General features: G+C 71.9%; 102 protein-coding genes and 2 pseudogenes (1 of these 104 running past the window's edge). 31 read left to right on the forward strand and 73 right to left on the reverse strand.

Annotation, left to right across the window (positions count from 1 at the left end; all coding sequences use genetic code 11):
* Both ACF1FZ_RS01320 and ACF1FZ_RS01325 read right to left on the reverse strand, forming a co-directional pair.
* A protein-coding gene (locus ACF1FZ_RS01320; RefSeq protein ID WP_391771321.1) for a metallophosphoesterase crosses the window boundary here: on the reverse strand, positions 1–950 show its 5' portion. 427 nt of this gene lie to the left of the window's left edge; 950 of the gene's 1377 nt are visible here — the first part of the coding sequence; it begins with the start codon at positions 948–950; its stop codon lies beyond the left edge, outside the window.
* A 54-nt stretch (positions 951–1004) separates the two neighbouring features.
* Positions 1005–1250, reverse strand: coding sequence for an SCO4848 family membrane protein (locus tag ACF1FZ_RS01325; protein WP_391771322.1), 246 nt, complete (start codon positions 1248–1250; stop codon positions 1005–1007).
* Between the two features lie 121 nt (positions 1251–1371).
* On the opposite strand from ACF1FZ_RS01325, the gene ACF1FZ_RS01330 reads away from it, so the two are divergent.
* Positions 1372–2601 carry a D-alanyl-D-alanine carboxypeptidase family protein gene (locus tag ACF1FZ_RS01330; RefSeq protein ID WP_391771323.1) on the forward strand — a complete coding sequence of 410 codons (1230 nt, stop codon included), beginning with the start codon at positions 1372–1374 and terminating at the stop codon, positions 2599–2601.
* Here the strand turns inward: ACF1FZ_RS01330 and ACF1FZ_RS01335 are convergent.
* Positions 2549–3490 carry a YihY/virulence factor BrkB family protein gene (locus ACF1FZ_RS01335; protein WP_391771324.1) on the reverse strand — a complete coding sequence of 314 codons (942 nt, stop codon included), beginning with the start codon at positions 3488–3490 and terminating at the stop codon, positions 2549–2551. The two genes, ACF1FZ_RS01330 and ACF1FZ_RS01335, sit on opposite strands and share 53 nt — an antisense overlap.
* 220 nt (positions 3491–3710) lie before the next feature.
* On the opposite strand from ACF1FZ_RS01335, the pseudogene ACF1FZ_RS01340 reads away from it, so the two are divergent.
* Both ACF1FZ_RS01340 and ACF1FZ_RS01345 read left to right on the forward strand, forming a co-directional pair.
* Positions 3711–4387 (forward strand): annotated as a pseudogene (locus ACF1FZ_RS01340) (decaprenylphosphoryl-beta-D-ribose oxidase); the annotation flags it as partial.
* A gap of 144 nt (positions 4388–4531) precedes the next feature.
* The gene (locus ACF1FZ_RS01345) at positions 4532–5290 is read left to right on the forward strand and encodes a decaprenylphospho-beta-D-erythro-pentofuranosid-2-ulose 2-reductase (RefSeq protein WP_391771325.1); all 759 of its coding nucleotides are present in this window, start codon (positions 4532–4534) and stop codon (positions 5288–5290) included.
* A gap of 31 nt (positions 5291–5321) precedes the next feature.
* Here ACF1FZ_RS01345 and ACF1FZ_RS01350 read toward each other — a convergent pair whose 3' ends face one another.
* Both ACF1FZ_RS01350 and trpS read right to left on the reverse strand, forming a co-directional pair.
* Positions 5322–5912 carry a 2'-5' RNA ligase family protein gene (locus ACF1FZ_RS01350; RefSeq protein ID WP_391771326.1) on the reverse strand — a complete coding sequence of 197 codons (591 nt, stop codon included), beginning with the start codon at positions 5910–5912 and terminating at the stop codon, positions 5322–5324.
* Positions 5913–6003: 91 nt separating this feature from the next.
* Positions 6004–7017, reverse strand: coding sequence for a tryptophan--tRNA ligase (gene trpS / locus ACF1FZ_RS01355; protein WP_391771327.1), 1014 nt, complete (start codon positions 7015–7017; stop codon positions 6004–6006).
* Positions 7018–7200: 183 nt separating this feature from the next.
* Between trpS and ACF1FZ_RS01360 the strand changes: the two are divergent.
* Positions 7201–7775: pseudogene (locus ACF1FZ_RS01360) on the forward strand (RNA polymerase sigma factor).
* Between the two features lie 582 nt (positions 7776–8357).
* Positions 8358–9563: an ornithine--oxo-acid transaminase gene (gene rocD / locus ACF1FZ_RS01365; RefSeq protein ID WP_391771328.1), complete on the forward strand. Its 1206-nt coding sequence runs from the start codon at positions 8358–8360 to the stop codon at positions 9561–9563.
* 32 nt (positions 9564–9595) lie between these two features.
* Here the strand turns inward: rocD and ACF1FZ_RS01370 are convergent, their stop codons facing one another.
* From ACF1FZ_RS01370 to ACF1FZ_RS01380, 3 genes are all read right to left on the reverse strand, one after another.
* On the reverse strand, positions 9596–10783 hold the full coding sequence (locus ACF1FZ_RS01370; RefSeq protein ID WP_391771329.1) for a glutathionylspermidine synthase family protein: 1188 nt from the start codon (positions 10781–10783) through the stop codon (positions 9596–9598).
* Between the two features lie 7 nt (positions 10784–10790).
* Positions 10791–11066: a hypothetical protein gene (locus ACF1FZ_RS01375; RefSeq protein ID WP_391771330.1), complete on the reverse strand. Its 276-nt coding sequence runs from the start codon at positions 11064–11066 to the stop codon at positions 10791–10793.
* 145 nt (positions 11067–11211) lie between these two features.
* Positions 11212–12612 carry a PLP-dependent aminotransferase family protein gene (locus ACF1FZ_RS01380; protein ID WP_391771331.1) on the reverse strand — a complete coding sequence of 467 codons (1401 nt, stop codon included), beginning with the start codon at positions 12610–12612 and terminating at the stop codon, positions 11212–11214.
* 47 nt (positions 12613–12659) lie between these two features.
* On the opposite strand from ACF1FZ_RS01380, the gene ACF1FZ_RS01385 reads away from it, so the two are divergent.
* On the forward strand, positions 12660–13172 hold the full coding sequence (locus tag ACF1FZ_RS01385; RefSeq protein ID WP_391771332.1) for a carboxymuconolactone decarboxylase family protein: 513 nt from the start codon (positions 12660–12662) through the stop codon (positions 13170–13172).
* Positions 13173–13263: 91 nt separating this feature from the next.
* A complete protein-coding gene (locus tag ACF1FZ_RS01390) occupies positions 13264–14001 on the forward strand; it encodes an isocitrate lyase/phosphoenolpyruvate mutase family protein (RefSeq protein WP_391771333.1) in 738 nt (245 codons plus the stop codon).
* Between the two features lie 87 nt (positions 14002–14088).
* Here ACF1FZ_RS01390 and ACF1FZ_RS01395 read toward each other — a convergent pair whose 3' ends face one another.
* The 4 genes from ACF1FZ_RS01395 to ACF1FZ_RS01410 form a co-directional block, all read right to left on the reverse strand.
* Positions 14089–15078, reverse strand: coding sequence for a malate dehydrogenase (locus ACF1FZ_RS01395; protein ID WP_391771334.1), 990 nt, complete (start codon positions 15076–15078; stop codon positions 14089–14091).
* 464 nt (positions 15079–15542) lie between these two features.
* Complete coding sequence (locus tag ACF1FZ_RS01400) at positions 15543–15971, reverse strand: helix-turn-helix domain-containing protein (protein ID WP_391771335.1); 429 nt, start codon at positions 15969–15971, stop codon at positions 15543–15545.
* 391 nt (positions 15972–16362) lie between these two features.
* Positions 16363–16974, reverse strand: a complete 612-nt coding sequence (locus ACF1FZ_RS01405) for a DUF3017 domain-containing protein (protein ID WP_391771336.1) — start codon at positions 16972–16974, stop codon at positions 16363–16365.
* 20 nt (positions 16975–16994) lie between these two features.
* Positions 16995–17873 carry a bifunctional methylenetetrahydrofolate dehydrogenase/methenyltetrahydrofolate cyclohydrolase gene (locus ACF1FZ_RS01410; protein ID WP_391771337.1) on the reverse strand — a complete coding sequence of 293 codons (879 nt, stop codon included), beginning with the start codon at positions 17871–17873 and terminating at the stop codon, positions 16995–16997.
* A gap of 235 nt (positions 17874–18108) precedes the next feature.
* Between ACF1FZ_RS01410 and ACF1FZ_RS01415 the strand changes: the two genes are divergently transcribed.
* Entirely contained in the window at positions 18109–18705 is a 597-nt protein-coding gene (locus tag ACF1FZ_RS01415) for a hypothetical protein (RefSeq protein WP_391771338.1), read from the forward strand.
* 60 nt (positions 18706–18765) lie between these two features.
* Here the strand turns inward: ACF1FZ_RS01415 and ACF1FZ_RS01420 are convergent, their stop codons facing one another.
* The 3 genes from ACF1FZ_RS01420 to purN all read right to left on the reverse strand — a co-directional run bounded on the left by ACF1FZ_RS01420 (position 18766) and on the right by purN (position 22613).
* A complete protein-coding gene (locus ACF1FZ_RS01420; protein WP_391771339.1) occupies positions 18766–20226 on the reverse strand; it encodes a DUF2079 domain-containing protein in 1461 nt (486 codons plus the stop codon).
* 172 nt (positions 20227–20398) lie between these two features.
* Positions 20399–21970 carry a bifunctional phosphoribosylaminoimidazolecarboxamide formyltransferase/IMP cyclohydrolase gene (gene purH, locus ACF1FZ_RS01425; protein ID WP_391771340.1) on the reverse strand — a complete coding sequence of 524 codons (1572 nt, stop codon included), beginning with the start codon at positions 21968–21970 and terminating at the stop codon, positions 20399–20401.
* On the reverse strand, positions 21957–22613 hold the full coding sequence (purN, locus tag ACF1FZ_RS01430; protein ID WP_391771789.1) for a phosphoribosylglycinamide formyltransferase: 657 nt from the start codon (positions 22611–22613) through the stop codon (positions 21957–21959). Before purN ends, purH begins: the two co-directional genes overlap by 14 nt.
* Before the next feature lie 239 nt (positions 22614–22852).
* On the opposite strand from purN, the gene ACF1FZ_RS01435 reads away from it, so the two are divergent.
* Positions 22853–23740, forward strand: a complete 888-nt coding sequence (locus tag ACF1FZ_RS01435; protein ID WP_391771341.1) for a hypothetical protein — start codon at positions 22853–22855, stop codon at positions 23738–23740.
* A 42-nt stretch (positions 23741–23782) separates the two neighbouring features.
* Here ACF1FZ_RS01435 and ACF1FZ_RS01440 read toward each other — a convergent pair whose 3' ends face one another.
* Entirely contained in the window at positions 23783–25483 is a 1701-nt protein-coding gene (locus ACF1FZ_RS01440; RefSeq protein ID WP_391771790.1) for a DUF6350 family protein, read from the reverse strand.
* A 149-nt stretch (positions 25484–25632) separates the two neighbouring features.
* On the opposite strand from ACF1FZ_RS01440, the gene ACF1FZ_RS01445 reads away from it, so the two are divergent.
* Positions 25633–26859 (forward strand): helix-turn-helix domain-containing protein, encoded by a 1227-nt coding sequence (locus tag ACF1FZ_RS01445; RefSeq protein ID WP_391771342.1) that lies wholly within the window; start codon positions 25633–25635, stop codon positions 26857–26859.
* A gap of 86 nt (positions 26860–26945) precedes the next feature.
* Here the strand turns inward: ACF1FZ_RS01445 and sucD are convergent, their stop codons facing one another.
* The 6 genes from sucD to ACF1FZ_RS01475 all read right to left on the reverse strand — a co-directional run bounded on the left by sucD (position 26946) and on the right by ACF1FZ_RS01475 (position 34434).
* Entirely contained in the window at positions 26946–27830 is an 885-nt protein-coding gene (gene sucD, locus ACF1FZ_RS01450; protein ID WP_391771343.1) for a succinate--CoA ligase subunit alpha, read from the reverse strand.
* Positions 27831–27851: 21 nt separating this feature from the next.
* Entirely contained in the window at positions 27852–29033 is a 1182-nt protein-coding gene (gene sucC / locus ACF1FZ_RS01455; protein ID WP_104788409.1) for an ADP-forming succinate--CoA ligase subunit beta, read from the reverse strand.
* Between the two features lie 316 nt (positions 29034–29349).
* Positions 29350–30570: a VWA domain-containing protein gene (locus ACF1FZ_RS01460; RefSeq protein ID WP_391771344.1), complete on the reverse strand. Its 1221-nt coding sequence runs from the start codon at positions 30568–30570 to the stop codon at positions 29350–29352.
* The gene (locus tag ACF1FZ_RS01465) at positions 30567–32879 is read right to left on the reverse strand and encodes a DUF5682 family protein (protein ID WP_391771345.1); all 2313 of its coding nucleotides are present in this window, start codon (positions 32877–32879) and stop codon (positions 30567–30569) included. The genes ACF1FZ_RS01460 and ACF1FZ_RS01465 overlap by 4 nt, the downstream gene beginning before the upstream one ends.
* A complete protein-coding gene (locus ACF1FZ_RS01470) occupies positions 32876–33988 on the reverse strand; it encodes an AAA family ATPase (RefSeq protein WP_391771346.1) in 1113 nt (370 codons plus the stop codon). Before ACF1FZ_RS01470 ends, ACF1FZ_RS01465 begins: the two co-directional genes overlap by 4 nt.
* The gene (locus ACF1FZ_RS01475) at positions 33985–34434 is read right to left on the reverse strand and encodes a hypothetical protein (protein WP_391771347.1); all 450 of its coding nucleotides are present in this window, start codon (positions 34432–34434) and stop codon (positions 33985–33987) included. Before ACF1FZ_RS01475 ends, ACF1FZ_RS01470 begins: the two co-directional genes overlap by 4 nt.
* A 228-nt stretch (positions 34435–34662) precedes the next feature.
* On the opposite strand from ACF1FZ_RS01475, the gene ACF1FZ_RS01480 reads away from it, so the two are divergent.
* Both ACF1FZ_RS01480 and ACF1FZ_RS01485 read left to right on the forward strand, forming a co-directional pair.
* The gene (locus ACF1FZ_RS01480; protein ID WP_391771348.1) at positions 34663–36033 is read left to right on the forward strand and encodes an SWIM zinc finger family protein; all 1371 of its coding nucleotides are present in this window, start codon (positions 34663–34665) and stop codon (positions 36031–36033) included.
* An 86-nt stretch (positions 36034–36119) separates the two neighbouring features.
* Positions 36120–37748, forward strand: coding sequence for a DUF5691 domain-containing protein (locus tag ACF1FZ_RS01485; RefSeq protein ID WP_391771349.1), 1629 nt, complete (start codon positions 36120–36122; stop codon positions 37746–37748).
* Between the two features lie 159 nt (positions 37749–37907).
* On the opposite strand, the gene ACF1FZ_RS01490 is transcribed toward ACF1FZ_RS01485, so the two are convergent.
* Complete coding sequence (locus ACF1FZ_RS01490) at positions 37908–38321, reverse strand: cobalamin B12-binding domain-containing protein (protein WP_391771791.1); 414 nt, start codon at positions 38319–38321, stop codon at positions 37908–37910.
* 343 nt (positions 38322–38664) lie between these two features.
* Between ACF1FZ_RS01490 and ACF1FZ_RS01495 the strand changes: the two genes are divergently transcribed.
* Together ACF1FZ_RS01495 and ACF1FZ_RS01500 are read left to right on the forward strand one after the other, a co-directional pair.
* On the forward strand, positions 38665–39549 hold the full coding sequence (locus ACF1FZ_RS01495) for an esterase/lipase family protein (protein ID WP_391771350.1): 885 nt from the start codon (positions 38665–38667) through the stop codon (positions 39547–39549).
* A gap of 238 nt (positions 39550–39787) precedes the next feature.
* Positions 39788–41410, forward strand: coding sequence for a peptidoglycan DD-metalloendopeptidase family protein (locus ACF1FZ_RS01500; RefSeq protein ID WP_391771351.1), 1623 nt, complete (start codon positions 39788–39790; stop codon positions 41408–41410).
* Between the two features lie 35 nt (positions 41411–41445).
* On the opposite strand, the gene pcrA is transcribed toward ACF1FZ_RS01500, so the two are convergent.
* Positions 41446–43881 carry a DNA helicase PcrA gene (pcrA, locus tag ACF1FZ_RS01505; protein ID WP_391771352.1) on the reverse strand — a complete coding sequence of 812 codons (2436 nt, stop codon included), beginning with the start codon at positions 43879–43881 and terminating at the stop codon, positions 41446–41448.
* 449 nt (positions 43882–44330) lie between these two features.
* Between pcrA and ACF1FZ_RS01510 the strand changes: the two genes are divergently transcribed.
* On the forward strand, positions 44331–45503 hold the full coding sequence (locus ACF1FZ_RS01510; protein ID WP_391771353.1) for an NlpC/P60 family protein: 1173 nt from the start codon (positions 44331–44333) through the stop codon (positions 45501–45503).
* Positions 45504–45561: 58 nt separating this feature from the next.
* Here the strand turns inward: ACF1FZ_RS01510 and ACF1FZ_RS01515 are convergent, their stop codons facing one another.
* Positions 45562–45915, reverse strand: coding sequence for a hypothetical protein (locus ACF1FZ_RS01515; protein WP_391771354.1), 354 nt, complete (start codon positions 45913–45915; stop codon positions 45562–45564).
* 353 nt (positions 45916–46268) lie between these two features.
* Here ACF1FZ_RS01515 and ACF1FZ_RS01520 point away from each other — a divergent pair, with 353 nt between their 5' ends.
* Positions 46269–47339 (forward strand): NlpC/P60 family protein, encoded by a 1071-nt coding sequence (locus ACF1FZ_RS01520; RefSeq protein WP_391771355.1) that lies wholly within the window; start codon positions 46269–46271, stop codon positions 47337–47339.
* A gap of 12 nt (positions 47340–47351) precedes the next feature.
* Complete coding sequence (locus ACF1FZ_RS01525) at positions 47352–47648, forward strand: hypothetical protein (RefSeq protein ID WP_391771356.1); 297 nt, start codon at positions 47352–47354, stop codon at positions 47646–47648.
* 27 nt (positions 47649–47675) lie between these two features.
* On the opposite strand, the gene ACF1FZ_RS01530 is transcribed toward ACF1FZ_RS01525, so the two are convergent.
* Complete coding sequence (locus ACF1FZ_RS01530; protein WP_361584335.1) at positions 47676–48371, reverse strand: response regulator transcription factor; 696 nt, start codon at positions 48369–48371, stop codon at positions 47676–47678.
* Entirely contained in the window at positions 48368–49657 is a 1290-nt protein-coding gene (locus ACF1FZ_RS01535) for a PspC domain-containing protein (protein WP_391771357.1), read from the reverse strand. Before ACF1FZ_RS01535 ends, ACF1FZ_RS01530 begins: the two co-directional genes overlap by 4 nt.
* Before the next feature lie 207 nt (positions 49658–49864).
* Between ACF1FZ_RS01535 and ACF1FZ_RS01540 the strand changes: the two genes are divergently transcribed.
* Together ACF1FZ_RS01540 and ACF1FZ_RS01545 are read left to right on the forward strand one after the other, a co-directional pair.
* A complete protein-coding gene (locus tag ACF1FZ_RS01540; protein ID WP_391771358.1) occupies positions 49865–51199 on the forward strand; it encodes a PspC domain-containing protein in 1335 nt (444 codons plus the stop codon).
* Entirely contained in the window at positions 51186–51434 is a 249-nt protein-coding gene (locus tag ACF1FZ_RS01545; RefSeq protein WP_391771359.1) for a hypothetical protein, read from the forward strand. Before ACF1FZ_RS01540 ends, ACF1FZ_RS01545 begins: the two co-directional genes overlap by 14 nt.
* Before the next feature lie 217 nt (positions 51435–51651).
* Here the strand turns inward: ACF1FZ_RS01545 and ACF1FZ_RS01550 are convergent, their stop codons facing one another.
* The 5 genes from ACF1FZ_RS01550 to guaA form a co-directional block, all read right to left on the reverse strand.
* Positions 51652–52161: a DoxX family protein gene (locus tag ACF1FZ_RS01550; protein ID WP_391771792.1), complete on the reverse strand. Its 510-nt coding sequence runs from the start codon at positions 52159–52161 to the stop codon at positions 51652–51654.
* 76 nt (positions 52162–52237) lie between these two features.
* Positions 52238–53506: a hypothetical protein gene (locus tag ACF1FZ_RS01555; protein WP_391771360.1), complete on the reverse strand. Its 1269-nt coding sequence runs from the start codon at positions 53504–53506 to the stop codon at positions 52238–52240.
* Positions 53507–53635: 129 nt separating this feature from the next.
* Positions 53636–54391 carry an SAM-dependent methyltransferase gene (locus ACF1FZ_RS01560; RefSeq protein ID WP_391771361.1) on the reverse strand — a complete coding sequence of 252 codons (756 nt, stop codon included), beginning with the start codon at positions 54389–54391 and terminating at the stop codon, positions 53636–53638.
* Positions 54392–54433: 42 nt separating this feature from the next.
* Positions 54434–55042, reverse strand: coding sequence for a Uma2 family endonuclease (locus ACF1FZ_RS01565; protein WP_391771362.1), 609 nt, complete (start codon positions 55040–55042; stop codon positions 54434–54436).
* 114 nt (positions 55043–55156) lie between these two features.
* The gene (guaA, locus tag ACF1FZ_RS01570) at positions 55157–56743 is read right to left on the reverse strand and encodes a glutamine-hydrolyzing GMP synthase (RefSeq protein ID WP_391771363.1); all 1587 of its coding nucleotides are present in this window, start codon (positions 56741–56743) and stop codon (positions 55157–55159) included.
* Positions 56744–57056: 313 nt separating this feature from the next.
* On the opposite strand from guaA, the gene ACF1FZ_RS01575 reads away from it, so the two are divergent.
* Positions 57057–57359, forward strand: coding sequence for a chorismate mutase (locus tag ACF1FZ_RS01575; protein ID WP_391771364.1), 303 nt, complete (start codon positions 57057–57059; stop codon positions 57357–57359).
* A 293-nt stretch (positions 57360–57652) separates the two neighbouring features.
* Here the strand turns inward: ACF1FZ_RS01575 and ACF1FZ_RS01580 are convergent, their stop codons facing one another.
* The 7 genes from ACF1FZ_RS01580 to ACF1FZ_RS01610 form a co-directional block, all read right to left on the reverse strand.
* Positions 57653–59404, reverse strand: coding sequence for a peptidase (locus ACF1FZ_RS01580; protein ID WP_391771365.1), 1752 nt, complete (start codon positions 59402–59404; stop codon positions 57653–57655).
* A 291-nt stretch (positions 59405–59695) separates the two neighbouring features.
* Positions 59696–61534: a GMC oxidoreductase gene (locus ACF1FZ_RS01585; protein ID WP_391771366.1), complete on the reverse strand. Its 1839-nt coding sequence runs from the start codon at positions 61532–61534 to the stop codon at positions 59696–59698.
* Between the two features lie 63 nt (positions 61535–61597).
* A complete protein-coding gene (locus tag ACF1FZ_RS01590; RefSeq protein ID WP_391771367.1) occupies positions 61598–63235 on the reverse strand; it encodes a succinic semialdehyde dehydrogenase in 1638 nt (545 codons plus the stop codon).
* Between the two features lie 220 nt (positions 63236–63455).
* Positions 63456–65132: a protein kinase gene (locus ACF1FZ_RS01595; RefSeq protein WP_391771368.1), complete on the reverse strand. Its 1677-nt coding sequence runs from the start codon at positions 65130–65132 to the stop codon at positions 63456–63458.
* A 117-nt stretch (positions 65133–65249) separates the two neighbouring features.
* Complete coding sequence (locus ACF1FZ_RS01600) at positions 65250–68072, reverse strand: protein kinase (RefSeq protein ID WP_391771369.1); 2823 nt, start codon at positions 68070–68072, stop codon at positions 65250–65252.
* A 189-nt stretch (positions 68073–68261) separates the two neighbouring features.
* On the reverse strand, positions 68262–70367 hold the full coding sequence (locus ACF1FZ_RS01605; protein ID WP_391771370.1) for a protein kinase: 2106 nt from the start codon (positions 70365–70367) through the stop codon (positions 68262–68264).
* 601 nt (positions 70368–70968) lie between these two features.
* Positions 70969–72675 carry a glycerol-3-phosphate dehydrogenase/oxidase gene (locus tag ACF1FZ_RS01610; RefSeq protein ID WP_391771371.1) on the reverse strand — a complete coding sequence of 569 codons (1707 nt, stop codon included), beginning with the start codon at positions 72673–72675 and terminating at the stop codon, positions 70969–70971.
* 251 nt (positions 72676–72926) lie between these two features.
* Between ACF1FZ_RS01610 and ACF1FZ_RS01615 the strand changes: the two genes are divergently transcribed.
* Positions 72927–74189 (forward strand): nucleotide sugar dehydrogenase, encoded by a 1263-nt coding sequence (locus ACF1FZ_RS01615; RefSeq protein ID WP_391771372.1) that lies wholly within the window; start codon positions 72927–72929, stop codon positions 74187–74189.
* A 111-nt stretch (positions 74190–74300) separates the two neighbouring features.
* The gene (locus tag ACF1FZ_RS01620) at positions 74301–74909 is read left to right on the forward strand and encodes a hypothetical protein (protein WP_391771373.1); all 609 of its coding nucleotides are present in this window, start codon (positions 74301–74303) and stop codon (positions 74907–74909) included.
* Between the two features lie 80 nt (positions 74910–74989).
* Here ACF1FZ_RS01620 and ACF1FZ_RS01625 read toward each other — a convergent pair whose 3' ends face one another.
* From ACF1FZ_RS01625 to ACF1FZ_RS01640, 4 genes are all read right to left on the reverse strand, one after another.
* Entirely contained in the window at positions 74990–76114 is a 1125-nt protein-coding gene (locus ACF1FZ_RS01625) for a GuaB3 family IMP dehydrogenase-related protein (RefSeq protein WP_391771374.1), read from the reverse strand.
* Positions 76115–76218: 104 nt separating this feature from the next.
* Positions 76219–77721: an IMP dehydrogenase gene (gene guaB, locus ACF1FZ_RS01630; RefSeq protein ID WP_391771375.1), complete on the reverse strand. Its 1503-nt coding sequence runs from the start codon at positions 77719–77721 to the stop codon at positions 76219–76221.
* Between the two features lie 135 nt (positions 77722–77856).
* Positions 77857–78432, reverse strand: coding sequence for a sigma-70 family RNA polymerase sigma factor (locus ACF1FZ_RS01635; protein ID WP_030123887.1), 576 nt, complete (start codon positions 78430–78432; stop codon positions 77857–77859).
* A 389-nt stretch (positions 78433–78821) separates the two neighbouring features.
* Positions 78822–79433, reverse strand: a complete 612-nt coding sequence (locus ACF1FZ_RS01640) for a response regulator transcription factor (RefSeq protein ID WP_003948568.1) — start codon at positions 79431–79433, stop codon at positions 78822–78824.
* A gap of 434 nt (positions 79434–79867) precedes the next feature.
* Between ACF1FZ_RS01640 and ACF1FZ_RS01645 the strand changes: the two genes are divergently transcribed.
* On the forward strand, positions 79868–80197 hold the full coding sequence (locus ACF1FZ_RS01645) for a WhiB family transcriptional regulator (RefSeq protein ID WP_391771376.1): 330 nt from the start codon (positions 79868–79870) through the stop codon (positions 80195–80197).
* A gap of 108 nt (positions 80198–80305) precedes the next feature.
* Here the strand turns inward: ACF1FZ_RS01645 and ACF1FZ_RS01650 are convergent, their stop codons facing one another.
* Entirely contained in the window at positions 80306–81196 is an 891-nt protein-coding gene (locus ACF1FZ_RS01650) for a LysR family transcriptional regulator (RefSeq protein WP_391771377.1), read from the reverse strand.
* 82 nt (positions 81197–81278) lie between these two features.
* On the opposite strand from ACF1FZ_RS01650, the gene ACF1FZ_RS01655 reads away from it, so the two are divergent.
* On the forward strand, positions 81279–82028 hold the full coding sequence (locus tag ACF1FZ_RS01655) for an MOSC domain-containing protein (protein WP_391771378.1): 750 nt from the start codon (positions 81279–81281) through the stop codon (positions 82026–82028).
* Between the two features lie 22 nt (positions 82029–82050).
* Positions 82051–82824, forward strand: coding sequence for an SDR family NAD(P)-dependent oxidoreductase (locus tag ACF1FZ_RS01660; protein WP_391771379.1), 774 nt, complete (start codon positions 82051–82053; stop codon positions 82822–82824).
* Between the two features lie 86 nt (positions 82825–82910).
* On the opposite strand, the gene groL is transcribed toward ACF1FZ_RS01660, so the two are convergent.
* From groL to ACF1FZ_RS01675, 3 genes are all read right to left on the reverse strand, one after another.
* The gene (gene groL, locus ACF1FZ_RS01665) at positions 82911–84536 is read right to left on the reverse strand and encodes a chaperonin GroEL (protein ID WP_325746311.1); all 1626 of its coding nucleotides are present in this window, start codon (positions 84534–84536) and stop codon (positions 82911–82913) included.
* A 97-nt stretch (positions 84537–84633) separates the two neighbouring features.
* Complete coding sequence (gene groES / locus ACF1FZ_RS01670; RefSeq protein ID WP_030084405.1) at positions 84634–84942, reverse strand: co-chaperone GroES; 309 nt, start codon at positions 84940–84942, stop codon at positions 84634–84636.
* Between the two features lie 259 nt (positions 84943–85201).
* The gene (locus ACF1FZ_RS01675) at positions 85202–86158 is read right to left on the reverse strand and encodes a polysaccharide deacetylase family protein (RefSeq protein ID WP_391771380.1); all 957 of its coding nucleotides are present in this window, start codon (positions 86156–86158) and stop codon (positions 85202–85204) included.
* Between the two features lie 105 nt (positions 86159–86263).
* Here ACF1FZ_RS01675 and ACF1FZ_RS01680 point away from each other — a divergent pair, with 105 nt between their 5' ends.
* On the forward strand, positions 86264–87487 hold the full coding sequence (locus ACF1FZ_RS01680; protein ID WP_391771793.1) for a methyltransferase domain-containing protein: 1224 nt from the start codon (positions 86264–86266) through the stop codon (positions 87485–87487).
* Between the two features lie 101 nt (positions 87488–87588).
* Here ACF1FZ_RS01680 and ACF1FZ_RS01685 read toward each other — a convergent pair whose 3' ends face one another.
* The 7 genes from ACF1FZ_RS01685 to tsaB all read right to left on the reverse strand — a co-directional run bounded on the left by ACF1FZ_RS01685 (position 87589) and on the right by tsaB (position 91602).
* Positions 87589–87933, reverse strand: a complete 345-nt coding sequence (locus ACF1FZ_RS01685) for a hypothetical protein (protein ID WP_391771381.1) — start codon at positions 87931–87933, stop codon at positions 87589–87591.
* A gap of 255 nt (positions 87934–88188) precedes the next feature.
* On the reverse strand, positions 88189–88461 hold the full coding sequence (locus tag ACF1FZ_RS01690; protein ID WP_391771382.1) for a DUF1876 domain-containing protein: 273 nt from the start codon (positions 88459–88461) through the stop codon (positions 88189–88191).
* 78 nt (positions 88462–88539) lie between these two features.
* Positions 88540–89001, reverse strand: coding sequence for a VOC family protein (locus ACF1FZ_RS01695; RefSeq protein WP_391771383.1), 462 nt, complete (start codon positions 88999–89001; stop codon positions 88540–88542).
* Between the two features lie 99 nt (positions 89002–89100).
* Positions 89101–89370, reverse strand: a complete 270-nt coding sequence (locus tag ACF1FZ_RS01700; protein ID WP_391771384.1) for a hypothetical protein — start codon at positions 89368–89370, stop codon at positions 89101–89103.
* Positions 89367–90467: a tRNA (adenosine(37)-N6)-threonylcarbamoyltransferase complex transferase subunit TsaD gene (gene tsaD / locus ACF1FZ_RS01705; protein ID WP_391771385.1), complete on the reverse strand. Its 1101-nt coding sequence runs from the start codon at positions 90465–90467 to the stop codon at positions 89367–89369. The genes ACF1FZ_RS01700 and tsaD overlap by 4 nt, the downstream gene beginning before the upstream one ends.
* Positions 90467–90958, reverse strand: a complete 492-nt coding sequence (gene rimI / locus ACF1FZ_RS01710; RefSeq protein WP_391771386.1) for a ribosomal protein S18-alanine N-acetyltransferase — start codon at positions 90956–90958, stop codon at positions 90467–90469. Before rimI ends, tsaD begins: the two co-directional genes overlap by 1 nt.
* Positions 90955–91602 (reverse strand): tRNA (adenosine(37)-N6)-threonylcarbamoyltransferase complex dimerization subunit type 1 TsaB, encoded by a 648-nt coding sequence (gene tsaB, locus ACF1FZ_RS01715; RefSeq protein ID WP_391771794.1) that lies wholly within the window; start codon positions 91600–91602, stop codon positions 90955–90957. The genes rimI and tsaB overlap by 4 nt, the downstream gene beginning before the upstream one ends.
* 136 nt (positions 91603–91738) lie before the next feature.
* Here tsaB and ACF1FZ_RS01720 point away from each other — a divergent pair, with 136 nt between their 5' ends.
* Positions 91739–92329 carry a hypothetical protein gene (locus ACF1FZ_RS01720; protein ID WP_391771387.1) on the forward strand — a complete coding sequence of 197 codons (591 nt, stop codon included), beginning with the start codon at positions 91739–91741 and terminating at the stop codon, positions 92327–92329.
* 34 nt (positions 92330–92363) lie between these two features.
* Here the strand turns inward: ACF1FZ_RS01720 and ACF1FZ_RS01725 are convergent, their stop codons facing one another.
* The 8 genes from ACF1FZ_RS01725 to glmS form a co-directional block, all read right to left on the reverse strand.
* Complete coding sequence (locus ACF1FZ_RS01725; RefSeq protein WP_391771388.1) at positions 92364–92558, reverse strand: hypothetical protein; 195 nt, start codon at positions 92556–92558, stop codon at positions 92364–92366.
* Between the two features lie 167 nt (positions 92559–92725).
* Positions 92726–93259, reverse strand: a complete 534-nt coding sequence (tsaE, locus tag ACF1FZ_RS01730; RefSeq protein ID WP_391771389.1) for a tRNA (adenosine(37)-N6)-threonylcarbamoyltransferase complex ATPase subunit type 1 TsaE — start codon at positions 93257–93259, stop codon at positions 92726–92728.
* 19 nt (positions 93260–93278) lie between these two features.
* On the reverse strand, positions 93279–94505 hold the full coding sequence (locus tag ACF1FZ_RS01735; RefSeq protein ID WP_391771390.1) for an alpha/beta fold hydrolase: 1227 nt from the start codon (positions 94503–94505) through the stop codon (positions 93279–93281).
* A 56-nt stretch (positions 94506–94561) separates the two neighbouring features.
* Positions 94562–95716 (reverse strand): alanine racemase, encoded by a 1155-nt coding sequence (gene alr / locus ACF1FZ_RS01740; RefSeq protein WP_391771391.1) that lies wholly within the window; start codon positions 95714–95716, stop codon positions 94562–94564.
* A 61-nt stretch (positions 95717–95777) separates the two neighbouring features.
* Positions 95778–96164 (reverse strand): DUF488 domain-containing protein, encoded by a 387-nt coding sequence (locus ACF1FZ_RS01745; protein WP_391771392.1) that lies wholly within the window; start codon positions 96162–96164, stop codon positions 95778–95780.
* 37 nt (positions 96165–96201) lie between these two features.
* The gene (locus ACF1FZ_RS01750) at positions 96202–97653 is read right to left on the reverse strand and encodes an NAD(P)H-hydrate dehydratase (RefSeq protein ID WP_391771393.1); all 1452 of its coding nucleotides are present in this window, start codon (positions 97651–97653) and stop codon (positions 96202–96204) included.
* Positions 97654–97657: 4 nt separating this feature from the next.
* Entirely contained in the window at positions 97658–98026 is a 369-nt protein-coding gene (locus ACF1FZ_RS01755; protein WP_391771795.1) for a holo-ACP synthase, read from the reverse strand.
* Positions 98027–98038: 12 nt separating this feature from the next.
* Positions 98039–99886: a glutamine--fructose-6-phosphate transaminase (isomerizing) gene (gene glmS / locus ACF1FZ_RS01760; RefSeq protein WP_391771394.1), complete on the reverse strand. Its 1848-nt coding sequence runs from the start codon at positions 99884–99886 to the stop codon at positions 98039–98041.
* A 159-nt stretch (positions 99887–100045) separates the two neighbouring features.
* On the opposite strand from glmS, the gene ACF1FZ_RS01765 reads away from it, so the two are divergent.
* The 3 genes from ACF1FZ_RS01765 to ACF1FZ_RS01775 all read left to right on the forward strand — a co-directional run bounded on the left by ACF1FZ_RS01765 (position 100046) and on the right by ACF1FZ_RS01775 (position 102849).
* Positions 100046–100624, forward strand: coding sequence for an HIT family protein (locus ACF1FZ_RS01765; RefSeq protein WP_391771395.1), 579 nt, complete (start codon positions 100046–100048; stop codon positions 100622–100624).
* 254 nt (positions 100625–100878) lie between these two features.
* Entirely contained in the window at positions 100879–101871 is a 993-nt protein-coding gene (coaA, locus tag ACF1FZ_RS01770) for a type I pantothenate kinase (RefSeq protein ID WP_391771396.1), read from the forward strand.
* 18 nt (positions 101872–101889) lie between these two features.
* The gene (locus tag ACF1FZ_RS01775; RefSeq protein ID WP_391771397.1) at positions 101890–102849 is read left to right on the forward strand and encodes a DUF389 domain-containing protein; all 960 of its coding nucleotides are present in this window, start codon (positions 101890–101892) and stop codon (positions 102847–102849) included.
* 7 nt (positions 102850–102856) lie between these two features.
* Here the strand turns inward: ACF1FZ_RS01775 and glmM are convergent, their stop codons facing one another.
* The 4 genes from glmM to ACF1FZ_RS01795 all read right to left on the reverse strand — a co-directional run bounded on the left by glmM (position 102857) and on the right by ACF1FZ_RS01795 (position 107295).
* Positions 102857–104215 (reverse strand): phosphoglucosamine mutase, encoded by a 1359-nt coding sequence (glmM, locus tag ACF1FZ_RS01780; RefSeq protein ID WP_391771398.1) that lies wholly within the window; start codon positions 104213–104215, stop codon positions 102857–102859.
* 217 nt (positions 104216–104432) lie between these two features.
* Entirely contained in the window at positions 104433–104960 is a 528-nt protein-coding gene (gene rpsI / locus ACF1FZ_RS01785; RefSeq protein WP_014154572.1) for a 30S ribosomal protein S9, read from the reverse strand.
* Between the two features lie 45 nt (positions 104961–105005).
* Positions 105006–105449 (reverse strand): 50S ribosomal protein L13, encoded by a 444-nt coding sequence (rplM, locus tag ACF1FZ_RS01790; protein ID WP_030914195.1) that lies wholly within the window; start codon positions 105447–105449, stop codon positions 105006–105008.
* A gap of 226 nt (positions 105450–105675) precedes the next feature.
* Positions 105676–107295 (reverse strand): ABC-F family ATP-binding cassette domain-containing protein, encoded by a 1620-nt coding sequence (locus tag ACF1FZ_RS01795; RefSeq protein WP_391771399.1) that lies wholly within the window; start codon positions 107293–107295, stop codon positions 105676–105678.
* A 91-nt stretch (positions 107296–107386) separates the two neighbouring features.
* On the opposite strand from ACF1FZ_RS01795, the gene ACF1FZ_RS01800 reads away from it, so the two are divergent.
* A complete protein-coding gene (locus ACF1FZ_RS01800; RefSeq protein ID WP_391771400.1) occupies positions 107387–108238 on the forward strand; it encodes a hypothetical protein in 852 nt (283 codons plus the stop codon).
* 340 nt (positions 108239–108578) lie between these two features.
* Here ACF1FZ_RS01800 and truA read toward each other — a convergent pair whose 3' ends face one another.
* From truA to infA, 7 genes are all read right to left on the reverse strand, one after another.
* Positions 108579–109433, reverse strand: coding sequence for a tRNA pseudouridine(38-40) synthase TruA (gene truA / locus ACF1FZ_RS01805; RefSeq protein WP_391771401.1), 855 nt, complete (start codon positions 109431–109433; stop codon positions 108579–108581).
* Between the two features lie 78 nt (positions 109434–109511).
* Positions 109512–110018: a 50S ribosomal protein L17 gene (gene rplQ / locus ACF1FZ_RS01810; RefSeq protein WP_391771402.1), complete on the reverse strand. Its 507-nt coding sequence runs from the start codon at positions 110016–110018 to the stop codon at positions 109512–109514.
* 136 nt (positions 110019–110154) lie between these two features.
* Entirely contained in the window at positions 110155–111177 is a 1023-nt protein-coding gene (locus tag ACF1FZ_RS01815; protein WP_003966937.1) for a DNA-directed RNA polymerase subunit alpha, read from the reverse strand.
* Between the two features lie 136 nt (positions 111178–111313).
* Positions 111314–111718 (reverse strand): 30S ribosomal protein S11, encoded by a 405-nt coding sequence (rpsK, locus tag ACF1FZ_RS01820; RefSeq protein ID WP_003956432.1) that lies wholly within the window; start codon positions 111716–111718, stop codon positions 111314–111316.
* Positions 111719–111823: 105 nt separating this feature from the next.
* Positions 111824–112204: a 30S ribosomal protein S13 gene (rpsM, locus tag ACF1FZ_RS01825; protein ID WP_358682832.1), complete on the reverse strand. Its 381-nt coding sequence runs from the start codon at positions 112202–112204 to the stop codon at positions 111824–111826.
* Between the two features lie 197 nt (positions 112205–112401).
* Positions 112402–112515: a 50S ribosomal protein L36 gene (gene rpmJ / locus ACF1FZ_RS01830; RefSeq protein WP_003956441.1), complete on the reverse strand. Its 114-nt coding sequence runs from the start codon at positions 112513–112515 to the stop codon at positions 112402–112404.
* A 61-nt stretch (positions 112516–112576) separates the two neighbouring features.
* Positions 112577–112798, reverse strand: a complete 222-nt coding sequence (gene infA, locus ACF1FZ_RS01835; RefSeq protein ID WP_003956442.1) for a translation initiation factor IF-1 — start codon at positions 112796–112798, stop codon at positions 112577–112579.
* Positions 112799–112895 lie beyond the last annotated feature (97 nt).

Consider the following 112895-nt stretch of genomic DNA (forward strand, 5'->3'; position numbering starts at 1 on the left):
CATTCGGCGGCGCCGGAGAAGTACTCGTGGTTGCCGGTCACGAAGTAGCTGCCGTGGCGCGCCTCCAGCCCGGCGAGCGGCTCGGCCGCCGTCCCGAGGTCGGCGACGGATCCGTCGACGAGGTCCCCGACGACGGCGACCAGGTCGGAGTCGGTGGCGTTGATCGCGTCGACGATGCGCCGGGTGTGGGCGCGCCCCAGGACAGGGCCGAGGTGGATGTCGCTGACGACGGCGATCCGGAAGCCGTGGGCGGAGCGCGGCAGCCCGGCGAGCGGGATGGTGACCCGCTTGGTACGAGGACCGCGCAGCACTCCGTAGGTGCCGTGTCCGACGGTCCCGAGTCCGGCGAGGGCTGCCGCTCCGCCCACGGCGCGGGCGACGAACAGCCGCCGTGAGGGGTCGGCGACGGACGGCGCGGGCGCCTCGGCGGGCGGCGCGGGGGCCGTACGGGTGCTGCCCGTCGCGGGGCCGCCCGGTCCGGTGGCCGTGGCGGTGCCCTGGTCCGCGGGCGGGGCCCCGGCCTCGGTGGCCAGGACCGCCGGCCGGCGGCCGGAGGCGGTGTCCTGGTCCGCGGGCCGGGCGTCGGCCGCCGCGGGCCGGTCCGTGCGTCCGGCGCCGGCGTTCCCGGCCCGGCGGGCGAGGACGCGGTGCAGCAGGGGGCGGACGGCCTCGCCCACGAGCAGAGCCAGCGTCAGGTAGAGCAGGGCGGCCAGCCAGAGGTAACCCGGCCAGGCGAGCACCTGCTGCAGCCAGAAGGGGAACCCCGCACGGCTGGAGACGAAGGCCCCGACGGACAGCAGCGGCAGCGCGAAGGCCGCGACGGTGCCCACGCGGCGCGCCGGGCTGCCCTTCTTCGTCGTGTCACCGATCAGCCGGCGCCACACATACCGGTGCACACCCGCCAGCAGCGCGAAAACCGCCACCGCAACGAGTACGAAGACCACAACCACGTACGCTCCCCCGCTGAAACGATCCTGTCCGGACGGCCACCCGTGACCGGCCCGTCATCTGTCCTCGTGACGCAAAGCCCTGACACCACGGAACCCGATGACCCCTACAGCCGTCCCCAGAAGAAACGAAGTGACGGCGAGCAGGAGATGGACCCAGAAGTACGCAGTCGGGTCACCCGCGTCGTCGAACGCGAGCCCGCTGCCGTCCTTCCACAGATTCTTGACAAAGGTGACCCAGATGACCCAGCTCCACGCTCCGAAGACGAGCAGGAACCAGGAAACGGGGCGGCTGAGCTTCATGCCATCAGTATCGCCGCCGCCCTCCCGCCCGATCGCCCGGGGTGGGCTGTCCTGGCGGTACGCACGGCGGGTCAGGCCATCCGGGTCCCCCTCCTCAGCAACGCCCTGTACGTTTCCGACCGTGCCTGCTCTGAAAAAGACCGTGATGACGGTCCTCTCTGCCGCGTTGCTGTCCGTATCCGTCGTCAGTCCTGCGGGGGCGGCCGACAAGGACAAGACCGAGGACACACAGCCCAAGCCGACCGGTCCGATGTCGACCGTGGGCGGCGAGCGGCTGGGCCGGGTGGGCACCCAGGTCGTCCTGGGGCCCGGCGCCCCGGTTCTGCCGAAGGACCTCAGCGCACGGTCGTGGATCGTCGCCGACGCGGAGAGCGGGCAGGTGCTCGCGTCCCACAACGCGCACTGGCGGCTGCCGCCCGCCTCCACCCTGAAGATGCTCTTCGCCGACACGGTCCTGCCCGCCCTGCAGCCGAAGTCCCTGACCCACCTGGTGACCGAGGACGAACTCTCCGGTGTCGGCGAGGGAAGCAGTCTGGTCGGCGTCAAGGAGGACCACTCCTACACGGTCCACGACCTGTGGCTCGGTGTGTTCCTGCGCTCGGGCAACGACGCCGTGCACGTGCTCTCGGAGATGTACGGCGGGGTGCCCGCGACGGTCGCCGCGATGCAGCGTCACGCCGAGGAACTCCAGGCCCTGGACACGAGGGTCGTCTCACCCGACGGTTACGACGCCCCGGAGCAGGTCTCCAGCGCGTACGACCTGACGCTGTTCGCCCGCAGCGGGATGCAGAAGGCGGACTTCCGCGAGTACGCCGCGACGGCGACGGCGGTATTCCCCGGCGAGCAGAAGAAGGGCAAGAAGCGGGAGAGCTTCGAGATCCAGAACACCAACCGGCTGATCACCGGTGACATCGGGGTGGAGCCGTACAAGGGCATCGCGGGCGTCAAGAACGGCTACACCACCCACGCGGGCAGCACCTTCACGGGGATCGCGGAACGCGACGGGAAGGTGCTGCTGGTGACGGTCATGAACCCGTCCTCCGAGGAGAGCCACGCCGTCTACAAGGAGGCGGCCGGCCTGCTCGACTGGGGTTTCTCCGCCAGTGGCAAGGTGACCCCGGTCGGTGAGCTGGTGCCGCCCAGGTCCGCCGTGGCGGCGAAGGGCTCCGAGTCCGCTCCGGGCGCCGGCATGGCCGGGAGGAAACACGCGGCCGCAGCGGCCGGCACCGGCGGGGTCGGGACCGCGCTGTCGGTCGCCGGCGGGCTGCTGGTGTTCCTGGCAGCCGGCGTGTTCCTGGTCAACCGGCGCTGGCCGCTGCCCGACCTGGTGCGTCGCCTCCCCCGTCGCTGACGGCCGCGTCTTCCCCGTCCACCGCGCCCTTCCCGCTGTCCCTGCTCGGCGTCGCCGTCCATGCGGCACAGACCAGCAGCAGCTTCGCGCTGAGGTTGATCCACAGGAGGAGTGCGATCGGCACACCGAACGCGCCGTACATGCTCTTCGACGCGACATCCCGCATGTAGCTGCCGAGCAGCAGCTTGAGCAGCTCGAAGCCGACCGCGCCGACCAGCCCGGCCACGACCAGCCGGCGGCGTGGCGGCTCCACCCCGGGCAGCAGGGTCAGCAGGTAGAGCAGGATCAGGAAGTCGGCGAAGACCGCCACGGCCACGGCGGCCAGCTGGAGCAGCACCCCGCCCACACCGTTCTCGGGGATGCCCAGCCGGTCGGCCGACCAGCCGATGGCCGTGGAGGCGACGGTGGACACGGCGAGCGTCACCAGCGCCGCTCCGCCGAGGCCGAGCAGCAGACCGGCGTCCTTGAGCTTGCGGACGATCGGATTCCCTTCGTCCACGTCATCCCTCTCCCACACCGCACGCAGGCAGTCCCGCATGGAACCGACCCAGCCGATGCCGGTGAGGAGCAGCAGCGCACCGGCGACGACTCCCACGGTGCCCGCGTGCGCCACGAGGTTGTCGATGCCCAGCTGGTCCGAGATGCCGGGTACCTGGTCGGCGAGCTGGTCCTCGATCCTGTCGAGCTGCTCGGGGGAGAGCAGCGCGGCCCCGACCGCGGCCCCGACCGCGATCAGCGGGAAGAGCGCGAGGAAGCTGAGGAAGGTGATCGCCGCGGCGAGCCTGGTCCAGTGGACCCGGTCCAGCGTCTCGTAGGAGCGCCAGGCGTGCGTCTTCGCCAACCGTGTGACGAGCGGCCCGAGTACGGGGAGTTTCTTCAGCCGGTCCATGACGTACGCGTACCCTCCCGGACGCGGAGAACCGGCCCCGACGGCCTTTTGGATCGCCCATTTCGGTGAGTGCTGCAATAAATACCCCAAAGGGGTTTTCCCGGGCTATACGGTCACGACTATGTCTGTCGACACGGTGTCCTTGACCGGCTGGGGCGGCACCGCCCCGACGACCGCGCTGCGGTTTCGCCCTCGTACGTACGAAGACGCCGTGGCCGTCGTGCGGGGCCGTGGGCCCCGCGGGGTCGTCACCCGGGGGGAGCACACACCCCTGGAGGCGCTCCCGGCACGCCTCCGGCTCGCACCGCTCGTGTTCCGTCCGGGGCGGCTGCCGGCCGCGTCCGCGCTGGTCCCCGGAGTGCGGCCCGGCCGGGTCCCGGCAGCGCTCCTGAACGAACTCCGCCACTGCAGCACCCCTGTCTCGCGGACCGGGGAGCTGCAGCGGATCACCGCCTTCCTCCACCCTCCGGACGCCTCCCCCACCGGAACCGCTTCCCCGCCCCGGGCGGCTCCGTGCAGTACCAGTTCACCGTCGGACACGGTCAGGAGGAGACCCTGCACCGCATCGTCCGGAAGCTCACCGTGCGCCGGTGCCCCGCCTCCCACGCCGTGCTCGGGCGGTTCGGCGAGGGCGGCCCCGGCTGGCTCTCGTTCCCGGCGCCCGGCTGGACGCTCTCCCTCGGACTGCCCGCCCGCCTGCCCGGTCTGGCGCGGTTGCCCGACGGGCTGGACGAAGAGGCGGCGGGCGGCCGGGTCTGTCCGGCGAAGGGCGCGCGGCTGCGGCCCGGCCTGCTGACGGCGGTGTACCCGCGGCTGGCCGCGTTCCGTGCGCTGCGCGAGGAGCTGGACCCGGCGGGGGCGTTCAGGTCCGGCCTGTCCCGCCGTCTCGCGCTCTGAGCTGTGACGCCGTCTCCGTCGGCCCGTACCGCGACTTCCGCTCACCTGTGCCGCTGTACCGCTGTGACGGGCCCGTCCGTCCGCCCACCGTCGCCCTGATCCCTCTGCCCGCCACCGCCCCGTCACCCCGCTAGGAGTTATCCCGTGAAGGACGCCTTCGGTGCTCCGCAGTCCCTGCTCGTCCTCGGCGGCACCTCGGAGATCGGCCTGGCCACCGCGCGCCGGCTGATCGCCCGCCGCACCCGGACGGTCCGGCTGGCAGGCCGGCCCTCCCCCGGCCTGGAACGGGCGGCCGCCGAGCTGCGCGAGCTCGGGGCCGACGTCCGTACCGTCGCCTTCGACGCGCTCGACGCCGCCTCCCACGAGGAGGTGCTCGGGAAACTCTTCACCGAGGGTGACATCGACATGGTGCTGCTGGCCTTCGGCGTCCTGGGCGACCAGGCGCGCGACGAGGAGGAGCCCCTGGCCGCGGTCCGGGTGGCGCAGACCAACTACACGGGGGCGGTGTCCGCGGGCCTCGTGTGCGCCGGTGCGCTCCAGGCGCAGGGTCATGGGTCGCTCGTGGTGCTCTCCTCGGTGGCCGGTGAACGTGCCCGGCGCGCCGATTTCATCTACGGCTCCAGCAAGGCGGGCCTGGACGCGTTCGCCCAGGGACTCGGTGACGCCCTGCACGGCACGGGGGTGCACGTGATGGTCGTGCGCCCCGGCTTCGTACGGTCGCGGATGACGGCGGGGCGCGAGGAGGCGCCGCTCGCCACCACACCGGGCGCGGTCGCGGACGCGATCGTGGCGGGACTGCGGCGGCGCTCGGAGACGGTGTGGGTGCCCGGGGCGCTGCGGGTGGTGATGTCGGCCCTGCGCCACGTGCCGCGTCCGCTGTTCCGGCGGCTGCCGGTGCGGTAGGTCCCCGCGTCGGACCAGGCCGCTGCGCGGCTCAGGGGTGCAGGGACGGCTCGCCCATGGAGCTGCCGCCCTGGGCCGGTACGGCGGGCGCGCTGCCACCGCCTCCGAACGGGAACTCGTTGATCTTGCGCCACACGCCGTCCGCGCCCTGTTCGTACAGGGCGAAGGAACCACAGGTCCAGGCCGCCTCGTACGAGGAGAGCTCCTCGTACGCGCGGTCCATGGCCTCCTCCTCGATGCCGTGCGCCACGGTCACGTGCGGGTGGTACGGGAACTGCAGCTCACGCACCAGGGGGCCGGAGGCGTCCCGGACCCGCTTCTGGAGCCAGGAGCAGGCCGACGCGCCCTCGACGACCTGGACGTACACGACCGGCGACAGCGGGCGGAAGGTGCCCGTACCGGACAGCCGCATCGGGAAGGGGCGGCCGGCCGCTGCGATCCGGGAGAGGTGGGTCTCGATCGCGGGCAGATCGGCCGCCTCGGCCTGGGTCGGCGGGAGGAGGGTGACGTGGGTGGGGATGCCGTACGCGGCAGGGTCCCCGAAGCTCGCGCGCCGCTCCTGGAGCAGGCTGCCGTACGGCTCCGGGACCGCGATCGAAACGCCAAGCGTTACGGTCCCCACATCGTTCTCCTCAAATCGTCGAAGCTCGTCGTTCGGTCGTGCCGACGCCAGTGTGGCCCCTCGGGCCGTGCTCCCGCCAGGGCCCTTGGACTCAGTGCTTCGCAGGCAGAAGGCCCATCCGGTCGTAGGTCCGTGCCAGCGTCTCGGCGGCGACGGCCCTGGCCTTCTCGGCTCCCTTGGCCAGAAGGGCGTCCAGGGTCTCCGGGTCGCCCAGGTATTCCTGCGTCCGGGTCCGGAACGGAGTGACGAACTCCACCATGACCTCGGCGAGGTCGGTCTTGAGCGCTCCGTAGCCCTTGCCTTCGTACTTCTGTTCCAGATCCGTGACGGCGGTGCCGGTGAGGTTGGAGTAGACGCTCAGGAGGTTGCTGACGCCGGGCTTCTTCTCCGTGTCGAAGCGGATCACGGTGTCCGTGTCGGTCACCGCGCTCCTGACCTTCTTGGCGGTGACCTTCGGGTCGTCGAGGAGGTTGATCAGGCCCTTGGGGGTGGACGCCGACTTGCTCATCTTGATCGCCGGATCCTGCAGGTCGAAGATCTTCGCCGTCTCCTTGAGGATGTACGGCGCCGGGATGGTGAACGTCCGGCCGAACCGGCCGTTGAAGCGCTCGGCCAGATCCCGGGTGAGCTCGATGTGCTGACGCTGGTCCTCGCCGACCGGGACCTGGTCCGCCTGGTACAGCAGGATGTCGGCCACCTGGAGGACCGGGTAGGTGAAGAGGCCCACGGTCGCCCGGTCGGCACCCTGCTTGGCCGACTTGTCCTTGAACTGCGTCATGCGGGAGGCCTCGCCGAAACCGGTGAGGCAGTTCATGATCCAGGCGAGCTGGGCGTGTTCGGGGACATGGCTCTGGACGAAGAGGGTGCAGCGCTCCGGATCGAGCCCGGCCGCGAGCAACTGGGCGGCGGCGAGCCGGGTGTTGGCCCGGAGTTCCTTCGGGTCCTGCGGCACGGTGATCGCGTGCAGATCCACCACCATGTAGAAGGCGTCGTGGGACTCCTGCAGCGCCACCCACTGGCGGACCGCGCCGAGGTAGTTGCCGAGGTGGAACGAGCCTGCCGTGGGCTGGATTCCGGAGAGCACGCGGGGTCGGTCAGAGGCCATGAACTCATTGTCTCAGGTGTGGAACCGATCTCCGGCAACCGGTGCAGGAAAGAGGTGAGGACGGGGGAAGCGGCTCCACAGCCGGGCCTGAGGGAGAGCCGCCCCGTCGAGGACGTGGGCGGGAGCGGCGTCGCCGGGCGTGACGGAGGCCTGTCCGGAGGCCATGAAGACGGCGAAGCCGCGGTGATCACCCGTGTGCGCGGCGGGGACGCGGAGGCGTACGCGCAGCTGGTGCGCGCCCGCACGGGGGCCGCCCTGCGGGCGGCGGTCGCCTTCGGGGCGGGGGCGGACGCGGAGGACGTGGTGCAGTCCGCCTTCCTCAAGGCGTATCAGGCCCTGGGGCGTTTCCGGGACGGGGCGTCCTTCAGGCCGTGGCTGCTGCGCATCGTGATGAATGAGACGAGAAACACGGTCCGCGCGGCGGGACGTGCGCGCGCCGTGGCAGGCCGTGAGGCCGGTTACCGCGGCGCGGATCCGGTCGTACCCGATGCGGCGGACCCGGCGGTGGCCGCGCTCGCCGGGGAACGCAGCACACTGCTGACCGCCGCGCCGGAGGAGCTGAGCGAGGAGCAGCGTCAGGTGGTGACCTGCCGCTATCTCCTGGAGATAGGGGGGCGGAGACGGCACAGGCCCTCGGCTGGCCGCGGGGGACGGTGAAGTCCCGGCTGAACCGCGCGCTGAGAAAGCTGGAGCAGCGGCTCGGCGGACAGCTGGGGCCGGAGCAGGACGAGCGGAAGGGCGGCGGCGGTGGACAGTGAGGACCCGGAGCGCCCCGGGCGGCCGGAGGACGGGCAGCGGGCGCGACTGCGGGCGGCGCTGATGGCGCTGCGCGACGGGCTGGACGTACCGGACACCGACGGCGCGACGATGGCTGAGCGGGTCCTGGCGCGGATCGTCGCGGAAGCGGCGCCGGCGCCAGGGCCCTCCGGGTGCCTGAAGCGGTTCCGTGCGTGGTCCCGTGGGCACATCCGGGTGCCGGCCGCCGCCTTCCCGGGCGTGCTGACGGTGCGGGTGCGCACACCTCCGGTGCGGGCGGCCGGCGTCGGGTGGTTCGGCTTCGGCGGGGTCCGGGGGCACCGGACCCCTGGGCCGTCGGACGGTCCCCCGGGCAGGAGAAGCGCGGGCCGGGGTGCGGCACCCCTCGGCGGCCGGGCTCTTCGACGGCCGGGCCCCCGGTGGCTGAGCGGCAGCGGGGCGAGAGGGGAACCGGGCGGAGGCGCCGCCTCGAAGCGCAAAGACCGAGGGGCGCGCCGCACCGGGAAGGTTTCCATGTCCTGGATCCGACCGACGATACAAAGTGGGCACACCCCCGCCCACGCCGCACGACGAACGGAGACCCCGTGTCGACCACGGAAACCGTCATCGCCTCCGCCGAGGCGCACAGCGCGCACAACTACCACCCGTTGCCGGTCGTCGTCGCCTCCGCGGAGGGCGCCTGGATGACCGATGTCGAGGGGCGCCGCTATCTGGACATGCTCGCCGGCTACTCGGCACTCAACTTCGGACACCGCAACCAGCGCCTGATCGACGCGGCCAAGGCCCAGCTCGAACGCGTGACGCTGACCTCGCGCGCCTTCCACCACGACCGGTTCGCCGAGTTCTGTGCGCAGCTCGCCGAGCTCTGCGGCATGGAGATGGTCCTCCCCATGAACACCGGGGCGGAGGCCGTGGAGACGGCGGTGAAGACGGCCCGCAAATGGGGCTATCGCGTCAAGGGCGTCCCGGACGGCATGGCGAAGATCATCGTCGCTGCCGGCAACTTCCACGGCAGGACGACCACGATCGTCAGCTTCTCCACCGACCATGAGGCACGGGACGGCTTCGGCCCGTACACACCGGGGTTCGAGATCGTGCCGTACGGGGATCTCACCGCGCTCGCCGGGGCGATGACGGAGAACACCGTCGCGGTTCTCATGGAGCCGATCCAGGGCGAGGCCGGAGTCCTGGTGCCGCCACCGGGCTATCTCGCCGGGGTGCGGGAGATGACCCGGGAGCGGGACGTGCTGTTCGTCGCGGACGAGATCCAGTCGGGCCTGGGCCGCACGGGCCGGACCTTCGCCTGTGAACACGAGGGTGTCGTGCCCGACATGTATGTGCTGGGCAAGGCGCTGGGCGGTGGTGTCGTGCCCGTCTCGGCCGTCGTGTCCTCCGCCGCGGTGCTCGGTGTCCACAGGCCGGGTGAGCACGGATCCACGTTCGGTGGTAATCCGCTGGCCTGCGCGGTCGCGCTGGAGGTGATCGCGATGCTGCGTACCGGTGAGTTCCAGCAGCGCGCCGCGGAGCTGGGCGACCATCTCCACCGCGAGCTGGGGCTGCTGACCGGCGGGGGCGCTGTGCAGGCTGTTCGGGGACGCGGGTTGTGGGCAGGGGTCGACATCTCACCGGCCCTCGGGACGGGCCGGGAGATCTCGGAGAGGCTGATGGACCGCGGGGTGCTGGTCAAGGACACCCATGGCTCCACGATCCGGATCGCCCCGCCCTTGGTGATCGGTAAGGAGGACCTCGACTGGGGCCTGGACCGGCTCCGCGGCGTACTGGCCGGCTGAGTCCGGGTCAGCGACGGCGCGCGGTCACGGGTTCAGAGGATGACGTGGGGCAGGAAGCGGGCGTATTCGTCCGTGACCAGCCCCGCCGATTCCCGGATGCCGAGCCCGGCGGACTCGTCCTCGACCACCCAGGCGCCGAGCACCACGCGGTTGCCCGCGAAGTCGGGCAGGGGAGCCAGCTCCTGGTAGCAGCAGGGCTCGTCGCGCTGCACCGGGGCGCTGCCCGGTTCGTGGACGGTGACCCCGGCGCCTTCACGGCCGAGCAGCGGCTTGGCGACGTAACCGGCCCCATCGGCCCCGGCCAGTTCGCGGGGGCCGTCGAGATAGGCGGGCAGGAGATTCGGGTGGCCCGGGTACAGCTCCCAGAGGACGGCCAGCAGGGCCTTGTTGGAGAGGAGCATCTTCCAGGCGGGCTCGATCCAGCAGGTGCTGCCGGTGCCTCCGCCGTTGTCGAGGGTGTCCAGCACGTGCGGACCGAAGCGATCCGTCGCCAGCCATTCCCACGGGTACAGCTTGAAGCAGCTGCGGATGAAGCGGAGCCGCTCGTCGACGAAGCGGCCGGACAGCCGGTCCCAGCCGATCCGTTCGACGGAGAGCGCCTCGGTGGCGATCCCGGCCTGAGCGGCGGTCTCCCGCAGATAGGCCACCGTCATCAGGTCCTCACCCAGCTCGTCGCCGTCGGAGTGGGCGAAGTGCAGGGGGCCCGGTGGCAGCAGCGGGGCCTGGCGCTTCCACGCGTCGACGAGACGCTCGTGCAGGGAGTTCCACTGGTCGGCTCCGGGGAAGCGGTCCTCCATCCAGAACCACTGGGGACTGGCGGCCTCCACCAGCGAGGTGGGGGTGTCCGCGTTGTACTCCAGCATCTTGGCCGGACCGGTCCCGTCGTACCGCAGGTCGAACCTGCCGTACAGGGAGGGCAGCTCGGCACGGCGTCGCCAGGACTCGGCGACCAGGCCTGCCAGCCGGGGATCGGTGATGCCGAGATCGGCGAAGCGGTCGTGCTCGACGATGTGTGCGGCGGCGGCCAGACACATCGTGTGGAGTTCCTCCACGACCTCTTCCAGCGCCTCGACCTCGGGCAGCGAGAAGACGTAGTAGGCGCTCTCGTCCCAGTACGGGCGCAGAGATCCGTCCGGGTAACGGGTCAGGGGGTAGATGAGCCCCTGCTCCTCGACGGTCTCCTGCCAGCCGGGGCGCGGTTCGGTGGTGCGGCGTTCCATGAGGGTCTCAGCCGCCGCTGGAGCCGGAGGAGCCGAATCCGTCGCGTTCGACCGCGGATTTGTTGAAACTGCCGCCGGACATCCGGTTCTTGTGGCTGCTGCCACCGTAGTAGTACGCACCGCTGCCGTTGCTGTCCTCGCACTCGTAGCTCGGCAGGATCTCCTGGGTCACCGGATCGACGCACCGCTCGTCCGGTTCCGAACCGCACGCGGTGAGCGTTGCCGCGAGTACTCCCATGCCTCCGAGCACGACGGTGCCCGACCTCAGCTTGCGCCTGTTCATGTTCTGTTCTCCCCCGTCGTACCCACGACCCGTGTCCGCCGGCCCGCGAACTTTCAGTCAGATTAGATGCCTGGCCCCTTCGACTGAAACCCGGTGCCGCTCCCTCCTCCCGTCCGTTCCCGTGTCCCCGCCCCCGTATCCCCGTCTACGGGAGCACCCGGCAGAGCGCGTCCAGCGCTCCGGCCCAGCCGCTCTCCGACGGTGTGCCGTAGCCGATGACCAGTCCGTCGCGGCCGGGGTCCGCGTCCTGGTGGCGGAAACGTGAGAGCCGCTCCAGCGCGAGTCCTTGCCAGGTGGCCGCCTGGACGACCGACTGCTCGGTCCCTTCGGGGAGTTCGAGCACGGCGTGCAGCCCTGCCGCGATTCCGCTCACCCGGAAGTCCGGTGCCCGCTCGGCAAGCGTCTCGACGAGCTGGTCGCGGCGGCGCCGGTAGCGCAGCCGCATGGCCCGCACATGCCGGTCGTACGCCCCTGACGCCATGAACTCCGCGAGGGTCAGCTGGTCCAGCGCCCCGTTCATCCACTCGGGACCGCCCTTGGCGTCGCACACCTCCCCCACCAGGTCCTCCGGCAGCACCATCCAGGCCAGCCGAAGCCCCGGGGCCAGCGATTTGCTGGCCGTCCCCAGGTAGACGACCCGTTCCGGGTCGAGCCCTTGGAGCGCGCCCACCGGCTGCCGGTCGTAGCGGAATTCGCCGTCGTAGTCGTCCTCCAGGACCAGACCACCCGAGGACCGTGCCCAGTCGACCGCCGCGGCCCGCCGGTCGGGATGGAGCGGCACCCCCGTGGGGAACTGGTGGGCGGGTGTCAGCAGTGCGGCCCCCACGCGGCGCGCACCGCGCAGTTCGCCGGTCCTGGCCCCGAGCCCGTCCACCGGGAGGCAGGGGGTCGCCAGACCGGCCCGGGCCAGAATGCTCCAGTGGATGTCGAGCCCGTACGACTCCACAGCCGCCTCCCGCACTCCACGCCGCCGGAGCACCTTTCCCATCAGGGCGAGACCGTGGACGTAGCCGGAGCAGATCACGATGCGTTCCGGGTCCGCGTACACCCCGCGCGCCCGCGCCAGATAGCCGGCCAGGACGGTACGCAGTTCGACGCGGCCCTGCGGATCGTCGTACCCCAGGGCCTGGTCGGGTGCGGCGGTGAGGGCGCGCCTCGACGCCTTGAGCCACTCGGCGCGCGGGAAGGCCGAGAGGTCCGGCGACCCCGGCATCAGGTTGTGGGCCGGCCGCCTCCGCGCCTGCCGGGACGGGGCACGGCGGCCCTTCGGCCCGGCCGCGTCGGCCCGCTGCGCGACCCTGGTCCCGGAACCCTGCCGCGCGGTGAGCCAGCCCTCGGCCACGAGCTCGGCGTAGGCGTCGGCGACGGTGTTGCGTGCGATACCGAGATCCGCGGCGAGCGTCCGGGAGGACGGCAGCCGGGTCCCGGGCGTCAGCCGCCCGGTGCGCACGGCCTCCCGCAGCGCGTTCATCAGCCCGCTGCGCAGGCCCGCGCCGACCGGTTCGATGTGCAGGTCGGTACCGAAAGCGGCCCAGGAATCCGTCATGGAAATGGACCATACCGGTGCGCCATCCGGCCGTTAACGTCGAACCCATGACCACGCACACGCATCACCACACGCCCGCCGAGTACGCCCCTGAGCACCCCGCCCGTCTCCCGTGGGCGCAGCTCGCCCCCGACGTCTACAAGGCCATGGTCCGGCTGGACGCCGCATCCCGTAAGGGACTGGACCCGACACTGCTCGAACTGGTGAAGATCCGCGCTTCGCAGCTCAACCACTGCGCCTTCTGCCTGGACATGCACTCGAAGGACGCCCTCGCGGCGGGGGAGTCCGTCGAGCGGATCATCCAGCTCAGCGCGTGGGAGGAGTCGCAGCACTTCTACACGGAGAAGGAACTGGCGGCGATCCGGCTGACGGAGGCGGTGACGGTCCTGACCGACGGGTTCGTGCCGGACGAGGTCTACGCGCAGGCCGCCGCGCACTTCGAGGAGACCGAGCTCGCCCAGCTGATCGCCGCGATCACGGTGATCAACGCCTGGAACCGCTTCGGTGTCACCGCCCGGCTGACCCCGGGGCACTACACCCCCGGCGACGTCAAACACTGAGCCCGCTTCGCCGAGCGGCGGGGCGCGGGCACCCTCGCCGCGTTCCTCCGGCTCCCACGCCCACCCCGCACGCCCCCGTACCGGAGCCCTGATGAGCGAGCCCGTGTCCGTCTTCCGCGCCCTGCACCACGGGCGCCCTCCCGGCGATCCGCTGGTCCTGCCCGGGCCGTGGGACGCCGCGAGCGCCCGCGTGTTCGAGGAGGCCGGATTCCCGGCTCTGGCCACACCGAGCGCCGGCGTGGCCGCCTCCCTCGGCCACGCCGACGGACAAACGCCCGCCGCCGAGATGTTCGCCGCGGTGGCCCGGATCGCGCGAGCGGTGTCGGTTCCCGTGTCGGCGGACGTCGAAGCGGGTTACGGCCTGGCTCCGGACGAACTCGTCGACCGCCTCCTGGAAGCCGGCGTGGCCGGCTGCAATCTGGAGGACTCGGACGGCGGAGTCCTCGTCGACCCCCGGCGGCAGGCCGACCGGCTCGCGGAGGTGCGCGCCGCGGCAGGCGGGCGGCTCTTCCTCAACGCCCGCGTCGATACGTACATCCACGGGGACCCCGCCGTCACGGACGTGGTCGCGGAGACGGTCGCCCGCGCCCGGCTCTACGCGGAAGCCGGGGCGGACTGTGTCTATCCGATCATGGCACCGGCGGACGACCTGCCCCGTGTGGCCGCCGCGGTCCCGGTTCCGGTCAACGCCCTCGGCACACCCGGCGGTCCGGCCGCCGTCCGCCGGCTCGGCGAACTGGGCGCGGCACGGGTCACCTTCGGCCCCCAGCTGCAGCGCAGGGCCGCCGACGCCGTGCGCGGCCTCGCGCAGGACCTGCTCGGCCGCTGACCGAGGCGTATGAGGGCGCCCCCGGCAGCAGCTGCTGCCGGGGGCGCCCTCATACGCCTCCGTGTCCGGCCGGGGGCCGGGCTCCGGTCAGATCAGGCCGAGCTCGCGGACCGCGTCGCGCTCCTCGGAGAGCTCCTGGACCGACGCGTCGATGCGCGCACGGGAGAACTCGTTGATGTCCAGGCCCTGGACGATCTCGTACTTCCCGTCCTTCGTGGTGACCGGGAAGGAGGAGATGATGCCCTCGGGAACGCCGTAGGAGCCGTCCGACGGGACACCCATCGAGGTCCAGTCGCCCTCGGCGGTGCCGTTGACCCAGGTGTGCACGTGGTCGATGGCTGCGTTGGCGGCCGAAGCGGCCGAGGACGCGCCACGGGCCTCGATGATCGCGGCGCCGCGCTTGGCGACGGTCGGGATGAAGGTGTCGGCCAGCCATGCCTCGTCGTCGACGACCTCGGCGGCGTTCTTGCCGGCGATCTCCGCGTGGAAGATGTCCGGGTACTGGGTCGCCGAGTGGTTGCCCCAGATCGTCAGCCGCTTGATGTCGGAGACGGCGGCACCGGTCCTGGCGGCCAGCTGCGAGATCGCGCGGTTGTGGTCCAGGCGGGTCATCGCGGTGAAGCGCTCAGCCGGTACGTCCGGGGCGGCGGCCTGCGCGATGAGGGCGTTGGTGTTGGCCGGGTTGCCGACGACGAGGACCTTGATGTCGTCCGCGGCATTGTCGTTGATGGCCTTGCCCTGCGGCTTGAAGATGCCGCCGTTGGCGGACAGCAGGTCGCCGCGCTCCATGCCCTTCGTGCGCGGGCGGGCGCCGACCAGGAGGGCGACGTTGGCGCCGGCGAAGCCGACGTTGGCGTCGTCCGTGATCTCGATGCCGCGCAGCAGCGGGAAGGCGCAGTCGTCGAGCTCCATGGCGGTGCCCTCTGCGGCCTTCAGGCCCTGCGGGATCTCGAGGAGTCGCAGGTTGACCGGCACATCCGGGCCGAGCAGGTGGCCGGAGGCGATGCGGAAGAGCAGCGCGTAGCCGATCTGGCCGGCTGCGCCGGTCACGGTGACATTCACGGGAGTGCGGGTCATGGCGATCTCCGTTAGACAGCTGGCGGTGGGGGTCCCTGCCCCTGGTGCTGGACACCTCTGAATCTTGACGTGAAGAGATATCCAGCGGCCAGGCTATCCGACCCTCGCCTCCCGGGCCGCCCGCCCCCCTGTGGGACCGCGCACAGTCGGTCACACAGCGCATCCGCACCCCTTGCACACCCCGGCGTGGTGCGGCCCGGCGCACCGGAGACGGGGACCGCACAGGCCTCGGCGTGGAGGGCCCTGTCCGTGGCGGCCGCGGGCGGGGCGTACGCCCCGGCGTCGGCGAGCACCGCCCTGCCCTGCCCTGCCCCGATGAACGTCCTGCCCGGGCGAACCGGACGCGATCCGCGCGGGGTCGCCCGGGAGCGCCCGGGCGACACGGGCTCAGGCGGTCTCGTCGACCGTTCCTGCGGACCGCCCGCTGCCGCCCGGACGGTCACGAAGGGCGGACCGCCGGGGGGTCATGCCCTTCTCCGCCGGCACCGGTGACGGCGGAGGCTCCCGTACCGCAGGTCGCGCGGGCCACCCGCCACGGGGGCCGCGGCCACACCCGCCCCGCCGGGTGCCGCACGCGCCCGGGAGGCCCTGATGGCCTCCATCGTCAGGTCGTGGCGCATCTCGGAGCGGCTCCAGGCCCGCTCGGCCAGCTCCCACATGGTGACCAGAGGGGCCTGCTGAGCGCCCGTCACCTCGGCGAGCGCGACGATCGCCCCCTTGGGTGCGAGCAGCCGGCCGCTGAGGTAACGCTCCCACGACGCCTTGCTGTAGCCCGTACGGTCGGCGAGCGCGGCCGGACTCAGCCCGGCGCGGTCCACCAGCCCCCGCAGCCGGCTCACGAACTCCCGCGTCTGCGGGTCGAGTTGCTCCGGTAACGCCTTCCAGCGAGGCATTGCGTCCCCCAGCCGACTCCCTCGGACCTGCCCGGCGCGCACCCATGTCCCTCTCGGCGGACCCGCGCTCCGGCCTCTCCGGAAGGATGCACCGATCCGGGGTGCGATGCCGGACAAGGGGCGCACAGGGGGCTTTCGGTATGAGTGCCCGCTCCGTTGTGCGCCGTAGTCCGCACCACACCGGCCTCCCGACGTCGCGTGACGACCGCCGCGCCGCGGAATGGTCACTTCCGTGCCACAGGCACCAGGCATCCCTTGAACCCGGCACCTCATGTCCATGACGCTTGTTCCAGGCAGGGCGAGACCGCTCGAGTCGCCGCATCACGGCGCTCGTCGCACCGGCGCCCTGTTCCGGTGTCCGTCCCTGTTCGGGGGCGGGGACGGACACCCCTCAGCGGATCGTGAAGCGGACCACGTCCTGCAGGAACGGGACTTTCAGCCACGGTTCGGGCTGCGCCATCAGAGCGAGCAGCACGATCAGCGTGCCCATCAGGCCGTACGTGACCAGGTCGGTGAAGCGGGAGCGCACGGCCAGCATGCCGACGGAGGGAACCGCCCAGCGCAGCACGGCCCCGGCGAGCAGCGCGACACCCATCAGCATCGCGCCGATCCTGAACGCGTCGGCGAACGGGTCGGTCCCCACGATCAGCAGCCCGAGCCCGGCGGTGCAGAGCACCGTGAGCAACGGCCACTGCCGGGCCGGGGCGGGAGCGTCCCCCGGTGCCGCCCGGCCGCCGCCCTCGGGACGCGCGGTGTCACGGGTCAGCGAGAAGCGCCGCGAGGGCTCCCGGGCCGAGCCACTGCCCCCGGCGGCCGCAGCAGCCCCGTCCGTCTCTTCGCCGACGGGCGCTCCGAGGGCCTCGGCCTCCTCGTGGTCCCCGGGCCCTCCCGGCGCGCCGGCCTCCCGGGCCGCCTCGGGCTCCCCTGCCTTCGCGGACGTCCCCGGCTCCCCGGCCGGCCCGCCCGTGCGCGTGCCGTCCGCCGGACTCGTACCAGCACCCATGACGTTCCTCCGGCCCCGGGTCAGCCGGCGGACACGGCGGAAGCCCCGGCGGCACCGCGCTCGGCCGCCTCGACCACGTTGACGAGGAGCTGGGCTCGCGTCATGGGACCGACACCGCCCGGGTTCGGGGCGACCCACGCCGCCACCTCGGCCACACCGGGGTGGACGTCGCCGACGATCTTGCCGTTCTCGTCCCGGCTGACGCCTACGTCCAGCACCGCCGCGCCCGGCTTCACGTCCTCGGGCTTGATCAGATGGGGCACACCGGCGGCCGCGACGATGATGTCGGCCTGCCTCAGGTGCGCCGAGAGGTCGCGGGTGCCGGTGTGGCACTGGGTGACGGTCGCGTTCTCGGACCTGCGCGTCAGCAGCAGCGGGAGGGGGCGGCCGATGGTGACGCCCCGGCCGACGACGACCACGTGGGCACCCTTGATCTCCACGCCGTGGCGGCGGAGCAGGGTGACGACGCCCTGCGGGGTGCAGGGCAGCGGGCCGGACTCGTTCAGTACGAGCTTGCCCAGGTTCATCGGGTGCAGCCCGTCGGCGTCCTTCGCCGGGTCCATCAGCTCCAGGACGCGGTTGGTGTCGATGCCCTCGGGGAGGGGGAGCTGGACGATGTAGCCCGTGCAGTCGGGGTCGGCGTTGAGCTCGCGTACGACCTCCTCGATCTCCTCCTGGGTGGCGGTACCGGGGAGTTCACGCTGGATGGAGCCCATGCCGACCTGGGCGCAGTCACGGTGCTTGCCGTTCACGTACCAGCGGCTGCCCGGGTCGTCGCCGACGAGCAGCGTTCCCAGGCCCGGGGTGACGCCCTGTGCCTTGAGGGCCGCCACGCGGACGGTCAGATCGGACTTGATCGCAGCTGCGGTGGCCTTGCCATCGAGAATCTGGGCAGTCATGACACCCATCCTCGCGGATGACCCCGCCCGCATACCAATCCTGGCTTGCCAGGTGGACAAGAGATTGCACTTGCACAACACATTCAGCAACCAGCTGGACAAAATGCGGATGTCACGACGACGATAAGGCCCGCATCACCGCGGACAGTGTCGGGGGGACCACCGTTCAGATTGCACACGATTCCTCCGCTCGGGCCGCGTCGTCCCCAGCACTTCGCAACGGAGGAACCCCGCCATGAGCTTCGGCGACCCCAACAACCCCTACGGCCAGCAGCAGGGCGCGCAGCCGGGCGGGCAGCCGGGCTACGGCTACCCCCAGCAGGCCCCGCAGGGCGCCCCCCAGCAGGGTTACGGCTACCCGCAGGCACCGCCGGTCCAGGGCGGTTACGGCTACCCGGGCGGGCCCACCGAGATGCCGGGCGGTGTGAAGGCCGCCCGCGTCATGCTCTTCGTGATAGCCGGCCTCCAGGTCATCGGGGCGATCTTCGTCGCCCTCGCCGCCGCGGCCGTGAACGCGGCCAAGGAGGACCCGACGCTGAAGGAAGACGTCCAGTTCCAGCAGCTCGCCGACTACTCGGGCAACGCGCTGTGGGGCATCGTCGTCTTCGCGATCCTGTGGGGCGCCCTCGCCGTCTTCCTCGCCGCCAAGTTCGGCAAGGGTGGCAACGGGATCCGCGTCACCGTCATCGTCTTCGGCGTGATCACGGCGATCCTCGGCATCTACCCCTTCATCCTGATCGGCCTCATCCACACGGTCCTGGCCATCCTGGTCATCGTCTTCGTGGCGAAGTCCGACGGCGGCGCCTGGTTCAACCGCCAGCAGCAGCACTGACGTCCCAGCGCATCCGCGTGTGAAGGCCGCAGCACCCGCTCATCCGCGGGTGTGCGGCCTTCAGCCGTTCCGGGGCGCCGGCGTGGTCCGCTCCATGACGACGAAGGAGCCCGCTTCCCGGGTGACCCGGTAGCGCGCCTCCGGGTGGAGCTGCTGGGCGTATTCCACCGGATCGTCGATCGGCCGCGACCAGCTGAAGTCCAGGTTGATCGCCACGACATCGGGTGCGGTGCCGGGCGCCCCGCCGATCCAGTGGACCGTGCGGTCCGAGGTCAGGTGCGCCATGAGCGTGATGTCCGTCTCCACCCGTGCGCCCACGGGAATGGCGTCCAGCGCCGCTTCCGCCGCGTGGGTGCGCGCGTCGGCGCGGTACGTCTCCGGGCGCAGCAGGTCGCGGAGCGGGAGGTGCTGGGTGAGGGTGACGGCGATCGCCGCGGCCACCGGGACGGTCACGTTCGCATACGAGACGAGCCAGGGCCGCTCGGACCTCCGGCTGCGGCGGACACCGTCGGCCATGGCCAGGAAGACCACCGGCATCAGGACCGCGCTGTAGTGCCAGACCATGCCCCAGTGGTTGGAGTCCTGGGAGAGCAGACGCCAGCCGAGCGTGGGAAGGACGAGCAGGACCAGGGGTGAGCGCAGCGCCATGAAAGCGGTGACGCCGACCAGGAAGACCAGCATCTCCAGCTTGACGGACGAGTTGAACACACCGAGTGCGGAGTCGAGCGGGGAGACCTCCTGCCCGCCGTTCTCCTCGATCTTCTTCCAGTAGTCGTACGTGCCCGCGCTGCTGGCCGCCGGTATGAGCACCAGCACGGTCAGCGCGAACGCGCACACGCCGAAGGCCGCGAGCAGGAACCCCTGGAGCCGCCGTCCGTACAGGGCCAGGAGCCCGCCGACGACAGCGACGGTGACTCCGAGGTCCTCCTTGACCAGGACCAGCGGCAGCGACCACAGGACGACGGCCCGCCAGCGCTCCATGAGCAGGGCACGGCAGACCAGGGCCAGCAGCGGGACGGCGAGGGCTATCTCGTGGAAGTCGGACTTCACCGCTTCCTGGAGTCCCCAGGACAGCCCGTACGCGACGGTGACGCAGAGCCCGGAGCGGCCGCCCAGCATCTGCTGGACGGTACGTCCGACGATCACCGCGGAGGCGGCGAACAGGGCGGCCTGGGCGAACAGCAGGGCGACCGCGGACGGCCAGATCCAGTAGAGCGGGACCAGGAGAGCCACCAAGGGGCTGAAGTGGTCACCGAGGATCAGGTAGCCCGGGCCCTTGATGTCGACGACCGGGGCGTCGAACCCGGCGTACGCGCGCACCTCCTGCTCGAAGATGCCCAGGTCCCAGGAGGGCGACTGGAAGTGACTGAAGCGCAGGTACCCGTAGAGGAAGTAGAGCGCGCACAGGACCGCGGCGGCGATGAGGTACGGGCGCAGCGGCGCCCGGTGCGGTGTAGGCGCGGCCGGTCCCCGGGCCTGCGTCCCGGGCACGCCGGCCCCGCTCTGGTTCAGGTCGAGCACGATGCCCCCGTAACGGTCTCCACGCCGGTCACTGCCGGTCGCACCGGTCCCGCCCGCTACGGCCCGGCAAGGCCATTCATTAGAACAGAGGGGCGACTGGTTTCCGTACGCCGGGACGCACCGCAGGCCGCACCCGGGGGGTGCGGCCTGCGGTCGTGTCAGCGCGGTGCCGTCAGTGGAAGAAGTGGCGCGTACCGGTGAAGTACATGGTCACGCCCGCCTTCTTCGCGGCCTCGACGACGAGCTCGTCACGGACCGAACCACCGGGCTGGGCGACGGCCCTGACTCCGGCGGCGGTGAGGATCTCCAGGCCGTCGGGGAAGGGGAAGAAGGCGTCGGACGCGGCGTACGCGCCCCGGGCCCGCTCCTCGCCCGCCCGCTCGACCGCGAGCTTCGCGGAGTCGACGCGGTTGACCTGTCCCATACCGACGCCGACAGAGGCGCCGTCCTTGGCGAGCAGGATCGCGTTGGACTTGACCGCACGGCAGGCCTTCCACGCGAAGGCGAGCTCCTTGAGCTCATCGGCGGAGAGTGCCTCACCGGTGGCCAGGGTCCAGTTGGCCGGGTCGTCGCCCCCGGCCTGGAGCCGGTCGGTGACCTGGAGCAGGGCGCCGCCGTCGATCGGCTTGACCTCGACCCCGGAGGCCGGGGCGTCGGGGCAGCGCAGCACCCGGATGTTCTTCTTGCGGGCCAGCACCGCGAGGGCGCCGTCCTCGTACGCCGGGGCGACGATGACCTCGGTGAAGATCTCCGCGACCTGCTCGGCCATCTCGACGGTCACCGGCCGGTTGACGGCGATGACGCCGCCGAACGCGGACAGCGGGTCACAGGCATGCGCGTTGCGGTGCGCCGTGGCGACGTCGCCGGCGACGGCGATGCCGCACGGGTTGGCGTGCTTGATGATCGCGACGCACGGCTCGGCGTGGTCGTACGCCGCGCGGCGCGCGGCGTCGGTGTCCGTGTAGTTGTTGTAGGACATCTCCTTGCCGTGCAGCTGCTCGGCCTCGGCGAGTCCGCCCTCGCCCGAGGTGTAGAGCGCGGCGGGCTGGTGCGGGTTCTCGCCGTAGCGCAGGACGTTCTTGCGCGCGAAGGTCGCGCCGGAGAAGTCGGGGAAGCCCGAGTCGTCGGCGGCCGCGTAACCGTCGGCGAACCAGGAGGCGACGGCCACGTCGTAGGCGGCGGTGTGCTGGAAGGCCTCGGCGGCGAGCCGCTTGCGGGCGCTCAGGTCGAAACCGCCCGCCTTGACCGCCGCGAGGACGTCGGCGTAGCGCTCGGGGCTGGTCACGACCGCCACGGAGGGGTGGTTCTTGGCGGCGGCTCGGACCATCGACGGGCCGCCGATGTCGATCTGCTCCACACACTCGTCGTCGGACGCGCCGGAGGCGACGGTCGCCTTGAACGGGTACAGGTTGACGACCACGAGGTCGAAGGGCTCCACACCGAGCTCGGCGAGCTGCTCGCGGTGGGCGTCCAGGCGCAGGTCCGCGAGGATGCCGGCGTGCACGCGGGGGTGCAGGGTCTTGACGCGGCCGTCGAGGCACTCGGGGAAGCCGGTGAGCTCCTCGACCTTGGTGACCGGCACCCCGGCGGCTGCGATCTTCCCGGCGGTCGAGCCGGTGGACACCAGCTCGACACCCGCCTCGTGCAGACCGCGGGCGAGGTCTTCGAGCCCCGTCTTGTCGTAGACGCTGACCAGGGCGCGGCGGATGGGCTTATTCACCGGGGTGGGGTTATTCACCGACATGACCGAGATGAACCTTTCGTCCCTCAATGCGATAGCCGTCGCGGGCGAGCCGCCCCACGGCCTCGACGAGCAGCTTGCGCTCGACTTCCTTGATGCGTTCGTGGAGGGCGGCTTCGCCCTCCGCCGTTTCCTCTTCGGTCACCTCGACCACGCCCTGCGCGATGATCGGACCGGTGTCGACGCCGTCGTCGACGAAGTGGACGGTGCACCCGGTGACCTTCACGCCGTACGCGAGCGCGTCGCGGACGCCGTGGGCACCGGGAAAGCTGGGGAGCAGGGCGGGGTGGGTGTTGACGGTCCGGCCGCCGAACCCGGCGAGGAACTCCTTGCCCACGATCTTCATGAAGCCCGCGGACACGACGAGGTCCGGACGGTGTTCCGCCACGGCCGCGGCCAGGGCCGCGTCCCACTCCTCACGGCTCGCGTACTCGCCGAGCTTGCACACGAAGGTGGGGAGCCCGGCGCGCTCGGCACGCTCGACGCCGAGGGTGCCGTAGCGGTCCGCGCCGACCGCGACGATCCGGGCGCCGTAACCCTCGGGGTCGTCACCGATCGCGTCGAGGAGTGCCTGAAGGTTCGTGCCTGAGCCGGAGACGAGCACGACCACACGGGCCGGAGCGGCGGAGGGGGGCGGGGAGGCCACGGCAGGGCCCTTTCTCGCGTGGTGCAGCAGGTACGCGATGTACAGGAGGTGCATTTGTATGGTCGTACGAAAGAAGCTCGCCCCGCGATACGGGGAACTCTACGAACGGTCCGACCGTCAGCAACGATACCGGCACACCCGGCGGCCCTCACGGGACGGGGGCGTGACCGGGAGGTAGCGTCAGGGGACAGGGAACCGCCCCCGGGCGGAAATGACGAGATGGGGAAGACGTTCACCACATGCCGGACCGCCTCCGCACCGCCCTTGGCCACCCGCTGCCCGAGCGGGCATCCACGCTGATGCGGGAACGCCAGTCCTCATCGCCGGACTCCCCGCCGGGCTCGGGCACCCCGTCGGGCCCGGGCTCCTCGTCCGGGTCGTCCGACGACAATCCGTTCGCGGCACCGCCCGAGGGCCGGCCCGACCAGCCCTGGCAGCCCCGCCATCCGTCCCAGGCACCGGGGAACCACGGCAACGGCGACAGTGGCGAAGGGCACTCCGACGACCGCCCGGCCTGGGGCAGCCAGTGGAGCGACCGGCAGCCGGGCCGCCAGAGCGGCGGCTTCGGCGGCCGTCCCGGCGGCGCCGGTGGACCGGGCGGCCAGGGCGGCGGTCCCGAGGGCAGTCCCGGCGGGCCGCGCTGGGACCCGGCCGACCCCGCCCAGCGACGCGCGCGCTATGCGGTGCTGGGCGGCATGTGGGCGTTCTTCTTCGCCCTCTTCGACTTCCCCGAGATCGCGATGCTCCTCGGCGCCCTCGCCGTGTACTGGTCGATCAGTGCGCTCCGGAGCGGGCCGCGCAGGCCCCAGGAGCCGGGGGCGGGGCCGGCGGCGGCCTCCGGCGCCGGCACCACGGACCGGAGCACCGCGCCCCCGCTCCCGGGGGCCGTGCCCGAAGCCGCCCCCGGAGCCGCGCGGAGCAGCGGCCGGCAGCAGACGACGGCGGCTGTCAGCGGCCTGGTGACAGCGCTGCTCGCCCTGACGATCGTGGCCACCGGCTACACGGTCCAGCTGGTCTACCGCGACTACTACACCTGTGTGAACGACGCACTCACCAAGACCGGCGCCCTCGCCTGCAACGAAAAGCTGCCCGGCCCGCTGGAGCCCTTCTTCGGTGTGAAGAAGTAAGCCCGCGGTGTGAAGAGGTAAGCCCCGTGCCGGGCCCGCCCACTACGGGGCACCGGCTTCCCGGCCCGGTTCCGGATGCTCCCCGGCGTCCGGAACCGGGCCGCTCGGCGTAAGGGGCCCGGAGCCGGGGGCTGGTGCCGGGGCCGTCGCGGGAGGCGCCCCCGGAGCACTCGCAGGAGCTGCCCCGGGGGCAGGGACGGAGTCGGGTGCGAGGGCCGGAGCCGTCGCCGGCTCAGGGGCAGGCACTGGAACCGGTGCGGAGGCCGGCGCCGGCCCGGGCGCCGGCGACCTCGGGTCCGTCTCCGACGGGAAGTCCGCCATCAGCCCGCCCGAATACTTCTTCAGCTTGGCCCAGCGCGCTTCCCTGGCCCCGTCCTCGTGCCACGGGTCGGGGGACATGAAGTCGTACGGTTCCGCGTCCCCGCTCGCTCCCCGCGCCCCCTCCTCCCCCGCCTGCTCCGGCTCCTCACCGGCCGGTTCCCACCGCCACCCCCACCGGTGGTCCCTCAGCCGCCACGCCCTGAGCAGCAACGCCGCCGGTACGCCGATGACCGCGGTCCACGCGAGAGCGGCCGGGCCCACCCACCACCACACGGGGCCGAACTCCGCCAGCGCCCCGGTGCCCAGCGGGCCCCCCGAGGCCGCCGCCAGCACGGCCGCGCCGGCCCCGCAGCCCACGGCCGCCGAGGCCGCCACCAGCGCCGTCCGGCCCTGGCCCCACGATTCCTCGCGCATCCCGTGCACCGGAGCCGCCCCCCGCGCCACGCACCGGGCGACGGCCAGGCCGGCCGTCACCGGCACCGCGACCGCCGCCCAGTTCGCCGCTGTCCCCGGGCCGTGCGAGGGCACCGCGGCGAGCAGCGGGAAGTCCGGCAGCGCGGGAGGGCCGGTGAACGCGAGCGGTGTGGCCATGGACGCCGTACCGAGGGCGAACCCCGGCCCGAGGCCGTAGGCCGCACCCCACGTCGCCGCGTTCGGCACGAGCGCCGTCGCCAGGAGGAGGACCGAGACCCGGCCGGCCCAGTCGTGCGACAGCCCCAGGAACGACTCCCGCGCCATCCCCGCGTGCCACACCAGCGCCACCGCGACCAGGAGCGCCCCGCCGGCGAGCAGCACGAGCACACCGACGACGGCCGACCGCAGGGCCACAGCGGCCCCGGACCGGAATCCGGAGCGGGCGGCCGCCTCCTGCAACCACAGCGGCGCCCCGACCAGCAGCGGGGTCAACGGCCGCCCCCGCGCCGCCCACACGCCCGCGGCGGCAGTGGCGGTCACCACGAGGGTGACGGGGAAGGCGATCGAGGCCCGGTCGGGGGGCAGTCCTCCGTCCCTCGCGTACGCCGCCGCGGCCAGCACCACCATCAGGTAGCCGGCGCTCACCGCGCAGGACACCCCGGCCGCCGGATGTCCCCCCGCAGCCTTCCCGCCGGCCTCGGCCGAGTCCCGGGCGGCCCGGTGCACCAGCCACATCGGCAGCACGGCGAGCAGCAGCGGGACGACCGCCACCGGTGCGGGGTGCCCGCCCACGGTGCCGGCTCTGACGAGTTCGGCGCCATGAGCGAGCAGCCAGAGGCCGGCCGCCGCACGAAGGGCTCCGCCCGGCCCGTCGCCGGGATACGGAGAACTGATCCACAGCCCCATGACCAGGACGGCGAGCGCGCCGAGCCCGAGCCCCGCCGCGAACGCCCCACGCACGAAGGCAGAGGCCAGTGCGGCGGACCTGCTCCGCTCGGCCGGCAACATCGGGCTGCGTTCCGTCACTTGGGTCACACGGTCATGCTGCCAACGACACGCGCTCATTCCCGGTAACGGACTAATAGCCGTTGTGTCGCTCAATATACGTTTATGTACTTTTTCACCCGGTGCAGTGCCATCGAGGACGGAGGTCTGGCATGACACGGAGCATCACCGGTCCGGCGCCCCCCGTCCCGTTGCCCTCCCCCAAGGAGCGCCGCAGACTGCGTGAGGCCAGGGCGCTGAGTGAGGAAGAGGTCGCGAGGGCCGTGGGTGTCACGGCCGCCACCGTCCGCTCCTGGGAGAGAGGGCGCACCAGCCCGCGGGGCCGCCGGCGCGCGGCCTACGCCAGGCTGCTCGGCTGTGCCCGACACCGCCCCCTCCCGCGTCCCGCCGCCGGGAGCCCTGCCCCCGCACCGGAAACGCCTGCCCGGCCTTCCCCTGACACCCCCCACACCCCCACGCCGGAGACTCCCCCTCCGGTCGGCTCCACGCCGGAAACGGCCGCACCGGAGAGGACTGCGCCCGAGGGGACCGGTCACTCCCCGCAGCCCCGGGAGGGATTCACGGCCGAGGAGGCGTTCGACGTCCTGTACCGCTGCACCGCACCCGGCCTCACCCGTCAGGTCTATCTGCTGACCGGCCGGCGAAAGCTTTCCCAGGAGGCGGTGGAGCACGCCTTCCGGACCGCTTGGCAGCGCTGGCCCGAGGTGGCCCGGGACCGCGACCCGGCGGGCTGGGTGCGGGCGGTGTCGTACGAGTACGCGATGTCTCCCTGGCACCGGCTGCGCCGTGACCACCGCCGGGCCGACCCGCTGCCCGAGGATCCGGCCCGGGGCGCCCTGCTCGACGCCCTGCTCGGCCTCCCGCCCTCGTACCGTCGCACACTGCTGCTCCACGACGGTGTGGGTCTGGGGCTGCCGGAGACGGCCGCGGAGACGGAGGCGAGTACGCCTGCCACGGCAAGCAGACTGGTGAACGCGCGGTCCGCCGTCGCCGAGCGGCTGCCCGGACCGGCGGCCCCCGGGGACGCCGGCGGCCGGTCCGCACCGCCGCTCCGCGAACGGCTCTGCGCACTCGCCCTCACGGAAGAGGTGCCCGCGCCGCCGCCGGCCCCCGTTGTCCGCGCGGGCGGCGAGCGCGTCGCGGCACTCTGGACGCGGGCGGTGCTCTGCTTCGGGGCGCTGCTCATCGGCGCGACCGCCTTCACGCTGTACACGGCCCCCACCCAGTACGTGCAGCCGCTGGCACCCGCCCGGCCCGTCGGCGGCGTCCCTCCGCCGGCCGGGCCGCAGAAGCTGGCACCGCAGGACCTGAAACTGCGGAAGTCGCTGCGGAGCGAGTTGGCCCACGGCCCGGAGCGCCTGGTTCCGCGGATTCCCTGACCGCACCCGCAACGGGAACGGCGCGGGCCCGCACCCCCTCGTCGAAGGGATACGGGCCCGCGCCGTTTCGCAGTGACGCGTGGCGGTCAGCCGCCGAGGATCTCGCGCGCCAGCTCGGCGGTCTCGGTCGGCGTCTTGCCGACCTTCACACCGGCGGCCTCGAGGGCCTCCTTCTTGGCAGCGGCGGTCCCGGAGGAGCCGGAGACGATGGCGCCGGCGTGGCCCATGGTCTTGCCCTCCGGAGCGGTGAAGCCCGCGACATAGCCGACGACCGGCTTCGTGACGTTCTTCGCGATGTAGTCGGCGGCGCGCTCCTCGGCGTCACCACCGATCTCACCGATCATCACGATGAGGTCGGTCTCGGGGTCCGCCTCGAACGCCGCGAGGGCGTCGATGTGCGTCGTGCCGATGACCGGGTCGCCACCGATACCGACGGCGGACGAGAAGCCGATGTCACGGAGCTCGTACATCATCTGGTAGGTCAGCGTGCCGGACTTGGACACGAGACCGATGCGGCCGGGCTTGGTGATGTCGCCCGGGATGATGCCGGCGTTGGACTGACCGGGGGTGATCAGGCCGGGGCAGTTCGGGCCGATGATCCGGGTCTTGTTGCCCTTCGAACCGGCGTACGCCCAGAAGGCTGCGGAGTCGTGGACCGCGATGCCCTCGGTGATCACGACGGCCAGCGGGATCTCGGCGTCGATCGCCTCGATGACGGCGGCCTTCGCGAAGGCCGGCGGCACGAAGAGGACGGACACGTCGGCGCCCGTCTTCTCCATCGCTTCCTTGACGGAGCCGAATACGGGTACCTCGGTGCCGTCGAAGTCGACGGAGGTGCCCGCCTTGCGCGGGTTCACGCCACCGACGATGTCGGTGCCGTCGGCCAGCATGAGCTTGGTGTGCTTCATGCCCGTGGCGCCGGTCATCCCCTGGACGATGACCTTGCTGTCCTTGGTGAGGAAGATAGCCATGGTGTTGGAGTCCCTCGTCCTTTACTTCGCAGCCGCGGCGAGCTCGGCGGCCTTGTCGGCCGCGCCGTCCATGGTGTCCACGCGCTGTACGAGCGGGTGGTTGGCGTCGGAGAGGATCTTGCGACCCAGCTCCGCGTTGTTGCCGTCGAGGCGCACGACCAGCGGCTTGGTGACGTCCTCGCCCTTGGACTTGAGCAGCTCCAGGGCCTGGACGATGCCGTTGGCGACCTCGTCGCAGGCGGTGATGCCACCGAAGACGTTGACGAACACGGACTTGACGTCCGCGTCGCCGAGGATGATCTCGAGGCCGTTCGCCATGACCTCCGCGGAGGCGCCACCACCGATGTCGAGGAAGTTGGCGGGCTTCACGTTGCCGTGCTTCTCACCCGCGTACGCGACGACGTCCAGGGTCGACATGACCAGACCGGCACCGTTACCGATGATGCCGACCTCGCCCTCGAGCTTGACGTAGTTGAGGTTCTTGGCCTTGGCGGCGGCCTCGAGCGGGTTGGCCGCGGCCTTGTCCTCGAGCGCCTCGTGGTCAGGCTGACGGAAGTCGGCGTTCTCGTCGAGAGACACCTTCCCGTCCAGCGCCAGGATGCGGCCGTCCTTGGTCTTCACCAGCGGGTTGACCTCGACGAGGAGCGCGTCCTCGGCGACGAAGGTGTCCCACAGGGTCACCATGGCCTCGGCGACACCCTCGGCCACCTCGGCCGGGAACTTCGCCTGGGCCACGATCTCACGGGCCTTCTCGATGTCCACGCCGTCGACGGCGTTGACCGGGACCTTCGCGAGGGCCTCGGGGGTCTTCTCCGCGACCTCCTCGATGTCCATGCCGCCCTGCACCGACGCCATGGCGAGGAAGGTGCGGTTGGTGCGGTCGAGGAGGTACGAGACGTAGTACTCCGCCTCGATCTCCGGGGACAGCTCGGCGATCATCACCTTGTGGACCGTGTGGCCCTTGATGTCCATGCCGAGAATGTCGGTCGCGCGGGCGACCGCCTCATCCGGGTCCGCCGCCAGCTTCACGCCGCCGGCCTTGCCCCGGCCGCCGACCTTCACCTGCGCCTTGACGACGGACTTGCCGCCCAGCCGCTCGGTCGCCTCGCGGGCTGCCTCAGGCGTGTCGATCACTTCACCGGCCAGCACCGGTACACCGTGCTTGGCGAAGAGGTCCCTCGCCTGGTACTCGAACAGGTCCACGCGCGTCCGTCCCTTTTAGTGGTCTCGCGGTTCGTTTTCTGCGTGGGCGTGCCGCGAGGGCAACGTGACTGCGCAGTCACTAGGGAGGCGCACACGGTGACCGGGTACGCGGCATGTCCATCCGGCAGGTTATCCCCGCGCCGCGCCGGACCCTAAATTGCACCTCACACCTGAGCGGTGATACCGGTCACAGACCGCGCTGGTGACCGGGGTGCGAAGGACGAAACGCACGGCCGCGGGCCGGGCGGGGCAGCCCGCGTCCGGGGCTCTCGGGGCCTGGGCCTCCGGGGCCGGGACCTCCGGCCGCGCCGTCAGGTCACCGGCCGGTGTCCGGTATCGGCAGGGGTCGTTTCTCGATCGCCGCGGCCATGACCTCGGGGAAGAGATCCGGAGTGCAGGCGAAGGCCGGGGCGCCGAGCGCCGCCAGCTCGGCGGCGTGCCGGTGGTCGTAGGAGGGAGCGCCCTCGTCGGAGAGCGCGAGCAGCGTCACGAACTGCACACCGGACGCCTTCATCGCGGCGGCCCGTTCCAGCATCTCGTCGCGGATCCCTCCCTCGTGGAGATCGCTGATGAGGACGACGACGGTGTCCGCCGGGCGGGTGATCCTGGACTGGCAGTAGGCGAGCGCGCGGTTGATGTCCGTGCCACCGCCGAGCTGCGTGCCGAACAGGACGTCGACCGGATCGTCGAGCTGGTCGGTGAGGTCGACGACAGCCGTGTCGAACACCACGAGCCGGGTCGCCAGGGTCCGCATCGAGGCGAGCACCGCGCCGAAGACCGAGGCGTGGACGACGGAGGCGGCCATGGAACCCGACTGGTCGACGCAGAGGATGACGTCCTTCTTCACGGACCGGTCCGTGCGCCCGTACCCGATGAAGCGCTCGGGTATCACCGTGCCGGCCCCTTCACGGCCGGGGAGGGGTACGTAGTTCCTGAGGCCGGCCCGGATCGTGCGGTCCCAGTCGATGTCGCGGTGACGTGGCCGGCCCGACCTGACCGAACGGTCGAGGGCCCCGGTGAGCGTCGCCCTCGTACGGGTGGCCAGCCGGCGCTCCAGGTCCTCGACGACCTTGCGTACGACGGCCCGGGCCGTTTCCCTCGTCGTCTCCGGCATGGCCCTGCCGAGCGAGAGCAGGGTGCCGACCAGATGGACGTCGGGTTCGACGGCCTCCAGCATCTCCGGCTCCAGGAGCAGGGCGGAGAGCCCGAGACGGTCGATCGCGTCACGCTGCATGACCTGGACGACGGAGGCCGGGAAGTACGTACGGATGTCACCGAGCCAGCGGGCCACCGACGGGGCGGATGCCCCGAGCCCCGCGGAGCGCTCGGTTCCGTCTCGGCCGCCCGGCTTCCTCCTCCCGTCGTACAGGGCGGTCAGCGCTTCGTCCATCGCCGCGTCACGTCCGGTGAGCGCGTGTCCGGTGCCCCCGGCGCCGTCCGCGCCGAGCACCATGCGCCAGCGCCGCAGCCGCTCGTCCTCGGCAGGAGCCGTGTCCCTCACCTTCTCCTCCTTCGTATCCGCCCGCTCCGTGGTCATCCGGCCGCCGCCCGCTCCGCCGGGGTGTCGAGGCCGAGCAGCAGCCTGACCACCGGAACCACGGCGTCCGCCCGCTCCTCGTCGAGTCCTTCACCGAAGCCGGGAGCGGCCGGCCCGTCCTCGCCGCGCGTCCCGGCGGTCCCCGTTCCACGGCGGACGAGCTCGCCCAACGTGCGTCGTACACCCGGCTCGTAGGCCGAGAACGTACGGCGCACCAGGGGCAGGACGCCGGCGAACGCGTCGGCCGGTATGCCCGTCAGCCAGGTGTCGACCAGCCCGAGGAGCCGCTCGTCGTGGACGAGCAGCAGGCCGCCGCCCGCCGCTCCTCCGATGAAGCCCTCGATCCAGGCCGCCGCGTCGGCCGGGGCGGTGCCGGGCGAGAGGGCCAGTCCCATCAGGCGCGCGGCCTCGCTCCCGGCCAGCCGCCCGTCGTCCAGGAGCAGTCGCGTGGCACGCCCCCGGATCGCACCGGCGACCGCGTCCCTGACGGACAGCTCGTGCAGGACCCCGGCCCACCGCTCGGGCAGCCCCTCCGCCCGGACGGCGCCGACGAGCAGCCCGATCGCGGTGTGCACACCGTCCACCCGGCGCTGCGCCTCACCGGCGGCATCCGCGTCGAGACCGGTGCAGGCGGACGGCAGGCCTACGCAGACGCGCTCGGCGAGACCGGCGGTCACCTCTTCCAGGGCCGCGGTGTCCGTGGACCGCACGTCCCCGTACCGCAGGGAGCGGGCCAGGGCGGGCAGCGCGTCGGCCAGGTGCCCGACGTCCGCGTCGAGGGCGGCCCGGTCGACGAGGGCCCTCATCACGACGGGCAGGGCCTCGGGCAGGCCGGCCAGGAGGCACTGCTCGGCCAGCGCGGTGACCCCGGCGAGCGACGACGCCGAGACGGCGTCCGACTCGGCCCGGGCGGTCGCGGCGCCCGACACGGTGGTGCCCCACACTCCGGCCTCGGCGGTCCGGACGTAGAGCTCGGGCTCCCAGTGCAGCCGCCAGCTCTCACGGAACGTGCCCGTGCTGCCCCGGCCCGCCGTGGGTTGGCCCCAGTGCACTCCGAGGAGCCGCAGCCGGTGCAGCAGCCTGCTGCGGGCCGCGTCGGTGTCCTTGCGCAGATCGAGCTCCAGTTCGCGCCTCTCCGCCTCGGGCCTGAGCCGCAGCGTGCGCTGCTGCTTGTCCAGATCACGCTGGAGGGGGACGGCCGGGGCGGTGTCCGGGACCTCACCGAGGACCTCGCCGACGACGAGCCGGTCCCGCACCAGGGCGAGCGGCACGTCGGACCCCCCGCACATGACGGCCCTGACCGCGTCGGTGGCTTCGTCCAGGCCGACCGCAGGGCGGCCGCGCAGGGCGGCCAGTGTCCCTGCCAGCCTGACCGCTTCGATGACATCGGCGCAGGACACGGCCCTGTCCGTGCCGCGCAGGAGGCCGGCCGCCTTCGTCATCCATCGCTCGACGGGCCGGTCGGGTGCGCCGAAGAGGTGCCCGTACCAGCCGGGGGACTCGATCCCCGCGCCGTATCCGCTGTACCGGGCGAGCCTGCGATGGGTCCAGGGCACCCAGGTCAGCTCCGCCTTCACCTTGGGCATCCCCTTGAGGAGCGCCCGGTCGGCGGCGACCGTCGTCCTCGCGGAGAGCGCGGGCACGTGCCACGCACCGCAGACCACGGCGATGCTGTCGCCGAACTCCTTACGGGCCGTGCGTATCCGGAGGCGCATGCAGGCCTCCCGGACGGCGTCCTGCGGATGTCCGCCGTCCCCGTACGCCTCGCGCAGCGCCGTCATCGCCTCGGCGAGCGCGGCGAACGGGGCGAGCGGGTCCGCCGGCCGCCCGTCCGCCGAGCGGTGTTCGACGACGTCCTCCCACCAGCGCTCGGGGTCGTCGTAGCCCGCGGCCCCGGCGAGGACCGCGAGGGGATCGACGGCCCGGACGTCCTTCGGTGCGTCCTCCCGCCGCTCCGCCAGCGCCAGTGAGTATGCGGCGGGCAGGTCGACGAAACGCACGGGGACCCCGTGCGCCGAGGCCCAGCGGATCGCCACCCACTCGGGCGAGAAGTCGGCCATCGGCCAGAAAGCGGCGCGCCCCGGGTCGTCCACGGCATGGGCGAGCAGCGCGACCGGCGGACGCATCCGGCTGTGCGAGGCCAGCGGCAGCAGCGCATCGCCCTCGGGCGGGCCTTCGACGAGCACGGCACCCGGCCGTGCGGATTCCAGGGCGGCCAGGACCGCACGGGCGGAGCCCGGGCCGTGGTGGCGCACCCCCAGCAGCAGCGGCCCTCCGGGAGCGGATGTGCCTCCGGCGCGGGGCGTCACTCGGCGACCTCGCGGCAGGCGCGGTAGAAGTCCTTCCAGCCCTCCCGCTCCCTGACGACGGTCTCCACGTACTCCTGCCAGACCACACGGTCGGCCGTGGGGTCGCGGACCACTGCCCCGTGGACGCCTGCCGCCACGTCCCCCGGCCGCAGGACCCCGTCGCCGAAGTGGGCGGCGAGCGCGAGGCCTCCGGTGACGACGGAGATGGCCTCGGCCGTGGACAGCGTCCCGGACGGCGACTTGAGTCTGGTGCGGCCGTCCGTGGTGATGCCGTCGCGCAGCTCGCGGAAGACCGTGACGACGCGCCGGATCTCGGCCATGCCGTCGGGCGCCGGGGGAAGGTCGAGCGAGCGTCCGATCTGGGCCACCCGCCGGGACACGATGTCCACCTCTGCCTCAGGTGTCGCGGGCAGCGGCAGCACGACGGTGTTGAAGCGGCGGCGCAGTGCGCCGGAGAGCTCGTTGACCCCGCGGTCGCGGTCGTTCGCCGTGGCGACGAGGTTGAATCCCCGCACCGCCTGGACCTCTTGTCCCAGCTCCGGGACGGGGAGCGTCTTCTCCGACAGGATCGTGATGAGCGCGTCCTGCACATCGGCGGGGATGCGGGTGAGTTCCTCGACGCGGGCGGTCATGCCCTCGGCCATGGCCCGCATGACGGGGCTCGGCACCAACGCGTCGCGGCTGGGCCCGTGGGCCAGCAACTGCGCGTAGTTCCACCCGTAGCGGACGGCTTCCTCGGGGGTCCCCGCTGTTCCCTGGACGAGCAGGGTCGAGTCCCCGCTGACGGCGGCGGCGAGGTGTTCGGACACCCACGTCTTGGCGGTCCCCGGGACGCCGAGGAGCAGCAGGGCCCGGTCGGTGGCGAGTGTGGTGACAGCGACTTCGACGAGGCGGCGCGGACCCACGTACTTCGGTGTGATCAACGTGCCGTCCGGGAGCGTCCCGCCGAGCAGATAGGTGGAGACAGCCCATGGTGAGAGCTTCCAACGGGCGGGCCTGGGGCGGTCGTCGGCGGCGGCGAGTGCCTTCAGCTCGTCGGCGAACGCATGCTCGGCGTGCGGCCTCAGGGCTTCGCCGCCGACTGCGTCGGTCTGTACGGACACGGTCATGGATCCCCCTCCGGATCGGTCGATCCGATGCGGTTTCCACCGTGCACCATGGCACTGACAATCGGTCCCGGCACAGGGCCGGGACCGTTCGGGGGCCAGGCACGAGGTCGGCCCGTGACGGGCGGGACCGCGACGCATCCGCCGCTCGTGAGGCGCTTCTCCCCCTTCGCCTCCTCGCTGGCCTCACCCCTGTACGCGATGGTGCGGGTGAGGTCCGCCGCACCCGCGTCCAGCACGACCGGCATGACCGCCGGCGGCGGCGTGATTCCGCGCAGGGCGACGGTCTTCTTCCAGGGAGGCGCGGGCGACTTGACCGACTCGGTCCGGGGTTCCATGGCCCCGCCCCCGTGGAACCGGATCTCGTCGACGCTCGTACCGGTGGCTTCGCGGGTCGCCTCGTACGTCTCCGTCCGTGGCCCTGTCGACGACTTCGCCGGAGCAGGCACCGGGGCCGGGCACGAGGGCGCGGACGGCCGATGCCGTCACGGCGGCGCTGACGGTGCGTCCGGCGCGGACGGTGCTCACGACGCGGTTCGTGGAAATCCCCCGGTCCCGTTCACCGGACTGTCCGCTTCGCGGGAAAGCGCACGGAAGTGAAGCGCTCAAGGCCTCACGGAACGGGCGGAACCGCCGGCCGAAGCCGATTGTCAGTGGCACGCCCTACCGTCGGGTCCATGGTGCTGTCCCAGGGGGAAGAACCCCGGCTCTCCGCCGACCAGGTGGCGCGCCGGGCGATGGAGCGGGTGCTGGACCTGTCTCCTGACCAGGAGTCACGCGTGAGGGCTCGCGCGCTCGGTTCGGAGGCCGGGTGGTCAGGTGCGGGCCGTGGTGGTGCGGGCGTCGCATGGGGTCTGTGCGCGGAGGGCACCGGCGCTCCGCACCGCACACTGGTCGACGCGGACGGGCCTGCGTACACGTGCAGTTGCCCTTCCGAGAGGCCGCCTTGCGCGCATGTCCTGGGACTGTTGCTCCTCGTCGCTTCCGGCGCCCCGGTGCTTGAGCGGGTCCAGGAGCCGCCCCCCTGGGCCGCGCAGTGGCTGGCGGACCGGCGCGGACGGGCAGCGGCCGGAGAGTCCGCGGCCCGCGCTGCGGCGGCCCGTCGCGCGGCCCGCAGAGCCGAGCGCGTCACCGGCGGGGCGCAGGAGCTCGAGCAGCGCCTGACCGATCTGCTGCGCGGCGGTCTCGCGGCGGCGGAGCTGCCGGGACACGGGCGGTGGGAGGAGACAGCGGCCCGCATGATCGACGCGCAGGCCCCCGGGCTCGCCCACCGGGTCCGGGAGATGGCGTCGGTCCCTGGGTCGGGGCCCGACTGGCCGGCGCGGCTGCTCGAGGAGTGCGCGCTCCTGCACCTGCTGGACTCGGCCTGGCTCGGGCGCGACCGGCTGCCCGGCCCGCTGGCGGCGACGGTCCGCACGCGGGTGGGGCTGACGGCACCGGCCGAAGGGCCGCCCGTCCGCGATCACTGGCTGGTTCTCGCGCAGTACGACATACCGGACGGCAGGATCGTCACCCGCCGCATCTGGTTGTACGGCCGGGAGTCGGAGCGCACCGTGCTGCTGCTGTCCTACGGCGCGCCCGGGCGTGCTCCTGCCCAGGCGCTGCCGGTGGGCGCGGTGATCGATGCCGAGGTGACGCCGTATCCGGGTGGCGGAAGGCTACGGGCGGAGTGGGGAACGCAGTTCGGCGACCCCGTCGTCATGAACGCGCCCCCGCCGGGTGGCACCACGGCCGAGGCCGTCGCCGCGTACGGGCACGCGCTGCGGGACGACCCCTGGCTCGACGCCTGGCCGGTCACGCTGCGCGATGTCGTACCCGCGCCGTCCGGGGACGGCTGGCACCTGGTCGCGGCGGCGGACGGTTCCGCCCTGCCGATCGCACCCTCCGCGCTGACCCGGTCAGGGCTGTGGAAGCTCGTGGCGCTCTCCGGCGGCGGCCCCCTGACGGTGTTCGGCGAGTGCGGTCACCGGGGTGTCGACCCGCTCGCCGCTTGGTGCCCGGAGGCTTCCGACGGCGCCGGGGCGGGCACGGCCGTGGCGCTCGCCTGACGTACCGCAGTCCCCCTCGGCCCGCCACAGCCCCACGACTCGCCGCACCACTGGAACCCGCGATCCCGGACCACCGGAGGGACCCGATGTCCACCACCGTCACCACGACCGGAGTACCCGCCGACGCCCCGTGGGAAGAGCTCGTCGCCTCTGCCCTGCTCGGCACCGACCGGCGGCCTCTCCGGTCGGAGGGTGGCGCCGCCGCCGGTCCGACGGCGCTGCTCGACGCGGCTGCGGTGCACACGCTGCGACGCCGGGCGGCCCTGCGGCCGGCCACCGGGACCGCCCTGCCCGAACCCGCGCCCGCCGACCCCCGGCCGCCGCTGCCCGCCGCTGCCCGCCGCCGGCTCGCCCAGTTGCTCGCCGGCCGCTCGGCTCCGTCCAGCGGCGGGCGCAGGGGGACGGCCCCTGATCTCACCGAGCTCATCCCCCAGTGGCTGGCCTCCGCCGGTGCTCACGGTTACCGGGCGCCCGCGGAGCTGTTGCCCGCCCTGCTCGACGCGGCGCGAGCGCGTACGGATCTGCGTCCGCACGTGCTGGCGTTCGCCGGGCCGCGAGGGCTCTGGCTGGCCGGGCTGAATCCTGAGTGGAGGTTCGCGCTGCGCACCACCTCACGCGGCGCGCAGCGGCCGGACACGGCGGATCCGGTGGCGGTGCGCCGGCTCTGGGACGAGGGCCTCTTCGCCGAGCGGGTCGCGCTGCTCGAGGCCGTGCGGGAGCGGGATCCCGGCGCGGCCCGTTCCCTGCTCGCCGCCACCTGGCCCACGGAGCGGGCCGAGGACCGGCTGATGTTCCTCGACTCGCTGCGGTCCGGCCTCTCCGGAGCCGACGAGGCGTTCCTGGAGGAGGCCCTCACGGACCGCAGCCGCAACGTCCGCTCCGTAGCCGCCGGGCTCCTGTCCGCGCTGCCCGATTCGGCGCTCGCCCGGCGGATGGCGGCCCGTGCCACGTCCTGCGTGAACCCCGACCGTACGGGGGGCGCCGTGTCCGTCGCCGTGGAGGCGCCGCACGAGTGCGACGCCGCGATGCAGCGCGACGGTGTGGTGCCGGTACCGCCCTCGGGGCGCGGCGAACGGTCCTGGTGGCTCGGCCAGCTGGTGGAGGCGACCCCCCTCGGTGTCTGGCGGGAGAGCTTCGGCGGCCGGACGGCGCAGGAGCTGGTGACGCTGCCGGTCGCCGACGGCTGGGCCGCCGAGCTGCACGCCGCCTGGTGCCGGGCCGCCGTGCGGCAGCAGGATCCCGACTGGGCACGGGCGCTGCTCGGCACCCCTTCGACGCCCCTGGCGAACGGCCCCGGGACGGTGTCGCTGGCGGAGCGGTCGAAGCTCCTCGCCACTCTGCCTTCCTCCGAGCGTGCGCTCTGGGTCGCCGGCTTCATCGCCGCGCACGGGCTGTCCGAGGCCTTCCAGCTGCTCGGTGCCTGTTCCGTGCCCTGGGACGGGCCGCTCGGCCGGTCCGTGGTCGACGCACTGGACATCGCCCGGGACGCGGGGAGCTACCCCTGGAGCTTCAGCGGGGTGATGGGCCTCGCCGAGCGCTGCCTCGACCCTGCCGAGGCGGACCGGCTCGCGGTGCTCACCACCACGCCGGACGAACCGGAGGACGCCTCACCGGGTGCGGGCGGCTACTGGTCGGAGGCGTTCCAGCGCCTGGTCTCCACCTTGCGCCTGCGCGCCGCCATGGAGGCGGAGCTGGCGCAGCCCTGCACCGGCTGACCGGACGGGAGGAGGACGGGCGCGGGGCACACCGGCCCGCCCCGCGACGGTTCCGCCCTTCCCGCGGGCCCTGCGTCCGGGCCGCGCTCCGGACCGGGGCGCTCGAGCCCGGTCCCGGCCGGGACCGGGCTCAGGCCGGCTGCCCCGGCCGGGACGGGCTCAGGCCTCCGCGGGCTGGCGGACGTGCGCGTTCACCCAGTCGACGATCGAGGCCGTCGTGGCGCCCGGGGTGAAGATCTCCGCGACACCCTGCTCCTTCAGCGGGGCGATGTCCGCCTCGGGGATGATGCCGCCGCCGAACACCTTGATGTCCGCCGCGTCCCGCTCCCTCAACAGCTCGATGACCTTGGCGAAGAGCGTGTTGTGCGCACCGGAGAGGATCGAGAGGCCGATGGCGTCGGCGTCCTCCTGGATCGCCGTGTCCACGATCTGCTCGGGGGTCTGGTGGAGCCCCGTGTAGATGACCTCCATGCCCGCGTCCCGCAGCGCCCGCGCGATCACCTTGGCCCCGCGGTCATGGCCGTCGAGGCCCGGCTTGGCCACCACCACACGGATCGGACCGGTCACACCCATCAATGCCTCCACACACGTTTCCCTTGCCCCGGGGGGGCCGGTGATGTGAACGAACGTTATCCACAGCATCCCGCACGGCGTCGTTTCGCGGTCGGCCGGGAGGGGGAAATCACACATGGGACATGTTCGCCGGCGGCGTTCTCCTTACCGGACGGCCCACGGGCCGCCCGGGGAACGCCGCCAGGGAGCCGCAACGAGGTCGCCGTACCATCGCGCCGTCAGCCGCACGGCACGGTGGTACGGCCCCCGGTCCGTCAGGGCCGCCGGTCGCCTCCGCAGCGACCCCCGTGAGGGCGTACGGGGCAGGAGCCGCCTCCCCCGCATGCCGTGCAGGAGGTCGGCCATGAAGGTCCTGCCCTTCCTACCCATGCTGCTGCGCAGGCCGCGCCCGGCCCGGCTTTCTTCGGCGCTGATCAGAGCCACCGCCCTGGAGCTGGCGATCCTCGCCGGACACGCGCTGATCTACCCGTCCGGCCTCACCCCGGAGCGCAGGGCCTCCACTCCCCCGCCCGGCACCGGAACCGGACCTGACGCCGCCCCCGGGAGGGTCACCCGTCCGGCGGACGTGAGCGCGCCGCCGACGACGGAGGGCGGCCGCCCGCCCGTCGTCCTCCTGCACGGCTTCATCGACAACCGCTCCGTGTTCGTCCTGCTCCGCCGCTCTCTGGCCCGGCACGGCTGGCGCCATCTGGAGTCGCTCAACTACTCGCCCCTGACCTGCGACATCCGCACCGCGGCCGAACTGCTCGACCGTCATGTGGAGGAAATCTGCGCCCGCACCGGGCACCGCGAGGTCGACATCGTCGGCCACAGCCTCGGCGGCCTGATCGCGCGGTACTACGTGCAGCGGCTCGGCGGGGACCGCCGGGTACGCACCCTCGTCACCCTCGGCACGCCGCACGGCGGCACGGCCGCCGCACCGCTGGCGGGCGCCCACCCCATCGTCCGCCAGATGCGCAGCGGCTCCTCCCTGATCGAGGAGTTGCGCCGCCCCGCCCCGGACTGCAGGACACGGTTCATCAGCTTCTGGAGCGAGTTGGACAGGGTGATGCTCCCTGTCGAGACGGCCTGTGTCGATCACCCCGACCTCGACGCGGTGAACGTACGCGTCAGCGGTATCGGCCACCTCGCCCTCCCGGTGCACCCCGCGGTCGCGGCCGCGATCCGTCAGGCCCTCGAGTCCGACGGTGAGGCGACGGGCGCCCCGGGAGCGGCCTCCGTCGCCTGATCTCACGCGCCACGCCCCCGCACACCCTCTGCCGATTAGAACGAATTTCGAACATAGGGCCAAGCCTGCTTCCTCCGTCCACCGAAAGACGGCCGATTGCCCGTTTCCTGTGGGGATGAAAGCCACCGAAGATTGTCGTCCTCCACTACCGCCGGGTACAGTCGCGGCCACTGCTCCCCCTGGGATCCCCCCACCGGACCCTGGAACAGGTCCTGCTGCCGAGGCGAGAGAGAAGTTGGTGAACGACCAGCACCCCCACGCCGGGTACGCCGGATACGACAGCCCTTCCACCGGCGGCTTCGACGCCGACCCGCTCTTCGGGAACCTGCCGGGTCAGCACGACGGCGGCCACGGGACGACGTACGGCGACGGCTACGCCCCGGCGTACGAAGGCGGTTACAGCGGTTACGACAGCGGCCGGTGGGACACCGGAGCGCATCAGCAGGCCTCGTACGACGCCTATGACACCCTGAACCACCCGCAGGCGCCGCAGGGTTACGACACCACCGGCACCTGGACGGCCGAGGCCGGGATCCCGGCCCAGACCACCGCCCCGGCACCGGACGCGACGGGCCAGTGGGACACCGCTGGCTGGGACTTGACCGGTCAGGCCGATCAGTGGACGGCGGGCGACACCGGCGCTTTCCCCACCACCACGTTCGACACGACGGCCTACGCGACCGGCACCTTCACCCTTCCAGCCTTCGAGGGCGCGGGGCACGAAAGCTACGCGGCCACGGACACCGGCGCCTATGACGCCACCGCCTGGAACACCGGCGCCCCACCCGAGAACGCCGCATACGCACCCGAACAGACGTCGCACCCCTCGTACGAACACCAGCCGGCGCCCTACGAGCCTTACGAATCAGCAGAGTTCGCCTCCCGCGAGGACGCCGGTCACGATCCACAGGACTCCCCCGGCTCCCCTCACCACGCCGGGTACACCGAGCCCAGTACCCCGCAGACGGACACGTACACGAACTCGCCCCAGGAAACGTACGACGAGCTCCCCGGGGCCGGCCTGACCGAGCCGATGCCGGACGTCGCCGCCGCGACCGCGGAATCCGCCTCCGTGCCGGCCGCCGCCCGCCCCACGAGCCGTTCCTCCGCCCCGCGCGGCGGAGGCCGGGGCAGGCGCCGCACCCCCGCGAAGCGTTCCGCGCTCCTCACCGTCGCCGTCCCCTCCGCCTGCGTCATGAGCGTCGCGGGCATCGCCGCCGCCTCGGTGAGCGTCGCCGGGGGCGAGGAGACCAAGGACGAGACCACGTCCATGGCAGCCGCCGACACGGTCCAGCCGGCCGTGGCCAACAGCAAGCTGGACACGCAGCTGGCCAACCTCAGTGCCGACGCCGAGAACTTCGCCGACCGCGCCAGCCGCACCCAGGAGCGCATCGACCTGAAGGAACGCCAGGCCGCCGAGAGGAAGAAGCGCGAGGAGGAGGCCGCGCGCCGCGAGGCCGCGCGCCCCAAGTTCGCGCTGCCCGTGGCGCAGCACGGTCTCAGTGCCGGCTACGGCCAGGCCGGTGTGAACTGGATGTCCGTGCACACGGGTATCGACTTCCCGGTCTCCTACGGCACCCCCGTGATGGCCGCGACCGACGGCACCGTCCGTACGCAGCTGAACAGCGCCTACGGGAACATGGTGATCGTCACCGCGGCCGACGGCACCGAGACGTGGTACTGCCACCTCAGCACCGCGAAGATCCGTTCCGGTTCGGTCAAGGCCGGTGACGTCATCGCCTACTCGGGGGATTCCGGCAACTCCACCGGCCCGCACCTGCACTTCGAGGTACGGCCCGGGGGCGGTTCGGCGATCGACCCGTCGGCGTGGTTCCGCAGCCACGGCCTCAACCCGAACTGACGCCGGCCGGCACGTGTGGTGCCGGCCGGCCCGGCTCAGAGCTTCTCGACCGGCGCGTAGCGCAGCAGCAGCTTCTTCGGCCGCTCGTCGCCGAAGTCGACCGTCGCCTTCGCCTGGTCGCCGAAGCCCTCGACCGCCGTCACCGTGCCCAGCCCGAACTGGTCGTGCGTGACCCGGTCCCCGGCCACCAGGGTGACCACCGGCTTGTCCGAGGTGCGCCGGGTCGCGAAACCCGACGGCCCGGACTTGGAGCGCGACGAGGACAGCGAGGACGTGATGCCTGACGTCGGTCCCGCCGCAGCAGCCATCGGCCCCTTGCGCTTCCACTCCAGGTGCTGGTCCGGGATCTCCTCCAGGAACCGCGACGGCGGGTTGTACGAGGGCTGGCCCCACGCACTCCGCATCGCCGCCCGGGTCAGATACAGGCGCTCACGGGCGCGCGTGATGCCCACGTAGGCGAGCCGGCGCTCCTCCTCCAGCTCCTTCACCTGCCCCAGCGCACGCATGTGCGGGAAGACGCCGTCCTCCATGCCGGTCAGGAAGACCACCGGGAATTCGAGGCCCTTGGCCGTGTGCAGGGTCATCAGCGTGATGACACCGGTGCCGTCCTCGTCCTCGTCGGGGATCTGGTCGGAGTCCGCGACGAGCGCGACCTTCTCCAGGAACTCGGCGAGTGTCCCCGTGCCCTCCCCCTCCGCGCGCTCCTGCTCGAACTCGAGGGCGACGGCGGCGAGTTCCTGGAGGTTCTCGATACGGGTCTCGTCCTGGGGGTCGGTGGAGGCCTGGAGTTCGGCGAGGTAGCCGGTCCGCTCCATGACCGCCTCCAGCACGACGGCCGGCCCCGCGCCGGACTCCACGATCGTGCGGAGCTCCTCCATGAGCGTGTTGAAGCGCTTCACGGCGTTGGCGGAACGGGCCGCCATGCCGTACGCCTCGTCGACGCGGCGCAGGGCCTGCGGGAAGGAGATCTTCTCGCGCATCGACAGGGCGTCGATCATCGCCTCGGCCCGGTCGCCGATGCCCCGCTTGGGCACGTTGAGGATGCGGCGCAGCGGAACCGTGTCCTCGGGGTTGGCGAGGACACGGAGGTAGGCCAGGACGTCCCTGACCTCCTTGCGCTCGTAGAAGCGCACTCCGCCCACGACCTTGTAGGGCAGCCCGACGCGGATGAAGATCTCTTCGAAGACACGGGACTGGGCGTTCGTGCGGTAGAAGACGGCCACGTCGCCCGCCTTGGCGTCCCCGGCGTCCGTCAGCCGGTCGATCTCGTCGGCGACGAACTGTGCCTCGTCGTGCTCGGTGTCGGCGACGTAGCCCGTGATCCGGGTCCCGGCGCCCGCGTTCGTCCAGAGGTTCTTGGGGCGGCGGCTCTCGTTGCGCTCGATGACGGCGTTGGCCGCAGAGAGGATCGTCTGTGTGGAGCGGTAGTTCTGCTCCAGCATGATCGTGGTCGCGTCCGGATAGTCCTCCTCGAACTGGAGGATGTTGCGGATGGTCGCGCCGCGGAAGGCGTAGATCGACTGGTCCGCGTCACCGACGACGCACAGCTCTCCGGGGGCCTCGGCCTCACCGGACGGCCCCACCAGCTCGCGCACCAGGGTGTACTGCGCGTGGTTGGTGTCCTGGTACTCGTCGACCAGGACGTGCCGGAAACGGCGGCGGTAGTGCTCGGCGACGTCGGGGAACGCCTGGAGCAGGTGCACCGCCGTCATGATGATGTCGTCGAAGTCCAGGGCGTTGGCCTCGCGCAGCCGCGCCTGGTAGAGCGCGTAGGCCTGCGCCAGCGTCTTCTCGAAGCCGTCCGCCGCCTGACCGGCGAACGTCTCCTCGTCGATCAGCTCGTTCTTCAGGTTCGAGACCTTGGCCGTGAACGACTTCGGCGGGTAGCGCTTCGGGTCGAGGTCCAGATCGCGGCAGACCAGCGCCATCAGCCGCTTCGAGTCGGCGGCGTCGTAGATGGAGAACGACGAGGTGAAGCCCAGGCGCTTCGACTCACGGCGCAGGATCCGCACGCAGGCACTGTGGAACGTCATGACCCACATGGCGTTGGCGCGCGGGCCGACGAGATCCTCGACGCGTTCCTTCATCTCGCCGGCGGCCTTGTTGGTGAAGGTGATCGCGAGGATCTGCCCCGGGTGCACCCCGCGCTCGGCCAGGAGATGGGCGATCCGGTGGGTGAGCACCCTGGTCTTGCCCGAACCCGCCCCGGCGACGATGAGCAGCGGGGACCCGGCGTGCACGACGGCGGCGCGCTGCTCGGTGTTCAGCCCGTCGAGCAGCGCGGCGGAGTCGATGACGGGGCGCGCGGCACCGTCGCGGTAATAGGCGTCACGCGGCGGAGGCGTGTCGAAGACGTCCCCGAAGAGGCCCTCCGGCACCTCTTCGGGTGCGTGCTCCTCGGGGGGCGGCGGGGGGCTGTCCTCCGCTTGCCGGAGGCCGGTCAGGAAACTGTCGTCAAAGAGGCTGCTCATCGCTTCACGAGTCTAGGCGGCCGGACCGACAACCCGGGCCGCATCGACGACATGGACCGGGGCCGTGCGCGTACCGAGACGGTCCACCCACGGTCCGTGAGGTTCCGGAGGCGCCTTCGGCCCCGCCGCCCACCGCCCCGGAAAGGTCACGAAAACGTATCGGGCATATCGAACATCAACCTTCACAGGGACACCACGGGTTGGCTAGCGTGCTCCGACAGGTGCCCCGTACCCCCTTGAGGCGAACCACGCCGCACGGGCACCCCCGCCGAATCCGCACTCCCCCGAAGGGAGCCAGGAACCGGGGACCCACACGCAGCACCGGGGTGAATCGGTCCGTCTCCACCGGACCGTAGGGCAGCCTTCCGTTCCGCCCGAACCCTCCCCCAGTGCCTGAACGGCCTGGGGGTACCCCCACCGCTGACCCGGCAGGCGGTCCACGGAAGGAGATGCCGGCCTTGGCATCGCATCGCAAGCCGCGCACCCGGGTGCGCACCACCACCCCCGCCGTCGGTCTCACGACGGCGGCGCTCGCCTCCGTCACCCTGCTCTCCACGCAGAGCGCGACGGCCGCCCCCGCCGAGCCCAGGCCCAGCATCGAGGAAGTGCGGAAGAAGGTCGACGCCCTCTACCGGCAGGCCGGTACCGCGACACAGCAGTACAACAGGGCGAAGACCGCGACGGCCGAGCAGCGTTCCGAGGTCGACGCGCTGCTGGAGGCCGCGGCGAAGCGGGCCGACCGGCTCAACGAGACGCGCCGGGAGCTGGGCGGCTACGCGGCCGCGCAGTACCGCAACGGATCGATCGCGCCGACGGCCACCTTCTTCCTCGCGGACGACCCGCAGTCGTACTTCGACCAGGACCAGCTGATGGCCCGGATGACCAGCCGGCAGCAGAAGGCGGTCGCCGACTTCCGTACGCAGCAGAAGGAGGCGGCGGCGAAGCGCGTCGAGGCGACGAAGAGCCTGGAGACGCTCACCGAGTCGCAGGCCGCCCTGCGGACCAGCAAGCAGCAGGTGCAGACGAAGCTCACCGAGGCCCGCTCCCTGCTGTCGGAGCTGACCGCCGAGGAGAAGGCGCGGCTCGCGGAGCTGGAGCGCGAGAAGGCGGCCGAGGCCGAGCGCAAGGCCGGGGAACTGGCCCGGCAGCAGGCCGCCGCCGTGAAGGAGCGGGCCGGCCGGGCCGCCAGGGAGGAGGCCGCGCGGGAGGAGGCGGGCACCGGCACCGGCACCGACGCGGAGACCGGCGGCACGGGCTCCGGCAGCGGTTACGCCACGAAGGCCGGGAAGGTGCTGGCCTTCGCGCGCGCCCAGATCGGCAAGCCGTACGTCTGGGGGGCGACGGGCCCGTCCTCGTACGACTGCTCCGGGCTCACCCAGGCCGCCTGGAGGGAGGCGGGCGTCGATCTGCCGCGCACCACCTGGGACCAGGTCGAGGCCGGCACCCGCGTGGCCACGGCGGATCTGCGGCCCGGAGACCTGGTCTTCTTCTACGACGACATCAGCCACGTCGGCATATACAAGGGCGACGGCATGATGATCCACGCACCGAAGCCGGGCGCGGACGTCCGCGAGGAGTCGATCTACTCCATGCCGGTCTACGGCAGTGTCCGCCCGGCCTGACCAGGACACGGGTCAGGGGCGGCCGCAGGGCCGCCCCTGATCCGTCGTGTCCGCCCGCTCAGGTCCAGAGCGTGGCGATGAAGACGTTGGCGACCGTCAGCCCGCCGACCGCGGCGAACGCGCCCTTGCCCGCCTTCTCCTCGTCCCGCTTCACATAGACGAGCGCCAGGATCACGATCAGGACCAGCAGCTTGATGCCGATCTTGATGTTGTTCACGCTCTGGTCGTCGGCCTGGTTGAGCCCGACCAGGGCGACACCCGTGACGAGCATGGTGAGCGCACCGTGCAGCATGGCCGGGACGAAACGGGCCGTGCCCGCCCCCATGGCCTTCATCTGGGTCAGGAAGCCGCCCAGCAGGGAGGCGATGCCGATGATGTGCAGGGCCACGAAGACATTGATGAGTACGTCCATGGCCGCAGCCTAACCGCGGCCATATCACCACTCTTCGGCCAGGTACGACTTACCGATGAGTGGACCTCGATTCTGCGCGAATTGCCGGACTCTGGTTGATTTTCCCGTTCATCGGACGGAAACGAAACAGCACATGCGGGCAATATCTGTCATTACGCCTCTTCCCCGCACGCCAGGTTTAGCGTCCCTCCCAGGCGACCGGCCCTGCACCACCGTTTTGTAGCGGGCGGTGCTCCGGCCGCCCCGTCAGGAATCCGGCGGCGGGCCGCTCCCCCCGTGACGGCCCGCCCCCGGACCCCGCCGGGCCCGTCGCATCCCCGGCGGGCAGTCGAACGGAAGGACCCACCACCCCCGTGGCCGCCCATCGAGAAGCCGCTCACCGCAAGCCCAAGCAGCGCCTGTTCACGGGGCCTGCTGCCCGCACCGCAGCCACCCTCGCCCTCGCCGGGGCGGCGACCGCGACGGCACTCGAGGGTGCCGCCCAGGCCGACCCCCGGCTCACCCCGGCCCAGGTCGGGGCCGAGGTCGACCGGCTCCACCACGACGCCGAGGTCGCCACCGAGAAGTACAACGGCGCGAAGGAGGCGGTCACCGCCTCCGAGAAGTCCCTCGACGCACTGCGCGACGAGGCGGCGCGCAGGACCGAGCGCCTCAACGCCGCGCGCGACGCCCTCGGCTCGTTCGCCACCGCCCAGTACCGCAGCGGCGGCATCGACCCCGCCATCCGGCTGGCCCTCTCCTCCGATCCCGACGAGTACCTGGAGCGCGCCTCCTACGAGGCCCGGGCGGGCGACCGCCAGGCCGGCGCGGTCAACGGCGTACGCCGGCAGGTCGGTCACATCGCCCAGCTGCGCGCCCGGGCCGAGGACGAGCTGGCGGTGCTCTCCTCCCGCCGGGCCGACCTGAAGAAGCACAAGGACGCGGTCCGCACCAAGCTCGCCGACGCCCGGAAGCTCCTGGCCACCCTGACCGCCGGCCAGCGCGCCGCCTACGAGCGCTCCGCCGGCGCCGCGCACGGCGGCGGCGCCGTCCGTGCGGGCCGGAGCGTCCCGCGCGGCTCCGTGGCCGCCCCCAACGCCCGTGCGGCCCAGGCCGTCGACTTCGCGTACGGGGCGTTGGGCAAGCCGTACGTATGGGGTGCCACCGGGCCCTTCTCCTTCGACTGCTCCGGGCTCACCCAGGCCGCCTGGCGGGCGGCGGGTGTGTCCCTGCCCCGCACGACGTACACCCAGATCAACGCCGGCCGGCGCGTCCCCCGCTCCGCACTCGCCCCGGGTGACCTGGTCTTCTTCTACTCCGGAGTCACCCACGTCGGGCTCTACATCGGCGGGGGCCAGATGATCCACGCACCGCGCCCGGGTGCAGCCGTCCGTATCGCGCCGATCACCGAAATGCCCTTCGCGGGAGCGACCCGGGTCGCCTAGGCTCCCGCGCCCATGGACAACGCCGTCCAGGACTACGCCCGTTCACCGACCCTCCGCTCCCCTGACCACTACCGGGGCGGCCCGTTCACCGTGCGGCACGGTCCGGGCCGGGAGCTGCAGTCCGCCGACTACGCCGCCCCCGGCCGGGGCGTCGGCGCCACGCTCTCCGCCTGGCTGACCCGCACCGCCTTCGAGCGCGGCTACGGCACCGTGTGGCCGGAGCCGGGCGCACCCGGCGTCGAGCGGGTCCACGCGCGCATCGGCTACCGCAGGACCGGCCGGAAGCTCACCATCTCGCTCGCCCCCTGAGCACCCGGCCCGCCTGAGCGAGGCTCATCAGACCAGCCGTCGCGCCGTCGCCCACCGGGTCAGCTCGTGCCGGTTGGAGAGCTGGAGCTTACGCAGCACGGCCGAGACATGGGACTCGACCGTCTTCACCGAGATGAACAGCTGCTTGGCGATCTCCTTGTACGCGTATCCCCGGGCGATCAGCCGCAGCACCTCACGCTCGCGCTGCGTCAGCCGGTCCAGGTCCTCGTCGACCGGCGGGGCGTCCGTCGAGGCGAAGGCGTCCAGGACGAACCCGGCCAGCCGGGGCGAGAACACCGCGTCGCCGTCCTGGACCCGGAAGACGGAGTCCACCAGGTCGGTGCCGGTGATGGTCTTGGTGACGTAGCCGCGGGCGCCGCCGCGGATGACACCGATGACGTCCTCGGCGGCGTCCGAGACGGACAGCGCGAGGAAGCGCACCGGGTTCTCGACCGCGCCCATCATCGGGGCGCAGCGCCGCAGCACCTCGACGCCGCCGCCTCCCGGGAGGTGGACGTCGAGGAGGACGACCTCGGGGCGGGTCGCGGTGATCACGGTGACCGCCTGGTCGACGTCGGCGGCCTCACCCACGACCTCGACCCCGGTCTCCTCGGTGCGGCCGATCTCGGCCTGGACCCCGGTGCGGAACATCCGGTGGTCGTCGACGAGCACGACCCGTACCCGGCGCTCCGGCCCCCCGGCCGCTTCGGTGTTCTCGGTCATTGACCCGCCCTCTCCATCTCCAGCTCGACTTCCGTGCCCCCACCGGGCACCGGACGCAGCCGCGCCGTACCGCCGTTGCGCTGCATCCGGCCGATGATCGATTCTCGTACGCCCATCCTGTCGGCCGGGACGGCGTCCAGGTCGAAGCCCGGCCCCCGGTCCCGTACGGAGACGAAGACCGTGCGGCCCTCGACCTCCGCGAAGACCTGGACGGCGCCGCCCTCGCCACCGTACTTGGCCGCGTTGACCATCGCCTCGCGTGCGGCCTGCATCTGTGCCGCCAGCTTCTCGTCGAGCGGGCAGTCGCCGACGACCACGACCTCCAGCGGGACCCCGTGCTTGTCCTCGACCTCGGCGGCGGCACGCTTGACCGCCTCGGCGAGGCCCGACGGCTCCTCGGCCTCCTCCTTGCCGGTGCCCTCCGGGTCGTACAGCCAGTTGCGCAGCTCGCGCTCCTGGGCGCGGGCGAGCCTGCGGACCTCGCCGCCGTCGTCCGCGTTGCGCTGGATCAGCGTGAGCGTGTGCAGGACGGAGTCATGGACGTGGGCGGCGACCTCGGCCCGTTCCTGGGCCCGGATGCGCATGAGACGTTCCTCGGAGAGGTCCTGGGTCATCCGCACCAGATAGGGGCCGGCGAGCAGCGCGATGCCGGTGAGCACGGCGATGGCCGCGGTCAGCGCGGTGCCGAGCTGGGCGGCCGAACCCCGCACCACCATGAAGGCGGCGAGGCCGAGGCCGACGAGCGCGACGCCGGCCAGTCCGCGGGCGAGGTGCAGGATCCGACGGCGCCGGCCGACCTCGATCCATCGGGCCCGTCGCGCGTTGTCCGCCTGGCGCCATACGAGGACGGAGCCCGCGCCGATGAGCAGCGCCGGCCAGACGTAACGGTCCGCCTCGCTGCCCATGTCGACGTTGCTGACGAAGATCACGGCGCCGACGAGCAGGGCGAGCAGGGCGAAGACCTGACCGGTGTCGGGCTTGCGGAGTCTGCGCCGGCCGTCCGGGGCGGTCTCGAAGAGTGACCTGTCCGCCCCGCCGACCCCGCCGACCCCGAGCGGTACGACGATCCAGAACACGGCGTAGAGCAGGGCACCCAGGCCCTCCGCGAAGAACAGCCCGAGGAAGACGAACCGGACCCAGACGACGGGCAGTCCGAGATGTCCGGCGAGCCCGCGCGCGACGCCCCCGAGCATCCGCCCGTCGGCGCTGCGGTACAGCTTGCGCGGCGCCGGCTCCTCCGGGTCCGGGGCGTGGGAGCTCGGGGCTCGGGTCGTGGCTGCTGGCATGCTCCGATCGTCACACGTTCCGGCGGGCCGTGGCATCAGGGTCTGCCCGGACTCGACCCTGAGGCGCTCGGTGCCGGTGCCCCGGCGCCGCCCCGCAGCCCCGAGGACCTGCGGACGGGCCCTCAGGGGCCACCGGGACGCAATATCAGGGATCGGCCAGGGTCGGCGCGGGTCCCACACGGGCGTACGGGCCGTCACCATGGAGCCATGACCGTTCCTCACGACGCCCCTCCCGGCGTCGCACCGCCTCCCGAGCCGGCTCCCCGGCTGCAGCGCAGCCCCCGGCAGAAAGTGGTGGCAGGGGTGTGCGGCGGGCTCGGCCGGTACTGCGACGTGGACCCGGTCATCTTCCGGATCGTGCTCGGCGTCCTCGCGGTGACGGGTGGCATCGGCCTGATCTTCTACGGTTTCGCGTGGCTGCTGCTCCCCGTGGAGGGCGAGGACGAGAACGAGGCGCGCCGTCTGCTGTCGGGCCGCGTCGAGGGCGCCTCACTGATCGCTCTGCTCCTGGCCCTGGTGGGCTGTGGCCTGCTGCTGTCGATGCTGCACAACGGCGGGATGCTCGCCTTCGCCGCGATGCTGTCGCTGACCGTGATCGGATTCTCGGTCTGGACCCAGCACCGCGGGGCGGTCCCGCCTGAAGACGCGCCGGGTACGCCGGCCCGTGCCCCGAAGAACACGGCGCACGCCGCCGGCCACGGGGCGCCACCCGAGGTGAAGGCCCCGCCCACACCGGGCAGCCCGTCCTGGTGGCGGGAGCCCATCATCAAGGACGGCACGACCGGTCCTGCGGCGACCGGCTATCTGTGGGGCCCCGCGGACGCGGTGTACGAGGCGGAACAGGTCGGCAGGAGCAGGCCCACGGCGGACTCCCCCTACCGCCCGCCCTACCGCGCGCCGGGCTCCCGGGGCCCGCGTTCGATCGGCGGCCTCGTCTTCCTGCTCGCCCTGGTCGCCGGAGGCCTGGGCACGGGGCTGAGCTGGGAGACCCATCCGCTGGGGACCAGCCTGCAGATCGGTCTCGCCGCGGCGCTGGGGGTGTTCGGCCTCGGTCTGCTGGTCGCCTCCGTGCTCGGCAGGACCGGTTTCGGCACGGTCCTGCTGGCCGTGGTCACGGCAGGACTGCTGGCGGGGGCGTCCGTCGTCCCCGAGGACATCGGTACCGACTGGATCCGCAAGGAATGGCGCCCGGCTTCGGTCGCGGCGGTCCAGCCCCGGTACGAGCTCGGCACCGGCGACGCGAAGCTCGACCTCTCCCGGATCACCGTCCCCGAGGGGGAGACCCTGCGTACGCGTATCGAGGTCGGGGCGGGTCGCGCGCTCGTGGTCGTACCGGTGGGCGTGACGGTGAAGGTGGACGCCGAGGCCGGCCTCGGCGACATGCAGTTCCCGTCCGATGTGCCTGAGGACGTGGACATCGCCGCCGACCGGCGCACGCGGCAGATCATCGAACCCCCCGGGAACAGCGAGCCCGCCGGCACCGTCGAGCTGGGCATGGGAATCGGCATCGGACAGCTGGAGGTCACCCGTGCTGCGTCATGAGATCCGGCCCGGCCGCGCGGTGGCGGGGCTCGTCATGCTGACCCTGGCAGCCGGCTACGCGGCGGACGCGGCGGGGGCGTGGAACGCCCCCTGGACCTTCTTCGCCCCCCTGTTCTTCGGCGGACTGGGGCTGGCCGCCACGACGACCTGGGTCAGCTACCGCCTGCGGCGACGGCGCCAGGCGCGGAAGGCGACGCCGGGGCCCTCGCCCAGTGGTGCCGTGCCCGGCAGTTGAAAGGGCCCCGGGCGGCCCGGCCATCGGAAGGACAGAGCGGAGGACCCAAGGCCTCGCGGGCGGCCCCGGCCCCCTCGCCCACCCCGGTGACCGGCCGGCCGGAGGCGCTGCCCGGCTCCACGCCGATGACCCGGCGAGGTCTCCCCCGACCGGACCGTCCGGGGTCGCGTGGGCGACGGCTGCGGACGCCGCACCCCGCGTGGTCAGGCCGGCGGCCCTAGAACCGGCCGCGGCGCCGGCCTGGCCTCAGGGCGTCCAGCGACAGGTACGGCGCTCCCGCCAGCAGCAGCGGCAGCCAGGCCACGAGGTAGACCAGGTCGTTGCCGTAGTAGTACGGCTCGGTCCGCCAGCTGACGGTCAGCCACAGGCTCAGCGAGACCAGCGCCCCGCCGAGCGCAGCGAGCCGTGCCCACAAGCCGGCCAGGGTGCCGAGGCCGACGAGGAGTTCCCCGATCGCGAGGGCGTAACCGAAGCCTTCGGGGCTCCTCAGGGCCAGGTCGGCCAGGGCCGGGACCGCCGCGCTGTCGCGTACGGCCTGCATCGTCTCACCGATGGACCCGGCCCCGTCCGCCGACAGGAACGCGCTGTCGGTCAGCTTGTCGAGCCCCGCGTAGACGAACGTGGCGCCGAGGAAGATCCGCAGGGGAAGGAGCGCGTACTCCCGCGCCCGGTCCCGGAGCCCCTTCGGCTCGTCCAGCCCGTAGGAACCGCCGCCGTACCCATGCATCACTGCCCCGCTTTCCGTTGGCCCTCCAACAGACCATACGGAGGCCGGTCCGGTGCCGTTCCCTCAGGTGTGCAGCTCAGTCCGTGACGTCGACGACGCAGGAATTGGTCTCCACGCCCGCCGCCGTGACGACCTGTACCTCCACGGCTCCGGGCTCGACCTCGACGGGCACGGGCACCGTGAGCACGGTGTCCGCCGGATTGGCGAAGCCCCCGGTGACCGGGATCAGGGGCACGTGCACATGCACCCGCCCGATCCTGACGACCACCCGCGCCAGCCGGTCGGGGCTGCCGGCACCGGGCGGGACGAAGCCGGCGCCGCGGATCTCGATGTCGTCCCCGGTACGGATCGGGGCGTCCAGGTCCCCGGCCTCCCTGGCCCGGACGACCGACAGGATGACCGGCCGGCCGCCCTCCGCGTACTTCCCCGCGAAGTACGTCGCCGCCGAGACGGCCACCAGGACCGCAAGGCCCCACGGCAGATCCGGGAGCTGCTCGGGACGACGGGCCAGGCGGACCGCGGCGAACAGCACGGCGACGGCGCTGACCAGCACGTACTGCACATCGGTGAAGCTCCCGCGACCGGAGTCGTCGGTCAGCAGGTCGGCGGCCCGCGGCCGGTCGGCGCGCAGCTTCTGCAGTCGCTGGGCCAGGACGCGTACGGTCACCACCCGGCGTACGACGACGGCGACGGCGCACACCAGCGCGAGCACGGTCAGCACGCCGGCCGAGCGGACCAGGTCCAGGCCCTCGATCAGGGCGTCACGGTCGGCGTGGTCGGACGCCCCGGCCAGCTGCAGCGCGAGGACGAGCACCGCGAAGACGGCCAGCAGCACCCAGGACGCGGCGACCGTACGCGAGGTGGAGAGCCGGTTGTCCTCGCCGATCAGCGGGGCGAGGAGGCCGCCGCGGGCCCGGTGGACACGGGCGGCGCCGGTCAGCAGGCCGGCGGTGACGAGTGCGGCGATCAGGCCCGCGGTGCGGGCCGTGGACCAGCCGGCACCGATCGCGGTGACGGCCTCGCCGATGACCAGCAGGGCGACGCCGCCCCAGACGACCACGAGGGTGCGTACCCAGAGCGTGTGCAGCCAGGCGTCACCGGCTTCACGGCTGCGTTCGGCGACGGCGCGGGCCGACTCGGTCAGCTCGTCCGACACCCACTGCCGGGACGCGGAAACGGACTGGGCGACCCCGGCGGGCAGACCCTGCCCGGCGGCGAACGCGTCCCGCTTGGTGAGGAAGGCCGCCACCGCGCGACGGTGCCCTTCGCGTGCTCCGTGCGGGCAGTCGCCGCACGTACAGCCACCGCCGTGCGCACTCTTCGCCCTCGTCTCGTCCAACGCCACGGAGAACGCCGCCCTTTCCCGCCCTGGTAGAACCAACTCGCTTCTGATTGCTGCGAATTGTGCCGTACGAAGCGGGCTCGTCCCGCATCGGGGCGGGCCAGAGGCGCGTATCGCAGAAATGTGCGATTCTCAGGCGCTGAGCACGAGGTAGGCGAGGCCCAGGGTCCCGCGGTATCCCCCGTAGTACCCGGTGCGGCGTGCGTCGACGGCCTCGGTCACCCCGGCGTGCAGCGGGTGCCCGGGGTTGGCCAGCGCCCAGCGCTCGCCGCGCCCGATGTTGGCGGCGGACTCGAAGAGGTCCCACTCGCGCTGGTCGGCCACGGTCACCTGGAGCGGCCGGAGCCCGGCCGCCTCCGCCTGCCGGACCATGCCCAGGAGGGTGCCGAAGTCATCCGGCTCCGCACCGAGCCCCTCCAGTGCGGCGGGCGAGGGCTCGCGCTCCCAGAAGCCGTCGCCGAACAGTACCCGGCCGCCGGGCCGCACCGCGGCCCGCAGCGCCTTCAACGCGTCCGGGGTGCCACCGGGCCAGGCGTGCGCGGCGCCGATGGAGAGGACCAGGTCGTAGCCGTCCCCCCGATGTTCGGCCGCCGGCACCTCGTGGAACCGGACCCGGTCGCCGAGCCCTCGCCCGTCCGCCAGCCGCACACCCCGCGCGACGGCTTCCGGGTCGGTCTCGATGCCGTCCCCGGTGGACCCGGGCGCCGCTTCCACCAGGCGCATCAGCAGCTCACCCCAGCCACTGCCGAAGTCGGCGATCCGCGCCCCGGGCCCGGGCGCGCAGGCTGCGATCAGCCGGGCGGCGTGGTCCTCGGACAGCGGGGTGTTCCAGGTGAGGCCCTCGTTGCCGGGGGCGGACATGAGGGCGCGGACTTCTTCGGCAGACATGGGGACGCACCATTCCACGGGTGAAGGAGCTCTGCCACCGATTTAGAGGGAGCGCCTCCGGTGGATCGCGGTGAGATCGATGTCGAGGGGAAAGGGCACGTCGAGCTTGAGGGTGTTGTGGTAGATGCCCGTCGCGGTGTACGCCCTGAGAGCCGGATCGAGCTCGTACACGTACACGACGGGCAGACCGTCGGTGCCCTGCTCGACCCGCCAGAAGTGCGCCACACCGGCAGCGGCGTACTTCCGTGGCTTCGCGTCCCTGTCCCTGACTGCGGACTCCTCCGACATGACCTCCACCGCCAGAAGTACGTCCTCGGGTCGGAGGCAGGTCTCCTTGGGGCCCGTGTCCGCGTCCAACGGGACCACGAGCACATCCGGCTCGGGGCGGTTCCGGCTGTCCAGCCTGATGCTGAACTCACGAAAGACGTCGAGTTCGTCCGGTGCCTGATCGAGGAGACAGTTCTCCAGCAGACGCATGGTCCGCATGTGAAACCTGGTCTGCGGACTCATGAAGACGAGGCTCCCGTCGATCAGCTCGGTGTGCCGCGGCAGTTCCGGAAGCCGATCGAGATCCTCCGCCACCCAGCCCTGGGGCGGGGGCACCGGGTAGTGGTACCGCTCGGTCGGTTCGTCGTCGGGTGCGGCACTCATGGTTGCTCCCATGGGGCTGAGTCTCGTCTCCTCAGCCAGCCTACCCAGCGGGTACGACGATGCCGCCGCCCAAACGAATGAGCGACGGCACCAGCGTTGACCCTGCGCGGAGGGTTACTCCCACTCGATCGTCCCCGGCGGCTTGCTCGTCACGTCGAGGACCACGCGGTTGACGTCGGCGACCTCGTTGGTGATGCGGGTGGAGATCTTCGCCAGCGTCTCGTACGGCAGGCGCGACCAGTCGGCCGTCATGGCGTCCTCGGAGGAGACCGGGCGCAGCACGATCGGGTGACCGTAGGTGCGGCCGTCGCCCTGGACTCCGACGCTGCGGACGTCCGCGAGCAGGACCACGGGGCACTGCCAGATGTCACGGTCGAGGCCGGCCGCGGTCAGCTCCTCGCGGGCGATGGCGTCGGCCTCGCGCAGCAGGTCGAGCCGCTCCTTGGTGACGTCACCGACGATACGGATCCCGAGGCCGGGGCCGGGGAAGGGCTGGCGCTGGACGATCTCCTCCGGCAGGCCGAGCTCCTGGCCGACCATCCGGACCTCGTCCTTGAACAGCTGGCGCAGCGGCTCGACGAGCTGGAACTCGATGTCGTCGGGGAGCCCGCCCACGTTGTGGTGGGACTTGATGTTCGCGGTGCCGGTGCCGCCGCCGGACTCGACGACGTCCGGGTAGAGGGTGCCCTGGACGAGGAAGGCGACCTCGGGGCCGTCCTCCTGGAGGATCTCCAGCTGGGCCTGCTCGAAGACGCGGATGAACTCGCGCCCGATGATCTTCCGCTTCTGCTCCGGGTCGGACACACCGGCCAGGGCGTCGAGGAAGCGCTTCTCCGCGTCGACCACCTTCAGCTTCGCGCCGGTCGCGGCGACGAAGTCCTTCTCGACCTGCTCGGTCTCGCCCTTGCGCATCAGACCGTGGTCGACGTACACGCAGGTGAGCTGGGAGCCGATGGCCTTCTGCACGAGGGCCGCGGCGACCGCGGAGTCCACGCCTCCCGAGAGGCCGCAGATGGCGCGCTTGGTGCCGACCTGCTCGCGGATGAGGGCGACCTGCTCCTCGACGACGTTGGTGGTCGTCCAGGTCGGCTCGATGCCCGCGCCCCGGTAGAGGAAGTGCTCCAGAACCTGCTGGCCGTAGGTCGAGTGCATGACCTCCGGGTGGTACTGGACCCCGTAGAGCTTCTTCTCGTCGTTCTCGAAGGCGGCGACCGGCACGACGTCCGTGGACGCGGTCACGGTGAAGCCCTCGGGGGCGGCGGAACAGGCGTCGCCGTGCGACATCCAGACCGGCTGCTCGGTGGGCGTGCCCTCGAAGAGGGTCGATCCGGCCTTCGAGACGGCGAGCGAGGTGCGGCCGTACTCACGTGCGCCGTTGTCGTCGACCGTACCGCCGAGGGTCGTGGCCATGAGCTGGAAGCCGTAGCACATGCCGAAGACCGGGACCCCGGCCTCGAACAGCGAACGGTCGAGGCTGGGCGCTCCCTCCGCGTACACCGAGGACGGGCCGCCGGACAGGATGATCGCCCGGGGGTTCCTGGCCAGCATCTCGGCCACCGGCATCGTGGACGGGACGATCTCGCTGTAGACCCGGGCCTCACGGACGCGGCGGGCGATGAGCTGGGCGTACTGGGCGCCGAAGTCGACAACCAGGACGACGTCCGTCGTGGTCTCGGGGGCGGCGGAGGGTGCTGCTGGCACGGGGGCGGCCTTCCGGCGGTGGAGAGGGGTTCGGTCCTCCAATTCTACCGGCCTCACGGCATTGCCCCGCCGGACTCCCGTCTCACCATCCGGGCCCGGCGTGGACCCGGGCCGGGCCCGGGTCCATACTTGCCCCATGCGTCAGCACACGACCTTCGTCTTTACCTATGGCACCCGGCCCGCCGGCTGCCATGGTCGTGCTGCTTGAGCTACTGACAAGCAACTTCTCCAGGCGCCCCGGGCCGACAGGCCCGGGGCGTTCTGGCGTTCGGGGCCCGTCCGCTCCGGGGCCTCAGCCCATCGGGAGTCACGGATGAACAGCACCGCACCCACGACGACGGCCGCCGAGCGGACCGGAGCGCACACCGAGGAGGCCGCGTCCCTGATCGGGGGCGCCCGGACGCGCATCGACGCCCTGGACGACCGGATCATCGGCCTCGTCCAGGAACGGATGGCCGTTTCGGCGGTGATCCAGGAGGCGAGGATCACGTCCGGGGGCCGCCGGGTGAACCTCTCCCGGGAGATGGACGTCCTCAGCCACTACAGCGATGCCCTGGGCAGGCCCGGCACGGCGCTCGCCATGACGCTGCTGGAGCTGTGCCGCGGCAGGGTGTGACGTACGGAAAGGTGTAAGGCCGCACCCCCGTTCGGGCCCGGTCTCACCCGTACGGCGCGTGACCGGGCCCCGGACGGCTTCGTTGATGCAGGTGTCCGTGCCAGCCAGGGGCGGCATCGGCAGGAATCCACGCGTGGCTCCGCCGGGGCGTGTGGCGTACCGCAGGTACGTCGTGGGACCACGACCCGGCGTGTGTGACCGGCCGGCAGGGGACAGCAGTCCGGTCACCCATGTGCGGCCGGCCCCGGGGACGCCCGGGGCCGGCCGTCCTCGGGCCGTCGTGGACGACGGTCTCAGATCCGCTGGGCGCGGCGCCGGGTCGTCGCGTACAGCACGCCGCCCGCGGCCAGGGCGGCCACCGCGACGGCGGTGCCCATGAGCGCCACCGAGCCCGTGGAGGCGAGGAGGCCCCCGGTGCCCGTCGATGCGGAACCGGACGTGCCCGTGGTGCCCGCGTCGGTCGCGGAGCCCGGGGCGGACGTCTCGCCCGGGGTACCGGGTGTCCCGGTTGCCGAGCCCGCCGTGTCACCGCCGGTGGCGCCCTCCGTGCCGGTGGTGGAGCCCTCGGCCGTACCCCCGGTGTCCTCGGAACCGGAGTCCGCGCCGTTCAGCACGAGCCGCGCGGTGTTGTTGGTGTTCTCGGGGTCGAAGGGCAGGGCGGGGTCGCTCAGCCAGGTGTTCCGGACGGTGACGGCGCCCGAGGCGCCCGGGACCACCTTGTCGATCTTCAGCTCGAAGGGCAGTGTGATGTCCGCCCCGTCCCGCACGGTCATCGAGGAGCTGCAGAAGTAGCGGGGCGCTGCGGTGCGGTCCTCGCGGTACTTGCCCTCCGCCGTCACGCCCTGGCAGGAGTCCGGCTTCCCGGTGACCCGGGCGCCCTCGGGGACGGTGAAGTCGAAGGTGGCGACAGGCTCGCCGGACCGGATGTAGCCGACCCAGGCCGGCCCGTCGTTGCGGAAGCCGATGTCCGCCGTGACGGTCTCGCCCTCGGCGCCTTCGACCTCCGATCCGTACGCCGTGAAGTCGGCCGTGTTCCCGGTGTGGAAGTCGGCCTCATGCTGGTTGTCCCGGGGATCGAGGTCCGCGCTCCGCGTGGAGGACGTGACCTTCTCCAGGGTCAGCTCCGGGCCGGTGCCCCGGGTGAAGGGCGCGCCGGCGCGCTGCGCCGAGCGCTGGGCGGAGCTGTCCTCGTGGATGCGGTAGACGAAGGTGTCGTGGAGGGCCCGCTCGGTGGCCTTGAGGGACAGCGGCTCCGCCAGCGTGTAGGTGACGCCCGGTTCGAAGGAGCCCGCGACCGAGCACAGGGCGGTGGCCCAGGCGAAGTCCTCGAACGGCTGCTTCCCTGCCTCCCCGTTGTACTCGCAGTTGGCGTAGCGCTCGGGGATCTCCATGCCGCGCGAGTACATGAGGGTCAGCAGGACGCCGTCGGCGGCCCGGTCGCCCTTGTTGGTGAAGGTGATCGGTGCGGGCTGCACATCACCCGGCTGGAGCTGCTCCTCGAAGGACAGCTGCTTCATGACCAGGTCGGGGCCGCCGATGGTCACCTTCGCCGAGAAGGGGGTGAAGGTGACCCCCTCGGCCGAGCCGGTCACCTCGATGGTGCCGGAGGCGCCGTCCTCGCTGCCCTCGGCGGCGGCGAGGTCGAAGGCGGCCATGGAGCTGAGGCCCGCGGAGACGCCGTAGTCGTGGCAGACGGCTTCGGTCCCGGTGATCTCGCAGTCCTCTCCCGCGTCCTCGGCCGGGGAGAGTTCGGCGACGCCCTCGATGCCGCTGAGGTCGAGGGTGTAGGTCACCTCGCCCTCGTAGCCCATGCTCTCCTCGTCCGGGTCCGGGTTGTGGACGGTGAGCCCGAGCGAGGACTTCTGCGGGCTTCCGGTCTCCGGGTACGGGTGCAGCGCCGTCTCGGCGGGCCCGCCGAGCGTGAAGGCGGGCCCGTCCGCCTGCGCCGGGGCGCCGAAGGCGAGTGAACCGGCGGCGAGCATCCCGGCGGCTGCGAGGCCGCCTGCCGTACGGCGCAGCGCTGTTCTCGGGGAAAGGCGTGTCATCGCGAACCTCTGGGGATCGGCGGAGCTGTGTGACTGCTGTGACTCAGCACGGGTTCGACCGTGCCGCGCCGCCAGGAGTTGCCCGGTACAGGATCACGACTTGAACACACCGCGGGAATGTGGCGAGGAACACATAAGGATTCCGTCAAACCGGGGACAACCGTCGCCCCGCCCTGCGGGTCATGTATGGCGAACACACCAGCTCGTCCCGTACCTCACGACGGGTGGAGAGGCTGCACTCGGAGGGGGGTGCAGCCCCTCGGTGTGTTCCCCGGCGGCGTGTCTCCCGGCTCAGGCCTCGGTCGCGGCCGCCTTCGGTGGTACCACCGGTATCCCCAGGAAAGGCAGCTTCAGGGCGCCGAACGCCTCCTTCGGCACGGCGGGCGTCCGGGGCTCGACGGCGGGGAGCCGTTCGTAGGCCGCGTCCTGCGCCGGACGCGGGTCCGCCTCGCCCTTGTTGGGCCAGAAGGACATCGCACGTTCCGCCTGTGCCGTGATGGTCAGCGACGGGTTGACGCCGAGGTTGGCGGAGACGGCGGAACCGTCGACCACGGAGATGCCCGGGTGTCCGTACAGCCGGTGGTACGGATCTATGACGCCCTCTTCGGGGCTCGCCCCTATCGGGCAGCCGCCGAGGAAGTGCGCGGTGAGCGGGGTGCCCATCAGCTCCCCTATGTTCGACCCGGCGAAGCCGTTGATCTCCCGGGCGAGCAGCGTCGCGCCCTGGGTGGCCTCGGCGATCTGGGTCGGGTTGGGCGAGCCGTGGCCCTGCCGGGCGGTGAGCAGCCCCTTGCCGACGCCGCCGGGCTTGCGGTACGCGGTCAGCGAGTTGTCCAGCGACTGCATGACCAGGCCGATGATGGTCCGCTCCGACCAGCGCCGGTTGGACAGCGAACGCATCAGGAGCCACGGGTGCCTGACCGCGCTGCCGAACCAGCTCAGCACCCGGTGCGTGCTGTAGGGCACCTGAAGGATGGTCAGCGCGCCCATCGCGTTGGAGCCCTTGCCGTAACGGACCGGCTCGATGTGGGTGTTCTCGTCGGGGTGGATCGACGAGGTGATGGCGACCCCCTGGGTGAAGTCGGCCTTGGCGATGCCGTGCTTCCTGCGGTAGCGGCGGTCGCTGGTCTGCGCCCCCACCAGTCCCTCGGAGTTGGTGCGGGTCAGCTCGCCGAGCCTGGACGACAACCGGGGCAGCAGCCCTTCGTCCTTCATCGTGTGCAGCAGGGTCTGGGTGCCGTACGTGCCCGCGGCGATGACCACCTTCCGGGCCCGCAGGACGGACGGCGTGGCCTTGCGGCGCCGGTGCGTGGGCACGGTCGACACGCGGTAGCCGCCGTCGGGGCCGTCCGTGACCGCGACGACGGAGGTCATCGGGTGGATGACGGCGCCGGCCTTCTCCGCCAGGTACAGGTAGTTCTCGTTGAGGGTGTTCTTCGCGCCGTGACGGCAGCCCGTCATGCATTCGCCGCACTGGGAGCAGGCCGTGCGGGCGGGGCCGGCGCCGCCGAAGTAGGGATCGGCCGCCTCCTTGCCGGGTGTCGTGCGCGTGGCCCCGTCGGCGTCCTGGCCGTCACCGAAGAAGACGCCGACCGGGGCGAGGTGGAAGGTGTCACCGACGCCCATGGACTCGGCCACGGCCTTGAGGTGGATGTCCGCCGGGGTCACCGTCGGGTTGAGCCGTACCCCGAGCATCCGCTTCGCCTGGTCGTAGTACGGCGCCAGCTCGGCCTTCCAGTCGGTGATGCCGGCCCACTGCCGGTCCTCGAAGAACGGCGTGGGCGGCACGTACAGGGTGTTGGCGTAGTTGAGGGAGCCGCCGCCGACACCTGCGCCGGCCAGCACCATCACCTTGCCCAGCAGATGCACCCGCTGGAGACCGAACATGCCGAGCGCCGGGGCCCACAGGTAGTTCTTGATGTCCCAGGAGTTCTTGGGCAGCGTCTCGCGCGTGAACCGGCGGCCGGCTTCCAGGACGCCGACCCGGTACCCCTTCTCGCTCAGCCGCAGGGCCGAGACCGCGCCGCCGAAGCCCGAGCCGACGACGATGACGTCGTAGTCGTACGCGTCGTCGTCCGCCGCCGGGGCGGACGGGCCGGCCTGGTTCTGGGCATGGCTGTCCTGGGACATGGCTCTCCTCGGTACGGAAAGGGCGGATGGGGGGCGCTATGGGGCAGCGCGACCGGAAGGGGGTCAGCGCAGCCGGAGGGCCTTCATCGCCTTGAGGCTGCGGCTCATGAAGGCGGCGTACTTCTCGTCGTCCATCCCGAAGGCGGGGGCGAGGGGGATCAGCCGTTGCCGGGCGACCGTCTGGGCTTCTGTGTACTTCAGGATGCCCTCGGAACCGTGCCGCCGGCCGAGGCCGGAGTCCTTCATGCCGCCCATGGGCGACTGGACGCTGCCGTACGCGGGTGCGTACCCCTCGTTGATGTTGACCGTGCCTGTCCGCAGCCGCGCGGCGACCCGGTGGCCGCGTCCGGCGTTCCTCGTCCAGACGCTGGAGTTGAGGCCGTAGGGGGTGGCGTTGGCGAGGGCGACGGCCTCGTCGTCGTCGCTGAAGCGGTAGACGGAGACGACCGGACCGAAGGTCTCCTCGCCGCAGACGGCCATGGGCGCCTCGACACCGTCGAGGATCGTCGGTTCGTAGAAGAGCGGGCCGATGTCCGGGCGGGCGACGCCGCCCGCGACGAGCGTGGCGCCCTTCTCCACGGCTTCGGCCACATGCCAGCTCACGGTCTCCAGCTGCCGCTCACCGACGAGGGAGCCCATGTCGGCGCCGTACGCGAGGGAGTTGCCGAGCCGCATGGCCTTCGTACGGGCGGCGAAGCGCTCCACGAAGTCGTCGGCGACCGATTCGTGGACGTACAGCCGCTCGATGGAGATGCAGAGCTGTCCCGCGGAGGAGAAGCAGGCACGGACGGCGCCCGCGGCGGCCTTCTCCACATCGGCGTCCTCCAGGACGAGCATGGCGTTCTTGCCGCCCAGTTCGAGGGATACGCCGACGAGCCGGGCGGCGGCGCCCTGGGCGACCTCACGGCCGGTGCGGGTGGAACCGGTGAAGGAGACGTAGTCGGCGTGGGCGACGACCTCGGGGCCGACGACGGGCCCCTCCCCCAGGACGACCTGGAACACCTCGGCGGGCAGTCCCGCCTCGATCAGGAGGTCACGGGCCCACAGGGCGGTCAGCGCGGTCTCCGTGTCCGGTTTCATCACGACGGCGTTGCCGGAGACGAAGGCGGGGAGCGCGTCGCCGACGGAGAGTTCGAGCGGGTAGTTCCAGGGTGCGATCTGGCCGACGACCCCGCGCGGCTGGCGCAGTTCGGTGACCTTCGTGAGCGTCGGGACGACCCCGGTGTGCCGCTTCGGCCTGAGGTACGAGGCGGCCTTGCGCCCGTAGTGCCTGGCCGCGACGGCGACGGCCAGCACCTCCTCGTGGGCGTGCAGCCGGGCCTTGCCGGTCTCCAGCTGGATGAGGTCGAGGACCTCCGACTGGCGCTGCAGGACCAGGTCGTGGAAGCGGAGCAGCACGGCGGCCCTGGTCCGGACGGGAACCGCGGCCCAGGCGCCCTGGGCGGCCCGGGCACGCTCGAAGGCGGTCTTGACGTCCTCGGGGGTGGACTCGGGCAGGTCGGCCAGCTTCTCCCCGGTGAAGGGGCTGTGGTTGGCCGTGCGGCCGCAGCCGACGACCTCACGGGTCAGCCGGGCGACCACCTCGGGTGTGACCACGTCGGCGGCGGTACGCGCGCCCGCCGGAGCGGCGGCCACCGGATTGGTGCCGACACGGGTGCCAGGGGCGGCGGAGGTGGGCGTGGAGGCCTGCGAGTCCGTCATGAGGGCGAGAGTATGTCCAGCCGCCGACTTTGGGTACCCGTGGGTAACAGGTTTTCACAGACCCTGTCGAAGACTTCTGCCGGGCCCGGCCATGCAGCCAGTGATCACTGGCTGCATAACCGCTGATCAGGGGCGATCCACAGTCGATCCCGGGATCGGACGTCGAGATTCGTGGATCTCCAGCCGCTCCGCCACCTCGGCGTGGATCTCCTCGCCGTCCTCAGCCGGTCCGCTCCGGCGGCTGCCAGCTGCGCAGCATCGTCTCGAAGAGCTTCCGGCTCTCGGCCCGTTCCTCCGCGGGCCCCGTCATGTAGAACGCGTACTCCGGACCGCCGGCCTCGGCGAAGTACATCTGGTCGATGCCGTGGCGCGGGCCCGGATGGTCCTTGGACTCGACCCAGGTGAACTCCCAGCGGGAGCCGGGTCGGTCACGGAAGACGTTCTTCTCCAGTGACAGGCGCTCGTAGCCCGGCAGGCGTGCGGCCAGATCCTTCTCGATGCTCTGCATGTGCGTGTAGGAGTGGGTGAAGTCCGGCTGCGGATCGAGGCCGATCCGGAGGCGGTGCGCACCGCCGTCCGGGGTGTAGTCGATCTGGCTGCCGCTCGTCTGCCGTTCCCAGCCCTCGGGGACGGCGAGGCTGAAGCCCTCGGGGTCGTCGACCCGCTTCCAGCCGTCGGGTATCTCCTTCGAGGCGGGCTCACCGCCCTTCCCGGCGGAGGCCCCGGCCGGGTCTCCGGCGGCGGAGGCCGAGGGGGCGGGAGCCGGTCCGGCCGTACTCCGCTGCACCGCGCCCCCGGCCGTGCCCCCGTCGCGGTCCGCCGTCTTCATCGCCACCAGGCCCGTCGCCCCGCCGATCAGGGCGGCCACCGTCACGACCAGCAGGGCGGTACGCCACCGGCCCCGGCTGCGCCGGGTGGCGGGCGCCGAGGTGTGCGGGGGCACGAGCGGATCAGGCAGGGGCCGGGGGAGCTGGGCGGTGGAGCCGTCCGGGACGGCGGAGGCACGCAGGTCGTCCCCGGAGAGCCGCTGCGTCGGCACGTGTGCCTGGGCGGCACGGGGCTTTCGCCCTTCCATCGCGTCCAGCAGCATGCGCTCCGTCTCCGCGGCCGTCGGACGGTCCGCGGGGTCCTTGCGCAGCAGCGCGGTGATCACCGGGGCCAGCGCGCCGCCGCGCAGCGGAGGGGGCGGTTCCTCCGTGACGACGGCCTGCATGGTGGAGATGGGGGACGTACGGCGGAAGGGCGAACTCCCCTCGACGGCCGTGTAGAGCGTGGCGCCCAGCGACCAGAGATCGGACGCGGGGCCCGGGTCGCCGCCGCGTACCCGCTCGGGTGCCAGATAGTCGATGGAACCCACCAGTTCACCTGTTCTGGTGATGGTGGAGTCTCCCTCGATCGCGGCGATGCCGAAGTCGGTCAGCAGGACCTGGCCGTCCCGGGCGAGCAGGACGTTGGCCGGTTTCACGTCCCGGTGCAGGACACCGGCGCCGTGGGCGGCCCGCAGCGCGCTCAGGACGTGGAGCCCGATCCTGGCGGCCTCGCGCGGCTCGATCTCGCCCGACGCCTTCGCCGCGTCGGCGAGCGAGGGCCCGTCGACGTACTGCATGACGATCCAGGGACGGTTGTCGTACTCGATGACGTCATGGACGGTGACGACCCCGGGGTGCGTGATCCGGGCCGCGGCGCGCGCCTCCTTCTGCGTGCGGGCGTGCAGCACCGCCCGGTCCGCCTCGGCGACGTACAGCCCGGCGGTCAGCTCCTTGACCGCTACCGTCCGGTGCAGCACCTCGTCCTGGGCGCGCCACACCTTTCCCATGCCACCGCGGCCCAGGACGTCACCCAACCGGTAGCGTCCGGCCAGTACGGTCCCCGCATCCGTGCCCTGCGCGTGTTCCACGTGTGTCCCCGCCCCGTTCCTCGGGACGACAGATTACGGACGGGAGGCGGTGCGACGTAACCTCGCATCGCTCACGAGACCTCACTGTGATGCTTGTCGCGTCGCGCTGCCGGTCCGTCAGGAGGTGACGCGGTACGAGGAGATGGCCTGGCCGTAGATCTCGGAGACCTTGTCCCGCTCGTTCTCCGGGCCGATGACCTGCACGATGTGATACCTGCCGTCCACGATCACGACCAGGTTGCGGACGTACACCTGACGGCCGCCGCTCTCCTGCCAGGTGAACTGACCCTCGGCCATGGCCTGTCGCCCGACGTCGACGCGGCGCAGGCCGGTGGACGTGGCCCAGCTGGAGTCCCGGAAGGGCTTCAGCTCGGGTTCCGCGGTCCGCTGGTAGTCCAGCGGGTCGCTCCCGTTGGCCTTGACGGTGTCCCGTCCGGGCACGACGAGCACACTGAACCCGTCGCTGCCGTAACGGACCTGACGGTCGGCGTTGGCCGGACTGCGCTGCCAGTCCGCCGGCACGCCGATCTCGAACCCTTCGGCGTCCTTGCGCAGCTTGTAGCCCGGTGCGAGGGCGACGGCGGAGCGACTGGTCTGCGGCTTCTGCGAGCCGGAGGAACCGGACGAGGCCGACGGCTCCGACGAGCCGGCGGGCGGGCTGTCGGCGGGCTCCGGTTCGGCCGGAGCGGCGGAGCCCGAGGGCGCGGCCCCCGCCCCCGTCTCCGGTCGTTCCTCGGGCATGAACAGCATGGCGTAGGCGATGGCGGCCGCCATCGCCAGCAGGATCAGCACCAGCAGCAGCCGTCCGAGTCGTCGCGGGGCCCGGCCGCCGGGCTGCGGCTGGCGCAGCACCTTGGGCCCCTTGGGTTCCCGGGGCGCGCGCGGCGGCTTCTCGTAGGCCTGCGGCTCGTACGCCTGCTGCCCGTATGCCTGCTGCTCGTGCCTCCGTTGTTTCTCGCGGCGCCGGGACTTTCCCTGACGGTGCCGGCCGTGCACCGCGCCACCGCGGCCCCGGCGACGGCGTACCAGCTCGCCCCGGCGGCGTACGACCGGCAGCCGGGTGGCGTCGACGGGCGGCATCGTGACGATGTCCGCACCGGCCTCGGGTTCGGGGGCCGAGCGCACGAGGGAGCGCAGCCAGCCGCGCAGCTCCTCGAAGTCGGGGCGTTCCGTGGGGTCCTGGCGCAGCAGCGACTCGACGACCGGACGCAGCGGGCCGCACTCCTCCGCGAAGGCGGGCGGCTCGCCGCAGACCATCTGGACGAGTTCGGCGGCGTTCTCCTCCGGGTAGGGGGCGTGCCCCTGCACGGCGCGGTAGAGCAGGGCGCCGAGCGCCCACAGGTCGGTGGAGGGGCCGATGGGCGGGGCGAGCTGCCAGTTGTCGTGGACCGGCCCCGCCTGCTCGGGCGCCCACCGCTCGGTGACGGCACCGACGACGGCGATACGGGCCTGCCGGGCTCGCTCCGCGGCGAGGGGCGTGGCCGGGCCCCGGTAGGCGGGGGTGGTGCCGCTCCCGGCGACGACCTCGTCCCACCCCCCGGCGGGGGCGCGGGCGGTCACGGGCTGCGGCAGCCGGTCCTGGCGGCCGGCGGGCCCGCCACCGAGACGCCGGGAGTCGGCACGGAGCGCGTCCTCGCCGGAGCCGCCCTGCCCTCCGGAACCGCCTGCGGGCACCGGCCGGCCGGAGCCGGGACCGTCGTCCCAGGCACCGGCGAGGTGGACCCGCCGGCCGGGGGGCGAGGGCTCGCCGGGGTCCTCGTCGTCGTCCTCGTCGTCCTCGTCGTCCTCGTACGGGTCGTCGGCCGCCCGGCCCCAGGGACCGGTCAGCTGCGGGCCGCCGGGGGCGGGAGGAGCGGAGGAATCCTCACCGGGCTCCTCGCTCCGTTCCGCGTCGGGGCCGTCGTCGCGGTCGGGGTCCGCATGCTTCCGCTGCCCCTCACCGGCACGGGCCACCGCTGCCCGGGCGCCCGCGCGGTAGGCCGCGATGGCCCCGGCGCGGGCGGCACGCAGCTGCGCCGCACTCCCCGCCCCCGGCTCGGCGGGCAGGACGGGGGGAGCCACCTCGATCTCCGCCCGGGGACCGGGCGCGGGTGCCCCGTCGGTGGACGTCCTGGGGGCGGGCAGTGCCTCGGGGGCGGAAACGGCGTCGGGCCCGGGGCGGAGGGCGTCCGGGTCGTACGGCACCGGGGGTTCGTACGGGCCGGAGGGACCGGGCTCGGCCTCCGGCAGTTCGTAACGGCCGGACCCGACAGCCGAGGGTTCGTACGGACCGGACCCGGCCACCTCCGGCTCGTACGGACCGGTGGGGCCCGATTCGACCGCCGGTGGCCCGTAGGCGCTCTCCTCGTCCGGCTGCGGCACGGGGACGTATCCGCACAGCGCCTCCTCGGCCGCGCCCGCCGCGAGCCCCGTCAGCACGACTCGGCCGTCGTCACAGACCAGCACCGTGCGGACCGTGATGTTGCGGTGCGTCCAGCCGTGCGCGTGCAGCACCCTCAGCGCCGTGAGCACGTCGGAGCCGATCTCGGCGGCCCGATAGGGGTTGAGGGGCCGCTCCGCGAGGAGTGCGGCGAGGGGCCGGGCGGCGACCAGTTCACTCACTATCCAGAGTGATCCCGCCTCGGCGAACACGTCGAACACCTGGTCCAGGCGCGGGTGGTCGGGCACCTGGGCCGCCGCTTGTGCGGCTTCGATCGCCCGGCGGACCGCCGGGTCCGTGGACCGCCGCACCGTACGCCCGGTGGCACGTCTGGCCGAGGTCAGGCCGTCCGCGTCGAGCACCTCCGCGTCCACGACCTCCGGCAACGGCACCTGCCGTACCAGGACTTCCTGCCCGCTGTATGTGTCGAACGCCCGGGTCTCGACCAGTTCGTACGCATCGGACGGGGGCAGCGGAAGGCGGTAGCGGTCGGCAAGCACCCGACCCGCGTAGTCGTCCACGACGCCTCCCCGGAGCGCGCTGTCCCTCGGTCATCGGAACCGTACGAACCGGCCGATCGCGGTCATTTGCCGTGCAAGTGACCCAGCATTACGGCAGCGTACGGTCCCCGTTCTCTCACCATACGTGGCACGTCGTGGCCGCGCCGCCGTGTCCGGCAACCCGGACACGGCGTCAGCCGGACCGGCCGCTCAGTCGGCCGGCTTGAACGTGGCGAAGGCCGTCTCGCGCAGCGTCCGGCACTCCTCGTCGTCCCATGCGTCCGCCTTGCAGCTGATCATGATCGAGTAACCGTGGGTGGCGTCGGCCTTGAAGCCCCGGTTGAGGACCCGGACCCGGAGCCCTTGCTGGTTGCGCGTGAACCCCCAGTCGGCGACGGTCGGGTAGCCCTTGTACTCGACTTTCTTGATGTAACCGTGCTTGTAGCCGTTACTGAGGCTCTTGGTGGCCGCGACCGCTCCCGCCCAGGCCGCCGCCGCGTCGTCCTTCGGGGAGGAGTTGTAGTCGATCTGGATACGGGGGAAACCACCGTCGGCGTTGTAGATGGCGCCGGAGTTCCGTCCGGCTATTTTGTCGAACTTGAAGTTCCCGGGCATCGCCACGGAGAAGTGGAACTGCTTGTTGGTGACCGTCTTGTATCCGGTGGGCAGCGCTCCCGGGTCCGGGCTCGGCTTACCGGTCCCCGGCGAGGGCGATGCCTGACCGGAGGCCTCGCCGGACGCCTCACCCTTGTCCTGCCCCTGACCGTCCTTGCCGCCGTCCTGCGCGCCGCCCTCGTCCTTGCCCGCACCTCCGCCGGTGCCGGGCTGGGCGTCACCGCCGGCCGACGCACCGGACGAGGCCGCGGTGCCGCCCTTGGAGCCGCCGCTCGTGTCACCCGCGTCGTCGCCGAGCGTGAGCGCCAGGACCGTGCCCAGGACGGCGAGGGCCACGACGCCGGCGATGACCGCCAGCGTGCGGCGCGGCACGACGTCGGTGATCGGCGCGCGGGTCACGCCCGGACGTCCGGGCGGCACGGCGGGCCCGGAGGCCGAGGCCGTCGCGGCCGGGGACCCCGGCCCCTGCGCGGACGCCGAGGCGCCGGCAGCGGTGGCCGCCGGAGACTTCGCGTTGCGTACGGACCGCAGGGCGCCGCGCAGCCGGTCCCGGGTGCTCTCGGCGAGCGCGGACACGCCGGCCGGAGTGTCCGCGGACGAGGAACCGGAGCCGGAGGGGGAGCCGGAGGCCTGTCCCGGAGGGACGGGGTCACCGGCGGCCGGCGTCCCGGAGCCCGCGTCCGTTCCGGGTCCGCCGCCCTCGCCGGACGGGGTGGACACGACGGCTGCCGCGGCCGCCGCGGCGGCCGCGGCCTTCTTGCCGCCACTCTTGCTGTCGCTCCTGGAGTCGCCGACCGTGGGCAGCGCCATGACCTGGGTGGAGTCGGCCGGCGGCGGGACGGGCTTTTCCGGGGCGTTGATCACCGCGTTGAGCAGGACACGTGCCCCGGCGTCGTCCAGTCGCTGGTCGGGGTCCCTGGCCAGCAGGCCGTAGATGACCTCCTCCAGCCCACCCGCGTTGACCGGCGGCTCGACCGGTTCCGTCATCACCGCCGTCAGCGTGGCGATGGCCGAGCCCTTGTCGTACGGCGGGCGGCCCTCGACGCTCGCGTACAGCAGTCCGCCGAGCGACCACAGGTCGGCGGGCGGTCCCGGTTTGTGACCACGGGCCCGCTCGGGCGAGATGTAGGAGGGGGCGCCGACGAGCATGCCCGTGGAGGTGACGGAGGGGTCGCCCTCGACCTGGGCGATCCCGAAGTCGGTCAGGACGACCCGGCCGTCCTCGGAGATCAGGACGTTGGACGGCTTCACGTCACGGTGCAGGATGCCCTCGCGGTGCGCCGATCGCAGCACGTCGAGGATGGCGAGGCCGACCTCCGCGGCACGCCTCGGCGTCAGCGTCCCGTCCTCACGGATCACCTCGGCGAGGGACTTGCCCTCGATGAGCTCCATGACGATCCAGGGCCGGTCGTCCTCGTCGACCACGTCGTAGACCGTCACCGCGCTGGTGTTGCGAATCCTCGCGATCGCCTTCGCCTCACGCAGGGTTCGCGTGATCAGACGGCGTTTCTCGTCCTCGTCGATGGACGACGGGAACCGCAGTTCCTTGACCGCGACCGTACGCCCCAACGTCTCGTCGGCAGCACGCCAGACCGTACCCATGCCGCCCCGGCCGAGCACCTCCCCGAGGCGGTACCGCCCCGCGAGGAGACGTCCGTCCTTGTCCCGTTGGGGCTCCCGCGACTGCTCCGCCTCCGACATGCGTCCCCTCTGCGATCAACCCGCCCTGGCAGAGCGTTCATTGTCCCTCACCCCGGGACCGGTCATGGTGCCGGGTCCGGGGTCGGCCATGATCCGGCCGGAGGAACGGACCCCCTGCCATGCCGATGTCCAGGGCGCTGTTCGCCGCCCCGTCGGTGCTGACTGTGCCCGCCCTGAGAACCGCGAGCCCGCCAAGCGAACCACACCTCGCGCCCGCATCGTCCTCCCTCCCCCCGTTCACCGTCGGGGGCCGGGCCCCGGCGGCCGCCTTCCCGGCGCTTCACGACACCCCGGCGGCCAGGAGACGGACGACCGCGGCGGTGGCCGTCCGCCGGTGCCGGCGCACGGTTCGTACGCGCGCCTCGGCACCGGCCACGCCCGGCGCGCCACCGGGTGCCCCCGCGCCACCGGGACACGGCACCACGTCCTCGACGGTCGTCGGCCCGCGATCCGCGGGTACCGGCCTGCGGACCGCGGCGGCCGGCACCCTCGGATCCGCTGGTGCCGGCACACCGCCCGGCGAGGGCCCCGAAGCGGAACTGCTGCGAGCACGGGGCTCCGCAGATCCGCCCCGGGCCCCCGAGGAGGTACGGGAGCGACCTCAGCGGGGCACGATGTCCGGCGCCCCCAGCCGTGCCGCGTCCGCCGTCAGGTCGTCCGGCTGCCGCTGCGACTCCCGCTCCGCCTCCACCCGCTTGCGGTAGTGCTCCACCTCCCGTTCGATCTGGTCCGTGTCCCAGCCGAGCACCGGCGCCATCAGGTCCGCGCATTCCCGGGCGCAGCGGGTGCCCCGGTCGAAGGTCTCGATGGAGATCCGGGTACGCCGGGTCAGGACGTCGTCGAGATGCCGGGCGCCCTCGTGCGAAGCGGCGTAGACGACTTCCGCCCGCAGGTAGTCCTCGGCGCCGGCCAGCGGCTCGCCCAGCGAGGAGTCGCCCTCGACGAGTTCCAGGAGTTCCCCGGTCATCGAGCCGTACCGGTTGAGCAGGTGCTCCACCCGGACGACGTGCAGCCCGGTGCGGGCGGCGATCCTGGCCCGGGCGTTCCACATGGCCCGGTATCCCTCGGCGCCCAGCAGCGGGACGTCCTCCGTGACGCAGTCCGCCACCCGCTGGTCCAGCGCGTGCACCGCCTCGTCGACGGCGTCCTTCGCCATCACGCGGTACGTCGTGTACTTACCGCCCGCCACGACGACGAGCCCGGGTGCCGGGTGGGCCACCGTGTGCTCGCGCGAGAGCTTGCTCGTGGCGTCCGACTCACCGGCCAGCAGGGGTCGGAGCCCGGCGTAGACACCCTCGACGTCGTCCCTGCCCAGCGGGGTGTGCAGCACCGAGTTCACGTGGTCGAGCAGGTAGTCGATGTCGGCACTGGAGGCGGCCGGATGGGCCTTGTCCAGGTCCCAGTCGGTGTCGGTCGTGCCGATGATCCAGTGCCGCCCCCACGGGATCACGAAGAGCACCGACTTCTCGGTCCGCAGGATGAGCCCCGTCGAGGAGTGGATGCGGTCCTTGGGTACGACGAGGTGGATGCCCTTCGACGCCCGGACGTGGAACTGCCCGCGCTCGCCGATCAGCGCCTGGGTGTCATCCGTCCACACCCCGGTCGCGTTGACCACCTGTTTGGCCCTGATCTCGTATTCCTCGCCGCCTTCGGCGTCCTGCACCCGCGCGCCGACGACCCGCTCGCCCTCCCGAAGGAATCCGGTGACCCGCGCCCTGTTGGCGACGTGCGCGCCGTAGCCCGCGGCGGTGCGCACCAGGGTCGCCACGTAACGCGCGTCGTCCATCTGGGCGTCGTAGTACTGCAGGGCTCCGACCAGGGCGTCCTTCTTGAGGGCGGGAGCGACCCGCAGGGCGCGGCGGCGGGAGAGGTGCCGGTGCACGGGCAGCCCACGGCCATGGCCGGAGGACACCGACATCGCGTCGTAGAGCGCGACGCCGGAGCCCGCGTACAGCCGCTCCCAGCCCTTGTGCTGCAACGGGTAGAGGAAGGGAACGGGCTTGACGAGGTGGGGCGCCAGCCGTCCCAGCAGCAGTCCGCGCTCCTTCAGCGCCTCCCGTACGAGCGCGAAGTCCAGCATCTCCAGATAGCGGAGTCCGCCGTGGATCAGTTTGCTCGACCTGCTGGACGTGCCGGACGCCCAGTCGCGCGCCTCGACCAGCCCGGTCGACAGTCCTCTGGTGGCCGCGTCCAGCACGGTCCCGGCGCCGACCACGCCCGCTCCCACGACCAGCACGTCCAGTTCGCGCTCGGCCATCGCGGTCAGCGCTTCGGCGCGCTCCGCGGGTCCCAGTGTCGCTGTCCTCACTGCTGCCTCCCGGTATCCCGGTGCATCGGGGTGGTACGGCACGGGAGCGGGACCGGCCGGGGGGCCGGGCGCCCGTGCCCACCCCTCGATTCTGTCCGCGGTCCACGACTTCAGCCACCGCCTGTGGACAACACCCGCCTCACAAGAATCACAGAATGCGACATATAGGTCATATTTACGCCTAGTCTGACATAGCGCTGTCCCCAGCGGTTGCGCTTTCTGTCTCTTGGCCTTAGGGAAGGACGGCCCACATGCCCGCAGACCTCGCCGTCATCGGACTCGGTCACCTCGGCCTGCCCCTCGCCCAGGCAGCCGTAGGCATGGGAATCCACACCGTCGGCTACGACCCCGACCCACGCCCCTTCGCCGAACTCTCAGCGGGCCGTACGCCGGTCGAGGGATCCCTCAGCGCCTCCGACATCAGACGGATGGTCGCAGGCGGCTTCCGGCCCACCGCCGACCCGGCGGAACTGGGCCGGGTCCGCACCGCGGCGATCTGCGCACCCACCCCCCTCGGGCCTGACCGCACCCTCGACCTCGGTGCCGTGACCGACGCGACCCGGGCCCTCGCCGCCCGGCTGCGGCCGTACACCACCGTGCTGGTGGAGTCGGCCGTCCCGCCCGGCACCACCGAGAACGTCGTGCGTCCCCTGCTGGAGGAGGGCTCCGGACTGCGCGCCGGACGGGACTTCCACCTCGCCCACTCCCCCGGCCGCCTCGACCCCGGCAACCGCACCCACGTGTACGGCAACACCCCGAAGGTCATCGGCGGTCTGACCCCCGCCTGCACCGAATCGGCCGCCGCCTTCTACGGGCGGCTCACCGACAAGGTCGTCCGGGCCCGCGGGCCACGCGAGGCGGAGATGACGAAGGTCCTCGAAACCAACTTCCGGCACGTCAACATCGCACTGGTCAACGAGATGGCGGTGCTCTGCCACGATCTCGGTGTCGACCTCTGGGACGTCATCAGGTGTGCCGAGACCAAGCCGTTCGGCTTCGAGCCGTTCCGTCCCGGCCCCGGCGTGGGTGGCCACGGAGCCCCCGTGGACCCGGGCTGCTTCCCGTACGACAGCCGTACGCCCGGCCACCCGTTGCGCATGGTCTCGCTGGCCAAGGAGATCAACGACCGGATGCCGGGCTATGTGATCCAGCGCTGCGCGACCCTGCTGAACGAGCACGGGAAGTCCGTCCGGGGAGCCCGGGTCCTGCTGCTCGGGGTCACGTACAAACCGGACCTCGCCGACCAGGAGGCCTCACCCGCCCGCGAGATCGCGACCCGGTTGACGGACATGGGCGCCCAGATCGGCTACCACGACCCGCACGTCCTGGACTGGCGGGTGCGGGGCCTGCCCGTCCCGCGCGCCGATTCCCTCTACGAGGCCGCCGCCGGGGCCGACCTGACGGTGCTGCTCCAGCACCACCGCACATACGACCTCCAGGGCCTCGCGGTGAAGGCCCAACTCCTCCTGGACACACGGGGAGCCACCCCGGCGGGGGCCGCCCACCGGCTGTAGTGCGCTCCGGCGGGAGCGCACGGATTCCGGTGGGCCGTGCCGGCGCGGGCTGCTAGCCTGCGGCGTCACTTCTCGCACATCCGTGCGCACCGTCCCAGGGGGAACACCTTCATGAGCCAGCCCGTGCAGCCGCCGAACCCGCCGCAGCAGCCCTACGGCGGCGGGCCGGCCGACGGCAACCCGTACGCGGACCAGCAGCAGGGCAACCCGTACGCGGGCCGGCAGCCCGGCGCGCCGACCGGCAATCCGTTCGCGGGGCAGCAGGGCCAGTTCGGCGGCGGTCAGTTCGGCGGTCCGTTCCCGCCCGCTCCGCCGGCGGCCCGCAACCAGGTCGGACTCGGTGTGCTGGCCGCACTGGGCGCCGCGATCGTGGCCGCCGTCCTCTACGGCGTCCTCGCCGGGTCCATCGAGCGTGAGGTCGGCTACGCGGCCATCGGTGTCGGCTTCCTGACCGGCTTCGCCGGGAGCAAGGCCGGCGGCTCCAACCCCGCCGTCCTCGGCGCCGGCGCCGTCTTCTCCCTGGCCGCCGTCTTCCTCGGCCAGCTCGTCGGCATGTCGATGATCCTCGCGGACGGCCTGGGTGTCGGCTTCTCCGAGGTCTTCTTCGACCACTTCGGTGACGTCTTCGACATCTGGAAGGAGGAGGCCGACTTCATGACGTACCTCTTCCTCCTCCTGGGTCCGGTCGCGGCCTTCGGCGGCGCCAGGCGCGCCGGCTGACACCCCGCACACGCACGAGGGCCCGGACCGGTCCCCTTGGGTTCTGACGGTCCGGGCCCTCGTGCGTGCTGCGCGGGAGATCAGCGGCTGTGCTGCGAGTCCGCCACCGTCACCTCGACGCGCTGGAACTCCTTGAGGTCGCTGTAGCCCGTGGTGGCCATCGCCCGGCGCAGCGCGCCGAAGATGTTCATCGAGCCGTCAGGGCTGTGCGAAGGACCGGTCAGGACCTCCTCGGTCGTACCGACGGAGCCCAGGTCGACCAGCTTGCCGCGCGGCACGTCCTCGTGGACGGCCTCCATGCCCCAGTGCCGGCCGCGGCCGGGCGCATCCGTGGCACGGGCCAACGGGGAGCCCATCATCACGGCGTCCGCGCCGCAGGCGATGGCCTTGGGCAGGTCACCGGACCAGCCGACGCCGCCGTCCGCGATGACGTGCACGTACCGGCCGCCGGACTCGTCCATGTAGTCGCGGCGGGCCCCGGCCACATCGGCGACCGCGGTCGCCATCGGGACCTGGATGCCGAAGACGTTGCGTGTGGTGTGCGCGGCGCCACCGCCGAAGCCGACGAGGACACCGGCCGCGCCGGTGCGCATCAGGTGCAGGGCGGCGGTGTACGTGGCGCAGCCGCCGACGATGACCGGGACGTCCAGCTCGTAGATGAACTGCTTCAGGTTCAGCGGCTCGGCCGCGCCGGAGACGTGCTCGGCCGAGACCGTCGTGCCGCGGATGACGAAGATGTCCACACCCGCGTCGACGACGGCCTTGGAGAACTGCGCGGTGCGCTGCGGAGACAGCGCGGCGGCGGTGACGACACCGGAGTCGCGCACCTCCTTGATGCGCTGCCCGATCAGCTCCTCCTGGATGGGGGCGGAGTAGATCTCCTGGAGCCGCGGGGTGGCGGTCTCGACGGGCATCTCGGCGATCTCGTCGAGCAGTGCCTGCGGGTCGGCGTGCCGGGTCCACAGCCCCTCGAGGTTGAGGACGCCCAGTCCGCCCAGCTCACCGATGCGGATGGCGGTCTGCGGGGAGACCACCGAGTCCATGGGGGCGGCCAGGAACGGCAGCTCGAAACGGTAGGCGTCGATCTGCCAGGCGATCGAGACCTCCTTCGGGTCACGGGTGCGCCGGCTCGGCACGACAGCGATGTCGTCGAACGCGTATGCCCGCCGACCGCGCTTGCCGCGCCCGATCTCGATCTCAGTCACGATGATGTGGCCTTTCCTCTACGTCTGCGCTGACCAGTATCCCCGACACACACACGAGGGGCGGTCCCGGGAACCCCGGTCCGCCCCTCACCTGCGATGATGTGTTACTTCCTGCTGTAGTTCGGCGCTTCGACCGTCATCTGGATGTCGTGCGGGTGGCTCTCCTTGAGACCCGCCGAGGTGATCCGGACGAAGCGGCCCTTGCTCTCCATCTCGTCGACGGAGACGGCGCCGACGTAGCCCATGGTCTGGCGGAGGCCGCCGACCAGCTGGTGGAGGACGTTGGCCAGCGGGCCGCGGTAGGGCACCTGCCCCTCGATGCCCTCGGGTACCAGCTTGTCGTCCGAGGACACCTCGGCCTGGAAGTAGCGGTCCTTGGAGTACGAGCGCCCCTGCCCCCGGGACTGCATGGCGCCCAGCGAGCCCATGCCGCGGTACGACTTGAACTGCTTGCCGTTGATGAACATCAGCTCGCCCGGGGACTCCTCGCAGCCCGCGAGGAGGCTGCCCAGCATCACGCTGTCCGCCCCGGCCGCGAGTGCCTTGCCGATGTCGCCGGAGTACTGGAGGCCACCGTCCCCGATGACGGGGACGCCGGCGGCACGGGCCGCGAGCGCGGCCTCGTAGATCGCGGTGACCTGGGGGACGCCGATGCCGGCGACCACACGGGTGGTGCAGATCGAGCCGGGGCCGACGCCGACCTTCACACCGTCGACACCGGCGTCGATCAGCGCCTGGGCACCGTCGCGGGTGGCGACGTTGCCGCCGATGACGTCTATGGCGACGCTCGACTTGATCTTCGCCATCCAGTCGAGGGCGTTGCTGTTGTGTCCGTGCGAGGTGTCGACGATCAGGAAGTCGACCCCCGCGGAGGCGAGCGCCTGCGCACGGTCCAGCGCCTCGGGGCTGGCGCCGACCGCCGCGCCGACCAGCAGACGGCCTTCGGCGTCCTTGGCGGCGTTCGGGTACTGCTCGGCCTTCTTGAAGTCCTTGACCGTGATGAGGCCCTTGAGGATGCCCGCGTCGTCGACCAGCGGCAGCTTCTCGATCTTGTGGCGACGGAGCAGCTCCATGGCCTCCACGCCGGAGATGCCGACCCGTCCGGTGACGAGCGGCATCGGCGTCATGACCTCGCGCACCTGGCGTGACCGGTCCGACTCGAAGGCCATGTCACGGTTGGTCACGATGCCGAGGAGTTTCCCGGCGGGGTCGGTGACCGGCACCCCGCTGATGCGGAACTTCGCGCAGAGCGCGTCCGCCTCGCCGAGCGTGGCGTCGGGATGCACGGTGATCGGGTCCGTGACCATCCCCGACTCGGACCGCTTGACCAGGTCGACCTGGTTCACCTGGTCCTCGATCGAGAGGTTGCGGTGCAGTACGCCGACACCGCCCTGACGGGCCATGGCGATGGCCATCCGGGCTTCGGTCACCTTGTCCATGGCGGCCGACAGCAGGGGGATGTTCACCCGCACGTTGCGCGAGATGAGGGACGAGGTGTCGACCGCGTTGGGCAGGACCTCGGACGCGCCCGGCAGCAGCAGCACGTCGTCGTATGTCAGCCCGAGCGTCGCGAACTTCTCAGGCACTCCGTCGACGTTTGCAGTCATGACACCTTCCCCAAATGGTCTTGATCGGTGCGGATGTCCATGCTAACGGGCTCGCGGGGTGTCTCATTCCACGATCAAGATCACCTGGTGGTTCCGTGGCTTCCTCCACACCGTGGAGGCCCTGGGAACCGGCGCCTACTGGCCCGCGAGGGCCCTCAGTCTGCTCAGCGCGCGGTGCTGGGCGACCCTGACGGCACCCGGGGACATTCCGAGCATCTGTCCGGTCTCCTCGGCGGTCAGCCCGACCGCCACCCGCAGGACCAGCAGCTCGCGCTGGTTCTCCGGCAGATTGGCCAGGAGCTTCTTGGCCCAGGCCGCGTCGCTGCTGAGCAGCGCCCGCTCCTCCGGGCCGAGTGAATCATCGGGCCGCTCCGGCATCTCGTCGGAGGGCACCGCCGTCGATCCGGGGTGCCGCATCGCGGCCCGCTGGAGGTCGGCGACCTTGTGACCCGCGATGGCGAAGACGAAGGCTTCGAAGGGCCTGCCGGTGTCCTTGTACCGCGGCAGCGCCATCAGTACCGCGACACAGACCTCCTGCGCGAGGTCCTCCACGAAGTGGCGGGCATCACCGGGCAGCCGGTTCAGCCGGGACCTGCAGTAGCGCAGAGCGAGCGGGTGGACATGGGCCAGCAGGTCATGGGTGGCCTGCGCGTCCCCGTCCACGGCGCGGTGCACCAGAGCACCGATCACCGTCGTCCCGTCCTCGCGCATCGGACCATGGTGCCCCGGCGCCGCCGGATCCGACGCATCACGTCCCGAGTTGTGCACCGAAGCGTTATCAGCGGCTGCGCCGGTTCCGCCGACGGGTACGTCGGCGCGGTCGGAATGTACGTCGGCCCGCGCGCCGGCCGGTGCGCCACCGGCGTCGCGAGCGAGTGCTCCAGCGTTCTGAGCGGGTGCGCCGGGTGTCATGTCCTGCGCCCTCCCCTTCCGCTCGACCGAATGTTCCCCGAGGAACTCCACGTCCCCAAGGATGCGGCATCGGCCGGGAAGCGTCACACGGCACTGGTGGGGAGGGCCCGGCCGCAGGTCCGCCACCGCCGTCGCCCCGTCCGCCGGCGTGCGGACGGGATCACACGGCTACCGGCCGCGCCGCGGCATCAGCGGACCAGACCCCAGCGGAATCCGAGCGCGACGGCGTGCGCACGGTCGGAGGCTCCGAGCTTCTTGAACAGGCGCCGCGCATGCGTCTTCACCGTGTCCTCGGAGAGGAACAGCTCGCGGCCGATCTCCGCGTTGGAACGGCCGTGGCTCATGCCTTCGAGCACCTGGATCTCCCGCGCGGTGAGCGTCGGCGCCGCGCCCATCTCCGCGGACCGCAGCCGGCGCGGGGCGAGTCGCCATGTCGGATCGGCGAGCGCCTGGGTCACGGTCGCGCGCAGTTCGGCACGCGAGGCGTCCTTGTGCAGATAGCCGCGGGCGCCGGCGGCGACCGCGAGCGCGACCCCGTCCAGGTCCTCGGCGACGGTCAGCATGATGATCCGGGCCCCGGGATCCGCCGAGAGCAGCCGCCGGACCGTCTCCACACCTCCCAGGCCGGGCATGCGTACGTCCATCAGAATCAGATCCGAACGGTCGGCCCCCCACCGGCGGAGCACTTCCTCACCGTTGGCCGCGGTCGTCACACGCTCGACGCCGGGCACGGTCGCAACCGCGCGGCGGAGCGCTTCTCGGGCAAGCGGGGAGTCGTCGCAGACGAGGACGGATGTCATGACCGTCCTCCGCAGCTGATGCGCGTCACCTTGAGCCTCCAGGCTGATACAAGTCGTCACCTGTGCGGTTGACCCCCTCGGACATCTGCCCGAGCTCGTTCTCCGTCAACCGCCTCGCCCTCATCAACGACGGTCACTCGAAAGAGTTACGGGCCAAAGCATCCGGTTCGGCACTCTAAGTGAAGGGCCGTGCGCGGAGGGGAGCGACACGGGGTCATTCACCCTTCAATTACCCCCTCACTCAACAGCCTGCCCCATTTAGAGGTTTTTCTTCACTTTTGGTGGCGTATGAGGCTAGATTCGCAATCGGTCATATTTACATCTACTAACACCGTAGATGTACGGTCGGGATTCCGGTCACCGACGAGCACCGGACGAACGACAACGGTCGAGGATGCCGTTTCCGAACCAGCAAGGTTTCGAGGGGACACGCAATGGCAGATTTCTCCCGCCTTCCCGGACCCAACGCGGACCTGTGGGACTGGCAGCTGCTGGCCGCCTGCCGCGGGGTCGACAGCTCGCTTTTCTTCCACCCCGAAGGGGAACGCGGAGCAGCGCGGAGTGCCCGCGAGGCCTCGGCCAAGGAGGTCTGCATGCGCTGCCCGGTACGTGCCGAGTGCGCGGCGCACGCGCTCGCGGTACGCGAGCCCTACGGGGTATGGGGCGGCTTGACCGAGGACGAACGCGAAGAGCTCATGGGCCGCGCCCGCAGTCGTCTGATCTCCGCCCGCCCGGGACCGGCCCCGGAGCCCGGCCAGACCTGACGGTCCGCACCGTCCGCCGAATACAGAAACGTTTCCTCGCGCCTGGCGCACCCCGTCGGACCTACCGCCCCGGGTGCGGGCCGGGCCGTCCGCGTGCGTCCGGGCCGGTCAGCGTGCGGCCGCCAGGGACAGCTGGTCCAGGGTCGCCGCCACCGCCGGCACCCGGGCGAGGTCGGGCAGGGTGAGAGCGACGATCTCCCGCTCGACGGCCGGCTCCACCGTCACGGTGCGCGCCCCCTTGGGCCGTACGGACTCGAGGGCCAGCTCGGGCAGGACGGCGACGCCGAGGCCCGCCCCGACGAGACCGATCACCGCCGGGTAGTCATCCGTGGCGAAGTCGATCCGCGGGGTGAAGCCCGAGTCCTCGCACACCTCCACCAGCTGGCGCCGGCAGCGCGGGCAGCCGGCGATCCACGGCTCGTCGGCCAGTTCCCCGATGCCCACCGCGTCCGCCCCCGCCAGCCGGTGCCCTTCGGGGACCAGCCCGATGAGCCGGTCCCTGAGCAGCGGGCGCACGACCAGGTCGTCCCATTCGCCGCCGGTCACCCCGTAACGGAACGCCAGCGCGATGTCGCAGTCCCCGTCGCGCAGCATCTCCACCGAGCGCGGCGGTTCCGCCTCGACGAGCGAGACCCGGGTGCCGGGGTGCGCGGCGCGCAGTGCGGCGAGGGCGCCGGGTACCAGGCTGGAGCTCCCGCTCGGGAACGACACGAGCCGGACCCGGCCGGCCCGCAGCCCCGCGATCGCGGCGACCTCCTCCTCCGCCGCGGTCAGCCCCGCGAGGATGCCGGAGGCGTGGCGCACCAGCGCCTCACCCGCCTGGGTGAGCCGCATCTCACGCCCCGTGCGGATCAGCAGCGGAGTGCCCGTGGTGGTCTCCAGCGCTTTCATCTGCTGGCTGACGGCCGGCTGTGTACAGCCCAGCTCCCGCGCGGCGGCGGAGAACGAACCGGTGGTGGCCACGGCGCGCAGGACACGGAGATGACGGGCTTCGATCACCCTTCGACCATAAGCGAATCTTGCACCGGGGGACGAATAATCACGAGCACCTTTGGTTTCTTCCCGGCTAGCCTGTCCGGTCATGAAGGTGCTCACCGTGAATCTCGGCCGTCCCGCCCACTCCCCCCACACGGACGGGGCAGACGGGCTCACCGGCATCCGCAAGCTTCCGTCCGACAGTCCCGTGCGGGTCGCCGACCCCGGTCCCAAGGGGAGCGGCGGCAGTGGCCTGGCGGGTGACACGGTGTGCGATCTCCGGCACCACGGCGGGACGGACCAGGCGGTGTACGCCTATGCCCGCGAGGATCTGGACGCCTGGGAGGAGCAGCTCGGCCGTCCCCTGCCCAACGGGGCGTTCGGCGAGAACCTCACGACCCTCGGCGTCAGCGTGAGCCACGCGCGGATCGGGGAGCGCTGGCGCATCGGTGGCGAACTGGTGCTGGAGGTGACGTCGGGCCGCATCCCGTGCCGTACGTTCGCGGGACACCTGGGTGAGCGGGGCTGGGTGAGGCGGTTCACGCGGGAAGGCGTCACGGGCGCGTACCTGCGCGTCCTCGAGCCGGGGACGATCCGTTCGGGCGACCCGGTCGAGGTGGTGCATGTGCCCGGCCACGGGATCACCGCTGCCCTGGAGTTCCGGGCGACGACCACGGAACGGGAGCTGTTGCCGCGTCTGCTCGATGCCGGTGACGCCCTGCACACGGAGACGCTGCGCGCGGCGCGGGCGTACGTGGCGGAGCGGCTGCCCTCCGGGCACGCCCGAGGGGTGTCCGGAGGGCACCTCCAGGGTTCTCCTCGCCCGCAGGTGGAAGGCGGGTCGGCCGTCCGTTGACGTGGGCACTAACGTGCCGCCTATGACGACTGCACTGATTACGGGCGCGACGGCGGGGATCGGGGCCGCTTTCGCACGGCGGCTCGCGGGTGACGGGCACAACCTGGTGCTCGTGGCCCGCGACACGGAGCGGCTGCGGGCCCAGGCCACGGAGCTGCACGACGGGCACGGCATCGAGGCCGAGGTGCTGACGGCCGACCTGTCCACGGACGCCGGGATCGACGCGGTCGCAGCACGGCTGACGGATCGTGTGAGCCCTGTCGACCTCCTGGTCAACAACGCCGGCTTCGGCAACAAGGGGCGTTATCTGGACGTGCCGATGGCGGATGAGCTGACGATGCTGAAGGTCCACTGCGAGGCCGTGCTGCGGCTGACCTCGGCCGCCGCGGGACCGATGCGGGAGCGCGGGCGCGGCGGGGTGGTCAACGTGGCCTCCGTCGCGGCCTTCCTGCCCCGCGGGACGTACGGGGCGTCGAAGGCGTGGGTCGTGCAGTTCACCCAGGGCGCGGCGAAGGACCTGGCGGGGACGGGGGTTCGGCTGATGGCGCTGTGTCCGGGCTTCGTACGGACCGAGTTCCACCAGCGGGCCGGGATGGGCACGGGAAACATTCCGGACTGGATGTGGCTCGACGCGGACAAGCTGGTGACCGCGGCCCTGGCGGACCTGGCCCGGGGCAGGTCGGTGTCGATCCCGGACCCGCGGTACAAGGCGCTGATGGGCCTGGTGAAGCTGGCACCCCGCGGCCTGCTCGGCGGAGTGGCCTCCCGCGCGGGCCGGACGTACGGCCCCCGGTAGCCGGCCGGCGTCCGGACCCCCGGACAGCACCGAGGCCCGGTGCCCCCGCGACGGGGGTACCGGGCCTCGGCGGCGTACGGAGCGTACTAGTGGGAGTGGCCGTGGCCGCCGTGACCGGCGTCGGCCTCTTCCTCAGCCGGCTTCTCGACGACCAGGGTCTCGGTCGTGAGCAGCAGCGACGCGATGGACGCGGCGTTCTCCAGGGCGGAGCGGGTGACCTTGACCGGGTCGATGACGCCGGCCTTCACCAGGTCGCCGTACTCGCCGGTCGCGGCGTTGAAGCCCTGGCCCTTGTCGAGCTCGGAGACCTTCGAGGTGATGACGTAGCCCTCGAGGCCCGCGTTCTCCGCGATCCAGCGGAGCGGCTCGACGGCGGCGCGGCGCACGACCGCGACACCCGTGGCCTCGTCGCCGGTCTTGCCGAGGTTGCCCTCGAGGACCTTGACGGCGTGGACGATGGCCGAGCCGCCACCGGAGACGATGCCCTCCTCGACCGCGGCGCGGGTCGCGGAGATGGCGTCCTCCAGACGGTGCTTCTTCTCCTTGAGCTCCACCTCGGTGGCAGCACCGACACGGATCACGCACACGCCGCCGGCCAGCTTCGCGAGGCGCTCCTGGAGCTTCTCGCGGTCCCAGTCGGAGTCCGTGTTCTCGATCTCGGCCTTGATCTGGTTGACCCGGCCCTTGACGTCGGCGGAGTCGCCGCCGCCGTCGACGATGGTCGTGTCGTCCTTGGAGACGGTGACGCGGCGGGCCGTGCCCAGCACGTCCAGACCGGCCTGGTCGAGCTTGAGGCCGACCTCCTCGGCGATGACGGTCGCACCGGTGAGGGTGGCGATGTCGCCGAGCATGGCCTTGCGGCGGTCACCGAAGCCCGGGGCCTTCACCGCGACGGCGTTGAAGGTGCCACGGATCTTGTTGACGACGAGGGTGGAGAGCGCCTCGCCCTCGACGTCCTCGGCGATGATCAGGAGCGGCTTGGAGGCGCCGGCCTGGATGACCTTCTCCAGGAGCGGGAGCAGCTCCTGGATGGAGCCGATCTTGCCCTGGTGGATCAGGATGTACGGGTCGTCGAGGACGGCCTCCATACGCTCCTGGTCGGTCACCATGTACGGGGAGAGGTAGCCCTTGTCGAAGGCCATGCCCTCGGTGAACTCGAGGTCCAGACCGAAGGTGTTGGACTCCTCGACGGTGATGACACCGTCCTTGCCGACCTTGTCCATCGCGTCCGCGATGAGCTCGCCGACCTGCGGGTCCTGCGCGGAGAGCGCGGCCACGGCGGCGATGTCGGCCTTGTCGTCGATCGGGCGGGCGGTCGCGAGGAGCTCCTCGGACACGGCCTTGACGGCGGCGTCGATGCCCTTCTTCAGGGCGGCCGGGGACGCGCCCGCGGCGACGTTGCGCAGGCCTTCGCGGACGAGGGCCTGGGCGAGCACGGTGGCGGTGGTGGTGCCGTCACCCGCTACGTCGTTGGTCTTGGTCGCCACCTCCTTCACCAGCTGGGCACCGAGGTTCTCGTACGGGTCGTCGAGCTCGACCTCGCGCGCGATGGTGACACCGTCGTTGGTGATGGTGGGAGCGCCGAACTTCTTGTCGATGACGACGTTGCGGCCCTTCGGGCCGATCGTCACCTTGACCGTGTCGGCAAGCTTGTTGACGCCGCGCTCAAGGGCGCGACGGGCGTCCTCGTCGAACTTCAGAATCTTCGCCATGGGCTGAGCTGTCCTCTCAAACGAACTGCGCCCCTGCCGCCCGGCTAGTCATTTCGCAGGGGGCCAGGGGCGCAGAACACAAGCAAACGTGGGTGAATTACTTCTCGACGATCGCGAGAACGTCGCGCGCCGAGAGGACGAGGTACTCCTCGCCGCTGTACTTCACCTCGGTGCCGCCGTACTTGCTGTACAGGACGACATCGCCGGTCTTGACGTCGAGCGGAAGGCGCTCGCCGTTCTCGAAGCGGCCCGGGCCCACGGCCAGGACGACGCCCTCCTGGGGCTTCTCCTTGGCGGTGTCCGGAATGACCAGGCCGGAAGCCGTGGTCTGCTCGGCGTCGAGCGGCTGGACCACAATGCGGTCCTCGAGCGGCTTGATCGCAACCTTGGAGCTGGTGGTCGACACGATCCGGTCTCCCCCTTCGGAGATCTCACGGGGTTTAACAGTCTGTGGAGTGGCGACCAGACCGATCCGTCGTCGCGGGTGCCGGACCTGCCCTGTCGCGCAGCTGTGCTGGCACTCTCCATCGGGGAGTGCCAGCACTGAGACTATGACTGCGATTAGCACTCGGTCAAGCGGAGTGCCAATTCACCACCCTCGCGTGGCGTCGCGGACCGGCGTACGCCCGGACAACGCGGGAGACCGCCGCGGCGTTCCGGGCCGTTCAGACGTAGTCCTCCAGCCTGGCCACGGCGTACCCCTTGTCCGTGACCGTCTTCATGACCCGGCGGACCATGTCGGTCATGGATCCCTCCCAGTCCTCGCGCCCCCGGAAGTGGGTGAGGATGATGTCACCGGGGTGAAGGTCCTGGTCCTGCTCACGCCACTCCATGTGGTCGGGGAACGCCTCGGCCGCCCACAGGGGCACGGCCGTGATGCCGCAGTCCCGGGCGACGCGCAGGGTGTCGCCGTTGTAGTTGCCGTACGGCGGCCGGAAGAGGGTGGGACGCTTCCCGAAGTGCTTCTCGATCTTGTCCTGTTCACCGCAGATCTCCCGCCGCTGCTCGTCCTTCGAGAGCCCCGGGAGGTAGCGGTGGTTGAGCGTGTGGTTGTTGATGGTGACGCCCCTGGCCTGCATGTCCTTGAAGTAGCCGTAGTCGTCACTCACCACGTAGTCACTGACGAAGGCGCTGTACGGGATCTTCAGCTCGGTCATCATCCGCAGCAGTTCGGGGTCCTTCTCCGCCCCGTCGTCCATCGTCAGGAAGACGATCCGCTCCTGGGTGGGCACCGTGGTGAAGACCGGCGGCAGCGACTCCCCGCCCTCCACCTCGAACCCCTCGCGGGTGGTGATGCGGGGCCTCACGGCGGGTGGCGGCGGAGCGGTGAGCGGGACCTTCGCCAGTCCCCACTTCTTCGCGGCGGCGACGCGTGCCGCCTGCTCCCGCTTCAGCTGTTCGGCCTTGGCCGCGGCGGCGGCGGGGCCCGCCGGGGGGAGGGCGGCTGCCGGAGGGGCGGCCGCCCCCGGCAGTCCGGCGGCCGGGGGCGGCCGCCTGGCGTCGTCGTCCGGACCGCCGGCGCACCCGGACGCGGCGGCTCCGGCCAGCAGGGCCACCAGGACCACACGGACCGTTCCACGGTATTTCGTGGCAGATTTTTCTTTTTGTCGTACTAGCTGCATGGCGCCGCATCCTGCCACCGCGTCACCGGCCGCCTCCCGCGACACCTCCGGCGGTCCCGCCGGGTCCCCCGGCTGGCTCACAATGGACCGGTGAACGACGGACCCGTGGAAGCCCTCACCCCCGCCGAGCGGACCGGTCAGACCGGCCCGCTCGCCTCCTTCGCCGCCCTGCGCACCCCCGAGGGCGCGGCGCTCCTGGACGAGCTGCGGGACCACGACCCGGCCCGGGAGCTGGCGACCGCGACCCGGCTGCGCCGCACCCATCCCGCCCCCCTCGTGTCGGCGGCGCTCGGTCAGGCACGGCTGCGACAGCGGGCGGTGGCCAAGTTCGGGGCCGCCGACGCGTACCGCATGTTCTTCACTCCCGACGGCGTGGAACAGGCGACGCGCACCTCGGTCGCCGGCTACCGCGCCGGACGGTTCGCGGAGCTCGGCGTACGGAGCGTGGCCGACCTGTGCTGCGGCATCGGCGGCGACGCGATCGCCCTGGCCAGGGCGGGTATCTCGGTCCTGGCGGTGGACCGAGATCCGCTCACCGCCCTGGTCGCCCGCGCCAATGCCGAGGCGCTCGGACTCCAGGACCTCGTCGAGGTGCGGTGCGCCGACGTCACGGAGACCGACACCTCCCCGTACGACGCGGTCTTCGTCGATCCCGCGCGGCGCGGCGGACGCGGCAGGATCTTCGACCCCGAGGCCTATTCGCCGCCGCTCTCCTGGGCTGCCGGGGCCGCGCTGAAGGCCCCGCGCGCCGCGCTGAAGATCGCCCCCGGGGTCCCGCACGAGGCAATCGAACCGCGGGCCGAGGCCGAATGGATCTCGGACGGCGGCGACGTCAAGGAAGCCGTGCTCTGGTTCGGCGAGGGCTTCTCCCCGGGCACCTTCCGGGCCACGCTGCTCCCCTCCCGCGCGACCCTCACCTCCGACGGTCCGCTCCCCGCCCCGCCGGTGGGCCCCGTCGGCCGGTATCTGCACGAGCCGGACGGCGCGGTCATCCGCGCCCACCTGGTGGCCCGCGTCGTGGAGGACTGCGGGGGCAGACTGATCGACGAGACCATCGCGTACGTCACGAGCGACGCCCCGTACGTATCCGACGCCACGACCGCGTACGAGATCACCGATCAGATGCCCTTCCACATGAAGAAGCTGAAGGCCCTGCTGAGGGAGCGCGGAGTGGGCGTCCTGACGGTGAAGAAGCGCGGCTCGGCCGTCGAGCCGGAGGAACTCCGCCGGAGGATGAAACTCCAGGGGCCGCACGCCGCCACGGTCTTCCTGACCCGGGTGGCCGGGGCGCCGACGATGCTGATCGGGCAGCCCGTGGAACGGAGCTGACCAGCGGCCCGCCGCGACCAGCGTTTCCGCCGGGGCCCCGGCGGGCGTCCGCAGCACCCGGCGGCGACGGGCGAACGCCTTCACGAGAACGGTCAGCCCCGTCAGCCGGGCGAGGAACCCGGGCCCCGCCGGCCAGGCCGCCAGGCCGTACGTCTCCGGTCCGCCCTGGCGGTCGCCGGGACGGCCGCGCAGCCGAAGAGTCCCGCCGCACAGCGCGTGAACGACATCGGCAGCCACGCCAGGCTCACCCGCGGCCGGTGCGGGAGCATGTCCCCCTCCGGGCCGCGGCCCGGCGCACCCCACCGCACGAGCAGACGGTGGCCCCCCAGGCCCCTGGCCACGTCCACGGCCATGAGGACGGCCGCGGGGACCAGCACGGCGGCACCCACGACGAGGCAGCCGGCCTCCGGGGTCACACCGAGGACGTCGTGGGCGTCCTCGGACATGAGGAACGCCGGACCCACCGGGCACCATCCGAGCGCGGCGGCTCCGCCCCCGTCCGGAGGAGCCCGAGCCGCCCGGGCCCGACGGACGTCTTCACCAGATCAGTGAGGACGATCACCCGGTTCCTCAGCAGGACGTCACGGCCGGGCCGCATCTGTGTCTCCGCGGGCGGAGGCGGCGGAAGCGGTGGACGACCGGGCACGGACCAGAGGTCACCGAGTGCGCGCCCCGCCCGAGGGCGGTGGACCGGCCCCGGGTCAGGTCAGCGGGTACGACGTGCGGCCGGACGCCTCGTCGATCTCGTCGTGTGCCTTGGTGAGCAGCTTCATCGCCAGTTCGTTGAGCGCACGGGCACCCGCGATCTCCTCGCCGACCCTCGGCTGCTCCGCGTCGGAGGGGTGACGGCTGGCGTACCCGTGGGACCGCACCTCGGTCCCGTCACTCAGCCGCACCATCGCGGCCGCGCGCGTCCGGTGGGTGTCCTCCTCGAATTCCAGCTCGATGTGCCAGCCGACGGCTGTCTCCATCATGACGCTCACCTCCCGGGATTCCTGCTTCCAGGGTGCGCCCGATCCCCCGCCCGCGCACGGCGTGCGGCACCGGGCGCCTCAGGCGTCCCGCAGGGCCTGGACGTCCAGCTTCCGCATCCCCGTCATCGCCTTCATCACGCGGTCGGCCCTGACCCGGTCGGGACCGCCGAGCAGCTCGGGCAGCGCGCGCGGGACGATCTGCCAGGACAGACCGTACTTGTCCTTCAGCCACCCGCACACGCCCTCCTCGCCGCCCTCGGTGAGCTTCGCCCACAGGGTGTCGACCTCCCCCTGGTCCTCGCAGTCCACGCTCAGCGAGACGGCCTCACTGAAGTGGAACTGCGGGCCGCCGTTGAGCCCGAGGTACTCCTGGCCGGCGAGCACGAAGTCGACGGTCAGCACCGAGCCCGCCTGCGGGGACCCCTCGCTCCAGTAGGTGATGTCCCCGATGCGGGAATCACCGCCGAAGACCGAGACGTAGAACTCCGCGGCTTCCTGGGCCTGGCTGTCGAACCACAGACAGGGCCTGATCTTCTGCATGGCTTCTCTCCTCTCACACGAGGAACGTCGTCGTTCGCTGTGCAAGGTGGACCGGTCCCGCGCCGGAAACTCATCGGAACACGCGCGGCCGTACGCCCGTCAGCCGGCCGCCGGACCCAGGGATTCGAACCGCCACCGGTGCACCGGGCGGCTGATCAGCCCGGCCTCCGGCCCGGGCAGCTCGGGCAGCCCGTCGTCGTATCCGGCGTCCCACCACGTCAGCACCAGGACCCGCTCCTGCGGGGCCCGCAGGAGCTCGCTGCGCAGCGGCGCCGGGGCCAGCTCCGCCGCCCGGGCCCGGGCCCACTCCAGCAGCTCCGCGCCGCGGCCCTCGGCGGCGCGGGCCTCCCACATCAGGGCGACGGTCATGAGTAGAGGTTGTCCTTGCTGATCTCGTGCACATGGTCGTGGTCATGGCCGTGCGCACCCGGTACATGGGGCTCCGTGACCGGCAGCGAGGAGTCCGCCGAGAGGTCCAGGTCCGACGCCGGGCGGTTGCGCGCCACCATCTCCGCGCCCAGTGCGGCGACCATGGCCCCGTTGTCCGTGCACAGCCCCGGCCTGGGGACCCGCAGCCTGATGCCCGCCTTCGCACACCGCTCCTCGGCCAGGGCCCGCAGCCGTGAGTTCGCCGCGACACCGCCGCCGATCATCAGGTGGTCGACGCCCTCGTCCTTGCAGGCCCTGACCGCCTTGCGGGTGAGGACGTCCACCACGGCCTCCTGGAAGGACGCCGCCACGTCCCGCACGGGAACGTCCTCACCGGCCGCGCGCTTCGCCTCGATCCAGCGCGCCACGGACGTCTTGAGACCGGAGAACGAGAAGTCGTACGCGGGGTCGCGCGGGCCGCTCAGCCCGCGGGGGAACGCGATCGCCTTCGGATCTCCCTCCCTCGCCAGCCGGTCGATGACCGGTCCGCCGGGGAAGCCGAGGTCCAGCACCCGGGCGATCTTGTCGAAGGCCTCGCCCGCCGCGTCGTCGATGGTCGCGCCCAGCGGCCGTACGTCGTTCGTGATGTCCGGAGCCAGCAGCAGTGAGGAGTGCCCGCCGCTCACCAGCAGCGCCATCGTCGGCTCGGGCAGCGGGCCGTGCTCCAGCTGGTCGACGCAGATGTGCGAGGCCAGGTGGTTCACCCCGTAGAGCGGCTTGTCCAGCGCGTACGCGTACGCCTTGGCGGCCGATACTCCGACGAGCAGCGCCCCCGCGAGCCCGGGGCCGGCCGTGACGGCGATGCCGTCGAGGTCACGGGCGCTGATCCCGGCGTCCTTCAGGGCGCGCTCGATGGTGGGGACCATCGCCTCCAGGTGGGCGCGGGAGGCGATCTCCGGGACGACTCCGCCGAAGCGGGCGTGCGTGTCGACGCTGGACGCGACGGCGTCGGCGAGGAGCGTCGTGCCCCGCACGATGCCGACGCCGGTCTCGTCGCAGGAGGTCTCGATACCGAGTACGAGCGGTTCGTCAGCCATCAGTCTGTCTCTGTTCCTTGTACGGTCAGGCGCATGACGAGTGCGTCGATGTTCCCCGGCTGGTAGTAGCCCCGGCGGAAGCCGATGGGCTCGAAGCCGAAGCGTTCGTAGAGCTTCTGCGCGCGGGTGTTGTCGACACGGACCTCCAGGAGCACGGCGGTGCACTCGAGGGCCGTGGCGTGCCGGAGCAGGTCGGTCAGGAGTTCGGAGCCGAGGCCGCCGCCCCACTGGCCGCGGCTGACCGCGATCGTCTGGACGTCGGCGAGGTCGCCGGCCGAGGCGAGGCCCGCGTAGCCGACGATCCGGCCGTCGGCGGGGTCCTCGGCGACGACGTAGCGGTGGGTGGCCCGGGGCCCGCGGGCGCGGGCCAGTTCGGACCAGAACATGCCGGCCGACCAGGCGTCCTCGGGGAACAGCTCGTGTTCCAGCTCCAGCACCGGCTCGATGTCCCACCAGCGCATCTCGCGGAGCACAGCGGTCGCGGTGGTCACTTGGGGGTGACCACCTTGTAGTTCTTCGGGACCTGGGCGTCGGGCCTGCGGAGGTAGAGCGGCTGCGGCGGGAGCGGAGCGTCGCCGGCGGCCAGGCGTTCGGCGGCCAGGGAGGCGAGCGCCCCGGCGGAGACGTGCTCCGGGCCGCGGGCGTCCGGGAATGCCTCGGGGTAGAGCAGGGCGCCCGCACCGACGACGGACAGTCCGGCGAGCCGGTCCGCGATGTCGGCGGGCCGGTCGACGGCGGGTTCGCCGGCCCGGGTGCGGGAGTCCTCGTACCGTGCCCAGTAGACCTCCTTGCGGCGTGCGTCGGTCGCGACGGCGAAGGGGCCTTCGACGCCGTCCAGCCCCGCGGCGTACGCGAGGGCGTCGAGCGTGCACAGCCCGTGCACCGGCACGGAGAGGGCGGAGCCGAAGGCCGCCGCGGTGACCAGGCCGACGCGCAGCCCGGTGTACGGGCCGGGGCCGACCCCGACGGCCACGTCGGTCACGGCGTCGAGCTTCACCCCGGCCTCGGCGAGGACCCTGTCGACGGCGGGCAGCAGCAGTTCCCCGTGCCTCCGGGCGTCGACCTGACCGGTCTCGGCGACGACGGAGGTCCCGTCGTGAAGGGCGGCGGTGACGGCGGGGGTGGCGGTATCCATGGCGAGCAGCAGCACACGAACAGCCTACGGCTCCGCCGGCCCGGCCACGGCAGGCCGTGCAGCGTCCCGTTCCGCCCTTCCGCTGCTGATACCGTCGCCGGGGTATACGTGTGTACGACGTAAATACTTGTACGACATGTGGCCGACGCATGTGAAAGGGGACCTCACGGTGGCACGGGGCAGCTCGGGAATCGTGGCCGGGCTCACTGCCGCGGCGGTGGCCGCGGTCTGTTTCCTCGCCTACCAGGCGTCGGCGAACGCGCCCGACTCGGTCGACGCCTCCTCGGCCGGGGCTGCCGGGCCGTCGGCGTCCCCTTCGCCGAAGCCCACGCCGACCGAGCAGCCGCTCGCGGTCCCGGCGGGCTCCGGCGCGGGGGCCCGCGTCGTGTACGCGCTGGAGGACCGCCGCGTGTGGATCGTGGACGACCAGGAGAAGGCCCTCCGGACGTTCTCCGTGATGCCGAGCGCGGTGAGCCCGCCGCCGGGCGCGTACCAGGTCACCTCGCGCTCCGGCAGTATCAAGGGGTCCGACGGCGTCCCGATCGAGCACGTGGTGCGCTTCGCGAACGTCGACGACGTGTCCGTGGGCTTCAGCGCCGCGCAGGACGACTCGATGCCCAGCCCCGACCCCACGATGAAGACCGGCGGGGTGCGGATGAAGCGGGCCGACGGCAATGTGCTGTGGACCTTCGCGACGGTCGGCGTGAAGGTCGTCGTCGTCCCTTAGCGCGCGCGTCCTGCCGTGCCGTCGGGCCCAGGGGTCACGCCGCGTCGCGGCCCGCTTCGAACCGTGCGTCCTCGGCGTCGTCCTCGGCGGCGTGATCGCCGCGGGGCGGGGTCGACACCGCCGTCGCGGCCGCGCAGGAGGCCAGCAGGTCCTTCATGGACACCGCGGACGCCGGCGGTGGCTCCGCCTGCGACGACTGCGGCTGCACTTCACGCTCGGGTGCCGGCATGGATGCCTCCTCGGGCTTCGGCGAGAGACCTGGTTAGGTACACCTAACCCATCTCTGTACCCATGTGACCACGAGGGGAGCCCCTGGCGCAACATTTTACCGACGCAGTGTCGGAAAGTGCCCGGGAGCGGGTGCGGAGGCCGCTCGGCCGGGCCGCCCGCCCCACCTCAGAGCGCCGCCAGCTCCGCGTCCAGCCCCGCCCAGCGCGTGCCGATCCCCACCAGGGTCACTGTGCGGCGCTCGTCGTCCGTGTCACCGACCGCGCGGTCGATCACCACCCTCAACCGGTCCTCCGACAGCTCCTCGACCTTGCCGTCGCCCCACTCCACGACGACCACCGACTCCGGCAGTGACACGTCGAGGTCCAGGTCCTCCATCTCGTCGAGGCCGCCGCCCAGGCGGTACGCGTCGACGTGGACCAGGGCCGGGCCCTCGCCCAGGGGCGGATGGACCCGGGCGATCACGAAGGTCGGCGAGGTGACGGCACCCCGCACCCCGAGGCCTTCACCGAGCCCGCGGGTCAGGGTGGTCTTGCCCGCGCCGAGCTCGCCGGTGAGCATCACCAGGTCACCGGGGGCCAGCAGTCCGGCGATCCGGCGGCCCAGGTCCTTCATCTCTTCGGGGGACTCCACGGCGACGGCCAGGGTGACGGTGCCCGGTGCGGCGGTGCCGGTCGCCGGGCGGTTGTGCGCTGCTTCCATGCCGACCAACGGTAGAGGATCAGGGCGCCCCGGCCGGAACCGCGCCGATCCGCACCAGCAGGTCCGCGAGCCGGTCGGTCACCGTCTCCGGGTGCTCCAGCATCACCAGATGACCGGCGTCCGGCACGATGACCAGCTCCGCGTCCGGGAGCTCGTCCGCGATGGCCTCGCTGTGCGAACTGGGCGTCACGAGATCCTTGTCACCGGCCAGGATCAGCACCGGAAGCCCGCGGAAGGCGGGCAGGGCCCCGCTCTTGTCGTGCTCGGTGAACGCCGGGTAGAACTCGGCGACCACATCGATCGGGGTCGACTCGATCAGGCGCTCGGCGAACCGCGCGACCGCCGGGTCCACGTCGCGCGAGCCGAACGAATACCGTTTGATCAGCCCCGCGAAGAGGTCGGCGGTCGCCCGCCGCCCCCGCTCCACCAGCTCGGCCTGCGATCCGAGCGCCTTCAGCACCCCGGGCAGCACGCGGCGCACCGCGTTCACGCCCGCCACCGGCAGACCGAAATTCACCTCGCCGAGCTTGCCGCTCGACGTCCCCACGAACGCGACCGCGGCCACCCGGTCGCGGATCAGCTCCGGATACCGGTCGGCGAGCGCCATCATCGTCATCCCGCCCATGGAGTGCCCGACCAGCACCAGCGGGCCCTCCGGCGCCGCCGCGTCGATGACCGCCTTGAGATCACGGCCGAGCTGGTCGATACCGAGCGGCACGCCCTCGCCCTGCGCCCTGCCCCGCTCGGAGCGGCCGTGGCTGCGCTGGTCCCAGTGGACCGTGCGGACCAGGCCGCGCAGCGCGGCCCGCTGGAAGTGCCAGGAGTCCTGGCCGAGACAGTAGCCGTGGCTGAAGACGACGGTCAGGGGCGCGGGGTCCTTGCTGCCGAACAGCCTGCGCCGGCGCGTCCCCGAGCCCGCGGGGGCGGGGGCGCCGGGACCCTCGCCCGCACGGCTCGTACCACCGTCCGGTTCGATCTCGTCGACCTCGTAGTACAGCTCGGTGCCGTCGTCCGCCACCGCCCGGCCGGGCAGCCCGCGCAGGGATCCGTACGGGCCGGAGGCGTCCAGTGCGAGGCGGGCCTTCTTGCGCATGCCCCGGCCCACCGTGAGCCGTTCGACGGCGACGCCCGCGGCCGCGCCCGCGGCGATGACGCCTATCGCCGCTCCGGCGAAGCCCGCCCGGCGCCAGCCGGCCGCCGCGACGGCCGCCGTCGCCACCACGTCCTCCGCGCTGGTCTCGCTCACCGTGCCGTGCTCCTTCGTCGTTGTCGTCGGACCGTGGTCGTGGCCGGTGCCAGGCCTCAGCCCCGGCCGGAGCCCTCGTGGAGATGGACGCGCGGGACGCGTACGCCGATGCGCGTGACGATCTCGTACGCGATCGTGCCGGCCGCTTCGGCCCAGTCCTCCGCGCTCGGCTCGCCCCGGTCCCCCGGCCCGAACAGCACCGCCTCCGCGCCCGCTTCGAGGGGGTCGCCCCCGAGGTCGACCACGAACTGGTCCATGGCCACCCTGCCCGCGATCCTGCGTACCGCACCTCCGACCAGGACGGGGCCCCGGCCGGAGGCGTGGCGCGGGATGCCGTCGGCGTACCCGACGGGCACCAGGGCGAGCGTCGTCCCGGCGGAGGTCGTGTAGTGGTGCCCGTAACTGATGCCGTGGCCCTGGGGTACCTGCTTGACCAGCGCGACGGAGGCGGCGAGCGTCATGACGGGCCGCAGCCCGAAGTCGGCCGGGGTGCCCAGCTCGGGGCTGGGCGAGATGCCGTACATCGCGATCCCGGTGCGTACGAGGTCGAAGTGGGACTCGGGCACCGTGAGCGTCGCCGGGGAGTTGGCGATGTGCCGCACCTCGGGCCTGACGCCTTCCTTCTCCGCGTACGCCACCATGTCGCGGAAGACGTCCAGCTGAGCGGTGATCGACGGGTGGCCGGGCTCGTCGGCACAGGCGAAGTGCGACCAGAGCCCGGTGACGCGCAGGATGCCCGCCTCCTCGGCGGCGCGGGCGGCCGAGACGAGTTCCGGCCAGTCGGCGGGCTGACAGCCGTTGCGGCCCAGGCCCGTGTCCGCCTTGAGCTGGATCCGGGCCGGGACACCGGCGTCCGTGGCGGCCGCGACGACCTCGTCCAGCGCCCACATCCCGCTCACCGAGACGTCGATGTCCGCCTCGACCGCCTGACGCCAGGGGCCGCCCGGCGTCCACAGCCAGCACATCACCCGGCCGCCGATCCCGGCCTCCCGCAGGGCGAGCGCCTCCTGCGGGGTGGCGGTGCCCAGCCAGGCCGCCCCGGCCTCCAGCGCCGCCCGGGCGCAGGGCACCGCCCCGTGCCCGTAGGCGTCGGACTTCACCACGGCCATGAGCTGTGCCCCGGACGCCCGCGCGCGCAGGGCGCGCACATTGGCGCGCAACGCGGCGAGGTCGATCTCGGCACGGGCTCTCAGGGTCGCTGTCTCGTTCATCGCGCCCAGTGTCTCAGAGCCGTACGTCTGTGCTCTCGGCCTCCTGTGCCCGGTGAGGCGGTCAGCGGTGGTCGAGGGCCTTCTCCAGGTGGCCGACGAGGACCGGGACGTGGCCGGCCGGGACGTCCTTCACGGCCGTGACGAGGGTGACGGGACCGCCCCGGCGCAGCAGGGCGAGCAGTTCCTCGACGGCCTCGGTGTGCCCGGGGTCGCCGAGCTCGGTGCGGTAGCGCTCCACGAAGTCGTCGTACCGGCCGGCGGAGCGGTCCTCGTGGTACCAGGTGCGGAGCTCCTTCGAAGGCGCCACGTCCTTGGCCCACAGGTCGACCGCCGCGTCCTCCCTGGAGATCCCGCGCGGCCAGAGCCGGTCCACCAGGACACGGCTGCCGTCGTCGTCCTCCGGCGGGTCGTACACCCTGCGTACCCGGATGCCGCTGCCGCTGCCCACGGCCGATCACCTCCCGTTCCCGTGGTTCCAGCGTGGATCAGGCCCGCACGTCCCGCCAGGCCGCCGGTACGGCGTCCGCGACGTCCTGCGCGGCGACCGGCGCCCCGTCCGAGGCCCGGCGTGCCGCGAGCCCGTGCAGATAGGCACCCACCGACGCGGCGTCGCGCGGCGCGAGGCCCGCGGCCAGCAGCGAACCGGTCAGCCCGGACAGCACGTCGCCGCTGCCCGCCGTGGCCAGCCACGGCGTACCGGTCGGATTGACGCGCACGGGCAGGCCCCCGGGTCCGGCCACCAGGGTCGTCGAGCCCTTGAGCAGCACGGTGGACCGGTAGCGCGCGGCCAGTTCCCGTACGGCGGCGAGCCGGCCCGCCTCGACCTCCTCGCGTGGCACCCCGAGCAGCGCCGCTGCCTCGCCGGCGTGCGGGGTGAGGACGGTGGCCGCGGTCCGGGACCGCACGGCCTCGGCGTCCATGAGCCGCAGCCCGTCCGCGTCGACCAGCACGGGGACGTCCGCGGCCAGCACATCGGCCACCGCCTCCGAGGACGCCGTGGAGTCGCCGAGTCCCGGCCCGACCACCCAGGCCTGCACCCGCCCGGCCTCCGAGGGCCGGCCGGGGTGCACCAGCGTCTCCGGGAAGCGGGCGGTCACCGCGCCGGCCCCGGGGCCGGCGTACCGCACGGCTCCCGCGCCGCCGCGCAGCGCACCCGCGACCGCGAGCACGGCGGCACCCGGGTAACGCTCCGAGCCTGCGGCCACCCCGACGACCCCGCGCCGGTACTTGTCGCTCTCGGCTCCGGGCACGGGCAGCAGGGCGGCCACGTCGGCGTACTGGAGGGCCTCCAGGTCCGGCCGTGCGGGCAGTTCCGCTTCCAGTCCGATGCCGACGAGCCGGAGTGCGCCCGCGTGCTCGGCGGCCGGATCGACGAGCAGCCCCGGTTTGTACGCGCCGAAGGTGACCGTCGCGTCCGCCCGTACGGCCGCACCGAGCACCTGGCCGGTGTCCGCCTCGATCCCGCTCGGCAGATCCACCGCGAGCACGGGCGCGTGGCCCCCGGTGACCGCGTGCACCAGTGCGGCCGCTCCGGGGCGCAGGCCGCCGCGGCCCCCGATCCCGGTGATGCCGTCGACGACGAGGTCGACGGGGCCGAAGACCCCGAGGTCCGGTCCGTCGAGGACCTGCCCGCCCGCCGCCAGCAGGGCCGCCAGTCCGGCCCTGTGGATCTTGTCCGGCGAGGTCGGCACGGCCCGTACCCCGGCTCCGCGCCGGGCCAGCCGGGCGCCCGCGTACAGCGCGTCGCCGCCGTTGTCACCACTGCCGACGAGGAGGAGCACCCGGGACCCGTACACCCGCCCGTTGCGGCGGAGCAGGTCACCGCAGGCCACCGCGAGGCCGGCGGCCGCCCGCTGCATCAGCGCCCCTTCCGGCAGTCGTGCCATCAGTGCCTTCTCGGCGGCCCGTACGGTTTCGACGCTGTAGGCATGTCGCATACCGTCAACCCTCCGCGATCACCACGGCCGACGCCACCCCCGCGTCGTGGCTGAGCGACAGGTGCCAGGTGCGGACGCCGAGTTCGGCCGCCTTCGCGGCGACGGTGCCGCGCACCTCGAGGCGTGGCCGCCCGCTCTCCTCGACGCACACCTCGGCATCGGTCCAGAGCAGTCCACCCGGCGCGCCGAGCGCCTTGGCCAGGGCCTCCTTGGCGGCGAACCTGGCCGCCAGCGAGGCGATCCCCCGCCGCTCCCCGCCGGGCAGCAGCAACTCCCGCTCCAGAAAGAGCCGTTCGGCCAACTGGGGGGTCCGCCCCAGCGCGGCGCCGAAGCGCTCGATCTCCGCCACATCGATCCCGACCCCAATGATCACGCGCTCACTCACTCATTCGACTGTCACGGACTTCGCCAGATTGCGCGGCTGGTCCACCTCGTTGCCCCGGGCGGTCGCCAGCTCGCAGGCGAAGACCTGCAACGGCACCGTGGCGACCAGCGGCTGAAGCAGCGTAGGCGTAACCGGGATCCTGATGAGGTGATCGGCGTACGGTACGACCTCGTCGTCGCCCTCCTCGGCGATGACGACGGTACGGGCGCCCCGGGCCCTGATCTCCTGGATGTTCGACACGATCTTGTCGTGCAGCACCGAACGGCCGCGCGGGGACGGCACGATCACGACGACCGGCAGGCCCTCGTCGATCAGTGCGATCGGCCCGTGCTTGAGCTCCCCGGCGGCGAAGCCCTCGGCATGCATGTACGCGAGCTCCTTGAGCTTCAACGCACCTTCCATCGCAACCGGGTAGCCCACGTGCCGGCCCACGAAGAGCACGGTGCCGTGGGCGGACAGGGAGCGGGCCAGTTCACGGACCGGCTCCATGGTCGCCAGCACGCGCTCGACCGCACCGGACATCTCGGAGAGCTGGCGTACGACGGTGCGGATCTCGTCGCCCCACTTGGTGCCGCGTACCTGGCCGAGGTACAGCGCGACGAGGTAGCAGGCGACGAGCTGTGTCAGGAACGCCTTGGTGGAGGCGACGGCGACCTCGGGGCCCGCGTGCGTGTAGAGGACGGCGTCCGACTCCCTGGGGATGGTCGAGCCGTTCGTGTTGCAGATGGCGAGGACCTTCGCCCCCTGTTCACGGGCGTGCCGGACCGCCATCAGCGTGTCCATCGTCTCGCCCGACTGCGAGATCGCGACGACGAGGGTGCGCTGGTCCAGGATCGGATCGCGGTAGCGGAACTCGCTGGCGAGCTCTGTCTCGCAGGGCAGCCTGGTCCAGTGCTCGATGGCGTACTTGGCGATCATCCCGGCGTGGAAGGCGGTCCCGCAGGCGACGACGACGACCTTGTCGACCTCGCGGAGCACGCCCTGCGGGATGCGCACCTCGTCGAGGTGGAGCGCGCCCGAAGCGTCGGTCCGGCCGAGCAGCGTGTCGGCGACGGCCTTGGGCTGGTCGGCGATCTCCTTGAGCATGAAGGAGGCGTAGCCGCCCTTCTCGGCAGCCGACGCGTCCCAGTCCACGTGGTACTCGCGCAGGCCGGCGGGCCGGCCGTCGAAGCCGGTGACCGTGGCCCCGTCCCGGCGCAGCTCGACCACCTGGTCCTGGCCCAGCTCGATCGCGTCCCTCGTGTGCGCGATGAAGGCGGCCACGTCGGAGGCGAGGAACATCTCGCCGTCCCCCACCCCCACCACCAGAGGCGAGTTCCGCCGGGCCCCCACCACCGCGTCGGGCTCGTCCGCGTGCACGGCGACCAGGGTGAACGCGCCCTCCAGCTGCCGGCACACCTGCCGCATGGCCTCCGCCAGGTCACCGCCCGAGGAGTACGCCTCGGCCAGCAGGTGGGCGACCACCTCGGTGTCGGTCTCGGAGGTCAGGTCATGGCCCCGTCCGGCCAGCTCCTCGCGCAGGGCGGCGAAGTTCTCGATGATCCCGTTGTGCACGACGGCGACCCGGCCGGCGTTGTCGAGATGCGGGTGGGCGTTGGCGTCGGTGGGCCCGCCGTGCGTGGCCCACCGGGTGTGCCCGATCCCGGCGTTCCCGGCCGGCAGTGGCCGGTTCTTGAGCTCCTTCTCCAGATTGAGGAGCTTTCCCGCCTTCTTGGCGGAGGCCAGCCCTCCGTCCGCGAGGACGGCGACCCCGGCGGAGTCGTACCCCCGGTACTCCAGCCGCTTCAGTCCCGCGACAACGACGTCCTGCGCCGACTGCACCCCTACATATCCCACGATTCCACACATATCGGCACCATAAGGCCGTACGGAAGCCGGGGACAGCAGGGGTGGGCCACGCGCGGACGGTGTCCGCCCCCGGACCCGCACGGCGGCGGCCCCCGGACCCGTCCACCACCGGCGCTCCGCTCCTCCCCCATGACGACGCCCGGTTGACACACCTGCACCATGGAAGCGCGGTTCGACGTCCTTCCCCCGCGCGAGCGCATCGCATCCGACCGCCACTGGCGGGTGGCCCACGCCACCGGCACCTCGCTGCCCGGATGGCTGGTCCTGCTGCCCCGGCGGCACGTCACGGCGGTCCACGACCTCACCGACGCCGAGGCCGCCCTGGGAGCCTTGCAGGTCAGGCTCTCCCGGGCCCTGCGCACCGTGACCGGATGCGCCAAGACGTACACCGCCCAGTTCGCGGAGGCCGAAGGTTTCGCCCATGTGCACTTCCACGTCGTACCGCGCCCGGAGGACCTGCCACCGCGACTCCACGGCCCGGGCGTCTTCGGACTGCTCCGGGCACCGGAACCGGAGCGACTGACGGCGGACCGGGCGGACCACATGGCACACGCGCTCATGGCCGAGCCGGGCGACCGGCAGAACCGGGTGTCACCTGGCGGGCACCCTCCCGCACATGCGACAGGGCGACGACCGATTCCGGGGACAGCCGCAGGCTCTGCCGCGGGTCGCAGCCATCACCGGTCAGAACATCGTCACGCCGGACCCAGCCCCTGCGGTGGAGCGGGCCCCACGTGAGGGCATGGGCCGCGGCACACCGCGCGGACCACCCCGAGACGCGCAGCCCACCCCACGACGTGAAGGCGGTGCTCCCTGGGATCCGGTGCGCCGGGGGACGGTGCTGGTCGGCGTCGTCGTGGAGAACGGCCGGTCCGTGAGGGGCGGCGGTGGCGGCGACGATCAGGTCCACGGCCGCGTCCACAGGCCCTCGGCCGGCCCCACGTGACCGACCCCACCCCCCACTCCGCCCGAACTCCCGCGACAATGAGTGCGTGATCACTTCGCCCGCACGGAGCCCCCGACGCACCGAGCACGCGCCGACGCCCTATGTCGACCTGACCCGGGCGGAGTGGAGCGCCCTGCGCGACAAGACACCTCTGCCGCTGACCGCCGAGGAGGTCGAGAAGCTGAGAGGGCTCGGCGACGTCATCGACCTCGACGAGGTCCGGGACGTCTATCTGCCGCTCTCCCGCCTGCTCAACCTCTACGTCCAGGCCACCTCCGGCCTGCGCGGGGCCCTGAACACCTTCCTGGGTGACGCGGGGAACGGGCACGGCGAGCAGCGCGGCACTCCGTTCGTCATAGGGGTCGCCGGGAGTGTCGCGGTCGGGAAGTCCACCACGGCCCGCATCCTGCAGGCGCTGCTGGCACGCTGGCCGGAGCACCCCCGGGTGGAACTGGTGACGACCGACGGTTTCCTGCTGCCGATGAAGGAGCTCCAGAGGCGTGGCCTGATGTCGCGCAAGGGCTTCCCCGAGTCTTACGACCGGCGGGCACTGACCCGGTTCGTCGCCGACATCAAGGCCGGCAAGGACGAGGTGACGGCTCCCGTCTACTCCCACCTGATCTATGACATCGTGCCGGGCGAGCGGCTCACCGTGCGCCGTCCCGACATCCTGATCGTCGAGGGACTGAACGTGCTGCAGCCCGCACTGCCCGGCAAGGACGGCCGGACCCGGGTCGGTCTCGCGGACTACTTCGACTTCAGCGTGTACGTCGACGCACGCGCCGAGGACATCGAGAACTGGTACCTCCACCGTTTCCGCAGGCTGCGCGAGACGGCGTTCCAGAACCCGTTCTCGTACTTCCGCAAGTACACGCAGGTCTCCGAGGAGGAGGCGCTGGACTACGCGCGCACCATGTGGCGGACCATCAACAGGCCCAACCTGCTGGAGAACGTGGCGCCGACGCGCGGCCGTGCCACTCTGGTGCTCCGCAAGGGGCCGGACCACAAGGTCCAGCGTCTGTCGCTGCGCAAGCTCTGACACCGGAGAGGGTGCCTCGTGCTGCATCTGCGCCTCATCGTGCCCGCCGACCGCACCGATGAGGTGGTCGCACTGCTCGAGCGGACCGTGGGCACCGCCCATCTCGCGGTGCTCGCGGGTGCTGCCCGGAGCCCGGCGGGCGATGTGGTCCTGTGCGACGTGGCCCGCGAGGCGGGTGACGAACTGATCGGTGTGCTGCGGGAGATGGGCATCGACAGCTCCGGTTCGATCACTGCCGAGAACATGGACCTCACCCTCTCCAGGCACGCCGACGAGGCCGAACGCGCGGCGCCGGGTGAGGGCGCGGACGCAGTGCTCTGGGAAGAGCTGAGCGAGGTGACCCACGAGGAGTCGACCTTCAGCGTCACCTATGCGGCCTTCCTCGCCCTCGCGACGATGCTCGCCGCGTGCGGTGTGATGCTGGACAACGCGGTCCTGATCGTGGGAGCGATGGCGGTGGGCCCGGAGTTCGGCCCGCTCGCCGGGATCTCGACGGCACTGGTGCAGCGTGAGCCCCGGCTGGTGGGGCGTTCCCTGTGGGCGCTGATCGGCGGCTTCGCCGTGGCCATGGTGCTGACGGCCGGTTTCGCCTGGCTGCTGGACGCGCTCGGGCTCTTCACCGAGGACATGGTCAAGGCGGAACGCCCCAACACCGGTTTCATCTGGCACCCGGACTGGATGTCGTTCGTGGTGGCGCTCCTCGCGGGCGTCGCGGGGACGCTCTCGCTGACCTCGGCGAAGTCGGGCGCGCTGATCGGCGTGGCGATCTCGGTGACCACGGTGCCCGCCGCCGCCAACGCCGCGGTCGCCTTCAGCTACCAGGACCTGCGGCAGACCTGGGGGTCGTCGGAGCAGCTGCTGGCCAACCTGGCCGGTATCGTCCTGGCCGGCACCTGCACGCTGCTGGTCCAGAAGGCCTTGTGGGCGGTGCAACGCCGGAAGGACCCGGCCGTGAGGCCGGGTCCTTCCGGGAGCTGAAAAGACGTCAGCCGAGCGCGGACTTGACCACGTCGGCCAGCTGACCGGCCACGGCGCGCGCCTGCTCGATGTCGGCCGCCTCGACCATGACCCGTACGAGCGGCTCGGTGCCGGACTTGCGCAGGAGTACGCGCCCGGTGTCACCCAGCTCGCTCTCGGCCCGGGACACCGCGGCGGCCACCTCCGGCGAGGTGTCCACGCGGGACTTGTCGACGTCCGGCACGTTGACGAGGACCTGCGGGAGGCGCTGCATCACCCCCGCCAGCTCGGCGAGCGTACGTCCGGTGGCGGCGACCCGGGCCGCGAGCATCAGCCCGGTCAGCGTGCCGTCGCCCGTCGTGGCGTGGTCCAGGACGATGACGTGGCCGGACTGCTCTCCGCCCAGCGCGAAGCCTTCGGCCTTCATCGACTCCAGGACGTAACGGTCACCGACAGCGGTCTGGACGAGCTGGATGCCTTCGCGCTCCATCGCCATCTTGAAGCCGAGGTTCGACATGACCGTGCCGACGACGGTGTCCTTGCGCAGGTGGCCGGCCTCGCGCATGGCGAGGGCGAGCACGGCCAGGATCTGGTCGCCGTCGACCTCCTCGCCGGTCTCGTCCACGGCCAGGCAGCGGTCCGCGTCACCGTCGTGCGCGATGCCGAGGTCGGCGCCGTGCTCGACGACGGCGGCCCTCAGCAGCTCCAGGTGGGTGGAACCGCAGCCGTCGTTGATGTTGAGGCCGTCCGGTTCGGCACCGATGGTGACGACCTCGGCCCCGGCCCGGGCGAACGCCTCGGGTGAGACGCGGGCGGCGGCACCGTGTGCCTCGTCGAGGACGACCTTCAGCCCGTCGAGCCGGTTGGGCAGGACTGCGATGAGGTGGGCGACGTAGCGGTCGAAGCCCTCCGCGTAGTCGGTCACCCGGCCCACACCGGCGCCGGTCGGCCGGGCCCAGGGCTCACCGGTGCGGTGCTGCTCGTAGACCGTCTCGATGCGGTCCTCCAGCTCGTCGGCGAGCTTGTGGCCACCGCGGGCGAAGAACTTGATGCCGTTGTCGGGCATGGCGTTGTGGCTGGCCGAGAGCATGACACCGATGTCCGCGCCGAGCACACCGGTGAGATAGGCCACGGCGGGGGTGGGCAGCACACCGACGCGCAGCACGTCCACGCCGGCGCTGGCCAGGCCCGCCACGACGGCCGCCTCCAGGAACTCTCCGGACGCGCGGGGGTCGCGGCCCACCACAGCGGTCGGCCGATGCCCCTCGAAGGTGCCCGCCTCGGCCAGTACGTGCGCCGCCGCGACCGAGAGTCCGAGCGCGAGCTCGGCCGTCAAGTCCGCGTTGGCGACACCGCGCACGCCGTCCGTGCCGAAGAGTCGTCCCACTGGTGTCCTCCGAAGATGCTCCGAAACCGCAAACCAACGTACTGAAAAAAGGGCAGAGCGAGGCAAGGCACAGCAAAGCAGGGCACCTGGAACCGCCAACCCTATAAACGTGCAAACGTCTTAAGCCGTTATACGCCCGCACGGGCTGATAAACGAACGCCCCAGCAGCACGGTGTGTGCCGCCGGGGCGAACGTGTGAAGCAGACGAGCAGGCGATTTAGCGCTTGCTGTACTGCGGGGCCTTACGGGCCTTCTTGAGACCGGCCTTCTTGCGCTCGACCGCACGGTCGTCGCGGGAGAGGAAGCCGGCCTTCTTCAGCGTGGCGCGGTTGTTGTCCACGTCCGCCTCGTTCAGCGCGCGGGCCACACCGAGGCGCAGGGCACCGGCCTGACCGGAGACGCCGCCACCCGAGATACGGGCGATGACGTCGTAGCGGCCGTCGAGCTCGAGCACCTTGAAGGGCTCGTTGACTTCCTGCTGGTGCACCTTGTTGGGGAAGTAGTCCTCAAGGGTGCGACCGTTGATCTTCCACTTGCCGGTGCCCGGAACGATCCGGACACGGGCGATGGCGTTCTTGCGACGGCCAAGGCCGGCCGCGGGCTGCGGGTCGCCGAAGCGGCCCGCGAGCGACTCGGAGGTGTACTCACCCTCGACGGGGACCTCCGACTCGAAGGTGGTCACCTCGGCGAAGGTCTCTTCACCCTCGGTACCCTCGACGGGCGTCTCAACAGTGGTCTCGGCCACGATTCTCCTCAGATCTTTCTTTACGTCTTAGGGGGGAGGCCGGAACTACTGCGCGACCTGGGTGATCTCGAACGGGACCGGCTGCTGCGCAGCGTGCGGGTGCTGGTCGCCCGCGTAGACCTTGAGCTTCGAGAGCATCTGACGACCCAGGGTGTTCTTGGGGATCATGCCCTTGATGGCCTTCTCGACGGCCTTCTCGGGGTTCTTCGAGAGCAGCTCGTCGTAACGCACGGAACGGAGACCGCCCGGGAAGCCCGAGTGGCGGTACGCCATCTTCTGGGTCTTCTTGTTACCGGAGAGGTGGACCTTCTCGGCGTTGATGATGATGACGAAGTCGCCCATGTCCATGTGGGGGGCGTAGATCGCCTTGTGCTTGCCTCGGAGGAGGTTCGCAGCCGTGGTGGCCAGACGGCCCAGGACGATGTCCTCGGCGTCGATGATGTGCCACTGGCGAGTGACATCGCCGGGCTTGGGGCTGTACGTACGCACTTCGTAGCCTTCGCTTCTTCAGTGGATGAGGTCCAGACACATGGCACCCCTGAAGCGATCATGCAGCTGGGACCCACAATGCCGGGAACGCTGCCCGTATGCGAGCCACTGGTAACTGCTCCAGAGAACCTACGTAAGGCTCTTCGCGTGAGAACGACGAGGCCAATACGTATAACAACCCCCGACAGTACCCGCCCCGCCCCGGACGGGTCAAAACGCACCGCCCCTACCGCTCCCGTTCGACCCGCCGCTCGTCCCAGACGGGCTCCGTGGACTCCCGCACCACCCCGTCCGAGCCGAAGACCAGGTACCGGTCGAAGGACTTCGCGAACCAGCGGTCGTGGGTGACGGCCATGACCGTCCCGTCGTACGCCTCGAGCCCGTCCTGCAGGGCCTCGGCCGACTCCAGGTCCAGGTTGTCCGTCGGCTCGTCCAGCAGGAGCGCGGTCGTTCCGGCCAGCTCCAGGAGCAGGATCTGGAACCGTGCCTGCTGCCCGCCGGACAGCCTCTCGAAGGCCTGGTCGCCCTGGCGCTCCAGCTCGTAGCGCCGCAGCACCGACATCGCACCGCCACGGTCCTTGGCGTGCTCCGTCCACAGGATCTCGACGAGGGTCTTGCCGAGCAGCTCCGGATGGGCGTGCGTCTGCGCGAAGTGGCCGGGCACGACCCGCGCACCGAGCTTCCACTCACCGGTGTGCGCCACGGGCTCCCCCGCCAGCAGCCGCAGGAAGTGTGACTTGCCCGACCCGTTGGAGCCGAGCACGGCGACCCGCTCCCCGTAGTAGATCTCCAGGTCGAACGGCTTCATCAGACCGGTCAGCTCCAGGCGGGTGCACGTCACCGCCCGCACCCCGGTCCGCCCGCCGCGCAGCCGCATCCTGATGTCCTGCTCGCGGGGCGGCTCCGGCGGCGGCCCCGCCTCCTCGAACTTCTTGAAGCGGGTCTGCATCGCGTGGTAGCGGTTCGCCATGTCGGGGCTGTTCGCCGCCTGTTGCCGCATCCGCAGGACCAGCGCCTTCAGCCGCGCGTGCTCCTCCTCCCAGCGCCGCAGGAGCTCCTCGAAGCGCGCGAACCGCTCCTTGCGCGCCTGGTGGTACGTGGCGAATCCGCCACCGTGCACCCAGACGTCCGAGCCGGCCGGGCTGGGCTCCACGCTCACGATCTTCTCGGCGGCCCGCGAGAGCAGCTCCCGGTCGTGGGAGACGAAGAGCACCGTCTTGCGGGTCTCCCTGAGCTTCTCCTCCAGCCACCGCTTGCCGGGGACGTCCAGGTAGTTGTCCGGCTCGTCCAGGAGCAGCACCTCGTCCGGTCCCCTGAGCAGTGCCTCCAGGACCAGCCGCTTCTGCTCGCCACCGCTGAGCGTGCGCACCTCGCGCCACTGCGCCTTCTCGTACGGGACGCCGAGCGCGGCCATCGTGCACATGTCCCACAGCGTCTCGGCCTCGTAGCCCCGGGCCTCCGCCCAGTCGCTCAGCGCCTGCGCGTACGCCATCTGCGCGGCCTCGTCGTCAACCGCGAGGATGCGTTCCTCCGCCGCGTCGACGGCCTTCGCCGCCTCCCTGATGCGGGGCTGCGCCACGGACACCAGCAGGTCGCGGACGGTGCGCTCGTCCCGCACGGAACCCACGAACTGGGCCATCACGCCGAGCCCGCCGCTCACCGAGACCGAGCCGCCGTGCGGCTGGAGCTCTCCGGCGAGCAGCTTCAGGAGTGTCGTCTTGCCCGCGCCGTTCGCGCCGACGAGGGCGACGACGGCGCCGTCGGCCACCCGGAACGAAGCGTCGCCGAGCAGCACCCGCCCGTCCGGTAGGTAGTACTCCAGGTGGCCCGCTTCGAGATGTCCCATGCACAGCATTGTCGCGGCAGGCGGAGCTCTGACCCAACCGGATTACGGCCGGCCCGGTGCCGCGGCCGGGAGGGGCACTAGGATTCGCCGCATGAGCTTTGGGCAAGGGGGGCCCTCCTGGGGGCCTGGAGAGAGCCGGACTCCGGACTGGGCGGCGCTGGCGGAGGCCTCCGCCGCACGCGGCAGGCGCAGGAAGTGGCTGATGATCGGCGGCGGCGCACTGGCCACCACCGTGGTCGCCGCGATCGTGGCCACGGCCGTCATCACGACCGGCGGGAGCGGCGCGTCCGGGGCGGGCAAGAACGCGAGTGAGCTGCCGGCCCCCGCCGACCTGCCCTCGGAGACCTCCGCACCGCAGCCCTCCTTCTCCTCGGTGGCGCCCCCGCCCCCGCCGGACCCGAAGGACTACATAGCCGACGAGAAGAAGGACAAGGCCCCGGTCACCGTGGACGCCTTCTTCCCCGGCCGGAAGCTGACCATGGGCGACCGCGTCTACGCCAAGGGCGCCACCGCCCGTACGGCGAGCTGCGCCACGACGACCCAGGGCGCCCTCGGCTCGGTCCTCGCGAACAACGGCTGCGACCAGGTCATCCGCGCGACGTACAGCAAGGACGGCATCGCCGTCACTGTCGGGCTCGCCGTCTTCGGCACCGAGGCGGAGGCCAGGAAGGCGGCCGAACAGGCCTCCGGCGGCCTCGCCTCCCTCAGCGGTTCGGGCGTCCCCACCTTCTGCCGCGGCGGGTCCGTCTGCCGGCGCACCGCCAACTCCTACGGCCGCTACGCCTACTTCACGATCGGCGGCTACGTCAGCGGGAAGCACGTCACCACGTCGGCCAAGGACGTGTACAAGGTCGGTGACGACCTGACCGACTTCACCTTCCGCCAGATCCGTCACCGCGGCGAGGTCCAGGCGTCGGCGGCCGCGGGGCTCCCCGTCGCCTGACGGCCCGCGCACCACCTGTCCCCCCACACGCACCGGTCCCGTCCCTGCCCCCGGCCGAGGACCCGCCGCCGTGCGTCTGCGCTCCACGCGCTGCCGCTCCCGGCGCCGGAATGCGGGCCACCGTGACCGCGAAGGACGGCGTCCGCCCGGAGGCCCGGCCCCGGACGAACCGCACCCGGCGCACCGGTGGGCGCTCCGCGCGGCGGCGTTGCTGTTCTTGTCCGCCGCTTCCGTCTACGCCTGGTGGACGCCGGGCACCGGCTGGTTTTGCTCCAGCGTCCCCAGCGCCGTCGCCCTCCGCACGCGGCCGGTCTGCTCCGCGCTCCGCGCCGCAGACCGGTCAGCAGCAGCCCGCCCCCGGCAGCGTCCTGACGTTCCGGGCCACCTGGGCCCTGGCCGCCAGCAACGCGTCCGCCGGATAGGCCACTTCCTCCAGCGTCAGCCCGTGCGGCCGCACCACGTGGACCCCGGGGTCCCGCACCTTCGCCGCCAGCACCTCCGCAGGCCACCCGGCCGGCCTGCGCCCGTCCCCGACGAACAACGCCGCACCGATCAGCGCCCGCACCATGTTGTGGCAGAACGCGTCCGCCTGCACGGTCGCCGTCAGCACGCCCGACTCCGCGTCCCGCACCCAGTGCAGCTTCTGCAGCGTACGGATGGTCGTGGCACCCTCGCGCTTCTTGCAGTACGCCGCGAAGTCGTGCTCCCCCGTCATCAGGGCGGCGGCCTCGTTCATCGCGTCCAGGTCGAGCGGCCGGTCGTGCCACAGCACATGGCCCCGGAGCAGCGGGTCCACACCGCCCGGCCGGTCCGCGACCCGGTACGCGTACCGCCGCCACAGCGCGGAGAAGCGCGCGTTGAACCCCGCGGGGGCCTCGGCCGCGCGCCAGATCCGCACGTCCGGCGGCAGGCGCCCCGCCAGCCGCCGCAGCAGTTTCTCCTCGTGCTCAGCCCACACCTCGGCCGGCAGGTCGACGTGCGCCACCTGCCCGCGCGCGTGCACACCCGCGTCGGTGCGCCCGGCGACCGTCAGGTCGTACGTCACCGACGACCGTGTCACGGTGCGCAGCGCGTCCTCGATCTCACCCTGCACGGTGCGCCTGCTGGTCTGCTTCGCCCAGCCGGAGAAGTCCTTGCCGTCATAGGAAAGGTCCAGCCGTACCCGTACAAAGCCGGGCTCTGCCTCGTCACTCACCCGCAGATCCTCTCAAGAACGAACGGGCCCGCACCGCCCCGAAGGGTGATGCGGGCCCGTCCCCGGGTCTCAGGACGCTCAGGCGTCCTTGGACTCCTCAGCAGCGGCGTCGGCCGGCTTGGCGTCCTCGGCGGTCTCGGCCGGAGCCTCGTCCTTCTTGAGGGCGTCTTCCTTGACGGCGCGCTTCGTCGCGGCCTCGGCCTCACCGGTGGCCTGCTGGGCCACGGTCAGCGCCTCGACCAGCTCGATGACGGCCATCGGGGCGTTGTCGCCACGACGGTTGCCGATCTTGGTGATGCGGGTGTAACCACCGGGGCGGTTCTCGTACCGCGGGGCGATCTCGGTGAAGAGCGTGTGCACGATGCTCTTGTCCGTGATCGACTGCAGCACCAGGCGACGGTTGTGGATGTCGCCCTTCTTCGCCTTGGTGATGAAACGCTCGGCGACCGGACGCAGGCGGCGGGCCTTGGCCTCGGTCGTGGTGATGCGGCCGTGCTCGAACAGCGACTTCGCGAGGTTGATGAGAAGAAGCTTCTCGTGCGCAGCGCTGCCGCCCAGACGGGCACCCTTGGCGGGCTGAGGCATGGTTTTTCTCCTTGTGTGCTGCACCGGCCGTATCAGGTACCGGTGTCAGTTCCCGCGAGGCGGACGCCCCGCGGAAGTCCTGCCGGCCCGGCACGGGGGCACCCTGAACATCAGGCGCCCCCGGCCGGAAGGCGGCTCAGTACTGCTCGGTCTCCACGAAACCGGCGTCCGCGTCGTCGTCGGCACCGAAGGCGTCGGCGGCGGCGGTCGGGTCGAATCCGGGCGGGCTGTCCTTGAGCGCCAGGCCCATGCCGGCCAGCTTCGCCTTGACCTCGTCGATCGACTTCGCACCGAAGTTGCGGATGTCGAGCAGGTCCGCCTCGGAGCGGGCCACGAGCTCACCCACGGAGTGGATGCCCTCGCGCTTGAGGCAGTTGTACGAACGGACCGTGAGCTCGAGCTCCTCGATCGGCAGCGCCAGATCGGCGGCGAGCGCGGCGTCCGTCGGGGACGGGCCCATGTCGATGCCCTCGGCGTCGATGTTGAGCTCGCGCGCCAGACCGAACAGCTCGACCAGGGTCTTGCCGGCCGACGCCATGGCGTCACGGGGACGCATGGCCTGCTTGGTCTCGACGTCGACGATCAGCTTGTCGAAGTCGGTGCGCTGCTCGACACGGGTCGCCTCGACCTTGTACGTGACCTTGAGCACCGGCGAGTAGATGGAGTCGACCGGGATACGGCCGATCTCCTGGCCCACCTGCTTGTTCTGGACGGCCGAGACGTAGCCGCGACCGCGCTCGACGGTCAGCTCCATCTCCAGCTTGCCCTTGCCGTTGAGCGTGGCCAGGACCAGGTCCGGGTTGTGGACCTCGACGCCGGCCGGCGGGGCGATGTCAGCAGCGGTGACCAGGCCGGGGCCCTGCTTGCGCAGGTACATCACGACCGGCTCGTCGTGCTCCGAGGAGACGACCAGCTGCTTGATGTTGAGGATGAGGTCGGTCACGTCCTCCTTGACGCCCGGCACGGTGGTGAACTCGTGCAGGACACCGTCGATCCGGATGCTGGTGACAGCGGCCCCGGGGATCGAGGAGAGGAGGGTGCGACGCAGGGAGTTGCCGAGGGTGTATCCGAAGCCCGGCTCCAGCGGCTCGATCACGAACCGGGAGCGGAACTCGTCGACGACCTCTTCGGTCAGCGACGGACGCTGAGCGATAAGCATGGTGCGATCCTTCAGTCGTGGGCACCCACTATTTGATGCCCGACAGATGAGACAAGGGTACGGGCGGCACGCCCCCGAAGGGGCATACCGCCCGGACCCACGCTACTGACGCACGGCCGTCACCGGCCGTGACGGATCAGACGCGGCGACGCTTCGGCGGACGGCAGCCGTTGTGCGGCGTCGGGGTGACGTCCTGGATCGAGCCGACCTCGAGGCCCGTGGCCTGGAGGGAGCGGATCGCGGTCTCACGGCCGGAGCCGGGACCCTTGACGAAGACGTCGACCTTGCGCATGCCGTGCTCCTGCGCGCGGCGGGCGGCCGACTCGGCGGCCATCTGCGCGGCGAAGGGGGTGGACTTGCGCGAGCCCTTGAAGCCGACGTGGCCGGCGGAGGCCCAGGAGATCACGTTGCCCGAGGGGTCCGTGATCGAGACGATGGTGTTGTTGAACGTGCTCTTGATGTGCGCGTGGCCGTGAGCGACGTTCTTCTTTTCCTTGCGACGCACCTTCTTGGCTGCGCCCTGACGACCCTTGGGGGGCATGTCTTGACTCCAGATGGAGAGGGGAGGTGATCGGTCCTACAGCGAAGACCGCTGGTTTCCGCGGGCGTCCGGTGACCCGGGCACTCGCAGTGCGTCCGCTGAGGACTACTTCTTGCCCGGCTTCTTCTTACCGGCGATGGCGCGACGCGGGCCCTTGCGGGTACGCGCGTTCGTGCTGGTGCGCTGACCGTGGACCGGCAGACCGCGACGGTGCCGGATGCCCTGGTAGGAGCCGATCTCGATCTTGCGGCGGATGTCGCCCTGGATCTCGCGGCGAAGGTCACCCTCGGTGCGGAGGTTGGCGTCCACGTACTCGCGGATCTTGACCAGGTCCTCTTCGGCCAGGTCACGAACGCGGGTGTCCGGGTTCACGCCGGTGGTGGCGAGGATCTCCTTGGACCGGGTGCGCCCGATACCGAAGACGTAGGTGAGGGCAACCTCCACGCGCTTTTCGCGCGGGATGTCAACACCTGAAACGCGTGCCATTCAATGGCTCCAGTTGTTAAGTCGGGGGTCTTCCACAGCGCCGCTCCCGAACGCCGACCCGACCCGTGGAGGGAGGGGTGGTACGCCCGGGTCCCCGGCCCCCGCCGGAGGTGTCGTCAGCCGAAGCCTGGACGGGCACTGCGTATGTACGTTTACGTGCGTCGCGCGAAGAGCTGCGAGATGCAGGTGGTCGTGCGTCAGCCCTGGCGCTGCTTGTGGCGCAGGTTGTCGCAGATGACCATGACCCGGCCGTGACGGCGGATCACCTTGCACTTGTCGCAGATCTTCTTGACGCTCGGCTTGACCTTCATGGGATGTCAGGTTCTCCGGGTCAGTGCCCCTCACCACGCCGGAGCGGGGTGGCGGCAAGATCTACTTGTAGCGGTAGACGATCCGGCCACGCGTCAGGTCGTACGGAGACAACTCCACGACGACCCGGTCATCCGGGAGGATACGGATGTAGTGCATCCGCATCTTGCCGCTGATGTGCGCGAGGACTTTGTGACCGTTCTGGAGCTCCACCTTGAACATGGCGTTCGGGAGGGACTCGATCACGGTGCCCTCAATTTCGATGGCACCTTGCTTCTTGGCCACGCTTCGCCTTTCGAATCGGCTACCTTGATCGACTCCCGTCGCCGCATGAAGACACACGGATGCACGAGAGCCGACGAGTCAGTCTACGTCAGCGGAC

The organism is Streptomyces sp. NPDC014623, assembly GCF_043088245.1.
GTDB lineage: Bacteria > Actinomycetota > Actinomycetes > Streptomycetales > Streptomycetaceae > Streptomyces.

Excerpts from the sequence above, each read along its gene's own strand:
- ACF1FZ_RS01325 (WP_391771322.1), bottom strand. The coding sequence starts at position 1,250 with ATGAAGCTCAGCCGCCCCGTTTCCTGGTTCCTGCTCGTCTTCGGAGCG.
- ACF1FZ_RS01335 (WP_391771324.1), bottom strand. The coding sequence starts at position 3,490 with ATGGACCGGCTGAAGAAACTCCCCGTACTCGGGCCGCTCGTCACACGG.
- trpS (WP_391771327.1), bottom strand. The coding sequence starts at position 7,017 with ATGGCCTCTGACCGACCCCGCGTGCTCTCCGGAATCCAGCCCACGGCA.
- ACF1FZ_RS01370 (WP_391771329.1), bottom strand. The coding sequence starts at position 10,783 with ATGGAACGCCGCACCACCGAACCGCGCCCCGGCTGGCAGGAGACCGTC.
- ACF1FZ_RS01375 (WP_391771330.1), bottom strand. The coding sequence starts at position 11,066 with ATGAACAGGCGCAAGCTGAGGTCGGGCACCGTCGTGCTCGGAGGCATG.
- ACF1FZ_RS01380 (WP_391771331.1), bottom strand. The coding sequence starts at position 12,612 with ATGACGGATTCCTGGGCCGCTTTCGGTACCGACCTGCACATCGAACCG.
- ACF1FZ_RS01385 (WP_391771332.1), top strand. The coding sequence starts at position 12,660 with ATGACCACGCACACGCATCACCACACGCCCGCCGAGTACGCCCCTGAG.
- ACF1FZ_RS01390 (WP_391771333.1), top strand. The coding sequence starts at position 13,264 with ATGAGCGAGCCCGTGTCCGTCTTCCGCGCCCTGCACCACGGGCGCCCT.
- ACF1FZ_RS01395 (WP_391771334.1), bottom strand. The coding sequence starts at position 15,078 with ATGACCCGCACTCCCGTGAATGTCACCGTGACCGGCGCAGCCGGCCAG.
- ACF1FZ_RS01400 (WP_391771335.1), bottom strand. The coding sequence starts at position 15,971 with ATGCCTCGCTGGAAGGCGTTACCGGAGCAACTCGACCCGCAGACGCGG.
- ACF1FZ_RS01405 (WP_391771336.1), bottom strand. The coding sequence starts at position 16,974 with ATGGGTGCTGGTACGAGTCCGGCGGACGGCACGCGCACGGGCGGGCCG.
- ACF1FZ_RS01410 (WP_391771337.1), bottom strand. The coding sequence starts at position 17,873 with ATGACTGCCCAGATTCTCGATGGCAAGGCCACCGCAGCTGCGATCAAG.
- ACF1FZ_RS01415 (WP_391771338.1), top strand. The coding sequence starts at position 18,109 with ATGAGCTTCGGCGACCCCAACAACCCCTACGGCCAGCAGCAGGGCGCG.
- purH (WP_391771340.1), bottom strand. The coding sequence starts at position 21,970 with ATGTCGGTGAATAACCCCACCCCGGTGAATAAGCCCATCCGCCGCGCC.
- ACF1FZ_RS01435 (WP_391771341.1), top strand. The coding sequence starts at position 22,853 with ATGCCGGACCGCCTCCGCACCGCCCTTGGCCACCCGCTGCCCGAGCGG.
- ACF1FZ_RS01440 (WP_391771790.1), bottom strand. The coding sequence starts at position 25,483 with ATGTTGCCGGCCGAGCGGAGCAGGTCCGCCGCACTGGCCTCTGCCTTC.
- ACF1FZ_RS01445 (WP_391771342.1), top strand. The coding sequence starts at position 25,633 with ATGACACGGAGCATCACCGGTCCGGCGCCCCCCGTCCCGTTGCCCTCC.
- sucD (WP_391771343.1), bottom strand. The coding sequence starts at position 27,830 with ATGGCTATCTTCCTCACCAAGGACAGCAAGGTCATCGTCCAGGGGATG.
- ACF1FZ_RS01460 (WP_391771344.1), bottom strand. The coding sequence starts at position 30,570 with ATGACCACGGAGCGGGCGGATACGAAGGAGGAGAAGGTGAGGGACACG.
- ACF1FZ_RS01470 (WP_391771346.1), bottom strand. The coding sequence starts at position 33,988 with ATGACCGTGTCCGTACAGACCGACGCAGTCGGCGGCGAAGCCCTGAGG.
- ACF1FZ_RS01480 (WP_391771348.1), top strand. The coding sequence starts at position 34,663 with ATGGTGCTGTCCCAGGGGGAAGAACCCCGGCTCTCCGCCGACCAGGTG.
- ACF1FZ_RS01485 (WP_391771349.1), top strand. The coding sequence starts at position 36,120 with ATGTCCACCACCGTCACCACGACCGGAGTACCCGCCGACGCCCCGTGG.
- ACF1FZ_RS01490 (WP_391771791.1), bottom strand. The coding sequence starts at position 38,321 with ATGGGTGTGACCGGTCCGATCCGTGTGGTGGTGGCCAAGCCGGGCCTC.
- ACF1FZ_RS01495 (WP_391771350.1), top strand. The coding sequence starts at position 38,665 with ATGAAGGTCCTGCCCTTCCTACCCATGCTGCTGCGCAGGCCGCGCCCG.
- pcrA (WP_391771352.1), bottom strand. The coding sequence starts at position 43,881 with ATGAGCAGCCTCTTTGACGACAGTTTCCTGACCGGCCTCCGGCAAGCG.
- ACF1FZ_RS01510 (WP_391771353.1), top strand. The coding sequence starts at position 44,331 with ATGCCGGCCTTGGCATCGCATCGCAAGCCGCGCACCCGGGTGCGCACC.
- ACF1FZ_RS01515 (WP_391771354.1), bottom strand. The coding sequence starts at position 45,915 with ATGGACGTACTCATCAATGTCTTCGTGGCCCTGCACATCATCGGCATC.
- ACF1FZ_RS01525 (WP_391771356.1), top strand. The coding sequence starts at position 47,352 with ATGGACAACGCCGTCCAGGACTACGCCCGTTCACCGACCCTCCGCTCC.
- ACF1FZ_RS01530 (WP_361584335.1), bottom strand. The coding sequence starts at position 48,371 with ATGACCGAGAACACCGAAGCGGCCGGGGGGCCGGAGCGCCGGGTACGG.
- ACF1FZ_RS01535 (WP_391771357.1), bottom strand. The coding sequence starts at position 49,657 with ATGCCAGCAGCCACGACCCGAGCCCCGAGCTCCCACGCCCCGGACCCG.
- ACF1FZ_RS01540 (WP_391771358.1), top strand. The coding sequence starts at position 49,865 with ATGACCGTTCCTCACGACGCCCCTCCCGGCGTCGCACCGCCTCCCGAG.
- ACF1FZ_RS01550 (WP_391771792.1), bottom strand. The coding sequence starts at position 52,161 with ATGCATGGGTACGGCGGCGGTTCCTACGGGCTGGACGAGCCGAAGGGG.
- ACF1FZ_RS01560 (WP_391771361.1), bottom strand. The coding sequence starts at position 54,391 with ATGTCTGCCGAAGAAGTCCGCGCCCTCATGTCCGCCCCCGGCAACGAG.
- ACF1FZ_RS01565 (WP_391771362.1), bottom strand. The coding sequence starts at position 55,042 with ATGAGTGCCGCACCCGACGACGAACCGACCGAGCGGTACCACTACCCG.
- ACF1FZ_RS01575 (WP_391771364.1), top strand. The coding sequence starts at position 57,057 with ATGAACAGCACCGCACCCACGACGACGGCCGCCGAGCGGACCGGAGCG.
- ACF1FZ_RS01580 (WP_391771365.1), bottom strand. The coding sequence starts at position 59,404 with ATGACACGCCTTTCCCCGAGAACAGCGCTGCGCCGTACGGCAGGCGGC.
- ACF1FZ_RS01585 (WP_391771366.1), bottom strand. The coding sequence starts at position 61,534 with ATGTCCCAGGACAGCCATGCCCAGAACCAGGCCGGCCCGTCCGCCCCG.
- ACF1FZ_RS01590 (WP_391771367.1), bottom strand. The coding sequence starts at position 63,235 with ATGACGGACTCGCAGGCCTCCACGCCCACCTCCGCCGCCCCTGGCACC.
- ACF1FZ_RS01605 (WP_391771370.1), bottom strand. The coding sequence starts at position 70,367 with ATGTCGGAGGCGGAGCAGTCGCGGGAGCCCCAACGGGACAAGGACGGA.
- ACF1FZ_RS01615 (WP_391771372.1), top strand. The coding sequence starts at position 72,927 with ATGCCCGCAGACCTCGCCGTCATCGGACTCGGTCACCTCGGCCTGCCC.
- ACF1FZ_RS01620 (WP_391771373.1), top strand. The coding sequence starts at position 74,301 with ATGAGCCAGCCCGTGCAGCCGCCGAACCCGCCGCAGCAGCCCTACGGC.
- guaB (WP_391771375.1), bottom strand. The coding sequence starts at position 77,721 with ATGACTGCAAACGTCGACGGAGTGCCTGAGAAGTTCGCGACGCTCGGG.
- ACF1FZ_RS01635 (WP_030123887.1), bottom strand. The coding sequence starts at position 78,432 with ATGCGCGAGGACGGGACGACGGTGATCGGTGCTCTGGTGCACCGCGCC.
- ACF1FZ_RS01640 (WP_003948568.1), bottom strand. The coding sequence starts at position 79,433 with ATGACATCCGTCCTCGTCTGCGACGACTCCCCGCTTGCCCGAGAAGCG.
- ACF1FZ_RS01645 (WP_391771376.1), top strand. The coding sequence starts at position 79,868 with ATGGCAGATTTCTCCCGCCTTCCCGGACCCAACGCGGACCTGTGGGAC.
- ACF1FZ_RS01655 (WP_391771378.1), top strand. The coding sequence starts at position 81,279 with ATGAAGGTGCTCACCGTGAATCTCGGCCGTCCCGCCCACTCCCCCCAC.
- ACF1FZ_RS01660 (WP_391771379.1), top strand. The coding sequence starts at position 82,051 with ATGACGACTGCACTGATTACGGGCGCGACGGCGGGGATCGGGGCCGCT.
- groL (WP_325746311.1), bottom strand. The coding sequence starts at position 84,536 with ATGGCGAAGATTCTGAAGTTCGACGAGGACGCCCGTCGCGCCCTTGAG.
- ACF1FZ_RS01675 (WP_391771380.1), bottom strand. The coding sequence starts at position 86,158 with ATGCAGCTAGTACGACAAAAAGAAAAATCTGCCACGAAATACCGTGGA.
- ACF1FZ_RS01685 (WP_391771381.1), bottom strand. The coding sequence starts at position 87,933 with ATGTCCGAGGACGCCCACGACGTCCTCGGTGTGACCCCGGAGGCCGGC.
- ACF1FZ_RS01690 (WP_391771382.1), bottom strand. The coding sequence starts at position 88,461 with ATGATGGAGACAGCCGTCGGCTGGCACATCGAGCTGGAATTCGAGGAG.
- ACF1FZ_RS01695 (WP_391771383.1), bottom strand. The coding sequence starts at position 89,001 with ATGCAGAAGATCAGGCCCTGTCTGTGGTTCGACAGCCAGGCCCAGGAA.
- ACF1FZ_RS01700 (WP_391771384.1), bottom strand. The coding sequence starts at position 89,370 with ATGACCGTCGCCCTGATGTGGGAGGCCCGCGCCGCCGAGGGCCGCGGC.
- tsaD (WP_391771385.1), bottom strand. The coding sequence starts at position 90,467 with ATGGCTGACGAACCGCTCGTACTCGGTATCGAGACCTCCTGCGACGAG.
- tsaB (WP_391771794.1), bottom strand. The coding sequence starts at position 91,602 with ATGGATACCGCCACCCCCGCCGTCACCGCCGCCCTTCACGACGGGACC.
- ACF1FZ_RS01720 (WP_391771387.1), top strand. The coding sequence starts at position 91,739 with ATGTGGCCGACGCATGTGAAAGGGGACCTCACGGTGGCACGGGGCAGC.
- ACF1FZ_RS01725 (WP_391771388.1), bottom strand. The coding sequence starts at position 92,558 with ATGCCGGCACCCGAGCGTGAAGTGCAGCCGCAGTCGTCGCAGGCGGAG.
- tsaE (WP_391771389.1), bottom strand. The coding sequence starts at position 93,259 with ATGGAAGCAGCGCACAACCGCCCGGCGACCGGCACCGCCGCACCGGGC.
- alr (WP_391771391.1), bottom strand. The coding sequence starts at position 95,716 with ATGAACGAGACAGCGACCCTGAGAGCCCGTGCCGAGATCGACCTCGCC.
- ACF1FZ_RS01750 (WP_391771393.1), bottom strand. The coding sequence starts at position 97,653 with ATGCGACATGCCTACAGCGTCGAAACCGTACGGGCCGCCGAGAAGGCA.
- glmS (WP_391771394.1), bottom strand. The coding sequence starts at position 99,886 with ATGTGTGGAATCGTGGGATATGTAGGGGTGCAGTCGGCGCAGGACGTC.
- ACF1FZ_RS01765 (WP_391771395.1), top strand. The coding sequence starts at position 100,046 with ATGGAAGCGCGGTTCGACGTCCTTCCCCCGCGCGAGCGCATCGCATCC.
- ACF1FZ_RS01795 (WP_391771399.1), bottom strand. The coding sequence starts at position 107,295 with ATGGGACATCTCGAAGCGGGCCACCTGGAGTACTACCTACCGGACGGG.
- ACF1FZ_RS01800 (WP_391771400.1), top strand. The coding sequence starts at position 107,387 with ATGAGCTTTGGGCAAGGGGGGCCCTCCTGGGGGCCTGGAGAGAGCCGG.
- rplQ (WP_391771402.1), bottom strand. The coding sequence starts at position 110,018 with ATGCCTCAGCCCGCCAAGGGTGCCCGTCTGGGCGGCAGCGCTGCGCAC.
- ACF1FZ_RS01815 (WP_003966937.1), bottom strand. The coding sequence starts at position 111,177 with ATGCTTATCGCTCAGCGTCCGTCGCTGACCGAAGAGGTCGTCGACGAG.
- rpsK (WP_003956432.1), bottom strand. The coding sequence starts at position 111,718 with ATGCCCCCCAAGGGTCGTCAGGGCGCAGCCAAGAAGGTGCGTCGCAAG.
- rpsM (WP_358682832.1), bottom strand. The coding sequence starts at position 112,204 with ATGGCACGCGTTTCAGGTGTTGACATCCCGCGCGAAAAGCGCGTGGAG.
- rpmJ (WP_003956441.1), bottom strand. The coding sequence starts at position 112,515 with ATGAAGGTCAAGCCGAGCGTCAAGAAGATCTGCGACAAGTGCAAGGTG.